This window comes from Burkholderia sp. CpTa8-5, from assembly GCF_017815045.1.
Lineage (GTDB): Bacteria > Pseudomonadota > Gammaproteobacteria > Burkholderiales > Burkholderiaceae > Burkholderia > Burkholderia sola.
In genome coordinates, this window is sequence record NZ_JAGIQD010000009.1 from 113,693 (window position 1) to 229,035 (window position 115,343).

The 115,343-nt window shown below is 66.9% G+C and carries 95 protein-coding genes, 1 pseudogene and 2 riboswitches (2 of these 98 running past the window's edge); of the genes and pseudogenes, 33 read left to right on the forward strand and 63 right to left on the reverse strand.

The annotated features are described in order from the left end of the window. On the reverse strand, positions 1-1,083 hold the 5' portion of the coding sequence (locus tag J8I35_RS16180; protein WP_050015912.1) for a UvrD-helicase domain-containing protein. It extends 1,005 nt beyond the left edge of the window; the window shows 1,083 of its 2,088 coding nt (coding positions 1-1,083); it begins with the start codon at positions 1,081-1,083; its stop codon lies off the left edge, out of view. Between the two features lie 309 nt (positions 1,084-1,392). On the opposite strand from J8I35_RS16180, the gene J8I35_RS16185 reads away from it, so the two are divergent. The 8 genes from J8I35_RS16185 (at position 1,393) to J8I35_RS16220 (ending at position 11,816) form a co-directional block, all read left to right on the forward strand. After that, positions 1,393-2,100: an SGNH/GDSL hydrolase family protein gene (locus tag J8I35_RS16185; protein ID WP_209926168.1), complete on the forward strand. Its 708-nt coding sequence runs from the start codon at positions 1,393-1,395 to the stop codon at positions 2,098-2,100. 294 nt (positions 2,101-2,394) lie between these two features. After that, entirely contained in the window at positions 2,395-3,447 is a 1,053-nt protein-coding gene (locus tag J8I35_RS16190; protein ID WP_209926170.1) for an oxidoreductase, read from the forward strand. 209 nt (positions 3,448-3,656) lie between these two features. Next, a complete protein-coding gene (locus J8I35_RS16195) occupies positions 3,657-4,022 on the forward strand; it encodes a hypothetical protein (protein WP_124653680.1) in 366 nt (121 codons plus the stop codon). Between the two features lie 114 nt (positions 4,023-4,136). Continuing rightward, a riboswitch (glycine riboswitch) is annotated at positions 4,137-4,240 on the forward strand. 31 nt (positions 4,241-4,271) lie between these two features. Then, a riboswitch (glycine riboswitch) is annotated at positions 4,272-4,405 on the forward strand. A gap of 83 nt (positions 4,406-4,488) precedes the next feature. Continuing rightward, on the forward strand, positions 4,489-5,607 hold the full coding sequence (gcvT, locus tag J8I35_RS16200) for a glycine cleavage system aminomethyltransferase GcvT (RefSeq protein WP_209926172.1): 1,119 nt from the start codon (positions 4,489-4,491) through the stop codon (positions 5,605-5,607). 124 nt (positions 5,608-5,731) lie between these two features. After that, positions 5,732-6,112, forward strand: a complete 381-nt coding sequence (gene gcvH / locus J8I35_RS16205; RefSeq protein ID WP_089488033.1) for a glycine cleavage system protein GcvH — start codon at positions 5,732-5,734, stop codon at positions 6,110-6,112. A gap of 61 nt (positions 6,113-6,173) precedes the next feature. Then, entirely contained in the window at positions 6,174-9,101 is a 2,928-nt protein-coding gene (gcvP, locus tag J8I35_RS16210; RefSeq protein WP_209926174.1) for an aminomethyl-transferring glycine dehydrogenase, read from the forward strand. 153 nt (positions 9,102-9,254) lie between these two features. Next, complete coding sequence (locus J8I35_RS16215; protein WP_124555777.1) at positions 9,255-10,397, forward strand: alginate lyase family protein; 1,143 nt, start codon at positions 9,255-9,257, stop codon at positions 10,395-10,397. A 30-nt stretch (positions 10,398-10,427) separates the two neighbouring features. Beyond that, a complete protein-coding gene (locus tag J8I35_RS16220) occupies positions 10,428-11,816 on the forward strand; it encodes an L-serine ammonia-lyase (protein WP_050015896.1) in 1,389 nt (462 codons plus the stop codon). A gap of 59 nt (positions 11,817-11,875) precedes the next feature. Here J8I35_RS16220 and J8I35_RS16225 read toward each other — a convergent pair. Continuing rightward, positions 11,876-11,977 (reverse strand): annotated as a pseudogene (locus tag J8I35_RS16225) (AbrB family transcriptional regulator); the annotation flags it as partial. A gap of 130 nt (positions 11,978-12,107) precedes the next feature. Here J8I35_RS16225 and J8I35_RS16230 point away from each other — a divergent pair. Both J8I35_RS16230 and J8I35_RS16235 read left to right on the forward strand, forming a co-directional pair. Further along, on the forward strand, positions 12,108-13,811 hold the full coding sequence (locus J8I35_RS16230; protein WP_209926176.1) for a thiamine pyrophosphate-binding protein: 1,704 nt from the start codon (positions 12,108-12,110) through the stop codon (positions 13,809-13,811). Beyond that, the gene (locus J8I35_RS16235; RefSeq protein WP_124555774.1) at positions 13,808-14,905 is read left to right on the forward strand and encodes an ADP-heptose--LPS heptosyltransferase; all 1,098 of its coding nucleotides are present in this window, start codon (positions 13,808-13,810) and stop codon (positions 14,903-14,905) included. The genes J8I35_RS16230 and J8I35_RS16235 overlap by 4 nt, the downstream gene beginning before the upstream one ends. A gap of 111 nt (positions 14,906-15,016) precedes the next feature. Here the strand turns inward: J8I35_RS16235 and J8I35_RS16240 are convergent, their stop codons facing one another. The 3 genes from J8I35_RS16240 to J8I35_RS16250 form a co-directional block, all read right to left on the reverse strand. Then, positions 15,017-16,033 (reverse strand): helix-turn-helix domain-containing protein, encoded by a 1,017-nt coding sequence (locus J8I35_RS16240; protein WP_089488032.1) that lies wholly within the window; start codon positions 16,031-16,033, stop codon positions 15,017-15,019. A 205-nt stretch (positions 16,034-16,238) separates the two neighbouring features. Then, on the reverse strand, positions 16,239-16,787 hold the full coding sequence (locus J8I35_RS16245; RefSeq protein WP_050015887.1) for a hypothetical protein: 549 nt from the start codon (positions 16,785-16,787) through the stop codon (positions 16,239-16,241). A 178-nt stretch (positions 16,788-16,965) separates the two neighbouring features. After that, complete coding sequence (locus tag J8I35_RS16250; RefSeq protein WP_050015884.1) at positions 16,966-18,492, reverse strand: aldehyde dehydrogenase family protein; 1,527 nt, start codon at positions 18,490-18,492, stop codon at positions 16,966-16,968. A 331-nt stretch (positions 18,493-18,823) separates the two neighbouring features. Here J8I35_RS16250 and J8I35_RS16255 point away from each other — a divergent pair, with 331 nt between their 5' ends. Beyond that, positions 18,824-19,252 (forward strand): pyridoxamine 5'-phosphate oxidase family protein, encoded by a 429-nt coding sequence (locus J8I35_RS16255; protein WP_050016022.1) that lies wholly within the window; start codon positions 18,824-18,826, stop codon positions 19,250-19,252. Between the two features lie 18 nt (positions 19,253-19,270). On the opposite strand, the gene J8I35_RS16260 is transcribed toward J8I35_RS16255, so the two are convergent. Beyond that, complete coding sequence (locus J8I35_RS16260) at positions 19,271-20,860, reverse strand: MFS transporter (protein WP_209926182.1); 1,590 nt, start codon at positions 20,858-20,860, stop codon at positions 19,271-19,273. A gap of 157 nt (positions 20,861-21,017) precedes the next feature. Here J8I35_RS16260 and J8I35_RS16265 point away from each other — a divergent pair, with 157 nt between their 5' ends. Next, positions 21,018-21,902 carry a LysR family transcriptional regulator gene (locus J8I35_RS16265; RefSeq protein WP_124555771.1) on the forward strand — a complete coding sequence of 295 codons (885 nt, stop codon included), beginning with the start codon at positions 21,018-21,020 and terminating at the stop codon, positions 21,900-21,902. Positions 21,903-21,944: 42 nt separating this feature from the next. On the opposite strand, the gene J8I35_RS16270 is transcribed toward J8I35_RS16265, so the two are convergent. From J8I35_RS16270 to J8I35_RS16310, 9 genes are all read right to left on the reverse strand, one after another. Next, entirely contained in the window at positions 21,945-22,256 is a 312-nt protein-coding gene (locus J8I35_RS16270; RefSeq protein ID WP_209926184.1) for a hypothetical protein, read from the reverse strand. Between the two features lie 135 nt (positions 22,257-22,391). After that, entirely contained in the window at positions 22,392-23,831 is a 1,440-nt protein-coding gene (locus J8I35_RS16275; protein WP_209926186.1) for a hypothetical protein, read from the reverse strand. Positions 23,832-23,852: 21 nt separating this feature from the next. Then, on the reverse strand, positions 23,853-24,140 hold the full coding sequence (locus J8I35_RS16280) for a PAAR domain-containing protein (RefSeq protein ID WP_046547487.1): 288 nt from the start codon (positions 24,138-24,140) through the stop codon (positions 23,853-23,855). 1 nt (position 24,141) lies between these two features. Continuing rightward, positions 24,142-25,578, reverse strand: a complete 1,437-nt coding sequence (locus tag J8I35_RS16285; RefSeq protein ID WP_245170296.1) for a hypothetical protein — start codon at positions 25,576-25,578, stop codon at positions 24,142-24,144. Beyond that, positions 25,568-29,113, reverse strand: a complete 3,546-nt coding sequence (locus tag J8I35_RS16290; protein WP_209926190.1) for a type VI secretion system Vgr family protein — start codon at positions 29,111-29,113, stop codon at positions 25,568-25,570. The genes J8I35_RS16285 and J8I35_RS16290 overlap by 11 nt, the downstream gene beginning before the upstream one ends. Positions 29,114-29,749: 636 nt before the next feature. Beyond that, on the reverse strand, positions 29,750-30,544 hold the full coding sequence (eutC, locus tag J8I35_RS16295; RefSeq protein WP_050015872.1) for an ethanolamine ammonia-lyase subunit EutC: 795 nt from the start codon (positions 30,542-30,544) through the stop codon (positions 29,750-29,752). Next, entirely contained in the window at positions 30,541-31,938 is a 1,398-nt protein-coding gene (locus J8I35_RS16300) for an ethanolamine ammonia-lyase subunit EutB (RefSeq protein WP_059638468.1), read from the reverse strand. Before J8I35_RS16300 ends, eutC begins: the two co-directional genes overlap by 4 nt. A gap of 100 nt (positions 31,939-32,038) precedes the next feature. Beyond that, positions 32,039-33,451 (reverse strand): ethanolamine permease, encoded by a 1,413-nt coding sequence (gene eat / locus J8I35_RS16305; protein ID WP_050015869.1) that lies wholly within the window; start codon positions 33,449-33,451, stop codon positions 32,039-32,041. 218 nt (positions 33,452-33,669) lie between these two features. Then, positions 33,670-35,133 (reverse strand): mechanosensitive ion channel, encoded by a 1,464-nt coding sequence (locus tag J8I35_RS16310; RefSeq protein WP_209926192.1) that lies wholly within the window; start codon positions 35,131-35,133, stop codon positions 33,670-33,672. Positions 35,134-35,411: 278 nt separating this feature from the next. Here J8I35_RS16310 and J8I35_RS16315 point away from each other — a divergent pair, with 278 nt between their 5' ends. Further along, positions 35,412-36,293: an AraC family transcriptional regulator gene (locus tag J8I35_RS16315; protein ID WP_209926193.1), complete on the forward strand. Its 882-nt coding sequence runs from the start codon at positions 35,412-35,414 to the stop codon at positions 36,291-36,293. A gap of 159 nt (positions 36,294-36,452) precedes the next feature. Here J8I35_RS16315 and J8I35_RS16320 read toward each other — a convergent pair whose 3' ends face one another. After that, the gene (locus tag J8I35_RS16320) at positions 36,453-36,830 is read right to left on the reverse strand and encodes a zinc ribbon domain-containing protein (protein WP_124594443.1); all 378 of its coding nucleotides are present in this window, start codon (positions 36,828-36,830) and stop codon (positions 36,453-36,455) included. A gap of 10 nt (positions 36,831-36,840) precedes the next feature. Then, on the reverse strand, positions 36,841-39,399 hold the full coding sequence (locus J8I35_RS16325) for a heavy metal translocating P-type ATPase (protein ID WP_209926195.1): 2,559 nt from the start codon (positions 39,397-39,399) through the stop codon (positions 36,841-36,843). A gap of 82 nt (positions 39,400-39,481) precedes the next feature. Here J8I35_RS16325 and cadR point away from each other — a divergent pair, with 82 nt between their 5' ends. Together cadR and J8I35_RS16335 are read left to right on the forward strand one after the other, a co-directional pair. After that, on the forward strand, positions 39,482-39,913 hold the full coding sequence (gene cadR, locus J8I35_RS16330) for a Cd(II)/Pb(II)-responsive transcriptional regulator (protein WP_006477300.1): 432 nt from the start codon (positions 39,482-39,484) through the stop codon (positions 39,911-39,913). 68 nt (positions 39,914-39,981) lie between these two features. Then, the gene (locus tag J8I35_RS16335; protein WP_124653699.1) at positions 39,982-40,554 is read left to right on the forward strand and encodes a PadR family transcriptional regulator; all 573 of its coding nucleotides are present in this window, start codon (positions 39,982-39,984) and stop codon (positions 40,552-40,554) included. Between the two features lie 45 nt (positions 40,555-40,599). Here the strand turns inward: J8I35_RS16335 and J8I35_RS16340 are convergent, their stop codons facing one another. The 4 genes from J8I35_RS16340 to J8I35_RS16355 form a co-directional block, all read right to left on the reverse strand. Further along, a complete protein-coding gene (locus J8I35_RS16340; protein WP_209926196.1) occupies positions 40,600-42,036 on the reverse strand; it encodes an FAD-binding oxidoreductase in 1,437 nt (478 codons plus the stop codon). A gap of 15 nt (positions 42,037-42,051) precedes the next feature. Continuing rightward, on the reverse strand, positions 42,052-42,840 hold the full coding sequence (locus tag J8I35_RS16345) for an ABC transporter substrate-binding protein (RefSeq protein ID WP_006477297.1): 789 nt from the start codon (positions 42,838-42,840) through the stop codon (positions 42,052-42,054). Positions 42,841-42,889: 49 nt separating this feature from the next. Next, the gene (locus J8I35_RS16350; protein WP_011694020.1) at positions 42,890-44,044 is read right to left on the reverse strand and encodes a pyridoxal phosphate-dependent aminotransferase; all 1,155 of its coding nucleotides are present in this window, start codon (positions 44,042-44,044) and stop codon (positions 42,890-42,892) included. Between the two features lie 206 nt (positions 44,045-44,250). After that, a complete protein-coding gene (locus tag J8I35_RS16355; protein WP_209926198.1) occupies positions 44,251-44,919 on the reverse strand; it encodes a TetR/AcrR family transcriptional regulator in 669 nt (222 codons plus the stop codon). A gap of 121 nt (positions 44,920-45,040) precedes the next feature. Here J8I35_RS16355 and J8I35_RS16360 point away from each other — a divergent pair, with 121 nt between their 5' ends. After that, positions 45,041-46,693 carry an acyl-CoA dehydrogenase family protein gene (locus tag J8I35_RS16360; protein ID WP_209926200.1) on the forward strand — a complete coding sequence of 551 codons (1,653 nt, stop codon included), beginning with the start codon at positions 45,041-45,043 and terminating at the stop codon, positions 46,691-46,693. A 50-nt stretch (positions 46,694-46,743) separates the two neighbouring features. After that, a complete protein-coding gene (locus J8I35_RS16365) occupies positions 46,744-48,252 on the forward strand; it encodes an AMP-binding protein (protein ID WP_209926202.1) in 1,509 nt (502 codons plus the stop codon). A gap of 302 nt (positions 48,253-48,554) precedes the next feature. Here the strand turns inward: J8I35_RS16365 and J8I35_RS16370 are convergent, their stop codons facing one another. The 4 genes from J8I35_RS16370 to hemE form a co-directional block, all read right to left on the reverse strand. Continuing rightward, complete coding sequence (locus tag J8I35_RS16370) at positions 48,555-49,694, reverse strand: branched-chain amino acid ABC transporter substrate-binding protein (RefSeq protein ID WP_050015844.1); 1,140 nt, start codon at positions 49,692-49,694, stop codon at positions 48,555-48,557. 84 nt (positions 49,695-49,778) lie between these two features. Then, positions 49,779-53,711, reverse strand: a complete 3,933-nt coding sequence (putA, locus tag J8I35_RS16375; RefSeq protein ID WP_209926203.1) for a trifunctional transcriptional regulator/proline dehydrogenase/L-glutamate gamma-semialdehyde dehydrogenase — start codon at positions 53,709-53,711, stop codon at positions 49,779-49,781. Positions 53,712-54,111: 400 nt separating this feature from the next. Continuing rightward, positions 54,112-56,373, reverse strand: a complete 2,262-nt coding sequence (locus J8I35_RS16380) for a primosomal protein N' (RefSeq protein ID WP_209926204.1) — start codon at positions 56,371-56,373, stop codon at positions 54,112-54,114. A 451-nt stretch (positions 56,374-56,824) separates the two neighbouring features. Next, positions 56,825-57,919: a uroporphyrinogen decarboxylase gene (gene hemE / locus J8I35_RS16385; RefSeq protein ID WP_290369655.1), complete on the reverse strand. Its 1,095-nt coding sequence runs from the start codon at positions 57,917-57,919 to the stop codon at positions 56,825-56,827. 148 nt (positions 57,920-58,067) lie between these two features. Between hemE and J8I35_RS16390 the strand changes: the two genes are divergently transcribed. After that, on the forward strand, positions 58,068-58,880 hold the full coding sequence (locus J8I35_RS16390; RefSeq protein WP_209926205.1) for a transporter substrate-binding domain-containing protein: 813 nt from the start codon (positions 58,068-58,070) through the stop codon (positions 58,878-58,880). A gap of 737 nt (positions 58,881-59,617) precedes the next feature. On the opposite strand, the gene J8I35_RS16395 is transcribed toward J8I35_RS16390, so the two are convergent. The 26 genes from J8I35_RS16395 to J8I35_RS16520 form a co-directional block, all read right to left on the reverse strand. Continuing rightward, the gene (locus J8I35_RS16395; protein WP_209926206.1) at positions 59,618-61,345 is read right to left on the reverse strand and encodes an AMP-binding protein; all 1,728 of its coding nucleotides are present in this window, start codon (positions 61,343-61,345) and stop codon (positions 59,618-59,620) included. Between the two features lie 270 nt (positions 61,346-61,615). Then, positions 61,616-62,041: a F0F1 ATP synthase subunit epsilon gene (locus J8I35_RS16400; RefSeq protein WP_006477288.1), complete on the reverse strand. Its 426-nt coding sequence runs from the start codon at positions 62,039-62,041 to the stop codon at positions 61,616-61,618. Positions 62,042-62,162: 121 nt separating this feature from the next. Further along, a complete protein-coding gene (gene atpD / locus J8I35_RS16405) occupies positions 62,163-63,557 on the reverse strand; it encodes a F0F1 ATP synthase subunit beta (RefSeq protein ID WP_031397079.1) in 1,395 nt (464 codons plus the stop codon). A 66-nt stretch (positions 63,558-63,623) separates the two neighbouring features. Continuing rightward, entirely contained in the window at positions 63,624-64,499 is an 876-nt protein-coding gene (atpG, locus tag J8I35_RS16410; RefSeq protein WP_034209645.1) for a F0F1 ATP synthase subunit gamma, read from the reverse strand. Positions 64,500-64,621: 122 nt separating this feature from the next. Beyond that, the gene (atpA, locus tag J8I35_RS16415) at positions 64,622-66,163 is read right to left on the reverse strand and encodes a F0F1 ATP synthase subunit alpha (RefSeq protein ID WP_006756467.1); all 1,542 of its coding nucleotides are present in this window, start codon (positions 66,161-66,163) and stop codon (positions 64,622-64,624) included. A 44-nt stretch (positions 66,164-66,207) separates the two neighbouring features. Then, a complete protein-coding gene (locus J8I35_RS16420) occupies positions 66,208-66,747 on the reverse strand; it encodes a F0F1 ATP synthase subunit delta (RefSeq protein WP_006477284.1) in 540 nt (179 codons plus the stop codon). A 2-nt stretch (positions 66,748-66,749) separates the two neighbouring features. Further along, a complete protein-coding gene (locus J8I35_RS16425; protein WP_006477283.1) occupies positions 66,750-67,220 on the reverse strand; it encodes a F0F1 ATP synthase subunit B in 471 nt (156 codons plus the stop codon). Positions 67,221-67,349: 129 nt separating this feature from the next. Continuing rightward, positions 67,350-67,619 (reverse strand): F0F1 ATP synthase subunit C, encoded by a 270-nt coding sequence (gene atpE, locus J8I35_RS16430; RefSeq protein ID WP_006482730.1) that lies wholly within the window; start codon positions 67,617-67,619, stop codon positions 67,350-67,352. 75 nt (positions 67,620-67,694) lie between these two features. Continuing rightward, positions 67,695-68,546 carry a F0F1 ATP synthase subunit A gene (gene atpB, locus J8I35_RS16435; protein ID WP_050015830.1) on the reverse strand — a complete coding sequence of 284 codons (852 nt, stop codon included), beginning with the start codon at positions 68,544-68,546 and terminating at the stop codon, positions 67,695-67,697. A gap of 110 nt (positions 68,547-68,656) precedes the next feature. Then, positions 68,657-69,181: an ATP synthase subunit I gene (locus J8I35_RS16440; RefSeq protein ID WP_050015828.1), complete on the reverse strand. Its 525-nt coding sequence runs from the start codon at positions 69,179-69,181 to the stop codon at positions 68,657-68,659. A 569-nt stretch (positions 69,182-69,750) separates the two neighbouring features. Further along, complete coding sequence (locus tag J8I35_RS16445) at positions 69,751-70,881, reverse strand: SLC13 family permease (RefSeq protein WP_209926207.1); 1,131 nt, start codon at positions 70,879-70,881, stop codon at positions 69,751-69,753. 10 nt (positions 70,882-70,891) lie between these two features. Beyond that, the gene (locus tag J8I35_RS16450) at positions 70,892-71,785 is read right to left on the reverse strand and encodes a ParB/RepB/Spo0J family partition protein (protein WP_011546803.1); all 894 of its coding nucleotides are present in this window, start codon (positions 71,783-71,785) and stop codon (positions 70,892-70,894) included. A 31-nt stretch (positions 71,786-71,816) separates the two neighbouring features. Beyond that, positions 71,817-72,596, reverse strand: coding sequence for a ParA family protein (locus J8I35_RS16455; protein ID WP_050015824.1), 780 nt, complete (start codon positions 72,594-72,596; stop codon positions 71,817-71,819). 51 nt (positions 72,597-72,647) lie between these two features. Next, entirely contained in the window at positions 72,648-73,334 is a 687-nt protein-coding gene (gene rsmG, locus J8I35_RS16460) for a 16S rRNA (guanine(527)-N(7))-methyltransferase RsmG (RefSeq protein ID WP_050015822.1), read from the reverse strand. Beyond that, the gene (gene mnmG, locus J8I35_RS16465) at positions 73,331-75,310 is read right to left on the reverse strand and encodes a tRNA uridine-5-carboxymethylaminomethyl(34) synthesis enzyme MnmG (protein ID WP_209926208.1); all 1,980 of its coding nucleotides are present in this window, start codon (positions 75,308-75,310) and stop codon (positions 73,331-73,333) included. The genes rsmG and mnmG overlap by 4 nt, the downstream gene beginning before the upstream one ends. A gap of 536 nt (positions 75,311-75,846) precedes the next feature. Then, positions 75,847-76,602, reverse strand: a complete 756-nt coding sequence (locus J8I35_RS16470) for an ABC transporter ATP-binding protein (protein WP_050015818.1) — start codon at positions 76,600-76,602, stop codon at positions 75,847-75,849. Continuing rightward, positions 76,602-78,386, reverse strand: a complete 1,785-nt coding sequence (locus J8I35_RS16475; protein WP_124680394.1) for a branched-chain amino acid ABC transporter ATP-binding protein/permease — start codon at positions 78,384-78,386, stop codon at positions 76,602-76,604. The genes J8I35_RS16470 and J8I35_RS16475 overlap by 1 nt, the downstream gene beginning before the upstream one ends. 4 nt (positions 78,387-78,390) lie before the next feature. After that, positions 78,391-79,446 (reverse strand): branched-chain amino acid ABC transporter permease, encoded by a 1,056-nt coding sequence (locus tag J8I35_RS16480; RefSeq protein ID WP_209926209.1) that lies wholly within the window; start codon positions 79,444-79,446, stop codon positions 78,391-78,393. Between the two features lie 170 nt (positions 79,447-79,616). Further along, positions 79,617-80,774 (reverse strand): ABC transporter substrate-binding protein, encoded by a 1,158-nt coding sequence (locus tag J8I35_RS16485; protein WP_124594456.1) that lies wholly within the window; start codon positions 80,772-80,774, stop codon positions 79,617-79,619. Positions 80,775-80,850: 76 nt separating this feature from the next. Beyond that, positions 80,851-81,624 (reverse strand): hypothetical protein, encoded by a 774-nt coding sequence (locus J8I35_RS16490; RefSeq protein ID WP_209926210.1) that lies wholly within the window; start codon positions 81,622-81,624, stop codon positions 80,851-80,853. Between the two features lie 211 nt (positions 81,625-81,835). Continuing rightward, positions 81,836-82,813, reverse strand: a complete 978-nt coding sequence (locus tag J8I35_RS16495) for a branched-chain amino acid ABC transporter permease (protein WP_050015810.1) — start codon at positions 82,811-82,813, stop codon at positions 81,836-81,838. After that, positions 82,813-83,697 (reverse strand): branched-chain amino acid ABC transporter permease, encoded by an 885-nt coding sequence (locus tag J8I35_RS16500; protein WP_050015808.1) that lies wholly within the window; start codon positions 83,695-83,697, stop codon positions 82,813-82,815. The genes J8I35_RS16495 and J8I35_RS16500 overlap by 1 nt, the downstream gene beginning before the upstream one ends. Before the next feature lie 128 nt (positions 83,698-83,825). Then, on the reverse strand, positions 83,826-85,025 hold the full coding sequence (locus J8I35_RS16505; protein ID WP_209926211.1) for an ABC transporter substrate-binding protein: 1,200 nt from the start codon (positions 85,023-85,025) through the stop codon (positions 83,826-83,828). Between the two features lie 77 nt (positions 85,026-85,102). After that, positions 85,103-85,858, reverse strand: a complete 756-nt coding sequence (locus J8I35_RS16510; protein ID WP_050015804.1) for an ABC transporter ATP-binding protein — start codon at positions 85,856-85,858, stop codon at positions 85,103-85,105. Further along, on the reverse strand, positions 85,855-86,634 hold the full coding sequence (locus J8I35_RS16515) for an ABC transporter ATP-binding protein (protein ID WP_006477266.1): 780 nt from the start codon (positions 86,632-86,634) through the stop codon (positions 85,855-85,857). Before J8I35_RS16515 ends, J8I35_RS16510 begins: the two co-directional genes overlap by 4 nt. Before the next feature lie 436 nt (positions 86,635-87,070). After that, the gene (locus J8I35_RS16520) at positions 87,071-88,756 is read right to left on the reverse strand and encodes a choline dehydrogenase (protein WP_209926212.1); all 1,686 of its coding nucleotides are present in this window, start codon (positions 88,754-88,756) and stop codon (positions 87,071-87,073) included. 182 nt (positions 88,757-88,938) lie between these two features. Here J8I35_RS16520 and J8I35_RS16525 point away from each other — a divergent pair, with 182 nt between their 5' ends. Together J8I35_RS16525 and J8I35_RS16530 are read left to right on the forward strand one after the other, a co-directional pair. Next, positions 88,939-89,838 (forward strand): LysR family transcriptional regulator, encoded by a 900-nt coding sequence (locus J8I35_RS16525; protein ID WP_176016539.1) that lies wholly within the window; start codon positions 88,939-88,941, stop codon positions 89,836-89,838. A 182-nt stretch (positions 89,839-90,020) separates the two neighbouring features. After that, the gene (locus J8I35_RS16530; protein ID WP_209926214.1) at positions 90,021-90,554 is read left to right on the forward strand and encodes a class IV adenylate cyclase; all 534 of its coding nucleotides are present in this window, start codon (positions 90,021-90,023) and stop codon (positions 90,552-90,554) included. Positions 90,555-90,620: 66 nt separating this feature from the next. Here the strand turns inward: J8I35_RS16530 and J8I35_RS16535 are convergent, their stop codons facing one another. Beyond that, the gene (locus J8I35_RS16535; RefSeq protein ID WP_050016018.1) at positions 90,621-91,106 is read right to left on the reverse strand and encodes an Lrp/AsnC family transcriptional regulator; all 486 of its coding nucleotides are present in this window, start codon (positions 91,104-91,106) and stop codon (positions 90,621-90,623) included. 138 nt (positions 91,107-91,244) lie between these two features. Between J8I35_RS16535 and phhA the strand changes: the two genes are divergently transcribed. Together phhA and J8I35_RS16545 are read left to right on the forward strand one after the other, a co-directional pair. Next, positions 91,245-92,144, forward strand: coding sequence for a phenylalanine 4-monooxygenase (gene phhA, locus J8I35_RS16540; protein ID WP_218828481.1), 900 nt, complete (start codon positions 91,245-91,247; stop codon positions 92,142-92,144). A 61-nt stretch (positions 92,145-92,205) separates the two neighbouring features. Next, on the forward strand, positions 92,206-92,583 hold the full coding sequence (locus J8I35_RS16545) for a 4a-hydroxytetrahydrobiopterin dehydratase (protein ID WP_280884427.1): 378 nt from the start codon (positions 92,206-92,208) through the stop codon (positions 92,581-92,583). Positions 92,584-92,674: 91 nt separating this feature from the next. On the opposite strand, the gene J8I35_RS16550 is transcribed toward J8I35_RS16545, so the two are convergent. Continuing rightward, positions 92,675-92,905, reverse strand: a complete 231-nt coding sequence (locus J8I35_RS16550) for a DUF3717 domain-containing protein (protein ID WP_006401493.1) — start codon at positions 92,903-92,905, stop codon at positions 92,675-92,677. Positions 92,906-93,027: 122 nt separating this feature from the next. Here J8I35_RS16550 and J8I35_RS16555 point away from each other — a divergent pair, with 122 nt between their 5' ends. Together J8I35_RS16555 and J8I35_RS16560 are read left to right on the forward strand one after the other, a co-directional pair. Further along, positions 93,028-93,720 (forward strand): response regulator transcription factor, encoded by a 693-nt coding sequence (locus J8I35_RS16555; protein ID WP_006401494.1) that lies wholly within the window; start codon positions 93,028-93,030, stop codon positions 93,718-93,720. Between the two features lie 121 nt (positions 93,721-93,841). Next, positions 93,842-95,326: a sensor histidine kinase gene (locus J8I35_RS16560; protein ID WP_209926218.1), complete on the forward strand. Its 1,485-nt coding sequence runs from the start codon at positions 93,842-93,844 to the stop codon at positions 95,324-95,326. A gap of 145 nt (positions 95,327-95,471) precedes the next feature. Here the strand turns inward: J8I35_RS16560 and J8I35_RS16565 are convergent, their stop codons facing one another. The 7 genes from J8I35_RS16565 to mnmC all read right to left on the reverse strand — a co-directional run bounded on the left by J8I35_RS16565 (position 95,472) and on the right by mnmC (position 104,343). Next, positions 95,472-96,002, reverse strand: a complete 531-nt coding sequence (locus J8I35_RS16565) for an SET domain-containing protein-lysine N-methyltransferase (protein WP_050015789.1) — start codon at positions 96,000-96,002, stop codon at positions 95,472-95,474. 177 nt (positions 96,003-96,179) lie between these two features. Then, positions 96,180-97,292 carry an NADH:flavin oxidoreductase/NADH oxidase gene (locus J8I35_RS16570; RefSeq protein ID WP_089488016.1) on the reverse strand — a complete coding sequence of 371 codons (1,113 nt, stop codon included), beginning with the start codon at positions 97,290-97,292 and terminating at the stop codon, positions 96,180-96,182. 219 nt (positions 97,293-97,511) lie between these two features. After that, positions 97,512-98,222 carry a glutamine amidotransferase gene (locus tag J8I35_RS16575; protein WP_050016013.1) on the reverse strand — a complete coding sequence of 237 codons (711 nt, stop codon included), beginning with the start codon at positions 98,220-98,222 and terminating at the stop codon, positions 97,512-97,514. A gap of 28 nt (positions 98,223-98,250) precedes the next feature. Then, complete coding sequence (locus J8I35_RS16580; RefSeq protein WP_050015785.1) at positions 98,251-98,889, reverse strand: MarR family winged helix-turn-helix transcriptional regulator; 639 nt, start codon at positions 98,887-98,889, stop codon at positions 98,251-98,253. A gap of 505 nt (positions 98,890-99,394) precedes the next feature. Then, positions 99,395-100,510, reverse strand: a complete 1,116-nt coding sequence (locus J8I35_RS16585; protein WP_006490006.1) for a YbdK family carboxylate-amine ligase — start codon at positions 100,508-100,510, stop codon at positions 99,395-99,397. A gap of 14 nt (positions 100,511-100,524) precedes the next feature. Continuing rightward, entirely contained in the window at positions 100,525-101,739 is a 1,215-nt protein-coding gene (locus tag J8I35_RS16590; RefSeq protein WP_050015784.1) for a cation:proton antiporter, read from the reverse strand. 672 nt (positions 101,740-102,411) lie between these two features. Continuing rightward, complete coding sequence (gene mnmC / locus J8I35_RS16595) at positions 102,412-104,343, reverse strand: bifunctional tRNA (5-methylaminomethyl-2-thiouridine)(34)-methyltransferase MnmD/FAD-dependent 5-carboxymethylaminomethyl-2-thiouridine(34) oxidoreductase MnmC (protein WP_209926220.1); 1,932 nt, start codon at positions 104,341-104,343, stop codon at positions 102,412-102,414. Between the two features lie 388 nt (positions 104,344-104,731). On the opposite strand from mnmC, the gene J8I35_RS16600 reads away from it, so the two are divergent. After that, entirely contained in the window at positions 104,732-105,010 is a 279-nt protein-coding gene (locus tag J8I35_RS16600; RefSeq protein ID WP_006401505.1) for an HU family DNA-binding protein, read from the forward strand. Between the two features lie 129 nt (positions 105,011-105,139). Here the strand turns inward: J8I35_RS16600 and J8I35_RS16605 are convergent, their stop codons facing one another. Together J8I35_RS16605 and J8I35_RS16610 are read right to left on the reverse strand one after the other, a co-directional pair. Beyond that, positions 105,140-106,453, reverse strand: a complete 1,314-nt coding sequence (locus tag J8I35_RS16605) for a GTP-binding protein (RefSeq protein WP_050016011.1) — start codon at positions 106,451-106,453, stop codon at positions 105,140-105,142. 153 nt (positions 106,454-106,606) lie between these two features. Continuing rightward, on the reverse strand, positions 106,607-107,083 hold the full coding sequence (locus J8I35_RS16610) for a lytic transglycosylase domain-containing protein (RefSeq protein ID WP_209926222.1): 477 nt from the start codon (positions 107,081-107,083) through the stop codon (positions 106,607-106,609). A gap of 367 nt (positions 107,084-107,450) precedes the next feature. Between J8I35_RS16610 and gspD the strand changes: the two genes are divergently transcribed. The 3 genes from gspD to gspF are packed head-to-tail and all read left to right on the forward strand — an operon-like array spanning position 107,451 to position 112,514. Further along, positions 107,451-109,796, forward strand: coding sequence for a type II secretion system secretin GspD (gene gspD, locus J8I35_RS16615; RefSeq protein WP_050015777.1), 2,346 nt, complete (start codon positions 107,451-107,453; stop codon positions 109,794-109,796). Further along, a complete protein-coding gene (gene gspE, locus J8I35_RS16620) occupies positions 109,793-111,292 on the forward strand; it encodes a type II secretion system ATPase GspE (RefSeq protein ID WP_050015776.1) in 1,500 nt (499 codons plus the stop codon). The genes gspD and gspE overlap by 4 nt, the downstream gene beginning before the upstream one ends. A 4-nt stretch (positions 111,293-111,296) precedes the next feature. After that, positions 111,297-112,514, forward strand: a complete 1,218-nt coding sequence (gene gspF, locus J8I35_RS16625) for a type II secretion system inner membrane protein GspF (protein ID WP_050015775.1) — start codon at positions 111,297-111,299, stop codon at positions 112,512-112,514. A gap of 37 nt (positions 112,515-112,551) precedes the next feature. On the opposite strand, the gene J8I35_RS16630 is transcribed toward gspF, so the two are convergent. Continuing rightward, positions 112,552-112,962: a type II secretion system protein N gene (locus J8I35_RS16630; RefSeq protein ID WP_006477247.1), complete on the reverse strand. Its 411-nt coding sequence runs from the start codon at positions 112,960-112,962 to the stop codon at positions 112,552-112,554. A 175-nt stretch (positions 112,963-113,137) separates the two neighbouring features. Between J8I35_RS16630 and gspG the strand changes: the two genes are divergently transcribed. The 5 genes in view from gspG to gspK are tightly spaced (at most 38 nt apart) and all read left to right on the forward strand, a layout consistent with a single transcriptional unit that may run on beyond the window. Continuing rightward, positions 113,138-113,590, forward strand: coding sequence for a type II secretion system major pseudopilin GspG (gene gspG / locus J8I35_RS16635; protein ID WP_012492990.1), 453 nt, complete (start codon positions 113,138-113,140; stop codon positions 113,588-113,590). A 38-nt stretch (positions 113,591-113,628) separates the two neighbouring features. Beyond that, positions 113,629-114,198 carry a GspH/FimT family pseudopilin gene (locus J8I35_RS16640; protein WP_124594462.1) on the forward strand — a complete coding sequence of 190 codons (570 nt, stop codon included), beginning with the start codon at positions 113,629-113,631 and terminating at the stop codon, positions 114,196-114,198. Between the two features lie 2 nt (positions 114,199-114,200). Continuing rightward, positions 114,201-114,602, forward strand: coding sequence for a type II secretion system minor pseudopilin GspI (gspI, locus tag J8I35_RS16645; protein WP_060733874.1), 402 nt, complete (start codon positions 114,201-114,203; stop codon positions 114,600-114,602). Further along, a complete protein-coding gene (locus tag J8I35_RS16650; protein WP_209926224.1) occupies positions 114,580-115,278 on the forward strand; it encodes a prepilin-type N-terminal cleavage/methylation domain-containing protein in 699 nt (232 codons plus the stop codon). Before gspI ends, J8I35_RS16650 begins: the two co-directional genes overlap by 23 nt. A gap of 2 nt (positions 115,279-115,280) precedes the next feature. Beyond that, positions 115,281-115,343 carry the 5' end (the start) of a type II secretion system minor pseudopilin GspK gene (gene gspK, locus J8I35_RS16655; RefSeq protein ID WP_050016009.1) on the forward strand. 1,047 nt of this gene lie beyond the right edge of the window, so the window shows 63 of its 1,110 coding nt (coding positions 1-63); the start codon lies at positions 115,281-115,283; its stop codon lies beyond the right edge, outside the window.

Below are 115,343 nucleotides of genomic sequence, written 5' to 3' on the forward strand. Positions count from 1 at the left end.
GCGATACAGGATCGCGTAGTCGCGGAACTGCGCGCGCCGCTCGAACTTGTGCGCGGACAGCCGGAACACGACCGATTCGGCCTCGTGCTCCTCGTCGTTGCACGCCGTGACGGTGATCGAGTCGCCCATCCCGTGCTCGGACCACAGCTTCTTCTCGAACAGCTTCGGGTTGTTCGCGATCACGTTGTTCGCGGCGGTCAGGATCCGCACCGTCGACCGGTAGTTCTGCTCGAGCTTGATCACGTGCAGCTTCGGGAAATCCTTGCCGAGCTGCGCGAGGTTCTCGAGCGTCGCGCCGCGCCAGCCGTAGATCGCCTGGTCGTCGTCGCCGACCGCCGTGAACGCGGCGCGCGGGCCCGCGAGCTGCTTGAGCAGCTCGTACTGGCACGCATTGGTGTCCTGGTACTCGTCGATCAGCAGATAGCGTAGCTTGTTCTGCCAGCGGTCGCGCACCGGCTCGTTCTTCGCGAACAGCTCGGCCGGCAGGCGGATCAGGTCGTCGAAGTCGACCGCCTGGTACGCGTGCAGCGTCGCCACGTAGTTGCGGTAGACCAGCGCGGCCTGGTGCTCGTCCTCGTTGGCCGCGATCGCCATCGCCTCGTCGGGCATGATCAGGCCGTTCTTCCACAGCGAGATGATGCTCTGGATCTTGCGGATCAGCCCCTTGTCGGTCGTGCCGAGCTGCTCCTGGATCATCCCGAAGCAGTCGTCCGAATCCATGATCGAGAACTGCGGCTTCAGCCCGACGTGCTCGGCCTCCTGGCGCAGGATCTGCACGCCCAGCGAGTGGAACGTGCAGACGGTGAGCTGGTTGACGGGCACCTTGCGGCCTTCCTTGCCGGGCGTGGTGAGCGTCTTGCCTTCCAGCAGCTTCGACACGCGCTCGCGCATTTCGGCGGCCGCCTTGTTCGTGAACGTGACGGCGGCGATATGGCGCGGCTCGAAGCCTTTCGCTTCGATCAGGTGCGCGATCTTCTGCGTGATCACGCGAGTCTTGCCGCTGCCCGCGCCGGCGAGCACGAGACAGGGACCGTCGAGATAGCGCACCGCTTCATTCTGAGCGGGATTCAGGCCTGCGGACATGATGGCGGATGGTGTTGCTGGTTGACGGCGGAGGGCCGGGAGGATGCCGTGCGCGACAGGCTGGGGAAGCAGGCGGACACGCAGGCAGGACGCGCATGTTAACACGTCGGCGGCACGTATTTCGGGCGCGCGGCCGGACGGGCGCGGGCAGGCTCGCCGGGCGGGCGCCCCCTGTCCGTCCGGCGGGGTCGTGCCTGTCCGCTCGGCCAATCTGGCCCCGTCCGCGCCGGGATCGGACACAATATGTACTCCCCGGCGCCGTCCGCGCCGGCCCGCTTCAATTTGCCTGAACCGTCACCGGATCGACTCATGGGATACCCGTTCGCCACCGCCGCCCTCGGCCCGCTGCTGTTCGCGCAGGGGCGCTACGTGCGCCGCGTCACGCCGCGGCTGTCCGAGGCGGCCGGCCCGCGCGACGGCGTGGCCGGCGACGGCCCGCCGCTGCGCGTGCTGGTGGTCGGCGATTCGGCGGCCGCGGGCGTCGGCGTCGCGACGCAGCACGATGCACTCGCCGGGCAACTGGCGAACGCGCTGGCGGCCACGCACCGCGTGCGCTGGAAACTGCTCGCGCGCACCGGCCTGACCACGCGGGAGCTGGTCGACTGGCTCGCCGCCGAGCCGGCCGAGCCGTTCGACGTGGCCGTCACGTCGCTCGGCGTCAACGACGTGACGGGCGGCGTGCCGCCCGCACGCTGGCTCGCGCAGCAGGCCGAGCTGGTCCGGCTGCTCGCCACGCGCTTTCAGGTCGGGCACGCGATCCTGTCGGCGGTGCCGCCGATGGAGCGCTTCCCGGCGCTGCCGCAACCGCTCGCGTGGTATCTCGGCCTGCGCGCGAGGCGGCTCAACGCGGTGCTCGCAGGCTGGGCCGGCACGCAGCCGGACTGCACGTTCCTCCGGGTCGATTTGCCGCTCGAACGTCACCTGATGGCCGCCGACGGCTTCCATCCCGGCGCATCGGCGTGCGCGGTATGGGCCGCGCAGGTCGCGGCCGCCGTGCGGCAGCGGGTGGGCGCATGACGCGGCACGCTACGGGCAGGTTGGCCGCCACGGCTCGCCGCGCGGCGCGCGCCATGTCACGCCACGCCGAGAGCCGCGAACCGAGCAGAGCCAAGCCGAAAGCCGGGCAGTCGCGCTGCCCGGCACCCGATCTCGCGCAAAATGCCGGCATTCCTTGCGCAGTTGCCGCATCACATCGCGCGTTTCGCCCGACGCGTCTATGCAGGCGGCGGCGCCATGCCAAAATAGCCGGTCGTCTCCGCGCCGCCGCTCCGGCGCGCCATCCTTTAGTTTCCTTCGCAGCCAGGAATTGCCATGTCGTCATTGCTCAGGATTGGTTTGATGGGTTTCGGTTTCGCCGGCGCGACGTTCCACGCGCCCGTGATCGCCACGAGCGGCCGCACTGAAGTCGCCGCGATCGCGACCGGTCAGTCCGATCGCGCGCACGCCGCGTATCCGGGCGCGCGCATCGTCCCCGACCTCGACACGCTGCTCGGCCTCGACGATATCGAATGCGTGGTGATCGCCACGCCGAACGACACGCACTTCACGCTCGCACGCCAGGTGCTCGAAGCGGGCCGCCACGTCGTCGTCGACAAGCCGGTCACGCTCACCGCCGACGAGGCGCTCGCGCTCGCACGGCTCGCGAACGCGCGCAGCCGGCTGTTCGCGCCGTTCCACAACCGCCGCTGGGACGGCGATTTCCTCACCGTGCGTCGCGTCGTCGAATCGGGCGAGTTGGGCCGCCTCACCTACTTCGCGTCGCACTTCGACCGCTTCCGGCCGACGCCGCGCCCGCGCTGGCGCGAGGAGCCGGCCCGCGGCGGCGGCCTGCTGCTCGACCTCGGCCCGCACCTGATCGACCAGGCGCTCGCGCTGTTCGGCACGCCGGAAACCGTGAGCGCCACCGTCAAGACGCGCCGCGACAACGGCACGGCGCCCGATTTCGTGCACCTGCTGCTCGGCTATCCGGACAAGGACGTCGCGCTGCATGCAAGCGCGCTGTCGGCGATCGAACCCGCGCGCTTCACGCTGCACGGCACGCGCGGCAGCTATCAGAAATTCGGGCTCGACACGCAGGAAGACCAGCTCAAGGCCGGCCTCACCGCCGACGACGTCGAATTCGGCGGCGGCAACCCGCCCGGCCTGCTGCGCGTGCTCGACGGCGACCTCGAAGTCGAACGTCCGGTGCCGACGCTCGACGGCCAGTACGCGGAGTTCTACCGCGCGCTCGCCGCGTCGATCCGCGACGGCGCGCCGTTCCCGGTCACAGCGCAGGACGCGGTCGACGTGATGACGATCATCGAGCTCGCCGCGCAGAGCGAGCACGACGGTCGCCGGGTACCGTTCGTGCGCCGTACGGTGTGATGGCCGCCGGCCGGGTCAGTGCCGGCCCGGCCGCCCACCGCGCCACGCCGCCACGCGCCGGCGGCGGCGCTGCGTCTGCCGCCACCCCGCCCCGCCGGCACGGCCTCCAACATTCCGTTACAAATGGTGCGGGAACGAAAGTCAGCGGTCGTCCGGTCTGACGCGTTTCTCAAAATGTCGATTCGACACTTATCCGTCAGGAGAATGTGATGCAACGGTTGATTCGCGCAGCGGCATGCTGCGTCCTGGTTTCCTCGCTCGCGGCGTGTATCGTGCAACCGCAGCGGCCGGTCCGGCAGGCGCCTCCGCCGCCGCGACCGAATCCGCAGGTCGTCGCGAACGACCGCATGCAGGAGGTCCAGGGCCGGATCGACAATCTGCATCGCCGGATCGACGCGCGCGTGAACGGCGGCTACTACCCGCCGCCGTACGGCGCGCAGTTGCACCATCGCCTCGACGTGATCCGCCAGGAAGCGAACGACATGTCGGCCCAGCACAACGGCGGCCTGTCCGGCGACGAGCAGCGGGTGCTGAACCAGGAACTCGACACGGCCGCACGCGCGATCGGCGAGTGACGCGCCGGCGCCCGCCGGAGCGGAGAAAAGCGGCGGCGCCGGCCGCCGCCGCTTGTCGCGAAGCGACATTCTTTTGCTCAAATTGACAATGCCGACCCGCTCGCGTACAGTCGCCCGCACGCGTCGGGAGAGCGTGTGACCGGGTCGTTCCGACACCGGTTGCGCCGCCGAAGGGGCACACCCGCAAACTCTCAGGCAAAAGGACCGACCGCGTCGGGGAACCGCGTCCGCGCACTGCGCGCACGACACTCCCCGCACTCTGGAGAGCGGCAGTAGCCCGCAGCGCATTGGCTGCGCGGGCAAGCTGCCCACCGAAGGGGCGCGCGTTCGCCGGGCTTGGCCCGCAGCGCAATCTCTCAGGTATCGAGGACAGAGGGGCATGTACCGGATCGCTCGAGGCCATCGGCCGCGGCGGTCGGCACATGGCCGTTCTGATCCGCGCGCAAGCGCCTTGCCTGAGGCCTCGATGACTGCACTGAATCACACCCCGCTCAACGCCGCGCACCGCGCGCTCAATGCCCGCATGGTCGACTTCGGCGGCTGGGACATGCCCGTCAACTACGGCTCGCAGATCGAAGAACACGCGGCCGTGCGCACCGACGCCGGCATGTTCGACGTGTCGCACATGTGTGTCGTCGATTTCACCGGCAGCCGCGTGCGCGCATTCTTCGAGCATGCGATCGCGAACCACGTCGGCAAGCTCAAGACGCCCGGCAAGGCGCTCTACTCGTGCCTGCTCAACCCGCAGGGCGGCGTCATCGACGACCTGATCGTCTACTACTTCACCGAAGAATTCTTCCGCGTGGTCGTCAACGCCGGCACCGCCGAGAAAGACATCGCGTGGTTCAACCAGCTGAACGAGCGAGGCGGCTACGGCCTGACGATCGCGCCGCGCCGCGATCTCGCGATCGTCGCCGTGCAGGGTCCGAACGCCCGCGAAAAGGTCTGGGCGACAGTGCCCGCCGCGCGCGCCGCCACCAGCGAGCTCAAGCCGTTCAACGCCGCGCAGGTCGCCGGCACGCCGTTCGGCGATCTCACCGTCGCGCGCACCGGCTACACCGGCGAAGACGGCTTCGAAGTGATCGTCCCGGCTGTGCACGTCGTCGCGCTGTGGGATGCGCTGCAGCAAAACGGCGTGCGTCCGTGCGGGCTCGGCGCGCGCGACACGCTGCGCCTCGAGGCCGGCATGAACCTGTACGGCCAGGACATGGACGACACCGTCTCCCCGCTCGACGCGGGCCTCGCGTGGACGGTCGACCTCACCGCGCCGCGCGACTTCGTCGGCCGCGCCGCCCTGGAAGCCAACGGCACGCGCGCCGCGTTCGTCGGCCTGATCCTGCAGAAGGAAAACGGCAAGGCGGGCGGCGTGCTGCGCGCGCACCAGAAGGTCGTCACGCCGCACGGCGAAGGCGAGATCACGAGCGGCACGTTCTCGCCGTCGATGCAGGAATCGATCGCGTTCGCGCGCGTGCCGGCGGCCGTCCAGATCGGCGACATCGTCCAGGTGCAAATTCGAGACAAGAATCTTCCCGCTCGCGTGGTAAAACTGCCGTTCGTGCGCAACGGCAAGGTCCTCGCTGCGTAACGACCGGGAGGCGGCCGGCGCTGCCTCCCGGCCAGCCGGGAGATGGCGCCCGGCGCAACCCCATCCGGCGCACCATGGCGGCGCGCCAGCAAAACGAACACACCCTTTTATCCAGGAGCATCCGATGAGCAACGTCCCGGCCGATCTGAAGTACACCGATGAACACGAGTGGATCCGCACCGAGGCAGACGGCACGCTGACGGTCGGCATCACCGATCACGCGCAGAGCACGCTCGGCGACATCGTCTTCCTCGAGCTGCCCGAAGTCGGCAAGTCGGTGAGCGCGGGCGACGCCGTCGGCGTCGTCGAATCGGTGAAGGCGGCATCCGACATCTACTCGCCGGTGTCCGGCGAGGTCGTCGCCATCAACGAAGCCGCCACCGATGCGCCGGAAGAAGTGAACGGCGACGCATACGGCGTGTGGCTGTTCAAGATCAAGCTCGCGGACGGCGCATCGACCGACAAGCTGATCGACGCCGACGCGTACAGCAAGCTGATCGACTAATTTTCCTTACCCGAACCGCGTGCGGCCGGGCAGCCGGCCCGCGCGGGACCAGAGTCACGCCATGAAGCTCGAACACCCGGACCGCCTGATGAACCGCACGCCCCTCTCGCTCGCCGCGCTCGAAACGCACGACGCGTTCGCCGAACGCCACATCGGCCCCGACGCCGCCAGCCAGCAGGCCATGCTCGACACGCTCGGCTTCGCGTCGCGCGCCGCGCTGATCGACGCCGTGATCCCGGCCTCGATCCGCCGCGCCGAAACGCTGCCGCTCGGCCCGTTCGCGCAGCCGAAGAGCGAGGCCGAAGCGCTCGCCGCGCTGCGTGCGCTCGCGGACAAGAACCAGGTGTTCCGCTCGTATATCGGCCAGGGCTACCACGACACGCACACGCCGGCCGTGATCCTGCGCAACGTGCTCGAAAACCCGGCGTGGTACACGGCCTACACGCCGTACCAGCCCGAAATTTCCCAGGGCCGCCTCGAGGCGCTCCTGAACTTCCAGCAGATGGTCGCCGACCTGACGGGTCTCGCGATCTCGAACGCATCGCTGCTCGACGAAGCCACCGCCGCGGCCGAAGCGATGACGCTGCTGCAGCGCACCGGCAAGCCGAAGTCGAACGTGTTCTACGTCGCCGACGACGTGCTGCCGCAAACCCTCGAAGTGATCCGCACGCGCGCGCTGCCGATCGGCATCGACGTGAAGACGGGCCCGGCCGCCGAAGCAGCTCAAGCGAACGCATTCGGCGTGCTGCTGCAGTACCCGGGCGTGAACGGCGACGTGCGCGACTACCGCGCGCTCACCGAAGCGATCCACGCGGCCGGCGGCCACGTGGTCGTCGCGGCCGACCTGCTCGCGCTGACCGTGCTGACGCCGCCCGGCGAATGGGGCGCCGACGTCGCGATCGGCAACACGCAGCGCTTCGGCGTGCCGATGGGCTTCGGCGGTCCGCACGCCGCCTACATGGCCGTGCGCGACGAATTCAAGCGCCAGATGCCGGGCCGCCTCGTCGGCGTGACGGTCGACGCGCAGGGCAAGCCCGCGCTGCGCCTCGCGCTGCAGACGCGCGAACAGCACATCCGCCGCGAGAAGGCGACGTCGAACGTGTGTACCGCGCAGGCGCTGCTCGCGATCATGGCCAGCATGTACGCGGTCTACCACGGCCCGCACGGCCTGAAGACGATCGCGCTGCGCGTGAACCGCATCGCGGCGCTGTTCGCCGCCGGCGTGAAGCAGCTCGGCTTCGCGACCGTCAACGACACGTTCTTCGACACAGTGACGATCGACACCGGCGCGCGCACCGCGCAGATTCACGCATTCGCGAACGCGAAGCGCATCAACCTGCGCCGCGTGAGCGACACGCAAGTCGGCGTATCGGTCGACGAAACGACGACGCGCGACGACCTCGCCGATCTCCTCGACGTGTTCGCGCAGGCCGCGGGCGGCACCGCGCCGGCCGTCGATGCGCTGGACGCGGGCCTCGCCGGCGTCGCCGCGCTGCCGGCCGGCCTCGAGCGCACGAGCGCGTACCTGACGCACCCCGTGTTCAACCGCCACCATTCCGAAACCGAAATGCTGCGCTACCTGCGCAGCCTGTCGGACAAGGATCTCGCGCTCGACCGCTCGATGATCCCGCTCGGCTCGTGCACGATGAAGCTGAACGCGACGTCGGAAATGCTGCCGGTCACGTGGCCCGAGTTCGGCGGCATCCATCCGTTCGCACCGGCCGAGCAGACCGTCGGCTACCGCGAGATGATCGACCAGCTCGAACAGATGCTCGTCGCGGCCACCGGCTACGCGGCCGTGTCGCTGCAGCCGAACGCGGGCTCGCAGGGCGAGTACGCGGGCCTGTTGATCATCCACGCGTACCACGCATCGCGCGGCGAAGGCCATCGCGACGTGTGCCTGATCCCGGCATCCGCGCACGGCACGAACCCGGCGTCCGCGCACATGGCCGGCATGAAGGTCGTGGTCGTCGCGTGCGACGCGCAGGGCAACGTCGACATCGCCGACCTGAAGGCGAAGGCCGAGCAGCATTCGGCGAACCTCGCGGCGATCATGATCACGTATCCGTCGACGCACGGCGTGTTCGAGCAGAACGTCCGCGAGATCTGCGAGATCGTCCACGCGCACGGCGGCCAGGTGTACGTCGACGGCGCGAACATGAACGCGATGGTCGGCCTGACCGCGCCCGGCCAGTTCGGCGGCGACGTGTCGCACCTGAACCTGCACAAGACCTTCTGCATCCCGCACGGCGGCGGCGGCCCGGGCGTCGGCCCGGTCGCGGTCGGCGCGCACCTCGCGCAGTTCCTGCCGAACCAGCGCTCGACCGGCTACGCCCGCGCGGAAGACGGCATCGGCGCGGTGTCGGCCGCGCCGTACGGCTCGGCGTCGATCCTGCCGATCTCGTGGATGTACATCGCGATGATGGGCGCGAAGAACCTGACCGCCGCGACCGAAACCGCGATCCTCAACGCGAACTACATCGCGAAGCGCCTCGCGCCGCACTATCCGGTGCTGTATTCGGGCCCGGGCGGGCTGGTCGCGCACGAGTGCATTCTCGACCTGCGTCCGATCAAGGAAACGAGCGGCATCAGCGTCGACGACGTCGCGAAGCGCCTGATGGACTACGGCTTCCACGCGCCGACGATGAGTTTCCCGGTGCCGGGCACGCTGATGGTCGAGCCGACCGAATCGGAATCGCAGGAAGAACTCGACCGCTTCATCGCCGCGATGATCGCGATCCGCGAGGAAATCCGCGCGGTCGAGGAAGGCCGCGCCGATCGCGAGGACAACCCGCTGCGCCACGCGCCGCACACGGCGGCCGTCGTCACCGCGAACGAATGGCCGCACGCGTACTCGCGCGAGCAGGCCGCGTACCCGGTCGCGTCGCTCGGCACGAACAAGTACTGGCCGCCGGTCGGCCGCGCGGACAACGCGTACGGCGACCGCAACCTGTTCTGCTCGTGCGTGCCGATGTCGGATTACGCATAACGCCCGTCTCGCGCCGGAGCGTCCGACCGTGCCCCCACCGCACGCAGCCACCGGTTGCGTGCGGTTTTACGTTCGCCGCCCGGCCAACCGTTTCACGCTCACCCGCCAATCCGGCTAACATCACACGCGATCCAGCCAATGAAGGAGTTCCGCATGGTGCGTCCGATGTTTCCGGGCCAGGGTGCAACGGCGCGGCGGCCGCGCCCGCGCGCAGGCCGCTACGTGCCGATGCTCGTCGCATCGCTGTCGCTCGCCGCCGCCGGCCTCGGCGTGTCCGGCAATGCGCTCGCCGCGATGAATTTCTGCGCGGCGCCGGCGCTGCAGTCGAGCGAGACGACGCACGCCGAGCCGGGCGTGCAGGCGCTGATTCGCAGCGTCGACGCGCGCATCGGCGAGCAGCCGAAGGCCATGGCGCGCGTGCACACCGAGGGCACGCTGCCGCATGAAGGCATCTACGACCAGAGCGAAGCCGCGCTCAAGGACATGGACCTGATGCGCGATGCGGCGCTCGCGTGGCGCGTGACGAACGCGCCGCGCTACCTGCAGCTCGTCGACCGCTTCCTGTCCGCGTGGGTTTCGACCTACCAGCCGAGCTTCAACCCGATCGACGAGACGCGCTTCGACAGCCTGATCGTCGCGTACGACATGACCGCGAGCGCGCTGCCGGTGAAGACGCGCAACGCGACCGCCGCGTTCATCGCGAAGCTCGGCGCCGGCTACGTCGCGCAGGTCGACGCGCAGAAGCGCCCGCTCACCGGCACCTGGCGCAACAACTGGCAGAGCCACCGGATCAAGCTGATCGCGCTGTCCGCGTTCACGCTCGGCGACCGCAAGATGATGAACGCCGCGCAGCGGCTGTTCGTCGAGCATCTCGCCGACAACATCGGCCCGGACGGCAAGACCTGGGATTTCGAGGAACGCGATGCGCTGCATTACGCGGTCTACGATCTGCAGCCGCTGGTGACGGCCGCGCTCGCCGCGCGCCGCTTCAACCGCAACTGGCTGCGCGAGCGCGGCGCGAACGGCGCGACGCTCGCGGCCGCGCTCGACTGGCTCGTGCCGTACGCGCTCGGCGAGAAAACCCACGAGGAATTCGTGAATTCGCCGGTGCCGTTCGACGCGAAGCGCCGCGAGGCCGGCTTGCCGGGTTACACGGGGCAGTGGGACCCGAAAAACGCCACCGAACTCTTTCATCTGGCCGCGCGGCTCGACGGGCGCTATGCCCGCGTCGCGCAGCAGCTTTCCCCAACGCCGCCCGCATGGCTCGCCGCGTGCCTGCCATTGCAGGCGCGCTAGCACCATTCTTACAGCAAGGCAGGTATCGAAATGGCAGTCAGCGTGTTTGACCTCTTCAAGATCGGCATCGGCCCGTCCAGTTCGCACACGGTCGGACCGATGCGCGCGGCGCTGATGTTCGTCCAGGGCCTCGAGCGTGACGGGCTGCTCGCCGCGACGGCCCATGTGAAGGTCGAGCTGTACGGCTCGCTGGGCGCCACCGGCAAGGGCCACGGCACCGACCGCGGCGTGATGCTCGGCCTGCTCGGCGACGCGCCCGACACCGTCGATCCCGACACGATCGACGCGCGGCTCGAAGACGTCCGCAAGACGAAGCAACTCGCGCTGCTCGGCACGCACCCGGTGCCGTTCGTGCTGAAGGAGAACATCGCGTTCTACCGCCAGGCGCTGCCCGAACATCCGAACGGGATGAAGCTGCGCGCGAGCGACGCGAACGGCGCGGTGCTGGTCGAGCGTACCTATCTGTCGGTCGGCGGCGGCTTCGTCGTGACGGCCGGCGCACCGAACACCAAGGTGCTGAGCGCGGCCGAGCAGATGACGCACCCGTTCCGCACCGGCGCGGAGCTGCTCGCGCTGACCGCGTCGACCGGCAAGTCGATCGCGCAACTGATGTGGGAAAACGAGCGCGCGTGGCACACCGACGAAGAAACGCGCGACGGGCTGCTGAAGATCTGGGCCGTGATGCAGTCGTGCGTGTCGCGCGGCTGCGGGATCGGCAATCCCGACGCCGACGGCAACCTGCCCGGCCCGTTCCAGGTCAAGCGCCGCGCGCCGCAGCTGTACCGCACGCTGACGGGCAGCCCGGAGCGCGCGCTCCAGGACCCGCTGTCGATGATCGACTGGATCAACCTGTACGCGATCGCGGTCAACGAGGAAAACGCGGCCGGCGGCCGCGTCGTCACCGCGCCGACCAACGGCGCGGCCGGCATCATCCCCGCCGTGCTGCACTACTACACGCGCTTCACGCCCGGCGCGAACGAACAGGGCGTAATCGACTTCCTGCTGACGGCCGCCGCGATCGGCATCCTCTACAAGCTCAACGCATCGATTTCGGGCGCGGAAGTGGGCTGCCAGGGTGAAGTCGGGGTGGCCTGCTCGATGGCGGCCGGCGCGCTCGCGGCCGTGCTCGGCGGCACGCCGCAGCAGGTCGAGAACGCGGCCGAGATCGGGATGGAACACAACCTCGGCCTGACCTGCGACCCGGTCGGCGGGATGGTGCAGATCCCGTGCATCGAGCGCAACGCGATGGCGTCGGTAAAGGCCGTCAACGCGGCGCGCATGGCGCTGCGCGGCGACGGCTCGCACTACGTGTCGCTCGACTCCGTGATCAAGACGATGCGCGAGACGGGCGCCGACATGAAGACCAAGTACAAGGAAACGTCGCGCGGCGGGCTGGCGGTGAATATCGTCGAGTGCTGATGTCCGACCCGGCGGTCATGGAGGACGCTCCGCGTCTCGCATGACCGTCGGGTGCACAATCACCCATCCTTGCGTTCGGCCTGCTCCTGGTTGCCATGCCCTTCGGCCATGAAATTCGGCCCGAATTTCGCGAACTTCTCGAGCACGTGGGTCAAGGGCCGGATGGCCAACCGAAGCCCGCACGCAACCCCCGACCAGCCCCGCGTTCCGACACTTTTCAGCGGCCGTCGTACCGGCCCGCAGCCAACCGGCGTAAGCTGTACGTCCCGCTACCCAGGGAGACGGCAGCCCATGTCGCATTCCAAGGACCTCGAGTCGCGCGCCACCACCGGTGCACGACTGCTCGTCGATGCGTTGCTCGCCAATCACGTCGAACGCGTGTTCTGCGTGCCGGGCGAGAGCTTCCTCGCCGTGCTCGATGCGCTCGCGGACGACACCGCCCGCATCCAGACGGTCGTCTGCCGCCACGAGGCGGCCGCCGCGAACATGGCCGAAGCGGTCGGCAAGCTGACCGGCCGGCCCGGCATCGCGTTCGTCACGCGCGGGCCCGGCGCGACCCATGCGTCGATCGGCGTGCACACCGCATTCCAGGATTCGACGCCGATGATCCTGTTCGTCGGCCAGTGCGCACGCGAACACCTCGACCGCGAAGCGTTCCAGGAAATCGACTACCGCCGGATGTTCGGCCAGATGGCCAAATGGGTCGCGCAGATCGACGATCCGCGCCGCATCCCCGAATACCTGAGCCATGCGTTCCACGTCGCGACGTCCGGCCGGCCCGGCCCGGTCGTGCTCGCGCTGCCGGAGGACGTGCTGTCCGACGCGTGCGCGCCGCAGCCCGTCGTGCCGGCCGCGAAACGCGTCGCGGCCGCGCCGTCGGTCGCGCAGCTCGACGAGTTGCGCGAGCGGCTCGCGCGCGCGGAACGGCCATTCGCGATCGTCGGCGGCAGCGGCTGGACGCCCGACGCGTGCGCGAACCTGCGCACCTTCGCCGAACGCTGGCAATTGCCGGTCGCGTGCGCGTTCCGCTTCCAGGACACGATCGACAACGCGCACCCGAACTACGCGGGCGACGTCGGGCTCGGGATCAACCCCGCGCTCGCGAAACGCATCCGCGACGCCGACCTGCTGCTCGTGATCGGGCCGCGCCTCGGCGAAGCGACGACCGGCGGCTACACGCTGCTCGACATCCCGAAAACGCGCCAGACGCTGATCCACGTGCATCAGGGCGCGGACGAGCTCGGCCGCGTATACGCCGCCGACCTGCCGATCGTGTCGGGCATGCCCGAGATCGCCGCGCCGCTGGCCGCGCTCGAACCGCCCGAGCGGCCTGCCTGGGCCGGCGCGGCCGCCGATGCGCACCGCGCGTACCGCGAATGGCATGCGCCGCTGCCGATGCCCGGCGACGTGCAGCTCGGCGACGTGATGGTGCAGTTGCGCGAACGCCTGCCGCACGACGCAATCCTGACCAACGGCGCAGGCAACTATGCGATCTGGCTGCATCGCCACTTCGCGTACCGGCACTTCCGTTCGCAGCTCGCGCCGACGAGCGGCGCGATGGGCTACGGGCTGCCGGCCGCGCTCGCCGCGAAGTCGCTGTATCCGCAGCGCGCCGTCGTCGCGCTCGCCGGCGACGGCTGCTTCATGATGGCCGGCAACGAGCTCGCGACCGCGATGCAGTACGGGCTGAACATCGTCGCGATCGTCGTCAACAACGGCCATTTCGGCACGATCCGCATGCATCAGGAGCGCAACTACCCGGGTCGCGTGCACGGCACGGGGCTCACGAATCCGGATTTCGCCGCCTATGCGCGTGCGTTCGGCGCGCACGGCGAGACGGTCGAGCGCACCGCCGATTTCGCGCCCGCGCTCGAACGCGCGCTGACCTGCGGGCTGCCCGCGGTGATCGAGATCCGCATCCCGCAGGACGCCAGCACGCCGGCCGCGACGCTCGAGCAGATCCGGGAGCAGGGCCGCCGCGCGCGCGGCGCATGACAACGGTGAACATGCACGCCGCGCCGCCCGTCGCCGCGCTGTCGCACGACGACGCGCTGGCCTGCCCCGGCACGCTGCTCGCGCCCGACCGCACGCTCGTCGCGCCGTACGACCTCGAATACGGCGACGTGCGCGCCGAAGGCTACGTGGCGGCCGCGCCGGCGCTCGGCCTGCTGCACGCCGCGCACCGGCCGTTCCGGCTCGATTACGGCGCTACGCGGCACGTGCACGTGATCAACGGGATGGGTGTCGCGCTCGGCGATTCGGTGATCGGGCTGACGGCCGTCGCCGCGCTGCGTGCGGCCCATGCGGGCCTGCGCTTCACGCTGTACCGGCCGGCGCGCGCGCCGCGCTACGTCGATGCGCTGTATGCGCTCGCGGCCGACGTCGTCGCGCCGTCGCGCGCATTGCCGTGCCCGGCCGAAGCGCTGCCCGCCGACGCGCACTGCATCGATGTCGGCAATCACCTGTATTGGCCCGCGTTCGCGCGGCTGCCGATGATCGATTTCTTCCTCGACGCGCTCGGCGTCGATCCGGCTGCCGTGCCGGCTGCCGCAAAGCGCAACCGCTGGCTCGCGCGGCTATCGCTGCCCGCGCTGCCGGCCGAATGGCTGCGGCCGTACGTGCTGTTCTGCCCGAATGCGAGCACCGCGGTGCGCAGCGTGCCGCCCGCGCTGCGCGTCGCGTTCGTGGAACGGCTCGCGCAGCGTTACGGGCTGCCGGTGGTGGGATTCGGCCCGATCGCGCATCCCGCTTACGTGGATGTGAGCCGCGACGCGACCGACACCGCGCGCTTCATCGCGTGGGTCAAGGGCGCAAGCCTGCTGTTCGCGCCGGACACGGCGGCCGTGCATCTCGCCGACGGTTTCGACGTGCCGACGATCGCGTGCTTCACGACGATCGGGCCGGTGCTGCGCGTGCGCGACTATCCGTATTGCGTACCGGTCATGCTCGACGTACCGGCCGAATTGCACGGGCTGCATCGCAGCGAGCGGCCGGACGATCTGGCGTCGGTCGAAGCCGCGTACCGCGCGATCGACTGGGACGCGCTGGCGTGGCCCGCCCCGCGCGACGGGGCAGCGTCGGCCATCTGAACGAAGCCGGCGCGGCGCCGAGCGGAAGGGTCGAACCGGCCGCAGCGCGCGCCCGGCGCCAGCACCGCCGTGAGCGCGCCGCCGGCCGCCCGGCTCACCATACCGGCACGTTCACGCGCGATCGCGCAGCGTCTCCGACGGCCGCTTGCCGAACAGACGCCGGTAATCGGTCGCGAACTGGCTCAGATGCCAGAAGCCCCACGCCTCCGCGACGTCCTGCACCGAGCCGGCCGCGCGCCCGCACAGGTCGCGCCGCGCGCCGTTCAGCCGCAGCGTGCGCAGGTAGGTCGCGGGCGCCATTCCCAGCACGTCCTGGAAGCAGTACTGCAGCGTGCGCCGACTCACGTGCAACTGCTCGCACAGCTCGGGCACGCCGACCGGACGCGTGCGGTGCGCGAGCACGTAGTCGCGCGCCTGGTCGACGATCCAGCGGCGCGTCGACGGCGCGGCGCCGCTGCCGTCGTCGGCCGGTTGCGCGCACGCATCGAACAGCGCGGCCAGCACTTCGGCCTGCAGGTCGTCGCGCTGCGCATCGGGCAGCGGGCCGGCCATCGCCACCGCGCCGTCGAGCCGGCGCCCGAGCAGCGCGCACAGCCGCGCGAGCCGCGCGTCGCCGACCTGCATCACGCGCTGCGTGAACAGCCGCTCGTCGAGCGCGCGGTGCTCGACTTCCTCCGCGTAGCGACGCAGCACGTCGCCGCGCACGACGACGCCGTAGATCGAGAACTGCGCGGGCGTCACGAGTTCGAATTCGACGTTGCCGGGCCGGAACGCGAGCGCGCCGGGGCCGATGCGGCATGCATCGACGCGCGCCGAGCCGTCGCACACGAGCGGGATGCCGAACCAGTACGCGTCGCCGCGCACTTCGCACGCCTGGCGCAGCAGGTGGCTGGTCGATTCGCGAAACAGCTTCATCGTGTCGAGCGGCAGCTCGGTCAGCGTGCCGACGAAGCGGCCGGCCGCGAGCTGGTCGTAGGTTTGCCGCCAGCCGATCAGGTTGCGCGCCTGCTCGTCCGCATCGTGCGCGACGCTGACGACGGCCTGCCCGGCGAACGCGTCGTCGCCCTGCGCGCTGCGCCGCGTGTCCTCGGCGGTCGGTTCTTCCGTATACGCCACGTGTTGGTCCATCGTGTCCTCCCTCACCTGCGCGGAACCCTGCGTATCACGCAAGTCCCGTGCCGAACCGCACGGCCCGGCGAGCAAGCCGCCATTCCACGCTGTCCGGCCGATGCTCGCCATGCGGGCGCACCCGAAGGCGGCATGCCGCGCACGCCGCCGGTGCGATCCGCGCGGCGACCGCGCATGCGCGCCGCCGCCCGCGCCCGGCCACCGGCTACCGGGCCGGCTTCAGCCGCACGACCCGTGTGCCGCAATTGCCGTATGCCTGCGCGATCGCCAGTTCGACGATCGCGCTGTCCGCCGCCCACGGCGCCGCGTCCGCTTCCGGCAAATCGGCGCGCAGCGTGGCGCGACCGTTGATCCGGTAGCGCAGGCCGCGCACGACATCGACGAACAGCAATCCGACGCCCCGGCCGTCGCAGGCGGCCGCGTCGATCCGGCCGCCATCGCCGTCAGGCGCGGCCGGCAACGCGAACCGCAGCGTCTTGGTATCGATCACGCGCACCACCGGCAGCAGGTCGCCGTTCGCGTCGCGCCGGCTCTGCACGATGTCGCAGGTCATCGATGCGCCGACGCCGGAGGCCATGCCGACGAACATGAACGGCTGCGATTCGACGAACTGCCGCACGCCGACGCTTAGCCGCGTGGTCACGACGTCGCTCATCCGCTCGGCTTCGTCGGCGACGCCGAAGCGGTGTTGCGCGTCGAGTTCGCCCGGATGGAATACCGGGTGACGTGGAAAGGATCGGGGCAGGTCTGCCATGCTGGTTGTCGTCGCACGCGTGGGCGCAGCGGGCCGCCGCGAGCCCGCGACGACCGGAATCGTTGCCGGCGCCGGCTGCGCAACAAAACGCAACCGGGGCCGACCGTCGAACAGGAAAATCGAACCGCGCGACGTGCCGGGCCCAACCGACCCCGGCACGTCGCGGCGGCTTCGGCGATCAGAAGAACCCGAGCGCCTCGGCCTGGTAGCTGACCAGCAGGCACTTCGTCTGCTGATAGTTCGACAGCGCCATCTTGTGCGTCTCGCGGCCGATGCCCGACTGCTTGTAGCCGCCGAACGCCGCGTGCGCGGGGTACAGGTGGTAGCAGTTGGTCCACACGCGGCCGGCCTCGATCTCGCGGCCCATCCGATACGCGCGCGTGCCGCTGCGCGTCCACACGCCCGCGCCGAGCCCGTAGAACGTGTCGTTCGCGAGTTCGATCGCTTCCTGCTCGTCCTTGAACGTCATCACCGACGCGACCGGCCCGAAGATCTCTTCCTGGAACACGCGCATCTTGTTGTTGCCGAGCAGCATCGTCGGCTTCACGTAGTAGCCCGTGCCGAGGTCGGCGGCCGGCGCCGTACGCTCGCCGCCCGTCAGGCATTGCGCGCCTTCGCCGCGGCCGATGTCGATGTACGACAGGATCTTGTCGAGCTGCTGCTGCGACGCCTGCGCGCCGATCATCGTCTGCAGGTCGAGCGGGTGGCCGGACTTGATGCGCTCGACGCGCGCGACGGCCTTCTCGATGAAGCGGTCGTAGATCGATTCCTGGATCAGGATCCGCGACGGGCACGTGCACACTTCGCCCTGGTTCAGCGCGAACATCGCGAGCCCTTCGAGCGCCTTGTCGAGGTACGCGTCGTCCTGGTCGAGCACGTCGGCGAAGAAGATGTTCGGGCTCTTGCCGCCCAGTTCGACCGTCGACGGGATCAGGCTTTCGGCCGCGGCGCGCAGCACGTGCTTGCCGACCGGCGTCGAGCCCGTGAACGCGATCTTCGCGATCCGCTTGCTGGTCGCGAGCGCTTCGCCCGCTTCCTTGCCGAAGCCGTTCACGATGTTGATCGTGCCGGCCGGGAACAGGTCGCCGATCAGCTCCATCAGCACGAGCACCGACGCGGGCGTCTGCTCGGCCGGCTTCATCACCACGCAGCAGCCGGCCGCGAGCGCCGGCGCGAGCTTCCACGCGGCCATCAGCAGCGGGAAGTTCCACGGGATGATCTGGCCGACCACGCCGAGCGGCTCGTGGAAGTGGTACGCGACGGTGTTGTCGTCGATCTCGGAGATGCCGCCTTCCTGTGCGCGGATGCAGCCCGCGAAGTAGCGGAAGTGGTCGACCGCGAGCGGCAGGTCGGCCGCCATCGTCTCGCGCAGCGGCTTGCCGTTGTCGATCGTCTCGGCCACGGCCAGCAGCTTCAGGTTCTTTTCCATCCGGTCGGCGGCGGCGAGCAGCAGGTTCGAGCGCTCGGCCACGGACGTCTTGCCCCACTTGCGGCGCGCGGCATGCGCGGCGTCGAGCGCCAGTTCGATATCGTCGGCGCCGGAGCGCGGGATGCGGCAGAACGGCTGGCCGTTGATCGGCGACACGTTCTCGAAATACTCGCCCTTCACCGGCGGAACCCACTTGCCGCCGATGTAGTTGTCGTATTGCTGACGGTACGGGTATTCGACGTCGAGGCCCAGTTGTTTCAGGTCAAACGGGTTCATACATGTCTCCTGTTCATCGTGCTTGTGTGAGTAGAGCGCCGGTTGGAATGCGCTGATCCCGTTCATGCAACATGCGTGCCAAACGGAACGGGCGGGAGCGGGCGCACGTCGATCGCGGCCGGCGCGGGTTCGCACCGTGCGGTGTTCACGTCCGCAACACGGCCGGTGTACCGATTCTGAACACCGCGATTGCGCAACGATGGGGCCGGTGTTCGGAATTTCCACAGTGCGCGGCGGCGCGCTGCCCGCCAGCGCGCGCCGCGCCGCGTGGCATGTCGCTTGCGTGCTTGTCGCGGATTCACACGCCACGGCGCACACGCCGACCGACACCATGAACGATCGCGGCCCGCTGACCGACGACGCCATCGCATTCATCCGCGAGCAGGCTTTCCTGATCGTCGCGACCGCCGATGCGGCCGGCAACGCCGACTGTTCGTACCGCGGCCGCCAGCCGCGCGCCGACGGCTCGTTCGCGCCGCTCGTCGATATCCCGGACCGCCGCACGCTGGTGCTGCCCGACTTCGCGGGCAACAACCTGCTCAACACGATCGGCAACCTGCTCGTGAATCCGGCCATCGCGCTGCTGTTCGTCGATTTCGTGCGTCAGACGACCTGGCTCGTGCAGGGCCGCGCGACGCTCGACGAGGATGCGCAAGCGCGCGCGCATCTGTGGCCGGATGCGTTGCGCTATCTCGTGATCGATGTGGAATGCGCGCAAGCTCGCGCAGAGGCAGGGCTGCCGCCGCTCGTGCTGGCGTGACGCGCGGCGGGTGAGGCTTTAACGAGCGGACGATGCGGGCACGGCGGCGTCGGCCTGCGCGGGGCCGTCTACTTCATCGCCCGCTTCGTCGACAGCCGGCCGTCCGCCGAGAAACCCGAACACCACCACCGCGCACAGCACCGTGACGACGGCCAGCGCGATCAACAGCCGGTCGAATGCGTGCGCGTAGCTCGCGATCAACGCCGCACGACCGACGCCCGGCAACGCGACAGCCGCGCCCGCGAGATCGCCGGTCGCGAGCCGCGCGGCGGCCCGCAGCGTCGCGTCCGGCGTGCCGGCGGCCCCTGCCGCCTGCGCAAGCCCCGCTTGCGCGAGCGCGGCCAGCACCGCGCCGACGATCGCCAGCGCGATCCCCTCGCCGGCCACGCGCGTCGTGCTGAAAATGCCCGTCGCCATCCCCGCGCGCTCCTTCGGCACGACGCTCACCGACAGCCCGTCCATCAGCCCCCACGGCATGCCGGCGCCGATGCCGATCGCGAGCATCGGCGCGATCGCCGCCGGCCCCGCGCCGCCGCGCAGCGCGATGCCGAGCCACACGAGCCCGCCCGCCGCGACCAGCAGCCCGAGCCCGGAAATCACGCCGGCCGACAGCCAGCGCGTGAGCGTCGCCGCGACGAGCGGCACGACCAGCATCGGCGCGGAGATCGCGAGCATCAGCCAGCCGGCGTCGATCTCGCTGAAGCCGTCGATGCCGATGAAGCGCAGCGGCAGCACGACGAGCAGCACGATGTAGCAGCAGCAGGTCGACACCGGCAGCACCTGCACGCCGACGAAGCGCGCGATGCGAAACAGCGACAGGTCGAGCATCGGCCGCGCGACGCGCGTCTCGATCGTCACGAACGCGCACGCGCCGAGCGCCGCGCCGGCCAGCAGCGCGATCACGAGCGGGCTCGACCCGCCGCGCGCGGGCGCCTCGATCACGCCGAACGTGAACAGCGTCAGCGCCGCCGTGAACGCGATCGTGCCGGGCCAGTCGAGCCCCGTCGCGTGCGGATCGCGCGACTCGTGCATGCGCGGCAGTCCGAACGCGAGCGACAGCACGCCGGCCACCGCGCCCGTCACGAAGATCGCGCGCCAGCCGTAGTGCCCGATCAGCCCGCCGGCGAGCACCGGCCCGAACGCGAGCCCGATCCCGAACGTCGTGCCGAGCAGGCTGAACGCACGCGTGCGCGCCGCGCCGTCGAATTCCTGCGCGAGCGCGGCCGTGCCGCCGGCCAGCGCCGCGGCCGCCGCGAGCCCTTGCGCGGCGCGCAGCAAATCGACCGCGAGGATCGACGGCGCGAACGCGAGCGCGAGCGACATCAACGTGAAGCCGCCGACGCCGATCGCGAACAGGCGCTTGCGGCCGAACTGGTCGGCCAGCGCGCCCGACGCCATCAGGAAACTGCCGAATGCGAGCATGAACGCGTTGGTGATCCAGTTCATCGCGACGGGGCTGCCGTGCAGGTCGCGGCCGATCGCCGGCGTCGCGACCGCGCCGCCCGAAAACGACAGCGGCAGCGCGACGGCGGCCATGCAGACGGCGGCCAGCACCCATGCGCGCCGGCGCGCCGCGTGGGCCGAAACGGCTGAAACAGGGTGATCCATCATCGCTCCTCGAAAAAGCCGGCGCGGATGCGTCATCAGAGCGACAAAAGATAAATCGGATTCAATCCGCGAAAAACCACGCAAAGCTCCGCATATAACGGACTAAAATTCCGCAATTGCCCCGCTAGCGTGCGTCGCCCGCACACCGTTCGATTCGATGGAAAACCTCACCGGCATCGTTGCGTTCGTCCGCACCGCCGAAGCGCTGAGCTTCGTCGCGGCCGGCCGCGCGCTCGGCATTTCGGCGTCGGCGGTCGGCAAGACGATCGCGAAACTCGAGCAGTCGCTCGGCGTGCGCCTGTTCAACCGCACGACGCGGCGCGTGACGCTCACCGACGAGGGGCGGCATTTCTACGAGCGCTGCCAGCGGATCCTCGAGGATTTCCGCGACGCGGAGGCGACGGTGACGGCGTCCGCGCAGCGCCCGCGCGGCAAGCTGCGCGTGAGCCTGCCGGTGATCGGCTACCGCTTCCTGCTGCCGGTGCTGCCCGAATTCCGGCAGCGCTATCCGGACGTCGAGCTCGATCTCGATTTCAACGACCGGATGGTCGACGTCGTCGAAGGCGGCTTCGACGCGGTGATCCGCAGCGGCCCGCTGTCCGATTCCAGCCTGATGTCGCGGCGGCTCGGCCCGTTCGCGTTCGTGCTGTGCGCGACGCCCGCGTATCTCGCGCAGGCCGGCACGCCGCGCACGCCGCGCGAGCTCGACGCGCACGACTGCGTACGCTACTGCTTCCCGACCACCGGCAAGCTGCAGGACTGGGCGCTCGCGGCCGACGACGGCACGCCGCTCACGCTGCGCACCGCGATGACCTGCAACAACATGGAAGCGCTGCGCGGCGCCGTGCTCGCGGGGCTCGGCATCGGCTACATGCCCGACTTCCTCGCGCGCGACGCGCTCGAACACGGCGCGCTCGTCACCGTGCTCGACGACTACCGGATCGCGCCCGGGCAGTTCTCGATCGTGTGGCCGTCGAGCCGGCAGTTGTCGCCGAAGCTGCGCGTGTTCGTCGATTTCCTGTGCGAGCGGCTGTTCAGGTAGCGTTCAGTCCGGCGCCAGTGAATCAGGAACGCCGATGCGACGTCATACGTCGCCGTTTCGGCCCGCGCGTATCTGCCGCATCATCGCACGGTCATACGCCTCGAAGCGCTGCCACGCATCCGCTGTGCGCACATGGGGCCGTTCCCGATGTGAACTGATCCACCACGGCTTGCCTCGATGCTCATACCAGCGCCACACCGCCGCCTGCGCAATCTCGTGTTCCCGGTCAGCACACACGCCGTCGACGACATCCTCTATATGAAAGATGCATGCGAGATGCCATCGCCATCGATCGCACAGTTCGTCTGCGATCAGCCCCACCGTGAAGCCCAGAAAGATCAACGCGTATTGCAAAGGGGTTGCCGTACCCAGTACTGCCGACGCATGCCCCTAACTCGCAGTCATCCAGACGGCACACGCCAGCAGCGAGAGCCACCACAACGCCACGAACCGGGGAATGCCGAATTGCCGAAATGCCTTCATCGCTGCTTACCCGTATTGGCGCCACACGTCGTCGGCATAGAGCCGCTGTGCGAGGATGCGCCAGCCACCACACAAGATCACGACGACAACCATGACACTGGTGAACACCGTTTCGAACGTGCCCCACGCCTTGTCGGGGGACAGCAGCATCCCGAATACCCACATCGCCACACACGCGACGAGTTCGACGGCTGGGAACAGGTTGTACTCGTAGTCCGTCTTCCACGGCGCGTCCACGCTCGGCAGCTCCTTGACGACAAGATTGAGCGCGACGCCGTCCTCGTGAGGCAGTGCGACAAGCTGCGCCCCCTGACCATATAACGCCATCTTGCCGGCCAGCGCCTGAAGGACCCAGCGCGCGACCGGAGCCTGCGGACCAATCGCCGGATCTAGCGCATGCGCTTCAATCTTCAGATCGGCATCCCTGACCGCGCCCAGCGTCGCATGTTGCGCGAGCCCCTTGAGCCGGCTATGCCAGAAGTGACGGATACGCTCGCGTGGCGCCTGCGCCGCGTTGAGCAGCAACGCCAGCGACCTATCGACCTGATCGGCTTCCCCGACGACCTGACGAAGTAGCCAAGCCTGCCGCTTTAGCTCAGGTTTTTCCTGTACGAGCGCGCGCGAACCGAGCAGAAGCGCAACCGCGGCTTCCGATGTCGCCGGCGCAATGCCGGGGGCGTCATCATTCAAATGCCATGCGACAACGAGGCGATACTTCGGAGTTCCGTCCACTGCATAGTGGCTAGAGGCAAACGGCGAGTCGCTTTTGTCCGAGAACCAGTTCTCCGCAAAGTTCACGTTGCGGTCGTTGTCGATCCATCGAACACAGGGCCGCCCTGGCAACTTCAGGCGCTCCCACACAGCCTTGACGTCCGTCGACCATTCCTGCCGGTCGCACTGCATCACGATTTCGAATGAGTTGCTGCGCGACGCCTCAGCCAACCGCGCCGCCAGTGGCGTCAGAAGGGTTTCCAGCAGGCTGCTGACGCGTGACGCGACGTGGGTTGCGTCGAGGCCTCCAAGCAACATGACCTTCCCCGGATTCTCCGGTGGACTGCCTTCCAGTTTCAGCATGCGTTCGGCCAGGTCGGCTTCGGGCGTGAGAATGACACTGTCGAGCACGGCCATGCCTGCGCGGCTGAGTCGCTGCCATCGGACCAGCAAATGCCAGCGCGCCGCATTCCTGACCGCTGCCTCAAACGCCAAGCCGTCGTAAAACGACGAATAAAGCGCGGCGCAGATCGTGAGCCAAAAAGTAAACGGGACCGCCAGCGCGGAGCGCGTGAATTCCGGCGAGCCAACTGGTTTGCCCGCCGGCCACGTTATCACCGTATAGGCCAGGCACACGCCCGCGATCACGAGGAACAAGACGAGGTAGACCCATACGGGTGGCGGTTTGGGGTGCTGCCACTCGGGCGGCACGCGTTGATCCCAGCGAAATTTCATCGCGTCTCCGTGAATATCGCGTCACGCTTCGATCATCGAGTGGCGCTGCGATGCAATCAGCCGCGGCGACGGATGACACGCGCACCGGCAAAGGTCGTCTTCGAGCGCGGGCTGTTTGTCGCTCAGTTCATGGTCCGAGCGCTCACCGACCGGCTCGATCCGGCCAATGGTGTTGCACGCAGGACATTGGACCCTCGCGCCCACATGGCTCAACTTGCGATCGTCGAGTTCAACGTCATCGAGGCCGTCAAGCACGACGCCGTTCGCCGTCGTCCGGTCATGCTGATAGATCAGCGCACGTTCTCGCATTTCAGCCCCCCACCCATTCCCATTCAGCGTTGCCGGCGTCGTTCGAAATCGACGGCATCGGCTGGCCGCGCCGCATCGTGACGATGCGGGACAGGTCATAGCGGTATTCCGGCGTCGAGTAGCCCGCATTCGCGCGAACGCGCGCCACCCAACGGCCGCCACGCGGACACGCCGCGCCGGGCAAGCTGAACTGCTCCGTGCCTTCGACGTAGGCGGACGAGAATGGCTTCGTGGGAGTCGGGGCACTGCCTTCCCATACCCATTGCACCGGTCCGTTGAGATGGACGCCGTCTCCGGACTCCATCGGCATCTTCACGCTGTCGGTCGTGGCGATGTCGCCGGCCTTGAATGGCATCACTTGCAAGCTGCGGTAGCTGCCGCCGGCATTCAGACGCACTGCGCGATACAGGCCGTCCTCAGCGAACGTCTCACCGGGGTTGATCGGAAAATGTGACAGGCGAGTCCGCTGGTACGCTTCCCACTGCTCGCGCTCCTGCGGCGTCGAGGGATAATCGCGGTCAAAGGTGACGCGGGTCGGATTCTTGTAGTCCGAATGGAAATCGACCCGCACCAGACTGGACTGGATTCCCGAAACCTCGATGTTCATAAACACGCTAACATTGAGATCGTAGCTACCCGCGACGAATTTACTGACGGATGTTGTTTTTATCTTGAAAATTACCGAACTGTGCGGCGCAAGACTGACCTCGCCATCAGTAAATTCGCCCGAATTTTCAAGCAACTTACCCGCCAACCCGAGTCCGAATTTAGAATCACGCGATCCAATTCGGTAGCCGTTTACGCCCAAGATATCCATATTCCTGCCAGTTTCGACATTCCATTTATCAGGCGTCTTGAACTTGATAGGATAATCACCAGTGTTGTCGAATCTGACAGAAACCATGAATCCATCCTTCGTGCGAGCAATAGCAGTGAGCGAAGCATCCAGTTTCACAACTTTTCGCCCACCCTGAACTCCCGCATCCCTTAGCAAGTCCACCAAGTCAGCGATCCTGATTGCAATAGGTCGACTAAAATCTCTCACGTAGCTACTCTTGATCGCTCCACCACATTTTGCGACGTAAAGATCGGAAATTGGCACGTCGCTCTCCGGGTCTTTTGGCGAACATAGCAAATCGGCCAATTTTCTGGCGGATTCAAGGTTTTTACCTTGCAGATTCAATTTATAGACCCCGATTCCAATGCCATCCTTGCTTCCCACGGAATCTCCAATCTGAACCGTCAATACATCACCGGAAACTGCGACTTCGTTATTCCCATATGAATTAATGCTGCCATCCGCCCCGCCATTTGTGATATAGCTGAATTGCATCGCATCATTTTCCATGCCCACACCTCCTCCATTTGCATACCCCACCCAAACAACCGGGGAGACTGCAAGAACGCTTAATGCAATACGCCGGAAATTACGAATCATAGCCGACCCTCCACAACTTGTTTGTCGCCAGCGAGAATTGACGCCGCACATATTCCAGGTAATACGGCTTTATGGTTGCCGTTACCTTACCAATCTGCCACGACGAATTTGCACCGTAACCCATCAGGTTCGTCGGCGAGCGCGCCTGCCACATCATGGTTCCCGCTTTTGCATCGACCAGCGAAAAATCAATCTGCTCACACTTAATGTAAGACTCGTGAAGCCAGCCGCCTCGATCGTAATATTCGTCGGGGAAATTGAAATAATGCCCACACTCGTGCGCCTCGACATTCGCGCGCCCAGAATCATGTACCTCTCCCCGATCGTCCTGCCATTTTTGCCCCTCCCCCCACGACGACGTATCTGCCCGAAGAACAGTCGGATACAGGTGATTCGTAACATGCGGTTTAAACCCAGCAATGGGCGCTCCCCTGACCGATACGCGAAGATCGACCCTGAAATTAACTTTCACCCGGCATCCACACGCAGCCCCTTTAGAGCAACCGTCCAGAATCAACTTGTAGGTTCTCTGGTTCAACACGGCCTCAATCCGATTTCTCAGAGCGTCAACGTCATATTTGTCCCCGACCGTATCGCGGTAGTCCATCTTCACACCCTTGACCGTGGAACCAGGCATCATTCGCCAGTGAGTTGTCGCCTCATATGGGACGGTTTGCGGCGAAACTGTGAGATCACGATTTCCGGTGACATCAACCGGAAACAAATCCATCGGAACCAGCATCACCCTGACAGTGCAAGTAATCGTCTTGTCCTGCTCGCTGTACGCGAATTCGAAATTCGAGTCCCTCGAACCACCGCCTCTGATCTGGTTTCCACTGCTGTCTTTCCACGGCGTCCGGTTGTCTAACATCCCCCAATACGGCTTGGCTTCGATATGCTGCCGCACATCAACCTTCAGGTCCGTGATCTTCCAGTCACAGGGAACCGCATTTGCGAGCTTGATTGGATCGGGTGCGACGTAACTTTGCGTCTGATCGTCGGGGCCGTTCAATTCGACCTTGGCTTTCGGCACGTTCGAATCAACGTTCGACGGCTTTCCATCGAAGGGGGAGAAGTCGCTTAGCTTTCCCCCATCAGCCGCAGGTGCGAGGGCACGTGCAACAGCCTCTCTATTACCCTGTGACTCCCATTGCGGCGGGCTCGGCTCAGGCGCCAAGGCCGGCGCTTGTACAAAATTCGGATTGGTACGCCAGACCTCACACTCCGTCTTGAACGGCACGAAAGCCGGCGCGAACGCCGCGCCGCTCAGGTCCAGTTGAGCCGGCCCGGTCTTCTTCAAGCCACTTGTCCTGAAGTGCACACGGCCGCGCGAGCCCATCTCGATCCCTTCCGGATTCACGCGGATATACGAGCCGCCGACGCTGAGCAGGATTTCCTTCGGCGACTTCACGTGCAAAACGCCATTGACCGTTTCGACCGTCATGTCTTCCTGCGCCGCAAGCTGCATGCGGCCTCGCTGGGCCTGCACAATGACCTCGCCGGCCGACGCGATCAAGCTCATGCCCTTCCGCGCGAACAGTGACAACTGACCGCCCGCAGCGGCGGTGATCCTCTTGAGCGCGCTGAAGTGGACTCCTTTCTTCGCGGTCCCGATGATCGAACCATCGGCGGCGAGTTGTACGCCATCGCCCGAGACCACGCCAACCGGTCCCGGTGCAGTCACGACCGCGCCCGGCCTTTTCAATTCGTCCAGCCCGTCGCCGATCGCCTTTTGCGCCTGGGTATCCGCAGGCGATGCCTTCGACGCCTCGGCCGACTTCGCCAGCGATTCGGCTAGCGCCAACATGTCCTTGAGTTGCGCAATCGTCTCGGCCATATCGAGCTGCTTGCCCGCGCCGCCCGGCCGGTCGTAGGCCGTCACCATCACACCTGCGCCGCCTCGCGCAACCGCATGCCCTGAAGTCCGCAGTTCGGCACCCGCGCCTCGCTGGTTCAGTGCGCGGTCCACCATATGGCCGAGATGGAGTTGCGAGCGGCCGGAGTGCTGCGTACCGAGTTCGATGCCTTCCTGATTGTCCCAATCGTCCATCCAGAACGTGTTGCCGGATTGCGTTCGGATCTCGTTACGCGACATGCGCCGTCGTGACGAATTAATCAGGTCGGGGCGCTCGCTATTGTGGATAAAGGACGCAATAAAGGGCTTGTTCGGATTGCCTTCGCGAAAGCCGATCAGGGCTTCGTCGCCGTCCAACGCGGGCATGTGCATGCCCGTATGGTTCCTGCCTGCGAACGGCTTGGCGAGCCGTAACGGAACGCTTTCCCCGCCCTTGGGCCAGTTGCCGAAGTCGCAGTGAAACCGCGCGACATACTCGCCTTTGTCGGTGAGGTAGGCGAATTTGTACCTGTCAGGCGACGTAATAGTCGCGCCTAGCGTGCCGGGAATTTTCGGCCACCGACGCTCGTCAATTTCCAGCCGGTACGGGCGATCGGCCGGAATCGCCGTGAAGCTGTTCACGTAGCTCGCATTCCGCGCGCCGCGATGCACGACCGTCGTCACGAACATGGCCGCGCCGGCATCCTCGAGCGTCCGATCAGACTGCACGATGCTGCCAGGCCGGATCGCGAGCACGGTCGACTCCACCGAGTAACGAATCTGGCTGGCGCGTGCCGCTTCATGGCGCAACTGCGCCTCGCGTTTGGCCCCCTTGGCGTCGTCGTGATGCGTGCCCCAGACATAGGGCTTGCCGATCATGGTCTCGTCGTCCGATACGGCGCGGTCCTCGGCACGGAAGCGCTCCCACGCCTGCTCGGGGTTGTAGTCGGCAACCACATAGGATTCCGGCACGACGCGCGAGCGGACCTTGAAGGAAAAAATCGATTCCTCGAAGGTCGCCAGCCCGGCAGTGGGACGATCCAGTACAGGTATTGCGGGGCGCATATAGCCGTCAACGTCGTCCGCAATCACCAGCACGTCGCCGTGCTCACCGGTCCTTGTGTAGCAATACAGGCCCGCTTGCTCCATCTCGAGCTTGACGTAGTCCCAGTCGCCCATGTTGTACTGGAAGCGGAACGGGTGCCTGGGATGCTCGCGGCGTAGATTGAATTCGACCTGTATCCAGAAGCGGAGGTCGTAACGCGCCAAAATCTCCTTGATGATTTCCCACGAGGCCATTCCCTGGTACGTGGCGCAATTGCTCGGGCCGTCCATGACGGCCAGATGCTGGCGCATCACAATACGGTAGGTGTAACCATCACGAGATTCCGATACGGAGTCGAACTGCGTCACGAAGCCGGCAAATTCGCGCTTGGCGCGTCCGTCCTCGGGTCGAACCGAAAATTTCGCGAGTTGCCCGAGCACCGTCTTTCTCGGAATCGCAACCGGTGCGGCAACGACCGCCTTGACGCTGTACGGCTCGCAGATCGCCTCGCGCACGACCCACGATACGACCGACACCGTGGGCATGGGAGGCAGTTCGCCCGTCTCCGGATCGCGCTTCGACTTGCGCCGCATCAGCGTCAGATGCGCGGATTGCCGCCCCGTCAAATAACTTGTCACGCGATCGAATTCCGCCATTCTTATCCTCGTTATATCGGGCGCCAGCCATATCACATCGAAACGCGGCCGCTATCCATGGACAAACCATTGCGGAAAATCCGCAACAAATGAAATGAGGCCAACCGAATCAACCAATCCGATTCAATCGTGCGTCAATCCAACAGTCGCTTTCGCCTTGGCATCAGCCGGATGGTGCTGCTGGCCTTGGTCACGCGTGCAGCAAGTGAGCTGCTGGTGAAGGAAAGATGGGGCGGTACGTTCGACTCGTCACTCATCGGGTCTCCTTTCTCGACAAATCGGTGATGGTTGCGCCACACGAAATTTGCGCGAATGAGAAAGATGAATCAATCAGACGAATTCGAAATTCGCAATGCGAATTTTCAAGAGCGCTGACCGGCGTCAAATGCGCCAGTAGTCGCGCGCGTTCAGGGCCGATGAGCCCGGAAGCCGTGCAAAGGATCGAGGTAGTGGTTTGCCAGGTGCGCGAAACCCAATCGACGGACCGATCGAGACGGAGCGCGGCAATGCCAAGATGCGCGGCACTTGCAACGCTCGCGCCGTCCCCGCGTGCGGCAAGCAATCAACGTGTTGCGCCGAGCCGGCAGTTGTCGCCGAAGCTGCGGGTGTTGATGGACTTTCGATGCGAGTGGCTATTCAAGCAGCCCCGATCCGCTCCGCATGAGCCGGCGGCGCCAACGCGTCGCTGTCGTCCTTCAGCCCGACGCCCGTCAACCCGAGCCTGCGCGCATGCGTCATCAGGTAATGCAGCTTGTGCGCGGCGGCCGCGTGCGGCAGCCCTTCGGGCCGCACGTTCGAGATGCAGTTGCGCAGCGCGTCGTGACAGCCGACCTTCGGCGCCCACGTCAGGTACACGCCGAGGCTGTCCGGCGAGCTGAGCCCCGGCCGTTCGCCGATCAGCATCGCGACCACCTTCGCGCGCAGCAGCTCGCCGATCTCGTCGCCGAGCGCGACGCGCGCCTGCGTCGCGACCACCACCGGGCCGATCCGCCAGCCGTCCGCGTCGAGCCGCGGCCGCACGGCCTGCAACAGCGGCAGCGCCTGCTTCGCGGCCGCGAATGCCGACAGCCCGTCGCCGACCACGAACACGACATCCGGCGCGTCGTCGAGCGCCGCCCCGTAGCCGGCCAGCAGCCCGCGGCTGTCGTCCGACAGCTTGCGGCCGAGATCGGGCCGGCGCAGGTAGTGGTCGCGGTCGGGCGCGGCGCTCTGGACGCGCAGCGTCGGCAGCATGCCGGCCGCCTCGATCTCGCGCCGCAGCGCATCCGCGTCGAGCGGCTGGTGCACAGCGTCGCGCGCCTGTGCATGCGACAGGTTGAAGGCCAACAGCGGCGCGGTCGGCAGGCTGTTGCCCGCGCGGCCGAGCGCGATCCGCGCGTTCGTGAACGACTTCAGCTGCGCCCACGGATTCTTCTCGACGGCGTCGCTCATGCGGAAATCCCCATCCAGTCGTTCGCACCCGCGAGCAGCGGCACGCGGGCGCTTGCCGCGCGCAGCGCGCCGTGCGCGTCGGCGATCTCCATCGTCTCCAGCCATTCCTCGAATTCCGGCGCGCGGCGCAGGCCGAGCACCTCGCGTACGTAGAGCTGGTCATGGAACGACGTGCTCTGATAGTTGAGCATCACGTCGTCCGCGCCCGGAATCCCCATGATGAAGTTGATGCCGGCCGCCCCCAGCAGCGTCAGCAGCGTGTCCATGTCATCCTGGTCGGCTTCCGCGTGGTTCGTGTAGCAGATGTCGCAGCCCATCGGCACGCCGAGCAGCTTGCCGCAGAAGTGATCCTCGAGCCCCGCGCGGATGATCTGCTTGCCGTCGTACAGATATTCGGGCCCGATGAAGCCCACCACCGTGTTCACGAGGAACGGCTCGAACTTGCGCGCGACCGCATACGCGCGTACTTCGCAGGTCTGCTGATCGACGCCGAAGTGCGCGTTCGCCGACAGCGCGCTGCCCTGGCCCGTCTCGAAATACATCAGGTTGTTGCCGACCGTGCCGCGCTTGAGCGCCAACGCGGCCTCGCGCGCCTCGCCGAGCAGCGCGAGCGAGATCCCGAAGCTCGCGTTCGCCTTCTCGGTGCCCGCGATCGACTGGAACACGAGATCGACCGGCGCGCCCTTCTCGATCGCCGCGATCGTGTTGGTCACGTGGGTAAGCACGCACGACTGCGTCGGCACGCCGTAGCGCTCGCGGAAGCCGTCGATCATCGCGAGCAGCTTCACGATCGCCGCGAGGCTGTCGGTGGCCGGGTTGATGCCGATCATCGCGTCGCCGCAGCCGTACATCAGCCCGTCGAGCATCGACGCGGCGATGCCCTTCACGTCGTCGGTCGGGTGGTTCGGCTGCAGCCGCACCGACATCCGGCCGGCCAGCCCGACCGTGTTGCGAAAGCGCGTGACGACGCGGCGCTTTCTCGCGGCCGCGATCAGGTCCTGGTTGCGCATCAGCTTCGACACGGCCGCGACCATCTCGGGCGTGAGGCCGGGCGCGATCCGTTCGAGCGCCGCGCCGTCGGCCGCGGGCGACAGCAGCCAGTTACGGAAATCGCCGACGGTGAGGTGCGAGATCTCGGCGAACGCGTGCGCGTCGTGATCGTCGATGATCAGGCGCGTGACCTCGTCGTCTTCATACGGGATCACCGCTTCGTTCAGGAACGCCTTCAGCGGTACGCCCGCGAGCGCGATCTTCGCGGCGACGCGCTCCTCCTCGCTCGCCGCCGCGACGCCGGCGAGCTGGTCGCCGGAACGCAGCGGGCTCGCCTTCGCGAGCAGCGTCTTCAGGTCCGCGAAGCGGTACGTGCGCGGACCGATCGTCTCCGTATAGGACATCGTTCGAATCTCCTTGCCAAAAGCCGACGGCGCGCCCGTTCGACGGGGCGCGCCGGATGCCGTCAGGAACGGCCTTTCACGTTCACCGTCGTCACCGTGCTCACTCCTCCAGCAGCGCGTCGCCGGGTGCGCTCGCGCGCTGCGAACGGGTCGCGAGGAAGTACGCGTAACCGACCGCGAGGAAGCCGACGAACACCAGCGCGACCAGCCCGTTGAAAACCACCATCGTCGCGAGGCAGACGAGCGCCGCCAGGATCGCGAAGGCCGGGAAGATCGGGTACAGCGGCGCGCGGAACGGCCGCGCCAGGTTCGGCTGCGAGCGGCGCAGCTTGAACAGCGACGCCATGCTGACGATATACATCACGATCGCACCGAACACCGACATCGTCACGATATTCGCGGTGAGCGTCTGCCCGCCGAACTGGATCAGCTCGTCGCTGTAGATCGCGGCAATCCCGACCACGCCGCCCGCGAGAATCGCGCGATGCGGGGTCTTGAAGCGCGGATGCACCTTGCCGAGCCATTCGGGCAGGTAGCCTTCGCGGGCCAGCGCGAAGATCTGGCGCGAATAGCCGAGGATGATCCCGTGGAACGACGCGACGAGCCCGAACAGCCCGAGCCACACGAGCATGTGCATCCAGCCGCTGTTCGCGCCGACGATGTACTTCATCGCCTGCGGCAGCGGATCGTTGATGTTCGCGAGCTTGGTCCAGTCGCCCGCGCCGCCGGCGAACACCATCACGCCGATCGCGAGCGCCACGAGGGTCAGGATCCCGGCCACGTACGCGATCGGAATCGAGCGCTTCGGGTTCTTCGCTTCCTCGGCGGCCATCGCGACGCCTTCGATCGCGAGGAAGAACCAGATCGCGAACGGAATCGCCGCGAACATCCCGTGGAACGCGCCCACGCTGAAGTGATCGGCGCCCGACCAGCCGCCCTTCGTGAAATTGCTCCACGTGAAGCCCGGCGACACGACGCCCATGAACACCAGCAGCTCGAAGATCGCGAGCAGCGTGACGACGAGCTCGAAGGTCGCCGCGATCTGCACGCCGACGATGTTCAGCGCCATGAACACGAGATACGCGCCCATCGCCGCGTGTTTCGGTTCGAGCCCCGGAAACTGCACGTGCAGGTACGCGCCGATCGCGAGCGCGATCGCGGGCGGCGCGAACACGAATTCGACCAGCGTCGCCGCGCCGGCCAGATAGCCGCCGGTCGGGCCGAACGCGCGCCGCGCATACGCGAACGGGCCGCCCGCGTGCGGGATCGACGTCGTCAGCTCGGTGAAACTGAAGATGAAGGTGGTGTACATCGCCGCGACGAACAGCGCGGTGATCACGAAACCCAGCGTGCCCGCGCTCGCCCAGCCGTAGCTCCAGCCGAAGTATTCGCCGGAAATCACGAGGCCGACCGCGATGCCCCACAGTTGCCAGGTCCCGAGCGTCTGCTGCAGCGCGGGCTGGCCGGAGGACTTGGCGCCGGCGGCGGGCCGGCCATTCGACTCTGCTTTCATCGGACTCTCCTCAAAGGCGCCGGCCTGCGGGCCCGCGCGACTGAGAATCGATGCTAGAGAGTCATTAAACGACGTGTTATCGAAATTCGGCAAAGATCGCGGCTGACATTTCGCTTGCGGAAACGCTTTCGAAAACGCTCGCGGCAACGCCGGCCGCCCGCGTTGCCACGCCGATCCGGCCCGCGCGATGCGGGCCGGATCGGCCGTGCCGACTGGCCTTACTGGCCGCCGCCGCGCTGGTTGAACCAGCGGTCGAGCAGCTTGCCGGCCGCTTCCCGGCCGCCGAGGCCGAACGACAGCGCGACGGCCACCGCGATCGCGCCGAGCACGAGGCCGAACGCGAGCTGGACGATTTCGTTCGCGATGCCCATCGCGCGCAGCCCCATCGCGAACACGAGGCCGAGGATCGCGAATTGCGCGATCCGCGCGAACAGCACGCTGTGCTCGCGGTCGGCCTGCTCGATCACGCGGCGCGCGAGACCCGCGAGCCACACGCCGATCACAAGGATCACGCCGCCCGTCAGCACGTGGCCGCCGAATTCGATGAACAGCGTGACGACGTCGCGCACCTGCGTGAAGCCGAGCCGGTTCGCGGCCTCGACCGACGCGAACAGCATCGCGAAGAACACGATCAGCCGCGCGACCAGCACCGACGGCTGCAGGATGCCCGAGAACACGCGCTCGACGCCGAGCACGGCCGGCAGCCCGTCGACGCCGGCGGCTTCCAGCAGCTTCTGCGCGAGCGACGCGACGAAGCGCGCGAAGTAGAACGTGACGAGCACGATCACGATCGCCGCGACGATGTCCGGCACCGCGCCGAGGAACTGGTTCAGCATGTTGGTCGCGGGGATCGAGATCGCGTCGATCTTCAGTGCGTCGAGCGCGGAGATCAGCGTCGGCACGAACACGAACACGTAGACGATCGTGCCGACCAGACTCGACACGCGCACCGGCGTCGGGCTGTCGATCCCTTGCGTGAGGCGATCGGCGCCGGCGGCGACCAGCAGGTTCGTCACGAGGCCGCGCAGCACGCGCGCGACGATCCAGCCGACGAAGCCGATCACCGCGGCCGCGAAGATGTTCGGCACGATCGCGAGCAGCTTGTCGACCATCCCCTGCACCGGCGACAGCAGGCCCGACAGCGCGAACGACGCGAGGATCGCCGGCAGGAACATCAGGATCACGAGCCAGAACAGCACGTCGCCGAGATAGCCGCTCATCGGCTGCATGCCGGCGCTTTCGGACAGCGTGGCGTCGACCTTGCTCGCCTTCAGCGCACGGTTCGCGAGACTGCGCAGCAGCGACGCGATCAGCCACGCGATCAGCGTCAGCGCCGCGCCGCCGATCAGGTTCGGCAGGTAGTTGACGATGTGCGTGACGAGCAGCGAGAACGGATTGGAGACCGCGTACAGGTTGAGCACGTTGAAGATGCCCACCGCGGTGACGAGCAGCACGAGCCAGAACAGGCCGCCGGCGATGATGCGTTCGACGCACGCGCCCTGGCCGGTGCTGTCGGTGATCCGCTGATCGACCTTCAGCGCGTTGAGCAGCCGGAGCGCGCCGGCCCGCACCGCGACGGCGATCAGCCAGCCGATCACCAGGATGCCGATCGCGCCCGCGATCTTGGGCAGGTATCCGCCTAGTGTGGCCTGCAGCGACGTGATGAAGCTGGAAGCATCCATTTCTTCTTCTCCCGAAAACGTGGTGTGGCGATTGAACATCGACGAACGACCTGCGTAATTCGAAAAGCGTGCTGCTGCCCCGTCCGAGCAACTTACCCGAGAAAAATGACGTGATCACCCGATTTCACCGTCTTTAACTTTAGTCATAGATGCCGGAGGGGCAAGACCCCATTTCGTTGAAATTAAAAGGGGACGGACTTCGGACAGCTACGCATTTCCGCAAGATTTGTCCATTCGGCCCGTGCTACCGTGGCGTCGGTTCCAGCCCGGACACGCCGATGACTCCAGCCGAAACGAAACCCGACCCGCCCGCGTGGGTGCGCTACGCGGCGAGCGTGGCGCGCGTCCACGCGTACATCGGCGCGCATCTCGACGGCCCGCTCGACCTGAACCGGCTCGCCGAAGTCGCGTGCCTGTCGCCGTATCACTGGCAGCGCGTCTACCGCGCGCTGTACGGCGAGTCGATCGTGCTGACGGTGCGGCGGATGCGGATCGTGCGGGCGTCCGAGGATCTGGTCTGCACCGCGCGGCCGCTCGACGAGATCGCGCGGCGCGCGGGCTACGGTTCGACGCACGCGTTCGCGCGGGCATTTCGCGACGCGTACGGCGTGTTGCCCGCGCAGCACCGGCGCACCGGCATCCACCGGCCGATTTATCCACTACAGCGAGGAGAGGAAGACATGTTCAAGCACGAGGTCGAGATCCGGCGGCTGCCGGAACTGCGCGGCTACGCGGTGACGCATACCGGCGCGTACATGAAGGTCGGCGACGCGTTCGGGCGGATCGGCGCGTGGGTCGGGCAGCACGGATTGATCGGCCCGGGCGCGAAGATGATCGGGATTTTCTACGATGATCCGGACACGACGCCCGAAGCACAGTTGCGCGCGAAAGCGTGCATCATGCCGGCCGACGGCGCGCCGGACGTCGCGCCCGTGCCGCCGGTCGAGCGTGCGACGATCGCAGGCGGCGAATACGCGGTACTGCTGCATACCGGGCCGTATGCGGACCTGAAGACGGCCTACCAGTGGCTCTACGGCGACTGGCTGCGTCACTCGGGCCGCGAAGCCGCCGACGCGCCGCCGTTCGAGCTATACCTCAATACGCCGATGGATACGGCGCCGGCCGACCTGCGCACCGAAATTCACCTGCCGCTGCGCTGAGTAAAGGGTGCGTCCCGGAGCCGTGTATCCGGACGGACCGCGACGATATTGCCGGTGCGAGCATGCCGGGGATGACATCGGGCATGCCGGTGCGCCGGCCGTCGAACGAAGCGTGCCGGCCTGTGCTTATGCGTGGCCGGCGCGAAGGTGCGGATAGCGTCAAGCCGCCTGCGTTCCGCAGCCGGGACAGAACCGCGCGTCGGCCGCCAGCGCCGCGTGGCAGCGGCTGCAGGCCTTGCCGCGTTGCGCCGCGCCGCACTGCGTGCAGAAGCGTGCATCGGCTGCGTTGAGTGCGCCGCAGCCCGCGCACGCGAGCTGGCTCAGCGGCAGATTGCCGCCCTGGCCACCGCTGCCCGCGTCGGCCGGCGCCTGCCAGCCCCAGCCGTGGCGATCGCGGCCGCGCGCATCGTGGCCGCCGTGCCCGCCCTGGCGCAGGCCACCGTGACGCCCGCCGCCGTGGCCCCCGTTTCCGCTATTGCTGTGCCCGCTGCCATGACCACCGCCGTGGCCGCCGAGAATCCGTTTCAGGAAGCTCATCGCCCGCTCCTCAACGCTTGGCCGGGACGTCGCCGAACGCCCCGGACGACGACAGCAGCCGCAAACCGTTGGCCACGACGATCAGGCTCGCGCCCGCGTCGGCGAAGACCGCCATCCACATCGTGCCGAGCCCCGCGACCGTGAGGCCGAGGAACACGACCTTCACGCCGAGCGCGAAGCCGATGTTCTGCACCAGCACGCGGTGCGTCGCGCGCGACAGCCGCACGAACGCGGGAATCTTGCGCAGGTCGTCGTCCATCAGCGCGACGTCGGCCGTCTCGATCGCCGTGTCGGTACCCATCGCGCCCATCGCGAAGCCGATGTCGGCGCGCGCGAGCGCCGGCGCATCGTTGATCCCGTCGCCGACCATCCCGACCGCGCCCGCGCCGCCCGCCGACAGTTCCTCGACCGCCGCGAGCTTGTCTTCCGGCAACTGGTTGCCGCGCGCATCGTCGATGCCGGCCTGCCCCGCGATCGCCTGCGCGGTATGCGGGTTGTCGCCCGTCAGCATCGCGGTGCGGATGCCGAGCGCATGCAGATCGGCGATCGCATCGCGGCTCGTGTCCTTGATCGTGTCGGCCACCGCGAAGATGCCGAGCACGCGCGTGGCGTCGACCAGCACGACGACGCTCTTGCCCTGCCGCTCCAGCGCGTCGAGCTTCGCCTCGAGCGCCGCCGAGCAGCGCTCCAGTTCCTCGACGAGCCGGTGATTGCCGAGCCAGTAGCGCGTGCCGTCGATCGTGCCGCACACGCCGCGCCCGACGATCGCTTCGAAGTCCTGCACGTCGGCGAATGCGGTCGTGCCGGCGTCGCGGGCCGCGGCCGCAATCGCCTGCGACACCGGGTGATCGGAGCGCGCCGCGAGGCTCGCGCCGAGATGCCGCACGCGCGCCGCATCGGCACCGTCCGCATGCACGTCGAAGTCGGTCTGCACCGGCTTGCCGTGCGTGATCGTGCCGGTCTTGTCGAGTGCGAGCCACGCGAGCTTGCGCCCTTCTTCCAGATAGACGCCGCCCTTCACGAGAATCCCGCGCCGCGCCGCGGCCGCGAGCCCCGACACGATCGTCACCGGCGTCGAGATCACCAGCGCGCACGGGCACGCGATCACGAGCAGCACGAGCGCACGGTAGATCCAGTCGTGCCACGCGCCGCCCATCACGAGCGGCGGCGCCACCGCGACCAGCAGCGCGACCGCGAACACGATCGGCGTGTAGACGCGCGCGAACTGGTCGACGAAGCGCTGGGTCGGCGCCTTCGCGCCCTGCGCTTCCTCGACCGCGTGGATGATCCGCGCGAGCGTCGAGTTGGCCGCGACGGCCGTCACGCGGTAGTCGAACGAACCCGATTCGTTGATCGTGCCCGCGTACACGGCGTCGCCGCTCGCCTTTTCGACAGGCAGGCTCTCGCCGGTGATCGGCGCCTGGTTGACCGTCGAGCGGCCGGCGACGACCTCGCCGTCCAGCCCGATCCGCTCGCCCGGCTTCACGCGCACGACCGCGCCCAGCGCGACCTGTGCGGCTTCGATCGTGCGCCACGCGCCGTCGGCCTGCTGCACGGTCGCGGTGTCCGGCGCGAGCTGCATCAGCCCCTGGATCGCATTGCGCGCGCGGTCGAGCGACTTCGCCTCGATCAGCTCGGCGATCGTGAACAGCACCATCACCATCGCGGCTTCCGGCCACTGGCCGATCGCCATCGCGCCCGTCACCGCGATGCTCATCAGCGCGTTGATGTTCAGGTTGCCGTTGCGGATCGCGATCCAGCCTTTCTTGTACGTGGTGAGCCCGCACGCGAGCACCGCGGCGAGCGCGAGCGCCGCCGACAGCCACACCGGCAGCCCGGCCCAGGTCGCGCCTTCGGATGCGATCGCGGCGACGCCGGCGAGCGCGAGCGGCCACCACGGTTTGGCGGGCGGCGGCGCGGTGGGCGCTGCCGGTGCATCGGCCGACGCGGCTTCCGGCGTCATCCCGAGCGAGCGGATCGCGCTTTCGAGCGCCGGTTGCGCGCCGGGCACGTGCTCGACGGTCAGCATCCGCTGCATCAGGTTGAATTCGAGCGCCGATACCTGCTGCATGCCGCCGAGCTTTTTGCGGATCAGCGTTTCCTCGGTCGGGCAGTCCATCTGCATGATCCGGAACGCGGAGCGCACGTGACCCGACGCGGTCGCCTGCGCGACCGGCAGCGGCGCGAGCGTCAGCGCGGCAGGCGCGCAGCAGTCGCCGGCCGCGTGGTCGTGGTCGTGGTCGTGGTCGTGGTCGTGGTCGTGGTCGTGGTCGTGGTCGTGACCGGCATGGTCATGCGCGGCGTGGTCGTGCGAGCACGACGCGCCATGCCGATGCGTATCCGTGTGAGCCTCGTCGTGATCGCGGTCATGACCCGCATCGCCATGCGCGGCGTGATCGTGGCCGTGGCCGTGATCGTGATCGTGGTCATGGCCGTGCGCGCGCTCGCCGGCCGCCGGCGCCGCATCGGCAACGGCCGCCGTCTGCGTGTCGCGCGCATCGGCGCAACACGTATCGGCGCCGCCGGCATGACGGTGTCGTGGGTCGTGGGGACGCTGGGCGTCGGTCATGACAACCTCCTTTCGTGGCTTGACGGTGTAGAGTTAACACCCTGAAGCCACTACAAGGTCAACCCTTACACGGGAGAAAGGCATGAAGATTGGCGAACTGGCCAAAGCGGCCCGCTGCACGCCCGAGACGATCCGCTTCTACGAGAAAGAGGGGCTGATGCCAGATGCGGAGCGCACCGATTCGAACTACCGCAACTACACCGACGTGCACGTCGAACGGCTGCGCTTCATCCGCAACTGCCGCGCGCTCGACATGGCGCACGACGAAATCCGCGCGCTGCTGCGGCTCACCGACACGCCGGCCGACCGCTGCGATTCGATCAATTCGCTGCTCGACGATCACATCGGACACGTCGACGCGCGCCTCGCGGAACTCACGCATCTGCGCGACCAGCTCACCGAACTGCGCCGCCAGTGCGTCGGCGAGCACTCGGTCGAGGATTGCGGCATCGTGCACGGTCTCGCGACGATGGAAACCGTCGCGCCGGCCGCGAAGCGCTCGCATCTCGGCTGAAACCCTTGTCAAACATGATAGCTTGGTAGAGAATAGTTATATTATTACTAGATATATGTTTACTATTCATGCCTACGAGCCGTCCGTCCCCGCTCGCGCTGGCCGTCCTCGCGACGCTCACCGAAACGCCGATGCATCCGTACGGGATGCTGCAGCAACTGAAGGCCCGCGGCTACGACGAAGTCGTCAACGTGCGGCAGCGCACGAGCCTGTACCAGACGATCGACCGGCTGCTGCGCGACGGGCTGATCGTCGTGCACGACACCGAGCGTGACGGCGCGTTTCCGGAGCGCACGCTGTATGCGCTGACCGAAGCCGGGCACACGGCCGGGCAGGCGTGGCTGCATGCGCTGCTCGCGGAGCCCGCGCGTGAATTTCCGGCGTTCGGCGCCGGCCTCGCGTTCCTGCCGCTGCTCGATGCGGAAGATGCGCGCCACCAGCTCGAGCTGCGCATCGCGCGTCTCGACGCCGAACGCGAGCGGCTGGAGGCGCTGCGCGCCACCGCGCAGGCCGACCAGGTGCCGCGCCTGTTCCTGTTGCAGAACGAATATGCGCTCGTGCTGCTCAATGCGGAGCTCGAGTGGGCGCGCAGCGTCGTCGAACACCTGAAGATCGGCGCGCTGCGCTGGGTGGACGGCTGATGCGTCGCGCCGGCCGTTTTCCGTGAGGAACGGGCGTCGGCAGCGTCAAAGCACCTTGCCGGGATTCAGGATCCCAAGCGGGTCCAGCGCGGCCTTCAGGTGTCGCATCAATCCGATTTCCGCGTCGCTGCGTGTGTGCGCCAGATAAGGACGTTTGAGCACGCCAATCCCGTGCTCGGCCGACACCGAGCCGCCCATGTCGCGCACCACCGCATACACGCAGCGATCGAGCGCATCGGCATCCGTGTCGGTCATCTCGGCCAGCGACACGCCGATATGCACGTTGCCGTCGCCGACATGGCCGAAGAACAGGCACGTGAGCGCCGGCCAGCGCGCCCGCAACGCCGCCTCGCAGCGTTCGGCGAACGCGCCGAGTTCGCCCGTCGGCAGACTCACGTCGAAGTTGACGAGATGGGGCAGCGCATCGATCGCAAGCCCTTCGCGCAGCGTCCACAAATCGCGCGCCTGCCGCTCGGAAGTCGCGAGCACCGCATCGTCGATGAGCCCTGCATCGAGCCCCGCAGCCAGCCCCGTTTCGAGCGCATGGTGCGCATCGCCGCCCGGCGCGCTCGTCGCGCATTCGATCAACACCACGAAACCGCCGTCGCCGACGAATGGCGCCGACACACCGGGCGTATGGCGCGCGACGTAGTCGTAGAACGCCGGCCACATCGCCTCGAAACTGACGACTTCCGGCAGCGTGCGCACGCGGTTCCACAGCGCGACCACCGCCTCGTAGTCGCGCACGCGGCAGAGCGCCGTGGCCGGCGCCGCCAGCAACGGATGCAGCCGCAGCACCGCGCGCGTGACGACGCCGAGCGTCCCTTCGCTGCCGATGAAGAGCTGCTTCAGGTCGTAGCCCGCGTTGTTCTTCAGCATCCGGTTCATCGACGACACGACCGTGCCATCCGCGAGCACCGCCTCGAGCCCGAGCACCTGCTCGCGCATCATCCCGTAGCGGATCGCGCGCGTGCCGCCCGCATTGGTCGCGAGCATGCCGCCGATCTGGCACGAGCCGCGCGCGCCGAGATCGACGCCGAACGTGAAGCCCGCCGCGTGCGCGGCGTCCTGCACCGTCTGCAGCGGCGTGCCCGCGCGCACGGTGATCGTGCCGGCCGCCGCGTCGAGCGCGTCGATGCCCGCGAAGCGCTCCATCGACAGCACGACCTCGCCGCCCAGCGCGACCGCGCCGCGCGCGAGCCCCGTCAGCCCGCCTTGCGGCACGACCGGCTGGCCGAGCCGCGTGCATAACGCGAGCGTCCTCGACACGTCGTCGACGCTACGCGGGCGCACCAGCGCGCGCGGCCGCACGCCGGCCGGCTCGTTGTACGCGGTGAAGTAACGCGGCTCGATGTCGGCCGCACGCGTGACGAGCGCATCGCCCAGTTCGTCGGCGAGCACGGCAGCGACGGCATCGTCCGGCAGCGGCAGCGGCGTGCCGCCCGGTTCGCTGCCCGCGGCGCTCGGGTTCGGAGTCGGCATCGCGCGCGCCCCCGCTTACTTCGTCGAGATGTCGATATCGCCGAAATACTTCAGGCCGAGCGACTTCACCGTGCCGTCCGCCTTCAGCTTGTCGATCGCCGCGTCGAGCTTCGCCTTCAGCGCGTCGTCGCCCTTGCGCAGGCCGAACGCGATGCCGCTGCCGAGAATCTTGTCGTCGTGCACCGGCTGCCCGACGAACGAGAAGCCCTTGCCGTCCGGGCGCGACAGGAAACCGCGCTGGCCGGACGGCGCGAGCACGAGCGTCGCGTCGAGGCGGCCCGCGACCAGATCCGCATACGCCTGGTTCTGGTCCTGGTACGCGACGACCGCGACGCCGGCCGGCTCCCAGTGCGCCTTCGCGAAGGTTTCCTGGATCGACGCCTGCAGCACGCCCACGCGCTTGCCCTTCAGCGATTCGGGCGTCGGCAGCAGCCCGCTGCCGGTGCGCGCGATCAGCTGGGTCGGCACGCGATAGATGATCGTCGTGAAGTCGATCGCCTGGCGCCGCTGCTCGGTCGCGTTCATCGCCGAGTTGATCGCGTCGAACTTGCGGCCCTTCAGCGCCGGAATCAGCCCGTCGAACGAGGTCTCGACCCATTTGCACGACAGCTTCGCCGTCTGGCAGACGGCATTGCCGACGTCGATGTCGAAGCCCTGCAGGTCGCCGTTCGGCGCCTTCGATTCGAACGGCGGGTATTGCGCTTCGAGGCCGAAGCGCAGCGTCGGCGCATCGGCGAGCGCCGCGCCGGAGCCGATGGCGCACGCGAGTGCGAATGCGAGTTTCAGGGTTGCCGTGTGCTTCATCGTGATCTCCAAGTGTCCGGTCGATGCGACGTCTCCGCCGCCGGTTGTCCTACAGCGAACGCAGCCGCCGCGCGCCTTCGACCAGCGTCGCGTCGTCCTTCGAAAAACTGAGCCGGATCACGCCGGCGTCGGTGCCGTCGGTATAGAACGCCGACAGCGGAATCGTCGCGACGCGCGCGTCGCGGATCAGGCGCAGCACGAAATCGCTGTCGCTTTCATCCGAGAAGTGGCGAAAGCGCGCGAGCATGAAGAACGAGCCTTCGCTCGGCAGCAGCTCGAAACGCGAATCGGCCAGCTCGCGCGCGAGCAGGTCGCGCTTGGCCTGGTAGAACGCCGAGAGGCCGAGATAGCTGTCCGGCCGCGCGAGGATCTCCGCGAACGCGACCTGCATCGGCGTATCGGCCGAGAACACCATGAACTGGTGCACCTTGCGGATCTCGTCCATCAGTTCGGCCGGCGCGAGGCAATGGCCGACCCGCCAGCCGGTCACGTGGAACGACTTGCCGAACGACGACACGATCACGCTGCGCTCGGCCAGCTCGCGGTGGCGCGCGACGCTCTGGTGCTGCGCGCCGTCGAACACGACGTGCTCGTAGACTTCGTCGGACAGCACCACGATCCCCGTGTCGCGCGTGAGCTGCGCGAGCCGCTCGAGATCGTCGGCGGAGAACACCGTCGCGGTCGGGTTGTGCGGCGTGTTGACGATGATCATCCGCGTGCGCGGCGTGATGGCCGCGGCCACCTCGTCCCAGTTCACGCGGAAATGCTCGGGCGACAGCTTGATCGCGACCGGCGTCGCGCCTTGCAGCCGCACGATCGGCGCATAGCTGTCGAACGACGGCTCGAAATAGATCACCTCGTCGCCCGGATGCACGAGCGCGCTGATCGCCGCGTACAGCCCCTCGCTCGCGCTCGCGATCACCGTGATCTCGGTCGCCGGATCGTAGCGCGCGCCGTACAGCGCCTCGGTCTTCTCGGCGAGCCGCTCGCGCAGCGCGATCACGCCGGCCATCGGCGCGTACTGGTTGTGACCGTCGCGCATCGCGCGCGCGACGCCTTCGACGAGCGCCGGATCGGGCGCGAAATTCGGCGCGCCCTGCGACAGGTTCAATGCGTCGTGTTGAGCAGCCAGTTGGCCGATCACCGTGAAGATCGTCGTCCCGACGTCGGGCAGTTTCGAACGGGGCGCGGTGGCGCTTCGCATGACTCCTCCTCCTGATGTCCTTCGGGCGGGCCGCGCCGTGCGCGACCTGCATCTGCCGCATGATTTAGCCCGAACCAATATCGGCGGACAATCGAAAGTTCGTCATGGAGACCATGCATTTTTCTCATGGTTCGCCGGGAGAAGAGCTTGGCGGCAAGGCGGGTCTGCGCGCCTGATATGCGAATCAGGCATTTCCCCCGGGAAGGCTACGCGTCCGCGGCCGCGAGATACGCGAGCAGCACGGCTCGCAGTTCGCGGCGCTGCGCGGCGAAATCGAGCGCGGGCCCGAGCGTCAGCAGCGCCTGCGACAGGCCGCCGTAGCAGATCGTATGGGCCATCCGCGCGAGCCCGTCGAGCCGCGCGGCGGGCGGCGGATCGGCCGCGTGGGCCAGCGCGTCGCGCCACAGCGCGACATAGGCGTCGTAATGCCGGCGATAGGCGGTCAGCGGCGACACCTGCCGCTCCAGCGCGAACAGCGCGCCCCACAGCGCCGCGTCGGCGGCGATCGTATCGACCTGGAGATCGACCAGCGCGACGGCGAGCTCGGACCGGGGCGCACCGCGCAGCCGCTGCACCGCGTCGCGCAGCCGGTCGGCCAGCGCCAGCACGCGGCGATGAATACAGAGCGCCGCGAGGCTCTGCTTGTCGCCGAAATACTCGTAGAAGGTGCCGATGCTGACACCCGCGACGGCCGCGATCTCGCGGATCGTCGCCTTCGCGTAGCCGCGTTCGAGCAAAAGCTGAACGAACGCCTGTTGCAGCGCGTCGGAGCTCGCCTGCGCGCGCGACTGGCGCGGCCGGCGACGCAACGCGGGCGCGGGTTGCGCCGCCGGCGAGCCGGGCGGCGCCGGAACCTGAACATGTCGCGGCGGCATATTTGCTACTCTGAATTCAGCAGGGAATACGTTTTACCGGAAGCCGGAACCCGCGCCGAAGGGCCGTTGCGCGCGGCATGACGCCGGCTGACCGCGCAGCATCAGACCGGAGACACCCGCGATGACCGACTCGACTCACGCCGTCACGAACCAGTTCGACGAACTCGTCGACTATAACCTCTTCGCGACGGATCTCGCGCTGCGCGACGCGCTCGTCCGGGCCGGCGCCGACTGGGCCGTACCTCAGCTCGACGCATACGGCGCGCGGCTCGGCAGCGCCGACACCGCGCAACTCGCCGACGAAGCGAACCGCCACACGCCCGAACTGAACGCGTTCGACCGGCGCGGCCGGCGCATCGACCGCGTCGACTTCCATCCCGCCTGGCACGCGCTGCTCGGCCAGTATCGTCACGAAGGCTTCGTGTCGCTCGCGTTCCGCGAGTCGCGCCGCGGCCGCTGGGCCGCGACGGCCGCCGGCTTCTACCTGCACGGCCAGATCGAGGCCGGCACGCTGTGCCCGGCGACGATGACGCAAGCCGCGATTCCCGTGCTGCAGAAAGAGCCGGCGCTGTGGGACCTGCTGCGCGACAAGCTCTACAGCGACGACTACGATGCGCGCGACGTGCCGGTCGCCGACAAGCGCGCGATCTGGTTCGGCATGGGCATGACCGAGAAACAGGGCGGCTCCGACGTGCGCGCGAACACGACGCTCGCCACGCCGGTCGGCGCGGGCGGCCGCGGCGGCGAATACCGGCTGCGCGGCCACAAGTGGTTCTTTTCCGCGCCGATGTGCGACGCGCACCTCGTCGTCGCACGCACCGAAGCCGGCGGCCCGTCGTGCTTCTACGTGCCGCGCTGGCGGCCGGACGGCACGAAAAACGCGGTCGAGATCCAGCGGCTGAAGAACAAGGTCGGCAACCGCAGCAACGCGAGCAGCGAGATCGAGCTGAACGATGCGTGGGGGATCATGCTCGGCGATGAAGGCCGCGGCATTCCGACCATCATCGAGATGGCCACCTACACGCGGCTGAACTGCGTGCTCGGCAGCGCGGCGATGCTGCGCCAGGGCGTCGTGCAGGCGATCGCGTACACGCGCCAGCGTCACGCGTTCGGCCGCGCGCTCGCCGAGCAGCCGCTGATGCGCACCGTGCTCGCCGATCTCGCGCTCGAAAGCGAGGCGGCGCTGTCGCTCGCGATGCGGCTCGCCGACGCATTCGAACGCGACGACTCGCCCCGCGAACGCGCGTGGAAGCGGATCGTCACGCCCGCCGCGAAATTCTGGGTCTGCAAGCGCGCGGTCGAGCTGACCGGCGAGGTGATGGAAGTGTTCGGCGGCAACGGCTACGTCGACGACGGCCCGATCGCGCGCCTGTTCCGCGAGGCGCCCGTCAACTCGATCTGGGAAGGCTCGGGCAACGTGATGTGCCTCGACGTGCTGCGCGCGGTGTCGCGCGAGCCCGATGCGGCCGCCGCGCTGTTCGACGAACTCGCCGACCTCGGCGCGGGCGAACCGCGCATCCGCGCGGCGCTCGACGCGTTGCGCGCGATGCTCGCCGCCCCGGCCGACACGCTCGAAGCGTCGGGCCGCGTGTTCGCGCAGCGGCTCGTGCTCGTCGCGCAGGCGTGCCTGCTGCGCCGCGATGCACCGGCGGCCGTCGCCGACGTGTTCGTCGCGACGCGGCTCGCCGCGCCCGACTGGGGCCGTATCGCGGGCGGCTTCGATCCGCACGCGATCGACGTCGCCGTGCTGCTGCAGCGCGCGTACCCGGCCTGACGCCGGCCCGCTCAACCGAATTCGCGTTCGTTCGCCCGCCCGGAGCCCCGATGAACCTCGTCGCCGCCCTCGACCGCGCCGCCCGTGCGACGCCCGACAAGCCGTTCCTCGTCAGCGAATCCGCGACGATCACGTATGCGGCCGCACGCGAGCGTTCGCACCGCGCGGCGGCCGTGCTGAGCGCGCTCGGCGTCGCGGCCGGCGACCGCGTCGCCGCGATGTGCTTCAACACGCCGGCCTTCGTCGACCTGATGTTCGGCGCATGGCGGCTCGGCGCGGCGTTCGTGCCGATCAACCACAAGCTGCAGGCGCCGGAAGTCGATTACGTGCTCGAACACAGCGGCAGCACCGTGCTGCTGTTCGACGTCGCGCTCGCGCCGGTGGTCGAGCGCATCGTGCATCCGGCGCGGCGGCTCGTGACCGAAGGCGAACTCGACGGCGTGCCGAACTTCGACACGATGTGCGCGACGATGGACGGCCTCGCGGGCATCGAGCCGGCCGACGACGACGTCGCGCAGATCCTCTACACGTCCGGCACGACCGGCCGCCCGAAGGGTTGCATGCACAGTCATCGCACGGTCACGCTCGCCGCGATGCAGGCGGCGCTCGCCATCGGCATCGGCCGCAACGAACGCACGCTGATGGCGATGCCGATCTGGCATTCGTCGCCGCTGAACAACTGGTTCGGCGGCACGCTGGTCGCGGGCGGCACCGTCGTGCTGCTGCGCGAATACCATCCGCTGCGCTTCCTGCAGACCGTCGAGCGCGAGCGCGTGACGCTGTATTTCGGCGCGCCGGTGTCGTACACGCTGCCGCTCGACACGGTCGACGGCTTCGCGGCGTTCGATCTGTCGAGCGTGCGCGCGTGGCTGTACGGCGGCGGCCCGATCGGCGCCGCGCAGGCCGAACGGCTCGCCCGTGCGTATCGCAGTCACGCGTTCTTTCAGGTGTACGGAATGACGGAAGCGGGGCCGGCCGGCACGACGCTGTATCCGGACGAGCAGATCGCGAAGGCCGGCTCGATCGGCCGCCACGGCGGCCCGGGCGTCGACCTGAGGGTCGTGCGGATGGACGGTGTCGATGCGCGGCCGGGCGAGACCGGCGAGATCTGGTTGAAGGCCGACAGCATGATGCTCGGCTATCTCGACGACGCGGCCGCGACGCGTGCCGCGTTCGCGCCGGGCGGCTGGTATCGCACCGGCGACCTCGCACGGATCGATCAGGAGGGCTATCTGTTCATCGTCGACCGGCTGAAGGACATGATCGTCACCGGCGGCGAGAACGTCTATTCGAAGGAGGTGGAGGACGTGCTCGGTGCGCACCCGGACGTCGCCGAGGCGGCCGTCGTCGGCGTCGCGCATCCGGACTGGGGCGAGACGGTCGTCGCGCACGTCGTGACGCGGGCGAACGCGGCGCCCGATGCGGACGCGCTGCGCGCGTTCTGCGGCGAGCGGCTCGCCGCGTACAAGATCCCGCGCGAGTTCACGTTCGTGCAGGCGCTGCCGCGCACGCCGACCGGCAAGCTGCAGAAGTTTCTGCTGCGCGTGCGCGGGGGCTGAGTATCCGCGATTGAACCAGCGCATTCGCGCACGCGCGGTCAATGCAACAGGCAGAACTGAATAAGTAATAGAAGTTACCAGCGCTGAATCATATTCGTCCGATTGATCGACGTTTCTTATCTGGAATAGCGTCTCTAGGCAGCCATTCCATTTACTGAGACAGGGAAGCCGGATGAAAAACGAACCCAAAGGCCGTGCACCGCCAAAGAAAAAGCCACCCGGCCCGACGGCCCGGTGGCTTTTTCACACGACCGGCCGGACAGCGACATGCGCCGCCGGCCGCGCGTCACATCAAAGGCTGCTTACTTCCCGCCGATGCTCTTCAGCGGCTTCCAGTCGCCCTTCTCGACCTTGTACATCGTGATGCCGCCGTTCTTGAGGTCGCCCTTCGCGTCGTACGCGACGTGCGTCGACGTGACGCCGGCCATGTCGGTCTTCGCGAGCACCGGCAGGTACTTCGCCGGATCGGTCGAATCGGCCTTCTTCATCGCGTTCAGCATCGCCATCGCGCCGTCGTACGCGTACGGCGAGTACGTCTGCACGTCTTCGCCGAAGCGCTTCTTGTACTTGTCGGCGTAAGCCTTGCCGCCCGGCATTTCTTCCAGCGGGAGGCCGGCCAGCGATGCGATCGTGCCTTCGGCCGCGTTGCCCGCGATCTTCAGGAACGTCGGCGTCTTCACCATTTCGCCGCTCATCAGCGGAGCGGTGATGCCGAGCGCCTTCATCTGCTTGACCATCGGCGCAGCCTGCGAATCCGCGCCGCCGTAGTAGACGAGGTCCGGCTTCGCCGCCTTCAGCTTCGTCAGAATCGCCTTGAAGTCGACAGCCTTGTCGTTCGTGAATTCACGGTCGACGATCGTCGCGCCGCCGGCCTTCGCGGCCTTCTCGAACTGGTCGGCGAGACCCTGGCCGTAGGCCGTGCGGTCGTCGACGATCGCGATCTTCTTCATGCCGAGATCCTTCGACGCGAACGTGCCGGCCACCGAGCCCTGCTGCGTGTCGGACGTCATCATGCGGAAGGTCGTCTTGTAACCCTGCTGCGTGTATTCCGGCGCCGTCGCCATCGCGATTTCCGGAATGCCCGCGTTCGCGTAGATGCGCGAAGCCGGAATCGTCGTGCCCGAGTTGAAGTGGCCGAGCATGCCCTTGATGCCGTCGTCGACCAGCTTCTGGGCGACCGTCGTACCCGTGCGCGGGTCGGCCTGGTCGTCCTGCGTGTCGAGCACGAATTTCACGGCCTTGCCGCCGATCTTCGGGTTCGTCGCGTTGAAGTCTTCCAGCGCGAGCACGATCCCGTTCTGCATATCCTTGCCGTAGTGCGCCTGCGCGCCCGTCATCGGCCCTGCGTAACCAATCTTCACGTCGTCCGCATGGGCCGTCCCCGCCAGCGACATGACCGCGACGAACGTCGCGCCTGCCACTTTTTTCATCGTGTGTTGCATAGCATCTCCTTGGTACCAGGGTAAATGGAGCGGCTTCGGGATCGCCTGGCCGCTTCCTTTGTTTGATCCGAACGGCAAGGATGATCAGCCGATCGTCATCAAATTCGCATTGCCGCCCGCCGCGGCCGTATTCACGCTCACCGAGCGCTCCGTCAGCAACCGCTCGAGCGCGTAGTCTTCCGCGTCGCCGTTCTCGAACGCGCCCGCCGACACGCCCTGCACCGATACGATCGGCCCCGGGCGCTGCGCGACGTCCTTCACGAGCGTCTGCAGCTCGTCGCTGTCGCCTTCGAACAGCACCGCGTCGAACGGCGCGTCGGCCTGCTTGCGCACGGCCGCGTGCGCCTTCAGCGACGCCGGCAGCGCGGCGACCAGCGCCTCGCCCGCCGCGCCGGCGAACAACGCGCGGTTGCCGGTCGCCAGCACCGCCGCGAACTGCGCGCGCGCGCCGCCCGGCGTGGCCGCGACACACAGCACCGTGCCGCGCGGGCCGAGTGTATACGTGTTTCGCTCGCCCGTCGGGCCGGTCAGCACCGCGGTTGCGCCGGCCGGCACCTGTGCGAGGTAACCGTCGCAGCGTGCGGCGAGCGCCGGCTCGCGCTGCTCGATCAGCCAGTCGCGCAGCGCGGTGAGCGCTGCCGCCGGATTGCCGCGCGCGTCGCCATCGGCCGCGCCGTCCGCGATCAGCGACTCCGCGAGCGAACGCGGCAGCCCCGACGGACGCGTCGCGAGCAGGCGCTGCAGGTACAGCGCGCCGCCGGCCTTCGGCCCCGTACCCGACAGCCCTTCGCCGCCGAACGGCTGCACGCCGACCACCGCGCCGATCACGTTGCGGTTCACGTAGATGTTGCCCACGTGCGCATTCGAGATCACGTGCGCGATCGTCTCGTCGATCCGCGTGTGGATGCCGAGCGTCAGCCCGTAGCCGGTCGCGCGGATCTGCTCGAGCAGCTTGTCGAGCTGGCTGCGGCGGTAGCGCACCACGTGCAGCACGGGGCCGAACACTTCACGCTTCAGCTCGTCGATGCTGCCGATCTCGATCAGCGTCGGCGGCACGAACGTGCCGTGCGCGCATGCGTCGGGCATCGGCAGCTGCGTGACCGCATGGCCCTTGTCCTTCATCGCCGCGACGTGCGCGTCGATCGTCTGCTTCGCTTCCGCGTCGATCACCGGGCCGACGTCGGTCGACAGCCGGTCCGGGTTGCCGAGCGCGAGCTCGTGCATCGCGCCCTTGAGCATCGTCAGCGTGCGGTCCGCGACGTCGTCCTGCAGACACAGAACGCGCAGCGCCGAACACCGTTGACCGGCCGAGTCGAACGACGACTGCATCACGTCCGCGACCACTTGCTCCGCGAGCGCCGACGAGTCGACGATCATCGCGTTCTGGCCGCCCGTTTCGGCGATCAGCGGAATCGGCTTGCCGTCCGGGTCGAGGCGCGCGGCGAGCGTCTTGTTGATCAGGCGCGCGACTTCGGTCGAGCCCGTGAACATCACCGCACGCGTGCGCGGATCGGCGACCAGCGCCGCGCCGACGGTCTCGCCCGTGCCCGGCAGCAGCTGCACCGCGCCGGCCGGCACGCCGGCCTCGCGCAGCAGGCGCACGGCCTGGGCGGCGATCAGCGGCGTCTGTTCGGCCGGCTTCGCGAGCACCGTGTTGCCGGCGGCGAGCGCCGCGGCCACCTGGCCCATGAAGATCGCGAGCGGGAAGTTCCACGGGCTGATACAGACGACGGGGCCGAGCGGACGGTGCGTGTCGTTCGAGAATTCGCCGCGGATCTGCGCCGCGTAGTAGCGCAGGAAGTCGACCGCTTCGCGGATCTCGGCGATCGCGTTCGGCAGCGACTTGCCGGCTTCGCGCACGATCAGGCCCATCAGCGTGTGCATCTGCGCTTCGAGCAGATCGGCCGCGCGCACCAGGCAATCGGCGCGCGCATCGACCGGCGTGGCCTGCCAGATCGGCGCGGCGGCCACCGCGTGCGCGAGCGCCGCGCTCACGTGTTCGGACGTCGCTTCGCTGACCGTGCCGACCAGGTCGCGCTGGTCGGCCGGGTTGCGCACGTCGCGCGCCGGCGCGTCGGCGAGCGCGTCGTCGGCGAGCATCGGCGCCGCGCGCCACGGGTGGTGCGCGCTCGCGAGCAGCGCGGACGACAGCGACGCGAGACGGTGTTCGTTCGACAGGTCGAGGCCCATCGAGTTGGGACGCTCGTCGCCGTACAGGTGGCGCGGCAGCGGGATCTTTGCGTGCGGCGCGCCGAGCGGCACGATCTTCGACGCTTCGTCGACCGGATCGGCGACCAGCTCCTTCACCGACACGGTTTTATCGGCGATGCGGTTCACGAACGACGTGTTCGCGCCGTTTTCCAGCAGACGGCGCACGAGGTAGGCGAGCAGCGTCTCGTGCGTGCCGACCGGTGCATACACGCGGCACGGGCGATTCAGCTTGTCGCGGCCCGTGACTTCCTCGTACAGCGGCTCGCCCATCCCGTGCAGACACTGGAATTCGTACTGGCCCGGGTAGTAGTTCTGGCCCGCGAGCTGGTAGATCGCGGCCAGCGTGTACGCGTTGTGCGTCGCGAACTGCGGATACACGGCGTCCGGCGCCGCGAGCAGCTTCTTCGCGCATGCGAGATACGACACGTCGGTGTAGATCTTGCGCGTGTAGACCGGATAGCCTTCGAGGCCGTCGACCTGAGCACGCTTGATTTCGCTGTCCCAGTACGCGCCCTTCACGAGGCGGATCATCAGGCGGTGACGGCTGCGGCGCGCGAGATCGATCAGGTAGTCGATCACGAACGGGCAGCGCTTCTGGTAGCCCTGCACGACGAAGCCGATGCCGTTCCAGCCCGCGAGATCCGGATCGAAGCACAGCGCCTCGAGCAGGTCGAGCGACAGCTCGAGGCGGTCGGCTTCTTCCGCGTCGATGTTCAGGCCGATGTCGTAGCGGCGCGCGAGCAGCGCGAGGGCGCGCACGCGCGGCAGCAGCTCGCTCATCGTGCGGTCCTGTTGCGAGCGCGAGTAGCGCGCATGCAGCGCCGACAGCTTGATCGAGATGCCCGGGCCTTCGTAGATGCCGCGGCCGCCGGCCGCCTTGCCGATCGCGTGGATCGCCTGTTCGTACGACGCGTAGTAGCGCTGCGCGTCCTCTTCGGTCGTCGCCGCTTCGCCGAGCATGTCGTACGAATAGCGGAAGCCGCGCGCTTCGTACTTGCGGCTGTTCGCGAGCGCTTCGGAAATCGTTTCGCCGGTGACGAACTGCTCGCCCATCAGGCGCATCGCCATGTCGACGCCCTTGCGGATCAGCGGCTCGCCGCCGCGGCCAATCAGGCGCGTGAGTGCCGACGACAGGCCCGCTTCGCTATTGGTCGTCACGAGCTTGCCGGTGATCATCAGCCCCCAGGTCGCCGCGTTCACGAACAGCGACGGCGCGTGGCCGACGTGCGAGCGCCAGTCGCCCTTGCTGATCTTGTCGCGGATCAGCGCGTCGCGCGTCGCGCGATCGGGAATGCGCAGCAGCGCTTCGGCGAGGCACATCAGCGCGACGCCTTCCTGGCTCGACAGCGAGAACTCGTGGATCAGCCCTTCGACGCCGCCGCCCGAGCTCTTCTCGCGCAGCGCCTCGACCAGCTTCGTCGCGAGCGCCTGCACGTCCGCCTGCAGGTTCGCAGGCAGGCGCGCCTGGCCGAGCAGGAACGGCACGCACTCCGGTTCCGGCCGGCGGTACGCAGCCGTGATCGCCGCGCGCAGCACCGATTGCGGCTGCACGTTCTGCGCGAACTCGAGGAACGGATGCGGCGAGTTGTCGTCGTCGCCGTCCGCGGACTGACCGTCGGCGAGCTCCGTCACGCCGCTGTGGCCCGACAGCTCGGGCGGCAACTGGCCGTGCTCGATCCGCTCGAGATACGCGAAGATCGCCTGCTTGATCAGCCAGTGGGGAGTGCGCTCGAGACGCGCTGCCGCGTCTTTCAGGCGCGAGCGGAGAAGGTCGTCGACTTTGACGCCGAGAGTCGTGCTTGCCATGGTGGGTTCGTGCGCCGGTGCGAGCCCGGCAGTATGGTGTAAGAGGATGCGCGAAATCCTACGGCACGCAATAAAAAGGTGCAACCAAATTGAGAGAGGGGTTGCACCCATAAGTTAGTCAATATAATCAGCCACTTATGAGGTTGCAACCTAGGGGTTGCCCGTGGTCGGGGGCTCGGTGTTTTCCCTGATCGGGGCGATTCGGTACGCGTGTGCAACCTTCGGCATGCGCGGAAGCAGTCGAAAAACGGGTTGCACTGGGCGGTGTGACGCGGTGGGGTGCGGGCGCCGGGCGCCGGGCGCGAGACGGGAGACGGGAGACGGGAGACGATTCGGGCGCGCGGCGGCCCGGGCTTCCCGTATCAGGCAACGCCCCGCGCGACAGCCGCGCGGGCGCCGCTCAGATATCCAGCGGATCGACCTCGACGCTCCACCGCAGCACGCCCTTCAGCGCGCGCAACTCCGGCAACCATGCGCGCAGCGCATGCTGCAGCGCCGCCCGCGATGCGCTTTCGAGGAGCAACTGCGCGCGGTGAACGTTGGCGACCTTCACGATCGTCATCGGCACCGCGTCGTACACGGTCACGCGTTCGGCGCCCGGCAGCCCCGGCAACGCGGCCGCGGCCTGCAGCAGGAACGCGAGCGCCGCGTCGAGCGTACGCCCTTCGGCGCGCAGCAGCGCCTGGTAGACGAACGGCGGCAGGTGCGCGTCGCGACGCTCGCCGAGCTGCGAATTCGCGAAACCGACGTAATCCTGCCGGCCGAGCGCGTGGTACAGCGCGTGACGCGGGTAGCGCGTCTGCACCATCACCTCGCCCGGCAGCCCGGCCCGCCCCGCGCGGCCGCTCACCTGCATCAGCTGCGCGAACAGCCGCTCGCTCGCGCGGAAGTCGTGCGAAAACAGCGCGGTATCGGCATTGAGCACGCCGACGAGCGACACGCGCTGGAAGTCGTGCCCCTTCGCGATCATCTGCGTGCCGACCAGGATGTCGACCTCGCCCGCGTGCACGTCGGAAAAAAGCGCCTGCGCGCTGCCCTTGCGGCGCGTGCTGTCCGCGTCGATCCGCAGGATCCGCGCGCCCGGCACGGTCTCGGCGAGCGCCTCCTCGATGCGCTGCGTGCCGCGCCCGAGCGGCGCGATGTCGACGTTCCCGCACTCGGGACACGACCGCGGAATCCGCGCTTCCCAGCCGCAGTGATGGCAGCGCAACGCATGCTCGGGCTTGTGCAGCACGACGTACGCGCTGCAGCGCGGGCAACCGGCCACCCAGCCGCATGCGTCGCACGCGAGCTGCGGCGCATAACCGCGCCGGTTCAGGAACACGAGGCTCTGTTCGCCGCGTTCGAGCCGCGCCTTCAGCGCCGCGACGAGCGGCCCCGACAGCCCGCCCATCGATGCGCGCCCGCGCCGCCGTTCCTCTTCGAGATCGATCAGCCGCACGGTCGGCAGCGTCGCGTCGGCCACCGCGCGGCGCGACAGCGTGAGCCGCGTGTAGCGCCCCTGCTCGGCCTGCCACCAGCTTTCGAGCGACGGCGTGGCCGAGCCGAGCACGATAGTGATGCCGAGCTGCTTCGCGCGCCACACCGCCAGGTCACGCGCCGAATAGCGCAATCCTTCCTGCTGCTTGTACGCGGGCTCGTGCTCCTCGTCGACGACGATCAGCGCAAGCGTCGGCATCGACGCGAGCACCGCGAGCCGCGTGCCGAGCACGATCCGCGCGCGGCCCGTGTGCGCGGCGAGCCAGTTGCGCGCCCGCTCGCCTTCGGCAAGCCCGCTGTGCAGCGTGACGATCGCATCGTCGGCGAGCGCGCCCGCGAAGCGCGCGCGAAACGCGGCCTCGAACTGCGGCGTCAGGTTGATTTCCGGCACGAGCACGAGCGCCTGCGCGTCCGGCCGCGCGTCGAGCAGCGACGCGAGCGCATGCAGATAGACCTCGGTCTTGCCGCTGCCCGTCACGCCGTGCAGCAGGAACGGCGCGAAGCCCTGCGCCGCGCGGATCGCGTCGAGCGCTTCGGCCTGCTGGTCGGTCAACGCCGGCGGCACAGCGCGTCCACTGCTTGTCGACAGGTTATCCACAGGGTTGGCCACAGGCGCATCGGCCCAGCCGATCTCTTCGACGTCGACCCAGCCGCGTGCCGCCCAGTCGTCGAGCGTCGCGACAGCCTTCGGATGCAGCGCACGCGCGTCGGGCAGCGTCAACGAACCGGTATCGGCCAGCGCCTGCGCGAGCCGGCGCAGCGCGGCGCCGCGCGCGGGCAATGCGTCGGGCAGCGCCGCGCGGCCGGCTTCGGTCGGCCGGTAGCGCACTTCGGGCGCGAGCAACCGCCCCCAGCGCCCGGCGTCGCGCAGCGCCTGCGGCAGCGCCGGTAACGCGACTTCGCCGCGCCCGCGCTGATAGTAGTCGGCGGCGAACGATACGAGCGCGAGCCAGTCCGCCGACAGCGGCCGCAGCTCCGTGCAGATCGCATCGACCGCGCGCAGCCGCGTCGGCGGTACCTCGGTGTGAGTGGTGACTTCGCAGACGAGCCCGACGGCCTGCCGCTTGCCGAACGGCACCTGCACGAGCGTGCCGGGCACGGGCACCGGCTGCGCGTCGCAGCGGTAGTCGAACAGGGTCGCGAGCGGATGGTCGAGCGCCACGCGCAGGTAGGTGCCGCTCATCCGCGCGCTCCGGGAGCGGCGGTACGCAGCATACGGACGGCCGGCATCCGCGTCCGCATCGCGGCGGCGAACTTAAAGTAAAACGTCAGATTCGGCGCTAAGTTTTGGATTCGCATTAGGAATCGCCGTATACCCTGCCCAGCCTGTGGATAACTTTGTTGAGAACTCGCCGCTCAATGGCCGCAACGCGCGCCGGGCCGTGCTTTCCGCTGTTTTTCGCCGCTTCCGGCGGTGCCCCGCGAAGCCTTATTCCATAAGGCTGCTATTCAAATTACCCAACCATAGCGAGACAAATTGACCGATACGGGGCTCTACCGCGCTGCAACGTGGAAAATGTGTATAAGTCAAGTCTTGACAAGCACCGAATCGGCAACGGGAGCGGGGTTGCGTCCTGTTTAGTTTCAAAAACGAAACATCGTCATCCCGCAGCGCAGCATGACGGCGCTTGCGTTCAGCCCGCCGCTCCGCTACGGATCGCGCGGCTGTGGGTATGGACTTCGTCGACGAGTTCGGCGACGTGATCGGGCGACGTGAATTGCGAAATGCCGTGCCCGAGGTTGAACACGTGGCCCGGATGGTTGCCGTAGCTGTCGAGCACCGCGCGCGCCTGTTCGCGCACCGCGGCCGGCGGCGCAAACAGGATCGTCGGGTCGAGGTTGCCCTGCAGGGCGACGCGCCCCGCGACGCGCTCGCGCGCGGCGCCGAGGTTGACCGTCCAGTCGAGCCCGACCGCGTCGACGCCGGTCGCCGCGATCTCCTCGAGCCACAGCCCGCCGCCCTTCGTGAACGTGATCACCGGCACGCGCTCGCCGTCATGCTCGCGCTTGAGCTGCGACACCACGCGGCGGATATAGTCGAGCGAGAAGCGCTGGTACGCGCCGTCGGCCAGCGCGCCGCCCCACGTATCGAAGATCATCACGGCCTGCGCGCCCGCTTCGATCTGTGCGTTCAGGTACGCGGCCACCGCCTGCGCGTTCACGTCGAGGATCCGGTGCATCAGGTCCGGGCGCGAATACGCCATCGACTTCACCGTACGGAAATCGTCCGAGCCGCCGCCTTCGACCATGTAGCACGCGAGCGTCCACGGGCTGCCCGAGAAGCCGATCAGCGGCACGCGCTGCCGGCCCTGGCCGTCGGTGAGCGCGCGGCGGATCTCGCGCACGGCGCCCGTCACGTAGCCGAGCGTCTCCTCGATGTCCGGCACCGCGAGCCTCGCGACGTCGGCCTCGGTGCGCACCGGATGCGCGAACTTCGGCCCTTCGCCGACCTGAAAGTCGAGGCCGAGCCCCATCGCGTCGGGAATCGTCAGGATGTCGGAGAACAGGATCGCGGCGTCGAGCGGAAAGCGCTCGAGCGGCTGCAACGTCACTTCTGTCGCGTAGTCGGGATGCTTCGCGAGACCGAGGAAGCTGCCGGCGCGCGCGCGCGTCGCGTTGTATTCGGGCAGGTAGCGGCCGGCCTGGCGCATCAGCCAGATCGGCGTGTAGTCGGTCGGCTCGCGCAGAAGCGCACGCAGGAAGGTGTCGTTGAGCAGGTTATGGGCCACGGTAGGAGCGACGAAGCGAAGGCAAAGCGGCATTTTACCGGACAGCCGCGATCGGGCTGCGCATGCCGATGCGATGGCGGCCATATGACGCGCGCGATGGCTCCGTTATGATCGGACGCTCATATCGAACGAAACGAAGGAGGAGACGATGAAGACACTCGCCACGCTTGCCGCGCTCGCCACTGCCACCGCGTTTTGCTGCGCTGCCGCGCACGCGCAGGGAGCGGCCACGGCCGCGCCCGCGGGCGCCGCGGCCGCCGGCTCGCGGCTCGACGACGTGCTCGCGCGCGGCACGCTGCGCGTGTGCACGACGGGCGATTACAAGCCGTATTCGTACTACCGCGCGGACGGCCGCTTCGAGGGCATCGACATCGATATGGCGGAGTCGCTCGCGAAATCGCTCGGCGTGAAGGCGGACTACGTGAAGACGAGCTGGCCGAACCTCACCCACGACTTCGTCGCGAAGTGCGACATCGCGGTGGGCGGCGTGTCGACGACGCTCGAGCGCCAGAAGCGCGTGTTCTTCACGCAGCCGTACGTGGTCGACGGCAAGACGCCGATCGTGCGCTGCGCGGATGCCGACAAGTACCAGACCGTCGCGCAGATCGACCGGCCCGATACGCGCGTGATCGTGAATCCGGGCGGGACCAACGAGCGCTTCGCGAAGCAGTTCTTCACGCATGCGAACCTGAGCGTCTATCCGGACAACGTGACGATCTTCAAGCAGATCCTCGCGGGCAAGGCTGACGTGATGGTGACGGATGCGTCCGAGACGCTGCTGCAGCAAAAGCTGAATCCGGGCCTCTGCTCGGTGCATCCGGACAAACCGTTCCAGTTCGGCGAGAAGGCGTATATGGTGCCGCGCGGCGACGTCGTGTTCCAGCAATACGTCGACCAGTGGCTGCATCTCGCGCTGTCCACCGGTGAATACCAGGCAATTGCGGACAAGTGGCTGAAGTAGTCGGCTGAAGTAGTCGCGAGCGCGTGCGGCCTCGGCGGCCAATAATGGAAATCGTCCCCGTTGTTGCCGCCGACGAAGACTGAAAGCGGTGTGTTCTGCAGCCGGGCCGGCGCCCCGCCGTTACAGATTGCGGTGACGCCGACCGGCGTGAAACCGCGAAAATTGGCCGAATGGCCGACTACCGCGTGCGCCGATCACGTTTCAAAATCTTTCTGACGAATGAATCCTCATGCGCGGTATCTATCGCGCGATGCACATTCACGCGTGCAAATGGGCAATTCACTGACGCGAAAACGCAGGAAAAACGCGTGATGCGCATACGATGAAAACTCTGTGGAAAAGACGGGTAAATATGACCTTTTTCAGGACCCCGAAAACAGCAAAAAATCCCGGAAAGCCTTATCTGGCGGGCGTTACAACCTGAAACACTTTGTTACCGCCACGGGTCATTAATTCGCCCACAATGGGCCTCAACGGTTTCAACACGGATGCGGTCTCGTGTGCCAAGTGTGAGCGGACGCGAAGCGCTGCGAGCCAGTCGGTCACGTACCGAAGCCCTTCCGAGGGGCATCCCTGTTGGAGTCGTTTCCGGCCCCCGCCGGATCCGGTTTCATCTTTGGTCTCCTCGCGCTAACCCCGTAGCGTGTGGTTTTTAGCGGGCTAATAAGCCCGCTTTTTTTCGTCCATCGAAAACGTAGCGACCTACAGGCCGCCACGTTTTTTCGCACCGTCTCCCTTCAAGCAGTCTTCTGCACGTCGAGCTTCAGTTCGTCGATCATCCGCTCGCGCATCACGAACTTCTGCACCTTGCCCGTCACCGTCATCGGCAGTTCGTCGACGAAGCGGATATAGCGCGGAATCTTGTAGTGCGCGATCTGCCCGTTGCAGAACGCGCGCACGTCGTCCTCGGTCATCTGCTCGTCCGCGCGCAGCACGATCCACGCGCACAGCTCCTCGCCGTACTTCGCATCGGGCACGCCGAATACCTGCGCGCTCTGGATCTTCGGATGGCGGAACAGGAATTCCTCGATCTCACGCGGATAGACGTTCTCGCCGCCGCGAATCACCATGTCCTTCAGGCGGCCGACGATGTTGCAATAGCCGTCCTCGTCGAGCGTCGCGAGGTCGCCCGTATGCATCCAGCCGTCGACCAGCACCTCGCGCGTCTTCGCGTCGTCATCCCAGTAGCCGAGCATCACCGAATAGCCCTTCGTGCACAGCTCGCCCGTCGCGCCGACCGGCACGATGTTGCCGCTCGGATCGACGATCTTCACTTCGAGATGCGGCTGGATGCGGCCGACCGTCGTCGTGCGCTTTTCCAGCGGATCGTCGGTCGAGCTTTGGAACGACACGGGGCTCGTCTCCGTCATCCCGTACGCGATCGTGATTTCGGACAGATGCATCTGCGCGACGACGCGCTTCATCGTCTCGATCGGGCACGGCGAGCCGGCCATGATCCCGGTGCGCAGCGTCGACAGGTCGAATTTCGCGAATTCCGGATGGTCGAGTTCGGCGATGAACATCGTCGGCACGCCATGCAGCGCGGTGCAGCGTTCTTCGGCCACTGCCGCGAGCGTCGCGACCGGATCGAACGCTTCGCCGGGAAACACCATCGCGGCGCCCGTCGACACGCAGGCGAGCACGGCCAGCACCATCCCGAAGCAGTGATAGAGCGGCACCGGGATGCAGAGCGAATCCTGTTCGGTGAAACGCATCGCCATCGCGATCGAGCGCGCGTTGTTGACGACGTTGCGGTGCGTGAGCGTCGCGCCCTTCGGGCTGCCGGTCGTGCCGCTCGTGAACTGGATGTTGATCGGATCGTTGGCCGCGAGCGTCGCGCCGATCGCATCGAGCAGCGCCGGATCGACGGCCTGGCGGCCGCGCGCCATCACGTCCGCGAAGCGGAACATGCCGGCGGGCGCCACCTCGCCCATCGACACGATCGTGCGCAGGCTCGGCACGCGCGCCGCATGCAGGTCGCCCGGCGTCGCGGTCGCGAGCTCCGGCGCGATGGTCTGCAGCATCTCGACGTACGCGGAACTCTTGAAGCGCTCGGCCGCGATCACGGCCTTGCAGCCGACCTTGTTCAGCGCGTATTCGAGCTCCGACAGCCGGTAGGCCGGATTGATGTTGACCAGCACCGCGCCGATCCGCGCGGTCGCGAACTGCGTGAGCAGCCATTCGCTGCGGTTCGGCGACCAGATGCCGACGCAGTCGCCCTTCACGATCCCGAGCGCGGCGAGCCCCGCGGCCAGCACGTCGACCTCGTGTGCGAATTCGCGCCAGGTCCAGCGCACCTGCTGCTCGCGAAACACGACGGCCGGACGGTCGGGAAAGCGGCCGGCCGTGTCGAGCAGGAACCGGCCGATCGTCGCGTCGGATAGCGGCACGTCGGTCGCGCCGCGCACGTAGGACAGTCCGTTTTCGGGCGCGATCAGCGCCCCCTTGCCAAGGTCTGCTGCCATCGATGTCTCCGTCCGTTTTTGTCTGATCGGCCCGCGCGCGTGCTGCGCCTGCCTGCTGCGCGCGCGCCTCCGCCGCGACGATCGCGACGGACGGCCTCAGCGCGGATGATGCCGCGCTCCGCTGACGACACTCTGACATCGAATCGCGGCGGGCGGGTGAAATAGCACGACCGGACGATACGATCCGGCCCGCAAAAAGACAGACGAAAAAGCCGGGCGAAAAAAAAGCAGCCCGAAGGCTGCTTTCTTTCGCGGGATACGCGGCGCGGCTCAGTGCCGGCTGCGGATCTTCGCCAGACGCTGGATCGCCTCGAGCTGCGCCATCGCGGTCGCGAGCTCGGATTGCGCTTTCGCGAGGTCGAGATCCGACTTCGCGTTCTGCAGCGTTTCCTCGGCGCGCTTGCGCGCTTCCTCGGCTTTCGCCGCGTCGAGGTCCTTGCCGCGGATCGCGGTATCGGCGAGCACCGTCACGGCGCCCGGCTGCACTTCGAGAATGCCGCCCGCGACGAACACGAATTCGTCGTTGCCGCCCTCGACTTCGATGCGCACCGCACCCGGACGAATCCGCGTGATCAGCGGCGTGTGACCCGGCAGAATGCCCAGCTCACCCGTTTCGCCCGGCAGCGCGACGAATTTCGCCTCGCCCGAGAAGATCTGCTCTTCCGCGCTGACGACGTCTACTTTGATGGTTGCCATATCGACTCCAATCTCATCCACAGGTTGAGCGTATTGCGGCCGACGCGGGCGGCCGGCATACAAGTCATCGCTGACTCATTGCTCCGGCCGGCACACGCCGGCTTGCGCCCCACTCAAGCCCTTACTGGATCTTCTTGGCCTTTTCGAAGGCTTCGTCGATCGTGCCGACCATGTAGAACGCCTGTTCCGGCAGGTGGTCGCACTCGCCGTCGACGATCATCTTGAAGCCGCGGATCGTTTCCTTCAGCGGCACGTACTTGCCCGGCGAGCCCGTGAACACTTCAGCGACGTGGAACGGCTGCGACAGGAAACGCTGGATCTTACGCGCACGTGCGACCGACAGCTTGTCTTCTGGCGACAGTTCGTCCATGCCCAGAATCGCGATGATGTCGCGCAGTTCCTTGTAGCGCTGCAGCGTCTGCTGAACGCGACGGGTGATCGAGTAGTGCTCTTCACCGATCACGTTCGGGTCGATCTGGCGCGACGTCGAGTCGAGCGGGTCGACCGCCGGGTAGATGCCCAGCGAAGCGATGTCACGCGACAGAACGACGGTTGCGTCCAGGTGGCCGAAGGTGGTCGCCGGCGACGGGTCGGTCAAGTCGTCCGCAGGGACGTACACGGCCTGAACCGACGTAATCGAGCCCTTCTTGGTCGACGTGATGCGCTCTTGCAGCTTGCCCATTTCTTCAGCCAGCGTCGGCTGATAGCCCACTGCCGACGGCATACGGCCGAGCAGTGCCGACACTTCGGTACCGGCCAGCGTGAAACGGTAGATGTTGTCGACGAAGAACAGCACGTCGAGGCCTTCGTCACGGAAGTGCTCGGCCATCGTCAGGCCGGTCAGCGCGACGCGCAGACGGTTGCCCGGCGGCTCGTTCATCTGGCCGTACACCAGCGCGACCTTGTCGAGAACGTTCGAGTCCTTCATTTCGTGGTAGAAGTCGTTCCCTTCACGGGTACGCTCGCCCACGCCCGCGAACACGGAGTAACCGCCGTGTTCCTTCGCGATGTTGTTGATGAGCTCCATCATGTTGACGGTCTTGCCCACGCCAGCACCGCCGAACAGGCCAACCTTGCCGCCCTTCGCGAACGGGCAGATCAGGTCGATGACCTTGATACCCGTTTCGAGCAGTTCGGTCGACGGCGACAGTTCGTCGAACGCCGGCGCCTTCTGGTGGATCGAACGCGTCGTTTCGCTTTCGATCGGGCCAGCTTCGTCGATCGGACGGCCAAGCACGTCCATGATTCGGCCGAGGGTCGGCTTGCCGACCGGCACCGAGATCGGCTTTGCCGTGTTCTTCACGGTCAGGCCGCGGCGCAGGCCGTCGGATGCACCCAGACAAATGGTACGGACCACGCCGTCGCCCAGCTGCTGCTGGACTTCGAGCGTCAGTTCCGAGCCATCGAGAATAAGCGCGTCGTAGATCTTCGGCATGCTGTCGCGCGGGAATTCCACGTCGATAACGGCGCCGATGCACTGTACGATCTTGCCTTCTACCAAAGCAGCAGTACTCATCGCTTTTCCTTTAAATACCTGATTCTTTACTCGCGCAAAGGCGCAGTTGTCGTCCCGGGCGCGCGCTTAAACAGCGGCTGCGCCGCCGACGATCTCCGACAGTTCTTTCGTGATCGCGGCCTGACGGCTCTTGTTGTATACGAGCTGCAGTTCGCTGATCACCGTCTTCGCGTTGTCGGACGCGGCCTTCATCGCGACCATGCGCGCCGATTGCTCGGACGCCATGTTTTCCGCGACGGCCTGGTACACCAGCGCCTCGACGTAACGCACGAGCAGTTCGTCGACGACTGCCTGCGCGTCCGGCTCGTAGATGTAGTCCCACGACGTCGCCGGCGTACCGTCATCGGCTTCGAAGTGTTCCGACGACAGCGGCAGCAGCTGCTCGATCACGGCTTCCTGCTTCATCGTGTTGACGAAGCGCGTGTAAGCGATATAAACCGCCGACAGCTTGCCTTCCGAGTACAGATCGAGCTGCGTCTTCACGGCGCCGATCAGCTTGTCCAGGTGCGGGGTGTCGCCGAGGTGCACGACCTGCGACATCACCTTCGCGCCGAAGCGGTTCAGGAACCCGAGGCCCTTGCCGCCGATCGCGGTGGCTTCGACCTTCTGGCCCTTCTCTTCCAGCTCCTTGAACTTCTGCACCGTCGCACGCAGCACGTTGGTGTTCAGACCACCGCACAGACCCTTGTCCGTCGTGACGAGGATGATGCCGGCCGTCTGCGCGCCGTCGTTCGCCACCATGAACGGGTGGCGGTACTCGGGGTTCGCACGGCTCATGTGCGCGGCGATGGCACGGACCTTGTCTGCATACGGACGAGCAGCGCGCATGCGTTCCTGCGCGCGACGCATCTTCGATGCAGCCACCATCTCCATCGCCTTCGTGATCTTGCGCGTGTTCTGCACGCTCTTGATCTTGCCGCGAATTTCCTTCATTCCAGCCATAGCTTGCTCCTTTGCGCCCCGAGTTAGCGCTTTAGCGCTTTACTCGGGGCTCATGCCTCGCTCACCGAAGCGGCGCGGGCGCATCATGCGCGCCCGCGCGGCCTCGGTGTGTCACTCGCGGATCAATAGGCACCGGACTTCTTGAAGGATTCGATCGCCGCGCGCAGCGCGCCTTCGTCGTCCTTCGAGAGATCCTTGGTGTCTTCGATGCGCTTGATGAGGTCAGCGTGGCTGGTCTTCAGGTTGTCGCGCAGGCCCTTCTCGAACGACAGCACTTGCTTGACGTCGAGGTCGTCGAGGTAGCCGTTGTTTGCGGCGTACAGCGACACGGCCAGTTCCCACACCTGCAGCGGCTGGTACTGCGGCTGCTTCAGCAGTTCCGTCACGCGGCGACCGCGCTCGAGCTGCTTGCGGGTCGCTTCGTCGAGGTCCGATGCGAACTGCGCGAATGCGGCCAGTTCACGATACTGCGCGAGGTCGGTACGGATACCGCCCGACAGCTTCTTCACGACCTTCGTCTGAGCGGCGCCACCGACTCGCGACACCGACACGCCGGCGTTGATTGCCGGGCGGATGCCTGCGTTGAACAGGTCGGTTTCCAGGAAGATCTGGCCGTCGGTAATCGAGATCACGTTCGTCGGAACGAACGCGGTCACGTCGCCAGCCTGCGTTTCGATGACCGGCAGTGCCGTCAGCGAACCGCTCTTGCCCTTCACTTCGCCGTTCGTGAACTTCTCGACGTACTCTTCCGACACGCGAGCCGCACGCTCGAGCAGACGCGAGTGCAGATAGAACACGTCGCCCGGGTACGCTTCACGGCCCGGCGGGCGGCGCAGCAGCAGCGAGATCTGACGGTATGCCCAAGCCTGCTTGGTCAAGTCGTCATAGATGATCAGCGCGTCTTGGCCGCGGTCGCGGAAGTATTCGCCCATCGTGCAGCCGGCGTACGGCGCCAGGTACTGCATCGCAGCCGAATCCGATGCCGAAGCGGCGACGACGATCGTGTATTCCATCGCGCCCGTTTCTTCGAGCTTGCGAACCACGTTCATGATCGACGAAGCCTTCTGGCCGATCGCGACGTAGATACAGATCAGGTCCTTGCCCTTCTGGTTGATGATCGCGTCGAGCGCCACCGCGGTCTTGCCGCACTGACGGTCGCCGATGATCAGCTCGCGCTGGCCACGGCCGATCGGCACCATCGCGTCGATCGACTTGATGCCCGTCTGCACCGGCTGCGACACCGACTTACGCCAGATCACGCCCGGGGCGATCTTTTCGATCGCGTCGGTCAGCTTCGCGTTGACCGGGCCCTTGCCGTCGATCGGGTTGCCGAGCGCGTCGACCACGCGGCCGACGAGTTCCGGACCAACCGGGACTTCGAGAATGCGGCCCGTCGTCTTGACGATGTCGCCTTCCGAGATGTGTTCGTATTCGCCGAGAATCACCGCGCCGACCGAGTCGCGCTCGAGGTTCAGCGCGAGACCGAACGTGTTGCCCGGAAACTCGAGCATTTCGCCCTGCATCACGTCCGACAGGCCGTGGATACGCACGATACCGTCGGTCACGGAGATCACGGTGCCCTGGTTGCGAACGTCTGCGCTCGCTTCAAGGCCCTGGATCCGGCTCTTGATCAGCTCGCTGATCTCAGAGGGATTGAGTTGCATTATTCGCTCCTGATAGTCAATTCTGTTGCGTGCCGGCGTGGCGCTCAGGCGGTCAAGGCAGCCTGCATCGATGCGAGACGCGCGCGAACCGAGGTGTCGAGCACTTCGTCGCCGACCGTCACGCGCACGCCGCCGATCAGCGACGAATCGACTTCGACCGTCGGTTTCAGCTTGCGCTTGAACTTGCGTTCGAGGCCCGAGACGAGACTGTCGAGATCCGCGCCGTTCAGCGGGAACGCGCTCACGATCTCGGCGTCGGCTGCACCTTCACGTTCGTTCTTGAGCGCCTCGAACTGCTCGGCAATTTCCGGCAGCAGCGCGATGCGATGATTGTCGACCAGCATCTGCACGAAGTTCTTCGCTTCGGCGCCGGCCGCGACGGGCGACTTCACCGCAGCAAGCAGCAGCTCGGCTACTTGCGTGCGCGTCACCTTCGGGCTCGACGCGACCGACAGTACTTCCGGCAGACGCGCAACCTGGGCCAGCTCTTGCACGAGCGTGGACCAGGCGGCGATGTCACCGCCCTCGGCCACGCGGAACAGCGCTTCTGCGTAAGGGCGGGCGATGGTTGCAAGTTCGGCCATGATCAGAGCTCGGCTTTCAGTTGATTCAGCAGTTGGGCGTGGGCCGTTTGATCGACTTCGCGCTTCAGGATCTGCTCGGCGCCCTTCACGGCCAGCGCGGCGACTTCGCCACGCAGCGCTTCGCGCGCCTTCACGATTTGCTGTTCTGCTTCCGCCTTCGCCTGGGCGACGATGCGGGCGGCTTCAGCCTGGGCGTTGGCCTTGATTTCCTCGGCGACCGCCTGCGCACGCTTTTCAGCGTCGGCGATGCGCTGCTGGCCGTCGTTGCGGGCCTGCGCGAGTTCCTGGTCCACGCGCTTGTGCGCTGCGTCGAGTTCCGCCTTGCCCTTCTCCGCGGCGGCGAGGCCGTCGGCGATCTTCTTCGAACGTTCGTCGAGGGCGTTGATCAACGGCGGCCACACGAATTTCATCGTGAACCACGCGAGGACCAGGAACACGACCATTTGCGCAAACAGAGTTGCGTTGAGATTCACGGTGTTTCCTTATCTGCTATTCCGGAAAAATGAAACGGTAAGGCGCTCATCGAGTTGCATTCGATCAGCGCCCCAAGTCTCCGTTCCGCCCTGCGCCGGCTCGCGCCGGACGCATATTTCCGAGGAACCTTAGCCTGCGAGCTTCGACAGGAGCGGGTTCGCGAACGCGAACAGCATTGCGACACCCACGCCGATCAGGAATGCAGCGTCGATCAGACCAGCCAGCAGGAACATCTTCGTTTGCAGCGGGTTGATGAGTTCCGGCTGACGTGCGCAGGCTTCGATGTACTTGCCACCCATCAGCGCGATACCGATACAGGCGCCGATTGCACCCAGGCCGATGATGATGCCGATACCGATGGCGGTCAGACCCTGGATGTTGGCGATGTAAGCTTGCATGATCACTCCTTTGTGAAAAGACTTGGAACTGAGATTTAAAAAACTAAAACGAAGACTCTTTGTTGCACGCCGCGCTTAGTGCGTGTCGTGCGCCTGGCCGAGATACACCAGCGTCAGCATCATGAAAATGAATGCCTGCAACAGAACAATCAGGATGTGGAAGATTGCCCAGACGCTACCCGCGATCACATGACCAACGAAGCCGAGGAACGTTGCGTCGCCACCGAAGCTCCACATACTGCCGAGCAGGGCGATCAACAGGAACAACAGCTCACCCGCGTACATGTTGCCGAACAGCCGCATGCCGAGGGAGACGGTCTTTGCGAGGTATTCGACGATGTTCAACGCGAGGTTCGGAATCCACAGCAGCGGGTGGGCGCCGAACGGCGCCGACAGCAGCTCATGCACAAAGCCGCCCGCGCCCTTGATCTTGATGCTGTAGTAGATCATCAGGACGAACACGCCGAGCGCGATGCCGAGCGTGCCGTTCAGGTCGGCCGTCGGGACGATGCGATGGTGGGAAATCACGTCCGACAGACCGAGCAGGCCGATCACGCGGCCCGGCAGGTCGACCGGGAGGAAGTCGAGGGAGTTCATCAGCGCGACCCACACGAACACCGTGAGGGCGAGCGGCGCGATGAAGGTGCGATTGCCGTGGACGATGGCCTTCGACTGGTCTTCGACCATTTCGACGAGCATCTCGATCGCGCACTGGAAACGGCCCGGCACGCCCGACGTCGCCTTGCGGGCGGCCAGACGCAGCAGGAGGATCGTCACGATGCCGCATACGATCGACCAGAACAGCGTGTCGATATTCCAGACGTGAATATCGAAAATCGACGTCTGATGCGAGGTGGAGAAATTCTGCAAGTGGTGCGCAATGTACTCGGACGGATCCGGACCGCGCGTGCCTTCGCTAGCTGCCATATCGTTAATGCCACCCAAATTGTCGAAAATCGTTTTGCCCCGTTCCGCAACACGCTATTGCGGGAACGGGCCGGTGCGGTTCGTTGTCGAAACCGCACGCTGCTTGTTCCTTACCGCCAGGCCAGCGCGATCCAGTACGTCTTCAGCACGACGAGGTACGTGACGAGGAACGGCACCCAGTGCACGCCGGCCCAGCCGAACGCCACCGCGGTGAACATCCCGATCGTCAGAGCGAGTTTCAGGGCTTCGCCCATCACCCAGCTCATCACGGTGGCCGAGCCACCTGCCTTCAGTCGTGCCACGAATACCGCACTGGGCACCCAGCCGATCGCTCCGCCCAGAAACGCGGATTGCGCAGCGGCGCCCGGCGACTTCGAAAACAGCCACCACGCCAGCGTTGCAACCAGGGACAGGACCACTTGCGCGAACACCACCTTGTAGGGGGTCACGCGCGAGGGCTTGCTCACGTTCGGGCCAAACAGCCTTTCGGCCTCGGCCCGCGTCAGCGGAACGATGTTGTTATCTTGCTGCTCGACATCCCAGTCGTCGTCGGATTCACGCCGCTCGCCGGCCGCCGAAGCGGTGCGTTGCGTGCGCTGATCATCGTGCCTGTCGTCCGGCGCCTGACCCGCCATCGCAATCTTCCGCTGAAATCCTTGAACCCGACCCCAAGCTTTCTGAAAGCTTTCAGGGGTGCCTAGCTAACAAATCCGGGCGATTGTAAGCGATAGTTGCAAGTGATTCAAGGCTTTAGACGCGACAAAAACCTGCATAAAACGACGCCTCATGATGTGAAAAAACGCCCGATTCGACGACGTACGATGACAGTTGTAAGGTCGGTTTCGTGCACCGGTATTTCGTGCGCAAAAAACTCCGGTGACGGGGGTAAATGGCGGGGAAACGATGCGCGAGGCGGGTCAGGCGGAAGCGGTGCGATCGCCGCACGGAATTCGCTGCAATGCAGCCATTGGAAACGACTCGGCGCGACGCGCCCGAATCAGCCACGCGCGAGAACCGAACAGCGCGCGCGACGCGAGAAATTCGACCGGATGTTCGCGCATCGATTCATCCAGTCAGTTGTCGCGCCGCCACAGATGTTCGACTGTGGATTGCAACACTTATCCACAATGCTCGATCACGATGGACGCTGTGCGCCCTGCCCGCGACCCGAACGGCACACCTGCGCCGCACACACCGGCCTCGCTCAACCGTGCATGAGCAGCCACGCGCCGAGCGCCGCGCTCACCAGCGCGAACGGAATCGACACGACGTGGAACGGCAGCCACATGCGCGGCTCTTTCGCGAGACGCACCGCGATCAGGTTCGCGAGCGAACCGATCGCGAAACCGAAGCCACCGACCGATACGCCGAAGGCAAGCGCGCGCCAGTCGCGCGTGAACTCCGAGAGCAGGATCGCGGCCGGCACGTTGCTGATCACCTGCGACAGCACGGCGCCGGCGGCATAGACGCGCAGCGGCGAATCGAGTTGCGCGTGCGCGATCGCGTCGTGCACGACGGGCAGCGCGGCCGCGCTGCGCAGCACGACGAACATCAGCACGAAGATCAGCAGCAGCAGCCAGTCGATCTTCAGGACTGCGTCGCGTTTGACGGCGAGCAGCACGATCGCGACCCCGACGAGGCCCGGCAGCGGATGGTGCGCATCGGCGAGCAGCACGAATGCGGCGAACAGCACCGCCGCGATCAGCGCGTGCATGCGTTGTACGGGAAAGGCCGCGGCGTCGCCGGACAGGTCGAGCGGCTTCGCGCGGAACATCAACGCGGTCAGCACGAACAGCAGCGCCATTAGCGCGACGGCGAGCGGCCCGAGCGTGACCACGAAGCGGCCGAACGACACGCCGCTCAATTGCCACAGGAAAAGATTCTGCGGATTGCCGAGCGGCGTCGCGACGGACCCCGCATTGACCGCCAGCGCGACGACGATCACGAGCCGCCGGAACGGCAGCGGCGTCAGCGCGCGCAGCGACACCATCAACGGCACGACGACGAACAGCGCGACGTCGTTGGTGAGCCACATCGACAATACCGCGGCGAAGCCGACGAGCAGCATCGCGAGCCCGCGCTCGGAATGCACGTGATGCACGATGCGATGCGCGAGCCACATCAGGCAGCCGGACAGCTCGAGCGCCTTCGTCAACATCAGCAGGCCCGCGAGCGTCGCGACCGTCTGCCAGTCGACGCGATCGGCGAGTACCGAAAATGGTTGCGGACGCACCCATTGCAGCACGATCAGCCCCAGCGCGAGCACCGATAGTACCGGTTCCTGCGCAAGCCAGCCGAGCCACCGGCGCGGCGGCGGTGCGCCCGTTTCCTGCATACCTGCCCCGTTATTCTTCTGTTGCGACGTTGCCGCGCAGTCGCGCGAGAATGCCCTCGAGTGCATCGAGGTTGCCGAAGTCGATCAGCACCTGCCCTCGCCCGCGGCGGCCGAGCTTGATCTTCACCGTCGACGCGAGCAGGTCCGACAACTCCTCTTCGAGGCGACGCGTATCGCGACCGCCATCGTCCTTCGCACGCGCCTTCACGGCCGGGGCTTCCTTCGTCGTGTGCGAGACGAGCTTCTCGGTCTCGCGCACCGACATGCGCTTGTTGACCACCTGATGCGCGAGCGTGATCTGCGTGGCCGCATCGACCGCGAGCAGCGCCCGTGCGTGCCCCATGTCGAGATCGCCGGCCAGCAGCATCGTCTGCACCGGCGACGCGAGGTTCAGCAGGCGCAACAGGTTCGACACCGCGCTGCGCGAACGGCCGACCGATTCGGCCGCCTGTTCGTGCGTGAAACCGAACTCGTCGAGCAGACGCTGGATGCCGTGCGCCTCTTCGAGCGGATTCAGGTCCTCGCGCTGGATGTTCTCGATCAGCGCCATCGCGGCGGCGGCCTGATCGGATACGTCCTTCACGAGCACCGGCACTTCATCGAGGCCGGCCAGGCGCGCCGCGCGGAACCGCCGCTCGCCCGCGATGATCTCGTATTTGTCTGACGAAATGGGCCGTACCAGGATCGGCTGCATCACGCCCTGCGCGCGAATGCTTGCCGCGAGTTCCTGCAGGCTGCCCTCGTCCATCCGCGTGCGCGGCTGGTACTTGCCGGCTTGCAGCTTGCCGAGCGCGAGCGTGTTCGGTGCGCCTTCGATCTTCACCGCTTCGGTGATATCGGCGCTGCCGCCGAGCAGCGCTTCGAGGCCACGTCCCAAGCCCTTCTTCTTTGGTACCGCGTTCATGTCTTTCTTCCTCGCTTCGCTCATGTCCGGATCACGACACCTCGAACGCGCGCACGCGCTCGATCATCTCGGCACCGAACTGGATATACGCCTGCGCACCACGCGAGCTGCGATCGAACACGACGCCCGGCAACCCGTAACTCGGCGCTTCGGCGAGGCGCACGTTGCGCGGAATCACCGCGTCGAACACCTTGTCGCCGAAGTGCGCTTTCAGTTGATCGGAGACTTGCTGCTGCAGCGTGATGCGCGGATCGAACATCACGCGCAGCAAGCCGATGATCTTCAGGTCGCGGTTCATGTTCGCGTGAACCTGCTTGATCGTGTTGACGAGGTCCGACAACCCTTCCAGCGCAAAGTACTCGCACTGCATCGGAATCACCACGCCATGCGCCGCGCACAGGCCGTTCAGCGTCAGCAGCGACAGCGTCGGCGGGCAATCGATCAGCACGAAATCGTAGTCGTCGGCCACGTGCTCGAGCGCGGCCTTCAGGCGACGCTCGCGGTTGTCGATGCTGATCAGTTCGATCTCGGCGCCGGACAGCTCGCGGTTCGCGGGAAGCACGTCATAGGTGACGCCTTCCGGACGCACGCGCGCGTCGGTGACCGACACGCCGTCGACCAGCACTTCGTACACGGTCGCTTCGCAGGCGGCCTTGTCGATCCCGCTGCCCATCGTCGCGTTGCCCTGCGGGTCGAGATCGATCAACAGGACTCGTTGCTCCTGCGCTGCAAGGCTTGCGGCGAGATTGACCGATGTCGTCGTCTTGCCGACGCCCCCCTTCTGGTTCGCAACGCAGAAGATCTTTGCCATCGTTGGTGTGTTCCCTTTACCTTCAAACAAACGGCGCGCTACCGCGCGCCTTCAATTCGCGTCGTCGACGGCCACTTCGAACAGATGCCGCTCCGCATCGAGCATCGGCACCGCCAGCCGGATCGTCTGCTTCACGCGGCTGCCTTCCGGCAACCGCGCAATCTCGTCGTCCGGATGAACGCCCTTCATCGCCCAGATCGATCCGCCCGGCGCAACCAGATGTCGAGCAAGTTTAACGAAGTCGGACAGGTCCGCGAAAGCGCGGGATACGATCATGTCGAATTTTTCCGGGACTTCGACACCCGGCTGCAGCGATTCGACCCGGCCGGTCACGACCGACAGGTTCGCGAGCTTCAGTTCCGCGCGCATCTGCGTCTGGAACGCCGATTTCTTCTGCACGATGTCGTTCAGCGTGACCTGCCAGCCCGGCTCGACGATCGCCAGCACGATACCGGGCAGCCCGCCGCCCGAGCCGACGTCGAGCACGCGCGCCGACGTACGGCCGCGCAGATGCGGGACGATCGAAAGCGAATCGAGGATGTGCTGGATCAGCATCTGCTTCGGGTCGCGGATCGCGGTCAGGTTGTAGACCGCATTCCACTTGCCGAGTAGCGCGACGTAGTCCAGCAGCTGGTTGCGCTGCGTATCCGTCAGCGTGAGGTCGAGCGCCGCCGTGCCTTCGACGAGCATCCCCTCCAGTACGTCCCGATTAACCGCCGGCGCGCGACGCGCCGTCATTGTTGCGTCGGGACAGTGCCGTCCCCCTGCTCCGCGGCCGCGGCGGCATCTGCGGCCGTACCATTACGGCGGCCCAGGCCGCGACGCTTCAGATGCACCATCAGCAGCGAGATTGCCGCCGGCGTGACGCCCGAGATGCGGGACGCCTGCCCGATCGTTTCCGGCCGGAACTCGTTGAGCTTCTGGCTCACCTCGAACGACAGGCCGCGAACCTCGCGGTAATCGATACCGTCCGGCAGGCGCGTGTTTTCGTTCGCGTCGTTGCGCTCGATCTCCGACGCCTGGCGCTCGATATAGCCCTGATACTTGATACCGATCTCGACCTGCTCCTTGATCTGCTCGAGCAGCACCGAATCGTCGGTCAACGGCTCCGCGGGGCCGCACTCGCCGCCCTTCAGCCCGCACACGCCGTCGTAGCTCACGCCGGGGCGGCGCAGCAGCTCGGCGAGGCTGTATTCGTGGTCGATCGCCTTGCCGAGCAGCGCGGTCGCCTCTTCGGCAGGCAGCGTCTTCGGCGTAACCCACGTCGACTTCAGGCGTTCGGTTTCACGTGAAACAGCGTCGCGCTTCCGGCTGAAGGCATCCCAACGTGCATCGTCCACCAGCCCAAGCTCGCGGCCGATCTCGGTCAGGCGCATGTCGGCGTTGTCTTCGCGCAGGCTCAGGCGATACTCGGCCCGGCTCGTGAACATCCGGTACGGCTCCGCCACGCCGCGCGTGACGAGATCGTCGACCAGCACGCCCAGATATGCCTGGTCGCGACGCGGGCACCACGCATCCTTTTCCTGCACGTAGCGGCCCGCATTGAGACCAGCCAGCAGACCCTGCGCAGCCGCTTCTTCGTAGCCGGTCGTCCCGTTGATCTGACCCGCAAAGAACAGTCCGTTGATCGCCTTCGTCTCGAGCGACGCTTTCAACGCACGCGGGTCGAAATAGTCGTACTCGATCGCGTAACCGGGGCGCAGGATGTGCGCATTCTCGAGGCCGCGCATCGAATGCACCAGCTCGAGCTGCACGTCGAACGGCAGGCTCGTCGAGATCCCGTTCGGGTAGAACTCGTTGGTCGTCAGCCCTTCCGGCTCGAGGAAGATCTGGTGCGATTCCTTCGATGCGAACCGGTGGATCTTGTCCTCGATCGACGGGCAATAGCGCGGCCCGACGCCTTCGATCACGCCTGTATACATAGGCGAACGGTCGAGACCGCCGCGAATGATGTCGTGCGTGCGTTCGTTCGTGTGCGTGACCCAGCACGGCAGCTGCTGCGGATGCTGCTCCGCGCGACCCAGGAACGAGAACACGGGAATCGGATCGAGGTCGCCCGGCTGCTCGTCGAGCTTCGAGAAGTCGATCGTGCGGCCGTCGATACGCGGCGGCGTACCGGTCTTCAGCCGGCCCTGCGGCAGCTTCAGCTCCTTCAGGCGCGACGACAGCGACACGGCCGCCGGATCGCCCGCGCGACCGCCCGTGTAGTTGTTCAGGCCGACGTGGATCTTGCCGTCGAGGAACGTACCGGCCGTCAGCACGACCGCGCGAGCGCGGAAGCGGATGCCGATCTGCGTGACGGCGCCAACCACGCGGTCGCCTTCGACCATCAGATCGTCGACGGCCTGCTGGAACAGCCACAGGTTCGGCTGATTTTCGAGCCGGTGGCGGATCGCGGCCTTGTACAGGATGCGATCGGCCTGCGCACGCGTCGCGCGCACAGCCGGCCCCTTCGACGAATTGAGGATCCGGAACTGAATACCGCTTTCGTCCGTCGCGGCGGCCATTGCGCCGCCCAGCGCGTCGACTTCCTTGACCAGATGGCCCTTGCCAATGCCGCCGATCGACGGATTGCAGCTCATCTGCCCAAGCGTTTCGATGTTGTGGGTCAGCAGCAGTGTCTTTGCGCCCATACGGGCGGACGCCAGCGCGGCTTCCGTGCCGGCATGGCCGCCACCGACGACGATGACGTCAAATTCTGTGGGAAAAAGCATGGTGGATTCCGTACGCGGAACTGCGTACGAACCTATCTGAGAAATGTATGGGCCGAATTATAGCGGGTTCGCTTTTCGCCCGAAGGCCGTCCGAATGGTAGGGTCTGTGCATTTCGGCGATTTTTTGGCTGTGGACGAGGGAATTTATCGTTCCGAGCCGTGCTGGCAACGCTTTTCGCGCGCTTCAATGCGCATTTCCACGCCTGTGCAAAAACCTGGGGTACCAGCCATGCAGCATGTGCGGAACGTCTGACGTGACCGGCGACTGTGCCCGGCACAACAGGCGGAAGCGATGCCCTGTGCCCTCATCCACACAGCATTTCTGTCGATTTCCGGGGCACTTATCCACCGAGGTGCGGTGCATCGTCAGCGTCCGTGGACGAAGCCGCCAGCGCCGCACAGCGCTTCCCACTGTTCCCGCACGACTTATCCCGGCCTTGAACCGTCTGCGCATCGACGCTCCAGCCTGCTCACAAACAAAAACGGCGTGTTTCACGTGAAACACGCCGCCCGTTTCCCGTCCACCGCACCGGCAATCAAGCCGTCTTCTTCGCCAACCCAAGATACGTCTCGATCACACGCGGATTCTGCGCAAGCTCGGCCGCCGGCCCTTCCAGCGCAAACTCGCCCGTCTCCAGCACATAGCCATAGTCGGAGATCTGCAGCGCCGCCCGTGCATTCTGCTCGATCAGCAGCGTCGCCACGCCGGTGCCGCGCAACGCGCTGATGATATGAAAGATCTCCTTCACGATCAGCGGCGCCAGCCCGAGGCTCGGTTCGTCGAGCATCAGCAGGTCGGGCTTGCCCATCAGCGCGCGGCCGACTGCCAGCATCTGCCGCTCGCCGCCGGACAGCGTGCCGGCCGCCTGCCGGCGCCGCTCCTTCAGCCGCGGAAATAGCGCGAACACGTGATCGAGCTGATCGAGGAAGTTCGATTCCCCCGCCTGCTTGCGCCGATACGCGCCGAGCACGAGGTTGTCCTCGACCGTCATCGTGCTGAACAGCTCGCGCTTTTCCGGTACGAGGCACATTCCGCGCGCGACGCGCTGCTCGACCGGCAACACGCTGACGTCGGTGCCGCGATACACGACCGCGCCCGACGCGTGCCCCGTTACCGGGAGCGCCCCCATGATCGCGTTCAGCAGCGTCGATTTACCGGCGCCGTTCGGGCCAATCACGCTGACGATCTGCCCCGCCCCCACCTTGATTGCCGCACCGTGCAGCGCCTCCACCTTCCCGTACCGCACCGCCAGCCCGCGTACGTCGAGAATCGGCATCGTCGTGTCCGTCATCACTCCACCCCGCCCAGATACGCTTCGAGCACGGCCGGGTCCTGCTGCACGTCCTGCGGCAGCCCTTCCGCGATCCGCGTGCCGAATTCCATCACCACCAGCCGGTCGGTAAGGTTCATCACGAAATCCATGTCATGTTCCACGAGCAACACGCTCATTCCTTCCGCCTTCAGCCGCCGCAGCAGGTCGGCGAGTTGCTGCTTCTCCTGGTAACGCAGCCCCGCGGCCGGCTCGTCGAGCAACAGCAGCGTCGGATCGCAGCACAGCGCCCGCGCGATTTCGAGAATCCGTTGCTGACCAAGCGCGAGGCTCCCCGCTTCGTCGTACATGTGCGCTTCGAGCCCGACACGCCGGATCTGGCGCGCGGCTTCGGCCAGCAACTGCGCTTCCTCGTGCGCATTGAGCCGCGCAATGCTGCGCCACACGCCGGTATGACCGCGCAGATGCGCGCCGATCGCGACGTTCTCGAGCACCGTCATCGTCGGCAACAGCTTCACGTGCTGGAACGTGCGACCGATGCCGCGGCGGACGATCTGGCGCGACGTCAGTCCGTCGATGCGCTCGCCGCGGAACGTGATCGCGCCGCCGGTCGGCTTCAGCACGCCGGTCACGAGGTTGAACGTGGTCGACTTGCCCGCGCCGTTCGGGCCGATCAACCCGATGATCTGCCCCGCTTTCACGTCGAAGCTGACGTCGTTCACGGCCACGAGCCCGCCGAACTGCTTGCGTGCGGTGTCGACGACGAGCAGCGGCTCGCCGGCCACGGGCTTCGCGCGCTGCGGCAGCGGATCGGCCTGCTCGGGCACGTGCGCACGGGGCCCGCGCGGGAACAGTCTCGCGACGAACGGCCATACGCCCTGGCGCGCGTACTGCAGCAGCAGCACCATCAGCACGCCGAACACGATGATCTCGAAGTTGCCTTCCGAGCCGAGCAGCTTCGGCAGCAGCGTCTGCAGATAGTCCTGCAGCACGGTCAGGATCGCCGCGCCGAGCACCGCGCCCCATACGTGCGACACGCCGCCCACCACAGCCATGAACAGGAATTCGATCCCGTGGTTCAGACCAAACGGCGTCGGGTTCACCGCGCGCTGCAGGTGTGCGTACAGGAAGCCCGATACCGCCGCGAGCACGGCCGCGTAGACGAAGATCACGACGCGCATCCACGCGGTGTTCACGCCCATCGCCTCGGCCATCACGCCGCCGCCGCGCAGCGCGCGGATCGCGCGGCCGGGCCGGCTGTTGAGCAGGTTCTGCACCGACACGATCGCGGCCAGCACCACGGCCCAGATCAGGAAGTACAGGCTGCGGCCGCTGTCGAGCACGATGCCGAACAGGTTCAGCGCCGGAATCCCGTTGATCCCGTCGTACTTGCCGAGCAGTTCGAGGTTGCCGAACAGGTAGAACAGCGCGAGGCCCCACGCGATCGTGCCGAGCGGCAGGAAGTGCCCAGACAGCCGCATCGTCACCGCGCCGAGCACGAGCGCGACGAGCGCCGTCAGCACAACGCCGACGATCAGCGCGAGCCACGGCGATACGCCGTAGCGCGTCGTCAGGAACGCGGTCGCATACGCGCCGATGCCGACGAACGCGGCCTGTCCGAAGCTCGTCATCCCGCCGACGCCCGTCAGCAGCACGAGCCCGATCGCGACGATCGCATACAGGCCGATGTAGTTCAGGAGCGTGATCCAGTATTCGGGCACCTGCAGCGCGCCGGGCAGCACCGGCAGCGCGAACAGCACCACGAGAAACAGCCAGAAGGTCTTGTTGCGTACCATCGTCTTCATCGCGTCACTCCTCTTCCTCTTCCGCATGCGGCGTCGCGAAGCTCCGCCACAGCAGCACCGGAATGATCAGCGTGAACACGATCACCTCCTTGTAGGCGCTCGCCCAGAACGACGAATACGATTCGAGCACGCCGACGAGCAGCGAGCCGGCGGCCGCGAGCGGATAGCTGACGAGCCCGCCGATGATCGCGCCGACGAAGCCCTTCAGCCCGATCAGGAAGCCCGAGTCGTAGTAGATCGTCGTCAGCGGGCCGACGAGGATCCCGGACAACACGCCGAGCCCCGCCGCGAACGTGAACGCGAGCCGCCCGGCTTCGGTCGTGCCGATGCCGACGAGCCGCGCACCGAGCCGGTTCACCGACGTCGCGCGCAGCGCCTTGCCGGCGATCGTGCGGCCGAAGTACACATACAGCGCGCCGATCAGCACGAGCGCCGTGACGACGACCAGGATGCTCTGCACCGACACCGTCATGCTGCCGATCGCGAGCGACGCGTCCGAGAACCCGTTGGTACGCGAGCCTTCCGCGCCGAACATCACGAGGCCGAGGCCGACCATCGCGAAATGGACGGCGACCGACACGATCAGCAGCAGCAGCGTCGTGCCTTCGGCGATCGGCTGGTACACGAGCCGGTAGATGAACGGCCCCATCGGCACGACGATCGCGAGCGTCAGCGCGATCTGCGCGAGCATCGGCATCGGCTGCGCGGCGAAGCTGCGCGTGATTGCGAACACCGCGAGCGGCAGCAGGATGTAGCGGCTGCCGAGCGTCGCGAGCGTGCGGCCGAGCTGATGGCGGCGTTCGCGATGCCGGATCAGGCCGCCGGCTTCGAGCAGGAAGCATGCGACGCCCATCACGAACAGCAGCCAGCAGGTGGCGGGAAATTTCTGCGCCTGCAACGCGGCCAGCGTCAGCGCACCGTAGGCGACGAATTCGCCCTGGGGAATGAAGATCACCCGCGTGACGGAAAACACCAGCACGAGCGCCAGCGACAACAATGCATAAATGGCGCCGGTCGTGATGCCGTCTTGCGCGAGGATCGCCGCAATCGAGAGATCCATACGTTTCGTGTATCGAGAGAATGCTGCGGAGAAACGAAAGGCGGAAACGGCCGGGGCGCACGGCGGGCCCCGGCCGTTCCAGGCGGCACGGATGCGGCCGTGACGCGCGCCGCCCTGCCGACGGCGTGCACGGCGCCGTTCGCGCCGCGCACGCCGGTTTCACGTGACGCTTACTCGGCCTGCAACTTCCACTTGCCGTCGACGATCTGCACCATCACGCGCGCACGTGTGTCGAAGCCGTTGTGATCCGTCGCCGTCATGTTGATCACGCCGTGCGAGACGGGCAGGTCCTTCACGCTTTCGAGCGACGCGCGCAGCGCTTCGCGGAACGCCTCGGTGCCCGGCTGGCCCTTCTTCAGCGCGTCCGGGATCGCGCGCTGCAGCAGCAGGCCCGCATCCCACGCATGGCCGCCGAAAGTCGACAGCGAACCCGCGCCGTAAGCCTTCTCGTACGCGGCCTTGTAGCCGAGCGCCGGCTTCTTCACCGGATTCGAATCGGGCAGCTGGTCGGTCACGAGCACCGGGCCGGCCGGCAGGATCTCGCCTTCGCAATCCTTGCCGCACACGCGCAGGAAATCGTTATTCGCGACGCCGTGCGTCTGGTAGACCTTGCCCTTGTAGCCGCGCTCCTTCAGCGTCTTGGCCGGCAGCGCGGCCGGCGTGCCGGAGCCGGCGATCAGCACCGCATCCGGGTTCGAGCCCAGCAGCTTCAGCACCTGCCCCATCACCGACGCGTCGGTCCGGTTATAGCGTTCGTTCGACACGAGCTTCAGCCCGTTCTTCGCGGCCGCCGCGTCGAACGTCTTGTACCAGCTGTCGCCGTATGCGTCGGCGAAGCCGATGAAGCCGACCGTCTTCACGCCATGCTTCGCCATGTAGCCGGCGATCGCATCGGCCATCAACTGGTCGTTCTGCGGCACCTTGAACATCCACGCGCGCTTCGCGTCCATCGGCGCGATGATCTGCGCGCTCGCCGCGAGCGAGATCGTCGGCGTCTTGCCCTGCGACACCGGATCGAGCATCGCGAGCGAGTTCGGCGTGACGGACGAGCCGATGATCGCGTCGACGTGGTCCTCGTCGATCAGCTTGCGCACGTTCTGCACCGCACGGCTCGTGTCGGACGCGTCGTCCAGCACGATGTACTGCACGCTCTTGCCCGCGATCTCCTTCGGCAGCAGCGCGATCGTGTTCTTTTCCGGAATCCCGAGCGACGCGGCGGGCCCGGTGGCCGACAGCGTCACGCCGATCTTCACCTGCGCCGACGCCGTGGCCGCCGCACACACGAGGCCCGCGGCAAGCAGGGCCTCCATCCATCGATTCATCTTCATTTACGTTGTCTCCAAACGCTGCTCGAAAAAACCACGGTTGCTCGGGCGGCTCCCGGTCCCCAAACAAGTTAATATCTTAATTATCCCACCCGTCCGCGCCCATGCTCGTTTTCCCGCGACACGCCGCCACGCGCCGCGCGCCGATTGAAACGGCCGTCCGACCGTCACGATGCGCAGCAGCGGTGTCGTCAGGATGAAGAAAGCGAAGAAATGCGGGAGCGTGCGCAAGCTCGTTGCGCGCGCATCGATGGTCGGCACGCACGGCAAGCGATGAAACCTCGGAAAGCCCGCCGCTCATGCGATTGCGCATACGGATGCAGAGACGGATGCGAGCGCAACGACCCGCGCCGGCGCCGGGACGCGCATACAGGCCGCGGAACGGCTCGGAAATGCCCCGATGACCCATCGGGCACCCCATGACGAACGAACGGCGTCCGCCGCGTCTCCTGCCCCGAACCACCGTGCTGCGCTGCTCATCCAACCGTACTCCCTGTTCTGCATTGTGCTTGTAGGAGAACTGCCGACCGATTTTCCCGACCGCACGGTCGGCGAAAGCCGAGTGTAACGGACGCCTTTCGCGCCCGCCAACCGGGTAAGCCCGAAGCGCCTGTGCGGGATTGCGCATCGTCGGCGAACGGATCGCGGGAAACGGAAAAACGGGCAACACGGCAAAGCGCGGAAAAGACGCGGTGCGAACGCAAACGCGGAAAGCGGCGCCATCGGCTGGCGTGCGGGCCGATGCACCATCGAGGGAATTCGTGCACGCAAATGAAAAAGCGCTGTTGGATTCCGTCCAACAGCGCTTTGGGGTCCGGGCACTTTGTGCCTCGATTGTCTCCTCGTTCTCCACCTGCAAATTCGTTTCGCGGTGCATCAGAACTGAAGTGAATCTTAAAGAGGCTTAAGCACCACGACAACTTAGCATTTACCCCTATGGTGCATTGCCGCACGAAAATGGGGCACCAGCCGGCCGCGCGGCGACGGCCCGAGCCCGCGGTGACGCCCTTCCCGGCCGAGCCGGATGGTGCTTCGCATCAACGCGGGCGACGCGCACCGCATGCTCACGACGACGCCCTGAGCGGCTTGATACGCGCGACCATCTCACCGACGATGCCGCGCCGGAACGCCAGCACGCATGCGATGAAGATCAGCCCAGTGACGATCGTCGTCGATTCGCCGAGCGAATGGAACCACGCGACGCCCGTCGTCGACGCGAGCCATTCGCCGATGTCGCCGAGCCGGTCTTCCAGCGCGACGATCAGCGCGGCGCCGAGCAGCGGCCCGAACAGCGTGCCCATCCCGCCGACGAGCGTCATCAGCACGACGAGGCCCGACATCGTCCAGTACGCATCCGACAGCGTCTCGAAGCCGAGCACGAGCACCTTCAGCGAGCCGGCCAGCCCCGCGAGCGCGGCCGACAGGATGAACGCGAGCAGCTTGAAGCGATCGGTGTCGTAGCCGAGCGAGATCGCGCGCGCTTCGTTCTCCTTGATCGCGACGAGCACCTGGCCGAACGGCGAATGGACGACCCGCACGATGAACGCGCACGCGGCCACGACCGCCGCCAGCACGACGTAGTACAGCGTGACGTCGTTCGACAGGTCGAGCAGCCCGAACAGATGGCCGCGCGGCACGCCCTGCAGGCCGTCCTCGCCGTGCGTGAACGGCGCCTGCAGATAAATGAAGTAGACCATCTGCGCGAACGCGAGCGTGATCATCGCGAAGTAGATGCCTTGCCGGCGGATCGCGAACAGCCCGACGACGAGCCCGAGCAGCGTCGCGGCGACGGTGCCGGTCAGCACGCCGAGCTCCGGCGTGAAACCGAGCGTCTGCATCGAATAGCCGGTCGCATAGCCGGCCGTCGCGAGGAACATCGCATGGCCGAACGACAGCAGTCCCGTATAGCCGATCAGCAGGTTGAACGCGGCCGCGAACAGCGCGAACGCGAGCACCTTCATCACGAACACCGGATACGCGCCGATGAACGGCGCGGCGAGCAGTGCGGCGAGCAGCACGCCGTAGAGCACTTTTCTCTGCATCATTTTTCCTTGCCGAAGAGGCCCGCCGGGCGGAACAGCAGCACGATCGCCATGATCACGAACACGACGGTGGCCGACGCTTCGGGATAGAACACGCGCGTGAAGCCCTCGATCACGCCGAGCAGCAGGCCCGTGACGATCGAGCCGAGGATCGAGCCCATCCCGCCGATCACGACCACCGCGAACACGGTGATGATCATCGGCTGGCCCATCAGCGGCGACACCTGGATCACCGGCGCGGCCAGCACGCCCGCGAACGCGGCGAGCGCGACGCCGAAGCCGTAGGTGAGCGTGATCATCATCGGCACGTTCACGCCGAACGCCTCGACGAGCTTCGGGTTCTCGGTGCCCGCGCGCAGGTACGCGCCGAGGCGCGTCTTCTCGATCACGAACCACGTCGCGAGGCACACCGCGAGCGACGCGACGACGACCCACGCGCGATAGTTCGGCAGGAACATGAAGCCGAGGTTGGTCGCGCCGGACAGCTGCGACGGCACGTCGTACGGTTGGCCGGATGCGCCGTAGATCGAGCGGAACACGCCTTCGACGACGAGCGTGAGGCCGAACGTGAGCAGCAGCCCGTACAGGTGATCGAGCTTGTACAGCCAGCGCAGCATCGAGCGCTCGATCGCGATCCCGAACGCGCCGACGATCAACGGCGCGAGCACGAGCATCGCCCAGTACGGCAGCGCGAAATACGACAGCCCCATCCACGCGAGCATCGCGCCCAGCATGAACAGCGCGCCGTGCGCGAAGTTGATCACGTTGAGCAGCCCGAAGATCACCGCGAGCCCGAGGCTCAGGATCGCATAGAACGAGCCGTTGACGAGCCCGAGCAGCAACTGGCTCAGCATCGCCGGCAACGGAATGCCAAAGATTTCCATCGACTTAGCCGTCAGAATGAGTTTCGTTGCGTACGCAACTTTGCAGCCGCGCGCACGCGGGCGGCGCAGCGGGCACGTCGCTGCCACCGCCACCGTGCGGCGCGCCCGTGCGCGCCGCTATCCGATGCTTACTTCCACAGCGCGCAGCGCGTTTCCTGCTTGGTGCCGAACGCCTGTTCGCCCGGAATCGTCGCGAGCACCTTGTAGTAGTCCCACGGCTCCTTCGATTCCGACGGCTTCTTCACTTCCATCAGGTACATGTCGTGGATCATGCTGCCGTCCTGACGGATGTAGCCCTTCGCGTAGAAGTCGCTGATCTTGATCTTCTTCAGCTCGGCCATCACCTTGTCGGAATCGGTCGTCCCGGCGGCCTGCACGGCCTTCAGGTAGGTCGTCACCGACGAGTAGTCGGCCGCCTGCAGGCTCGACGGCATCTTCTTCATCTTGCCGAAGTAGCGCTGCGCCCACTGGCGCGACGCCGCGTCGCGGTTCCAGTACCAGCTGTCGGTCAGCACGAGGCCCTGCGTCGTCTCGAGGCCGAGGCTGTGCACGTCGTTGATGAACATCAGCAGCCCGGCGAGCTTCATCGTCTTCGTGATGCCGAATTCCTTCGCGGCCTTGATCGAGTTGATCGTGTCGCCGCCCGCGTTCGCGAGACCGAGGATCTGCGCCTTCGACGATTGCGCCTGCAGCAGGAACGACGAGAAATCCGACGCGGACAGCGGATGCCGCACCGCCCCCAGCACCTGTCCGCCGCTCGCCTTCACGACGTCCGACGTGTTCTTCTCGAGCGCCTTGCCGAACGCGTAGTCGGCGGTCAGGAAGAACCACGTCTTGCCGCCCTGCTTCACCACCGCCGAGCCGGTGCCTTTCGCGAGCGCCATCGTGTCGTACGCATAGTGCACCGTGTACGGCGTGCACTCCTCGTTCGTCAGCGTGTCCGCGCCCGCGCCGATGTTGATGTAGACCTTCTTCTTCTCCGCGGCCAGCTTGGCCATCGCCAGCGCCGTCCCCGAATTCGTGCCGCCGACGAGCAGGTCGAGCCCGCCGCGGTCGATCCATTCGCGCGCCTTCGACGCGGCGATGTCCGCCTTGTTCTGGTGATCCGCGTACACGACCTCGATCGGCTTGCCGAGCACCTTGCCGCCGAAGTCGGCGACCGCCATGCGGATCGCCTCGAGACCGCCCTGGCCGTCGATGTCCGCATACAGCCCCGACATGTCGGTGACGAAACCGATCTTCACGCTATCCGCGGCATGCGCGGCGCCGGCGGTGAGTGCGGCGCTCGCGAGCGCGAGACAGGCCTGTGCGAGGGTCTTCATTTTCATTGACGTCTCCTGTTGTTCTGATGCGTTGTGGTTATTCGAGGGCCGCCACGGCTAGCGGCAACGGAAACGAGGCGGCGTCATACTCCGAGCAGGTCGTGCAGGGTCGGCATCTTGCCTTCCAGTTCGGACGCGCGGAAATGCTCGACGATGCTGCCGTGCTCCATCACGTAGAAGCGGTCGGCGAGCGGCGCGGCGAAGCGGAAATTCTGTTCGACCATCACGATCGTGTAGCCGCGCGCCTTCAGCGCGACGATCATCCGCGCGAGCGCCTGGACGATCACCGGCGCGAGGCCTTCGGAGATCTCGTCGAGCAGCAGCAGGTTCGCGCCGGTGCGCAAAATTCGCGCGACCGCGAGCATCTGCTGCTCGCCGCCGGACAGCCGCGTGCCCTGGCTCTGCCGACGCGACGCGAGGTTCGGGAACATCGCGTAGATCTCGTCGAGCGACATCGAATGCTCGCGCGGCCCGATCAGCGGCGGCAGCATCAGGTTCTCCTCGCACGACAGGCTCGAGAAGATCCCGCGCTCCTCCGGGCAATAGCCGATGCCGTAATGCGCGATGCGATGCGTCGCGAGGCCGATCGTCTCGTGGCCGGCGACCTTGATCGACCCGCTGCGGCGGCCCGTGAGGCCCATGATCGCGCGCAGCGTCGTCGTGCGGCCCGCGCCGTTGCGGCCGAGCAGCGTGACGACCTCGCCGCGATGCACGGTCAGGTCGACGCCGTGCAATATGTGGGATTCCCCGTACCAGGCCTCCAGGCCCGTGATTTCCAGCGCAGGCGTACCGCTCTCGACGCCGCTCAATTCGCGTTCCTCCCGTTCGCTGTGCTTCATGCGTGCGCCCCCGCGAGCGCCGCGTCGGCGCTGCCCATGTAGGCTTCGATGACGAGCGGATTCTTCGACACTTCCGCGTACGAGCCTTCGGCCAGCACCTCGCCGCGTTGCAGGACGGTGATCGTGTCGGAGATCCCCGCGATCACGTTCATGTTGTGCTCGACCATCAGGATCGTGCGGCCGCTCGCGACCTTCTTGATCAGCGCGGTCACGCGGTCGACGTCCTCGTGGCCCATCCCCTGCGTGGGCTCGTCGAGCAGCATCAGTTCGGGCTCCATCGCGAGCGTCGTCGCGATCTCGAGCGCGCGCTTGCGGCCGTAGGCCAGCTCAACGGTCGGCACGTGCGCGAAATCGGTGAGGCCGACCTGCGTGAGCAGGTCCATCGCGCGATCGTCGAGCCGCTTCAGCGTGCGTTCGCTGCGCCAGAAATGGAATTCGGTGCCGAGCGCGCGTTGCAGGCCGATGCGCACGTTCTGCAGCGCGGTCAGGTGCGGGAACACGGCCGATATCTGGAACGAGCGGATGATGCCGCGCCGCGCGACCTGCGCGGGACGCTCGTCGGTGATGTCGATGCCGTTGAAGACGATCTGCCCGGCCGTGGGCGTCAGGAATTTGGTGAGGAGGTTGAAACAGGTGGTCTTGCCCGCGCCGTTCGGCCCGATCAATGCGTGGATCGCGCCGCGGCGCACACGCAGGTTGACGCCGTTCACGGCGGTGAAGCCCCTGAATTCCTTCGTCAGTCCGCGTGTTTCCAGAATCGTGTCGCCGAGAATCATGTTCCCTTCCGTACGAAGTCAGGCGAAGCACCGGGAAGCCTGGCGCAAGCGGCCGCGAACAGGTCAGCGGATCAGCGGGCTGCCCCCGGGCGCCGTGGTACGCCTCGAGGGTTGGTCTCCCGCGCCGACGCGTATGCACATTACAGAACATTGTCGCGCCGTTGGTGCAGTGCAATCATCGGGATTTGCACTTATAGGGGTGGCCGCCATATCGGCTGCGATTGCGTGCGGTTTCGCACCGCGCTTTTTTGACACGTGCATCATCACGCGTTGACCTGCCGCGGGACCCGGCACGCGCACGCCCGATAAAAAAGCCGCGCGACGGTGCGGCTTGCACGGATCTTGCCGTTAGAGCGGACGCGCCGGCAGCTTGTTTCGCATAGCGAATCAGCGGGCGTTCGCATGACGGCCCGCTGGCGCGCGGGTCAGCGAGCCTTCATGCCGCCGTCACCGCGGCCTCGGTGCGCACCGACGTCGTTTCGCGCGCCGCACGGCGGTCGGCGCGAATCATGTCGCTCGCGCGCTCGGCGATCATCAGCGTCGGCGAATTGGTGTTGCCCGACGTGATGAACGGCATCACCGACGCGTCGACGATCCGCAACCCCGCGATGCCGCGCACGCGCAGCCGGCTGTCGACCACCGCGCGCGCGTCGTCCGCACGCCCCATCCGGCACGTGCCGACCGGATGGAAGATCGTCGTGCCGACGACGCCGGCCGCGTCGATCAGTTCGGCCTCGGTCTGGTACCGCGGGCCCGGCAGGATTTCCTCGGGGCGATAGCGCGCGAGCGCCGGCGCGGACGCGATCCGGCGCGTGAGGCGCAGCGCGTTCGCGGCGACGTGACGATCGTGATCGGTCGACAGATAGTTCGGCGCGATCGCCGGTGCGCTGCGCGGATCGGCGCTCGTCACGTGCACGCTGCCGCGCGAGCTCGGCCGCAAGTGGCACACCGACGCCGTGAAAGCGTTGAACCCGTGCAGCGGCTCGCCGAAGCGTTCGAGCGACAGCGGCTGCACGTGGTACTGGAGATCGGGGCGCGTGAGCGCGGGATCGTCCGGATCCGATTTCGCGAACGCGCCCAGTTGCGACGGCGCCATCGACATCGGCCCGCGCTGCAGCAGCGCATATTCGGCGCCGATCATCAGCTTGCCCCACCAGCGCGCGGAGAGTGTATTGAGCGTACGCACGCCGTCGACGCGAAACGCCATCCGCAATTGCAGGTGATCCTGCAGGTTTTCGCCGACGCCCGGCAGATCCTGCACGACGTCGATGCCGAGCGCCTGCAGCCGCCGGCCGTCGCCGACACCCGACAGTTCGAGCAGTTGCGGCGAATTCACCGCGCCCGACGTCAGCAGCACTTCCACGCGCGCCCGCGCGACGTAGTCGGTGCCGCCGCCGTGATATTCGACGCCGACCGCGCGCCGACCGTCGAAGATCACGCGCTGCGCATGCGCGCCGGTGATCACGGTCAAGTTCGGGCGCGCCATCGCGGGCCGCAGGAACGCCTTCGACGTATTCCAGCGCACGCCGCGCTTCTGGTTCACTTCGAAGTAGCCGACCCCGGCGTTGTCGCCGCGGTTGAAATCGTCGGTGGCGGGAATGCCCGTCTGCTGCGCGGCCTGCGCGAACGATTCGAGGATCTCCCAGCGCAGCCGCTGTTTCTCGACGCGCCAGTAGCCATCCGCGCCGTGCGCATCGCTCGTGCCCGCATGGTGATCCTCGCTGCGCTTGAAGATCGGCAGCACGCTGTCCCACGACCAGCCGGCGTCGCCGGTTTCCTGCGCCCAGTTGTCGTAATCCTCGCGCTGGCCGCGCATGTAGATCATCCCGTTGATCGACGAGCAGCCGCCGAGCACGCGGCCGCGCGGATACGACAGCGCACGGCCGTTCAGCGCCGCTTCGGGCTGCGTCTTGTACAGCCAGTCGGTGCGCGGGTTGCCGATGCAGTACAGATAGCCGACCGGGATATGGATCCAGTGATAGTCGTCCTTGCCGCCCGCCTCGAGCAGCAGCACGCTGATGTCGGGATCCTCGGTCAGGCGGTTCGCGAGCACGCAACCCGCGGTGCCCGCGCCGACGATCACGTAGTCGAATTCGCCCTCGAGCGTGCGTTGAGTACTCACGGCGTGTCTCCTTCCTGCTTGTCGTGTACCGCGCGGCGCGATGCCGCGCGCATGTTCAGCATAGTGCGTCGCGCCGCGCCTGCGGCCCCGCGCCACGATCCGATGAAGCGTACTCCCGCGCCCGGCCGCCGATCCAATGAGTTATGCTGAACTGCGTTATAAGCCACGCTCATATCACGACGATGGATCTCACCCTGCTTCGCGCGTTCGCGACGGTCGCCCGCGAAGGCAACCTGACGCGCGCCGCCGTGCAGCTACATCTGACGCAGCCGGCCGTCAGCCTGCAGATCAAGCATCTGCAGGAAACGCTCGGGGTCGTGCTGTTCACGCGCACGTCGCGCGGGCTCGCGCTCACGCGCGACGGGCAGACGCTGCTGCCGCACGCGGAGCGCGCGCTCGCCGCCGCCGCCGACGTGCAGCGCGCCGCTGCCGCGCTGCGGCACGAGGTGCGCGGCCGGCTGCGAATCGGCACGATCCTCGATCCGGGGTTCCTGCGGCTCGGTGGCTTCCTGCGCGCGCTGGTCGAGACCCATCCGCAGATCGAAACGGCGCTGCGGCACGGGATGTCGGGCTGGGTGCTCGAACAGGTGCGCGCGCAGGCGCTCGACGTCGGCTACACCATCGGCCGGCCCGACGACGATTCGCCGCGCGACGGCGCGCTGTTCCACACCGTCACGCTCACGCGCTTCGAATACCGCGTGCTCGCGCCGGCCGGCTGGAAGGAGCGCGTGCAGCGCGCGCACGACTGGCGTGCGCTGGCCGCGCTGCCGTGGATCTGGACGCCGCCCGCGTCCGCGCATCACCGGCTGCTGTCGCGACTGTTCGCGGCGGCCGGCGCGCAGCCGGTGAAGGTCGCCGAGGTCGACCAGGAGCAATCGATGCTCGATCTCGTCAAATCGGGGATCGGGTTGACGCTCGCGCGCGATTCGATCGCGCTGGCCGAAGCGCACGCGCATGCGCTGACGATCGTCGAACGCATGACGGTGCCGACCGAGCTGACGTTCGTGACGCTCGCCGAGCGGCGCGACGAGCCGGCGATCGCGGCCGCGCTGCGGTTGATCGACGCGCAGTGGGCGATATGAGCGCGGCTGATGTCGACGCGGCCGGTTACGCATCGAGTTTCGGCGCCTGACGCATGCCGCGGATCGAATCGCGTGCCCCGCGTCGTGTCGCCGCGGCCGGTCCGCGCGTCACGCCACCATCGCAGGCTTTTTGCTAGATTGTGCGTTCGCACACCGCGAGACCCCGATTGAAGGAGACCCGCATGGCCCGCAACATCGAGATCAAAGCCCGCGCCCGCGAATTCGACCGGCTGCGCGAACGGGCGGCCCAGCTCGCGACCGAAGCGCCGCTCTTCTACCGCCAGCAGGATTTCTTCTATGACGTGCCGCGCGGCCGGCTCAAGCTGCGCCGCTTCGAGGACGGCACGCCGGCCGAGCTGATCTTCTACCAGCGCGACGATCGCGACGGCCCGAAGGCGTCGTACTACACGCGCAGCCCGGTGACGAATCCCGACGCGATGCATTCGCTGCTCGCGACCGCGCTGACCACGCGCGGGATCGTGACGAAGGAGCGGCACGTGTACCTCGCCGGCCGCACGCGCATCCACCTCGACCGCGTCGACGGCCTCGGCGATTTCATCGAGCTCGAAGTCGTGCTGGGTGCCGACGACGACGAAGCGGGCGGCGAAGCCGAAGCGCACGAGGTGTTCGCGAAACTCGGCGTCGCGCAGGACGATCTCGTCGCGGTCGCGTACGTCGATCTGCTGAACGCCGACACCCAGCCCGAAACGGCCTGATCCGGCCCCATCGAAGGCGGTACGGCGCGTGCCGCCTTCAGCGCCGATGCCGCGGCCGCGTCCCCGTCACGCGGCGCCCGGCGCGAGATGCGCGAGCGGCAATGCACCGTTGCGCTTGAAGGTCGTCAGCACGATGTTCGAGCGCACGCTGTCAACGCCCGGCACCCGCATCAGCTTCTTCATCACGAACTGCGACAGCGCGTTGAGATCCGGCGCGACGATCCGCAGCAGGTAGTCGGCATCGCCCACCACCGCATGACATTCGAGCACTTCGGGCAGCACGTCGATCTGCTGCTGGAACTGCTCGATGATCGAATCGCCGTGATGCTTGAGCTTCAGGCTCGTGAACGCGGTCACGCCGAGCCCGAGCTTTTCGGGTCGCAGCATCACGCGGTAGCCTTCGATCACGCCGGCCGCCTCCAGCCGCTGCAGCCGCCGGCCGATCTGCGACGGCGACAGCGGCACCTGCTCGCCCAGCTGCTGATGCGTCGCGCGACCGAAGCGCTGCAGCACGTCCAGCAACGCGAGATCGAAGTGATCGAGTTCCAGCATGAGCATTCTCCGCATTGATTCGTTATTCGATGCGCAATTATCGCATCACTAAGCGAATTGACGCCAACTATGCGCCCAATCCGCGCGTCGCCCGCTCTACACTTGCATGATCCCAACCCCAGCGTGCAGAGCCTGATCATGTCCACCGTCGTCACCGCGAAACTGCAGGAGCAGTTCGATGCGGGCCTCGAAACCCGCGCCGATTTCACCATCGACCAGCCGCTGCAGCGCTACGGCCAGGTCGACCACGCGGTGTGGAAGCAGCTCTATGCGCGCCAGTCGGCGCTGCTGCGCGGCCGCGCGTGCGACCCGTTCGTCGCCGGGCTCGGCAAGATCGCGCTGCCGGCCGATCGCGTGCCGTCGTTCGCCGACGTGAACCGTCAGCTGAAGCCCGCGACCGGCTGGGAAATCGTCGCGGTGCCCGGCCTCGTGCCCGACCGCGTGTTCTTCGCGCATCTCGCGAACCGACGTTTCCCGGTCACCTGGTGGATGCGCCGTCCCGACCAGCTCGACTACCTGCAGGAACCCGACTGCTTCCACGACCTGTTCGGCCACGTGCCGCTGCTGATCGACCCGGTGTTCGCCGACTACATGCAGGCGTACGGCCGCACCGCGCTCGCGGTCGCCGACGACGAAGCGGCGCTGGCGCGGCTCGCGCGCCTCTATTGGTATACGGTGGAATTCGGGCTGATCCGCGATCCGCGCGGCACGAACGGGCTGTCGATCTACGGCGCCGGGATCGTGTCGAGCAAGGGCGAAAGCCTGTATAGCCTCGAGAGCGCGGCGCCGAACCGGCTCGGGTTCGACCTCGAGCGCGTGATGCGCACGAAGTACCGGATCGACACGTTCCAGAAGACCTACTTCGTGATCGACGATTTCGCGCAGCTGTTCGCGCTCGCCGACGTCGATGGCCGCGCGCTGGCCGACCGGCTCGCGGGGCTGCCCGAATTCGCGGCCGGCGCGGTGCTCGACACCGATCGCGTACTGCATCGCGGCACGGGCGAAGGCTGGCCCGACGACGCCGACGCCGACGCGTGACGCGCCGGCCGTCGGTTGCCGGTTGCCGGCCGCCCGTCGTCCTTTCCGCAACTATGGAACAATGAACGATGCCGGCTTCGCCGCGCGGCGCAGCCGCGCGTGGGCGCCGTTACCGAACGAGAGGTGCAAGATGATCCACAAGCTCACATCCGAAGAACGCAAGACCCGGCTCGAAGGCCTGGCGCAGTGGACGGCCGTGCCGGGCCGCGACGCGATCCAGCGCCGCCTGCGCTTCGCCGATTTCAACGAGGCATTCGGCTTCATGACGCGCGTCGCGATCAAGGCGCAGGAAATGAACCACCATCCGGAATGGTTCAACGTGTACAACCGCGTCGACGTCACGCTGTCGACCCACGACGCCGACGGCCTGACCGAACGCGACATCGAACTCGCGCGGTTCATCGACGGCGCCGCCGCGCACGCGCAACCGGGCGCCTGAATCCCGTCTCCGCCGCCGCGCGCTTTCCGTGCGCGGCGCGTCAACTTTTCATTTCGCTGAACGTTTTCTAGGATGTACTCAGCGAAAGCCTTCAGCTTTCCAAGCCATCCTTAAGGCGCACGTAAGTCTCGTACGCTTTCCGCGCCTTGGGGTCCAAACCTTCCAGTTGCAGCGCGCTTTCGCGCTGTACAATCAGCAGCGCATACGGCTTGGAGAGCGCGCTGGCCTCTTCGCAGAGTTTGAGTTCGTCGCCGCTCGACGGCGAGCGGGCGCGCCAGAAATTGATCGCGGCTTCGAGGTCGTGGATCGAAATATCGGACATGATTGGATTTAATCGTTCGCTGGCCGCCATGCTTGATGTCAGGCGATGCGGCGTTCCTGTGGAAACGGCTTCGTGCTGTCCGCGTGCCTGAACCGCCAACCCATTGTACTTGAGCGAACTTCATGCGACTCCTTCTGATCGAAGACGACCGCCCCATCGCACGCGGTATCCAGAGCAGCCTCGAGCAGGCTGGCTTCACCGTCGACATGGTGCATGACGGCATCTTTGCCGAACAGGCGCTGGCACAGAACCGCCACGAACTCGTGATCCTCGACCTCGGCCTGCCGGGCATCGACGGCATGACGCTGCTCACGCGCTTTCGCCAGACCAACCGCCACACGCCGGTGATCGTGCTGACCGCCCGCGACGAGCTGAACGACCGGATCCAGGGCCTGAACTCCGGCGCCGACGATTACATGCTCAAGCCGTTCGAGCCGGCCGAGCTCGAAGCGCGTATCCGCGCGGTGATGCGCCGCAGCGGCCCGCACAGCGACATGCCGCGTCCCGAAGTGTCGCTCGGCGGCGTCCGCCTGTCGGGCGTCGACCGCCGCATCTTCAACGACGACAAGCCGCTCGAACTGTCGCCGCGCGAATTCGCGGTGCTGGAAATGCTGCTGCTGCGTCACGGCCGCGTGGTCAGCAAGGCGCAGTTGCAGGACCACCTCACGCACTTCGGCGGCGATCTCGGCGACACCGCGATCGAGGTCTACGTGCACCGCGTCCGCAAGAAACTCGAGCAGTGCCGGGTCGAAATCGTCACGGTGCGCGGCTTCGGCTACCTGCTGCAGGAAATCCGCCAGACGGCGAGCGTCTGAGCGACGCCGCGCGCCGGCCGGCACGCGTGCCGTCGGCGCACGCGTGCTGCTCTGCGTCGCCGTTCCCGGCGCACGACCGCGCCGCTCCCCGTGAGCGGCGCTTATCCTTTTGCCCGTCGAAATGTCTTCTGATCCGGCTGTGACCACCAGCCTGCGCCGCTCGCTGCTCCGGCGCCTCGCCGCCCCGCTGTCGATGCTCGCGCTGATGAGCGGCCTGATCGCCTACTGGCTCGCGTGGCAATACACGCAGCACGTGATCGACCGCTCGCTCGCCGATCTCGCGACCGCGATCTCCAAGCAGATCCAGATCGCCGGCCCCGACGCGCCGTTCACGGTGCCGCCGCTCGCGCAGGCGATGTTCTCCGATCCAGCCGAAGCGCTGATCTACCGGATCAGCGACGGCGAGGAGGAACTCGCCGGCGATCCGAAGCTGCCGCTACAGGGCATCAACGTGCGCCGCATGCATCACGCGTACGTGTTCGAGGCCGAATACGACAATCGCGCGGTCCGGGTCGCGCAGGTGCGCGTCGACAACGTCGAGGGCGGCCGGCCGATGGTCGTCGAAGTCGCGCAGCCGGTGCGGCACCGCTATCGGATCGCGGCCGAATTCCTCGTCGCGATCATGATGCCGCTGCTGTTGCTGCTGCTCGCGGGCTGGGGCATCGTATGGCGCGTCGTGAACCAGCAGTTGGGCCCGCTCACGCATCTCGCCGATTCGCTGAACCGGCAAACCCATACGTCGCTGGAACCGGTCGACGAAACCGACGTGCCGCTGGAGATCCGGCCGCTGACCAGCGCGATGAACGCGCTGCTCGGCCGCCTGAAGACTGCGCTCGACGCGCAGCGCAAGTTCATCGCCGATGCTGCCCACCAGTTGCGCACGCCGCTCACCGCGGTGAAGCTGCATGCCGAGCAGGCGGCCGTCGCGCGCGACCCGCACCAGACCTTCGCCGCGGTGCGCGAGCTGCGCGCGGCCGCCGACCGCGCGGTACGGCTGTCCAATCAGTTGCTGTCGCTCGCGCGGGCCGAGCCGGGCGAACAGGCCGCGCGCTTCGTCGACGTCGATCTCGCGGCAATGGCGTTCGAGACGGGCGCCGAATGGGTGCCGCGCGCGCTCGCGTCGCACGTCGACCTCGGCTTCCAGCGCAGCGACGAGCCGGGCGACGACGAGAAGCTGATCGTGCGCGGCAACCCGGTGCTGCTGCGCGAGGTGATCGCGAACCTGCTCGACAATGCGCTGAAGTACGTGCCGCTCGCGCGGCCGGACGGCGCGCGGATCACGGTGAACGTCGCGCGCGCCGCGCTCGAGGACAGCCAGCCGGCCGCCGAGATCGTCGTCGAGGACAACGGCCCCGGCGTGCCCGCGAACCAGCAGGCCGACCTGTTCAAGCGCTTCTTCCGCGGCGACGCGCAAAGCGGCAACGGTGTCGAAACCGGCGCCGGGCTCGGGCTCGCGATCGTGCACGACATCATCGCGATGCACGGCGGCACCGTGTCGTACGAGGATGCATCGGAAGGCGGCTCGCGCTTCGTGGTGCGGGTGCCGCTCGCGACGCGGACGGAAAAACCGGCCGGCGAAACGCCGGCCGCGGCGCCGACGCACTGAGCGATCACCAGCGAGTCGCGGCGGGCAACCGCTGGCCCGTCGACCGGGCGGCCCGCCGGAAAAGGAAAGCGAACGCCGGGCCGCCACGACGCGGCAGCCGCGGGCTGAAACGACCGCGGCAGCGCGCGATGCGCTGCCGCCTGCATCACTTCCTGTTCTTCTTGTCCTTCGAACCGGACGCAGGCTTGCCGTCCTTCTTGTCCTTCTTCTTTTTCTTCTTCCCGCCTTCGTCGGACGTCGCGAGCAACGTGCCGCGGCACGATTCCGCACCGCAGTGGCACGCGTATTCGCGCTTGAGCTTCTTCGTCAGCTTCGCGTCGATCACGAGGCCGTAGTCGTAGAACAGCTCCTCTTCCGGGCCGATATCGCGCAGCGCGTGGATATACACGCGGCCTTTGACTTCCTCGGCTTCGCAGTTCGGCGCGCACGAATGATTGATCCAGCGCGCGCTGTTGCCGTCGACCTTGCCGTCGATCACGCCGCCTTCGTCGAGTGCGAAGTAGAACGTATGATTCGGCTCGCTCGGGTCGTGCGGATGACGGCGCAGCGCTTCCTTCCACGAGATTCGCTCGCCCTTGTATTCCACTACGCGTTCGCCGGCCTTGATCGGCGCCACGGCGAACACGCCCTTGCCGTGTACTCCCGAGCGGCGCACCGCGATCCTGCGTGAACTCATCGAACCAATCCTTGTGAAGACGACTTGAACGGAAGCGACCGCGATCGCGGCCGGGCGCCGCGCCAAACGAAAACGCGGCACCGGTCGGTGCCGCGTCGGGGCATGCGGCGAATCACCCGCATCCTACACGTTCGATATTGCTTCGTTCAACATCGCGCGCAATATTGCGCGGTGCGCTCAGCGCTGGCCGAACGCGACGTCGCCGAACAGCGCCTTGTGCTCGCGCGGCTGCGAGCGCCAGTACTGCGGCGGCGCCGTCACCTGCGCGCCGAGCTCGGCCGCCGCATGCCACGGCCAGCGCGGGTCGTACAGCATCGCGCGCGCCATCGCGACGAAATCGGCATCGCCGGCCTCGATCAGCCGGTTCGCATGCTCGGGTTCGTTGATCAGGCCGACCGCGATCGTCGGCATGCCGACCGCCCGCTTCACGGCCTGCGCGAACGGCACCTGATAGCCGGGCGACAGCGGAATCTTCTGCAGCGGCGACACGCCGCCGGACGACACGTCGATCCAGTCGCAGCCGCGGCGCTGCAGTTCGTGCGCGAACGCGATCGTATCGTCGAGTTCCCAGCCGCCTTCGACCCAGTCGGTCGCGGACACGCGCACGCCGACCGGCCGATCGTCCGGAAACGCGGCGCGCACGATCTCGAAGATCTCGAGCGGAAACCGCATCCGGTTTTCGCGCGAGCCGCCGTATTCGTCGGTGCGCCGGTTCGCGAGCGGCGACAGGAACTGATGCAGCAGGTAGCCGTGCGCCGCGTGCACTTCGATCGCATCGATGCCGAGCCGCGCGGCCCGCCGGGCCGACGCCGCGAACGCTTCGCGGATGCGGTTCAGGCCCGCCGCATCGAGCGCGAGCGGTGGCGTCTCGCCGTCCTTGTGCGGCACGGCCGACGGGCCATGCGGCAGCCAGCCGCCGTCGGCGACCGGCACGAGCTGCCCCCCCTCCCACGGCGCCGCACTCGACGCCTTGCGCCCCGCATGCGACAACTGCATCGCGATGCGGATCGGCGAATGCTTGCGGATCGCGGCCAGCACCGGCTTCAGCGCGGCTTCGGTCACGTCGTCCCACAGGCCGAGGTCGCCATGGGTGATGCGTCCGTCGGGTTCCACCGCGGTCGCTTCGATGCACAGCAGCCCGGCGCCCGACAGCGCGAGATGGCCGAGGTGAATCATGTGCCAGTCGGTCGCTTCGCCGCGTTCGGCCGAGTACTGGCACATCGGGGAGATCACGATCCGGTTCGGAAGGGTCACGCCGCGCAGCGTGAACGGGGAAAACAGCGCAGTCATGGAAGCCGCTCGCCAGGAAAGGGAAAGAGCGGACGAGCGTAGCACGCACGCCTGAAGCGTGCAGACAGCGCGCTCCGCAGTAAGCGGATGGTCAGGTATGGCCGGCCGGACGCCGGCGGGGCGTGGAACAAACGGAATAGGCGATGGAAGGCGATGCGCCGGCCCTCAACGGATGCAGGCCGGGCCAATCCTTTCCGGCGGACGGGACCGCCCGCGACGTCAGAGCCCGACGCTACCGAGCCACTCCGCGAACATATGCCGTGCGGCCGTCTCGAGCGCGGGGCCGTGCTGCGCGGTATCGGCACGCAACTGACGCGCGTCGATGCCGGGCGTCGCGGCGATTTCGCCGGCGTTCGCGATCAGCCACGGTTCGAAGCGATCGGTACGGATCTCGGGATGACATTGCAGCGCCAGCACGTGCTGCCCCCATGCGAATGCCTGGTGGTGGCAGGCCGGCGTCGACGCGAGATGGATCGCACCGCCCGGCAGGTCGAACGTATCGCCATGCCAGTGCAGCATCGATGTCGTCGCGCCGTCGAGATGGCGCAGCGGCGACGCGCGGCCGGCATCGGTGAGCGTCAGCGGCGCCCAGCCGAGCTCGTGCTGCGCGGCCGGATAGACGCGCGCCCCGAGCGCCCGCGCGATGAACTGCGCGCCGAGGCAGATGCCGAGGATCGGCAGCCCCGCGTCGATGCGCTGGCGCACGAGCGCCAGCAGCGGCGCGATCGTCGGATACTGCGCGTCGTCGTACACGCTGAGCGGCCCGCCGAGCACGACGAGCAGCGACGGCTCGAGCACGTCGAGCACCTCGACCCGCGACGATCCGACATCGACATAGCGCACCCGTCGACCGCGTTCGCCGAGCACCTGCTCGAAGCTCCCGAGATCCTCGAAATGCACGTGGCGGATCGCCACGACTTCAGCGTTCATCATCGGCCTCCCGGTCGATCGACGGACGTCAGCCTGCGAAAATCTTCCAGGTCTTCTTCTGCGTCGCCGCGTCGGCTTCTTCCTGCACCGAGCAGTCAAGACGCAGATCGCTGTCGGACATGTCGAGGTCGAGCGTCGCGCAGTGATGCACCGTCTTCTTCGACGGTTTGCCCGGCTGAAAGTACGTGCACGTGAGGCACATGCGCTGCGGCGGCGTCGCACCGGCCACCTGCAGCTCGCGCAGCGTCTTCAGCAGCGCGCGGTACAACGTGCCCTGCTCGTCCGCGCCGAGCTTGCCGACTGCTTTCGTCAGGAATTCAGGCCATTGCAGCGCCTTCTTCGCGGCCGTGCGGCCACGCGCCGACAGGCGTACGGCCAATGCCCGGCCGTCGTCCAGCGCACGACGCTTCTCGACGAGCCCCTTCGTCTCGAGCGTGCTGACCGCATCGCTCGTGGTGGCCGCGGTCAGCTGCGTCTCGCGCGCGATCTCGCCGAGCCGCATCGGGCCCTTGCGCTGCAGCAGCAGCACGAGAATCTCGCCTTGCGTCGGCGTCAGGCCAGCGCCTTCCGCCCAATCCCATGCCTCGCTCCGCATGGCCGTGCTCAACCGCAGCAGGCTGTGGGTCACACGTCCCGCAGCCTGGTTCCCGTAAACGCCTTCGCTCATAGTCTTTTCGCTTTGCCGCCGCCCGGATGGCCGAGCGGCCGTAGTGTGGAGATCGAATCCATCTCAAAACAGACGCCCTCTCTCGAGTGCGTCAGCACGGCCGTCGCGAGGCACACGCGGCGGTCGCGTTCGCGGCGACCGGAGAGACACGCATCGTTCCGGTGTCCGCAAAGCCGACATTCTAAGCGAGAGCGGAAAATCGCACAGCTAAGTTATCCCCTGCATGCTGTGGAAAATCGCTGGATAACCGGATTTTTTCGTTGTGCGCGTGATGTCGCGCGCCCGCGAAACGGGGCGCGCCGGCATTTTCCTGTTCGGATCGGCCATCGGCCGCGCGGTCATGATCCACCGGGTTATCCCACCCACAGAGCATTGACTTTGCAGCGGAATATCGGGTTATCCACAGATTGCGACGGTGCCCGGCAACGATTTCGGCGCGACAGGGCGCCGATAACCGTTCAGCGAATCGCGGCGCGGTCGATTCTGCAATCTGCAAAACATATTTTCACTCGCGCCAACGTAAGCACTGCTGCCGGACCGTCTCGTTCAGCGATTTTTCCTGTTTGAAAACGGTTCTCAACCACGATGCATCGTTCACGCGCGCCTTTGCGAGCGCGCCGATCTCGTCGAGCGCCGCGCGCGAACCGAGCGCGGCCGCATGCGGCGCGATCCGGTCGAGCGTGTCGAGGATGTCTTCCGCGATCGTGCGGCGCTCGCCCGTCTGAGGATTCACGCAGGTGCCCTCGAGCCCGAAGCGGCACGCTTCGAAACGGTTGAACGTATAGACGAGGTAATCGTCCTCCGACAGCTTCAGCGGCCGGTCGGTCAGCAGGTAGCGTGCGAGCGTCTGGATGTAGCAGGCGATCGCCGCCGCGCGGTCGACCGACAGCGGCGTGTCCATCACGCGCACTTCGATCGTGCCGTAGCCGGGCTTCGGCCGGATGTCCCAGTAGAAGTCCTTCATCGAGTTGACGACGCCCGTGTTCACCATCTTCGTGAAGTACTCCTCGAACGAGTCCCAGGTCAGCACGAACGGCGCGCGGCCCGACAGCGGGAACGCGAATACCGAATTCAGGCGTGCCGAATGGAAGCCCGTGTCGACGTTCTGCACGAACGGCGACGACGCGGACAGCGCGATGAAGTGCGGAATGAAGCGCGACATCGAGTGCAGCAGGAACAGCGCGCTGTCGGGATCGGGGCAGCCGATGTGCACGTGCTGGCCGAACACGGTGAACTGCTTCGCGAGATAGCCGTACAGCTCGGAGATGTACTGGAAGCGCGGCGCATCGTAGATCTGCCGGTCGCTCCATTGCTGGAACGCATGCGTGCCGCCGCCGGCCAGCCCGACGTTGAGCTGGTCGGCCGCCTTCACGAGCACGTCGCGGATCGCATGCAGCTCGCTGACGGCCTGCTCGTGCGAATGGCAGATGCCGGTCGACAGCTCGATCATGCTTTCGGTGATTTCCGGCGTGATGTTGCCGGGAAAGGTCTCGCCCTGGATCAGGCGCATCAGGTCGGACGCCGCTTTGGTCAGGTCGTAGTTGTGCGTGTTGACGACCTGGATCTCCAGTTCGACGCCGAACGTGAACGGTTCGGAATTGACGAAGGTTTCGAGTGCCATGGCAGGTTCCGGAATCAGTTGCCGTCGCTGCGTTCGCCGACCGCCGACAGGCAGCGATAGACGACGAACGGGCTGACGAGCTGCAGGATCACGATCGAGCACATCACGATCGCGCGCAGGTGCGGGTCGAAATTGGGATAAAGCTGGTAGGTATCGTCGACGAGCAGGTACGACAGCGCGGACATCGGCGTGAGCGCGATGCCGAGCGCGATGCCCTGCTTCATCCCGAGGCCGCTCGGCTTCGCGAACGCGACGACGCCGGCCAGCTTCGCGGCGAGCCGCGTGACGATCAGCACGATCGCGAGCAGCCCGCCGAGCGCGATGTCGCCCCACGTGAACGACGTGAGCGTCAGCACGAACAGCACCACCGTCAGCAGCCAGCCGGCCGTGCCGAAGTGCTCGGGCCACAGCTGCGGCCGCGCTTCGAGGTTCTTCACGATGATGCCGGCGAGCAGCAGCGTGAGCAGCGTCGACAGCTTCAACGCCTGCGCGACGGCGATCGCGAGCATCACGAGCCCGAACAGCGCGACGAACGAATGCTCGTCGCGCATCGTCGCGGTCATGTGACGGAACAGGTAGTTGCACGAACGCGCGACGAGATACGCGACGATGAACGAACCGGCTAGCAGGTAGAGCGGCTGCAGGATCGTCGCGAAAACGTTGCCGTACGCTTCCTGGTGCAGCCAGCTCGTCACGAGCTTGGTCAGCACGATCGCGTACACGCTGTTGAGCGCGGTGAGCGTGATCAGGCGTTGCGACACCTGCCCTTCCGCACGCAGTTCGGTCTTGAGCTGGATCACCATCGACGGCGACGTCGCGATCGCGATCGCCGACAGCACCAGCGCGACCATCCCCGATACGCCGAGCGCGAGCATCACGAACAGCACGAGCACGAACGTGAGCGTGGCCTCCGCGAGACTCGACGCGACGAGCCACGGATTGCGCCGGATCCAGCGCAGGTCGAGGCGGCTGCCGAGTTCGAACAGCAGCAGGCCGAGCGCGACGTCCATCAGGAGCCGCGAGGTTTCGTCGGTGCTGGTGTCGATCACGCCGAATCCGAACGAACCGGCGATCAGGCCGATCACGGCATAGCCGGTGATGCGCGGCAGGCGCCACGCGCGATAGCACAGCTCGCCGCACAGGCCGGCTGCGAACAGCGCGAGCCCGGCCCAGAACACGGCATCCGGCGCGAGCGGCCAGTTGGGCAGGAATGAGAACGCCGACTTCATCGTGGTGACTTCTCCTTTGGAAGCAACCGCCAGCGACGCGGGGTCAAGCGACAGGAATGGATGCGCGCCGGCTGGGTATTGCCCCGAATGTGATTGTTGTGCTCGACGATGGCGGTACATGGGGTCCGCCTGTTCCGCCACAAGGCGGAACGTCGTTCAGGTTGCCGATCTGGATTGTCGGCCTGGTGTGTGAACGGACTGCGCAGTCTCGAAGATTCAGATTCGAAATCGTGCCGACCGTTCCATTGAAGCATGTCCGGCGCTTGGCCGAACGAACGCGAAGGAAACCGATTGTGCCACAGGTTTTTCGCTCCGGAACCGATTGAATCGACGCGCGGGGCTGTGCGCCGCAGCAGGTCTTTGGTTTCAAAGGTTTACTTGTATATATACGTAGTAGAAGTTAACAAAGGACGCACAGTTCTGTGGATAACTCCGGTTTACGCTGACAGATCAAGGTGTTGGCGAAACCATAACCGGTTGCACAGGCTGTTCGCGCACAGCGGTTTGAGTTGAGCAACTTTCGGGCCGCATCACAGCTGTGCCGAGTTGCCCAGTTTACGTCCACTGTGATTGCACACGGAGTGCACGCGGATTCCGCGCGGTTATCCACAGCGTCGCGTGGATAACCTTGCGCGGAAAAATCGGGAAACTGTGACGGCTGCGGGCGGCCAGTCAGCCGGCCGAACCGACGCGGCGGGCGCGCAGTGCGCGGATCAGGAAGCGGGCGGGATCGATCGCGTCGGCGAGTTCGCGCTCGAGCGGCCACGGCTCGCCTTCGAGTTGCGACGCGATCAGTTCGGCGCCGAGCGCAGCCCATACGAGGCCGCGCGAACCGAAGCCGAATGCGCCGTAGAGGCCCGGCGTGCGCGGCAGGTCGCGCGCCTGCGCACCGCCCAGCGCGCGTGCGTTCGCGGTGGCCTGCGCCTCGTCGGCGAGCGGGCCGACGAGCGGCAGACGGTCGCCGACGACCCAGCGGAACGCCACGCGGCCGTGCAGCGTGGCCGGATCCGGCAGTTCGCCGATCAGGCCCGGCAGCAGGCGCCGCACGCGGTCGAGGTTTTCGGCGTGGCCGGCCGCGCGCATCGCGGGATCGGTGTCGTCGGGTTCGAACGTGGCGCCGATCAGCAGCGTGCCGTCGTCGAGCGGCACCGCGTAACCGTCGCCGATCGCCGGGCACGGCAGCGGCGCCGTCGTGCCCGGCGGCAGCAGCGTGAGCTGGCCGCGTACCGGTTGCAGCGCGACATGCTTGAGCCCGGCAAGACGCGCGGCGTCGCCCGCGTTCGCGAGCACGACGACAGTTGCATCGGCGAGCGTGGCGCCCGTATCGTCGAGCGCATGCCACGCGTCGCCCCGCCGTTCGAGCCGTGCGACGCCGGTGGACGCGAGCAGGCGCACGCGCTCGCCGGCCGCCGCATATTGCGCGGCGCACAGCCCGGCCGGCCAGACGGCGCCGCCGTGCGGGAACAGCAGGCCGCCGTGCGCGACCGGCAGATTCAGATGTGCGCGTGCGGCATCGGCATCGAGCAGCGTCACGTAGTCGGACGGCGCGCCGAACGCATCGAAGGCGTCGCGCATCCGCGCGAAATCGTCGGCCGATTCGGCAAGATGGATCATCCCGTGCGTGCTGCGTGCGAATGCATGCCCTGCGTGTTCGAGCGCACGCCAGCGTGCGAGCGCGTGCAGGAAGCCGCCGCGCGTGAGGCGGCTCGCGACGTTGTCGTCGCGCGTCATCAACGGGTGGAACACCCCGGCCGGATTGCCCGACGCTTCGCTCGCGATCCGTTCGTGCCGCTCGATCAGCGTGACGTCCCAGCCGCGCGCGGCCAGACGTTCGACGACCGCGCAGCCGGCGAGGCCCGCGCCGATCACGATCGCACGGCGCGCTGCAACGGGCAGCGCACGCGGCGGCTCGTGCCGGCGCGCGCGCCAGCGCGGCGCATAGTCGCCGACGAGACGATCGTCGACTTCGCGGAACGTGAAACCTGTTTCGCCGAGCGCGTACTTCACGTCGTCGGACTTTGCATGGGTCGCAAACGTCGCGTGTTCGCCGGCGAGTTTCGCGAGTGCGCGGATCCCGTCGCTCGACGCCGCGGCGCCGTCGAGAAAAAACGCATCGGCGCGCGCGACGAGCTTCTTCAGCAGGTCGATCGGATCGCCGAACGCGAGCGTGAGCACCACGCGTCCTTCGTCGAATTCGAGCCGGTGCACGCCCGGCACGAGCATCGGCCATGCGTCGATCAATGCATCGGTGTCTGCCGATATGGTTGTGTCCGCAACCATATGCGAAACCGCGCGGCGCAGGTCGTCGCGCGAGAACGGATGCGACTCGACTGCAACGACATGCAACCGTTCGCAGCGCGCGGGATCGTCGCGCCACGCGGCCCACGCCGCGAGGAAGCCGGCACCCGCGCCGAATTCGGTCGCGACGATCGTAAACGTCCGGCGGCGCTGCCAGCGCGTGGGCAGCCCGTTGCCGGAGACGAACGCGCGATGTGCGTGCGCGAGCGTGCCGGATGCGCCGTGATGAAGCTCGCCGAACTCGGGCGAGACGAGCGTGCCGTCGTCGCGAAGCGCGAGCGAGGCGTAAACAAGTCGGTCGGGCATGCGAAACAAAAAACGTGGCAGCCAAGCCTGGCAAGGGATTGCGGCAGGCCGTCCGATCGGCCGTTGGAAAAGGGCAACGGGGCGACGGGCGGGCGGACCACGCTGCGTATCCTGTCCGGTTGGCGCAGGTCAAAAAACGGGCAATCGACGATTCATTCGGCGAAATACCGATGAAAATCTTTGAAACCCTTGTCGTTATTGGGTTTGCGCTGCGCTATCATAGCAACGCCGTACCGCGGGGTGGCCGCCGGCAAGCCGGAGGGCGCGTCGCGCGGGCCAGGATTCGGCGCTGTGTCGTCGGAGTCTGACTCTCGACGGCACGGTTCGCGCACGTATAATCGGCGCGTTCGCGCTGTTCGTGTCAACCTAACCTGATAAAGGAACCTTAATGAACAAACAGGAACTGATCGACGCCGTCGCCGCCCAAACGGGCGCCAGCAAGGCTCAAACCGGCGAAACGCTGGACACGCTGCTCGAAGTCATCAAGAAGGCCGTGTCGAAGGGTGATGCGGTTCAGCTGATCGGCTTCGGCAGCTTCGGTTCGGGCAAGCGCGCAGCACGTACGGGCCGCAACCCGAAGACGGGCGAAACCATCAAGATCCCGGCAGCCAAGACGGTCAAGTTCACGGCTGGCAAGGCGTTCAAGGATGCCGTCAACAAGCGTTAAACCCGCGCCTGTTCCAGAAAAAACCCGCCTCTCGGCGGGTTTTTTGTTGGGCGCGCGCGGCATTTTCGCCACAGTTCGCGCCGCCCTTGCAAAAGTTAACGGTTGTTTTTACAAGCCGTTACCACGCGATCACGCGTGCACGATCTGCGTGTCGCCGTGATCGTCGTCGTCGTGCGAATCGACGTCCCACGCCGGGAACGGATCGTCGAACGCGGCCCATCCCGCCGCGCCGAGTGCGAACTCCGCATCCGTCAGCAGACACGCGTCGAGTTTCGTGCGCCACGCATCGGCGTCGAGCGCGATGCCGATCAGCACGAGTTCCTGCCGGCGATCTCCGACCGTGCGATCGTCGAGATCGCCGAGCCATTCGGTGCGGATTTCAGCGAGCAGCTCGTCGTCGTCGGGCCATTCCGCGCGATCCTGCGCCGCCCACCACAAACCCGCCGGCCCGTGCCGGCATACGCCGCCCGCCTGCGACAGCGAGCCCGCGATGTCGTTGCGCGTCGCGAGCCAGAAGAAACCCTTGCTGCGCAGCACGCCCGGCCACTCCTGATGCAGCAGCGCCCACAGCCGTGCCGGGTGAAACGGCCGGCGCGCGCGGTAAACGAAATTGCCGATCCCGAATTCGTCGGCTTCGCCGTGCACGTGCGCATGATGGTCGTCATGGCAGTCGGGGTCGTCGCAATGCGTGTGATCGTGGTCGAGCGATGCGAGCCAGCCCGGTGCGTTCGCGGCTTCGTCGAAATCGAAGCGGCCGGTGTTCAGCACTTCGTCGAGCGGCACGTTGCCGAACGTCGATACGACCTGATGCGCGCGCGGATTGAGACGCGCGAGGATGTGCTGCAGGCGTGCGAGATCGTCCGCGCCGACCAGATCGGCCTTGTTGATCACCAGCACGTCGCAGAATTCGATCTGCTCGATCAGCAGCTCGACGAGCGTGCGGTCGTCGTCTTCCGACGCGGCGATGCCGCGCGTCGCGAGCGCATCGTCGGAGCCGTAGTCGCGCAGGAAGTTGTACGCGTCGACCACGGTGACGAGCGTGTCGAGCCGCGCGATCGACGACAGCGACGCGCCGTCGTCGTCGACGAACGTGAACGTTTCGGCGATCGGCATCGGCTCCGCGATACCGGTCGATTCGATCATGATCGCGTCGAAGCGGCCTTCGGACGCGAGGTTGCGGATTTCGACGAGCAGATCGTCGCGCAGCGTGCAGCAGATGCAGCCGTTCGACATCTCGACGAGGCGTTCCTCGACGTGCGACAGCGCCTGCGCGTCGCGCACGAGCGACGCGTCGATGTTGACCGCCGCGAGATCGTTGACGATCACCGCGACTTTCAGGCCCGCGCGGTTCGCGAGCACGTGGTTGAGCAGCGTGGTCTTGCCGGCGCCGAGGAAACCGGACAGCACGGTGACGGGCAACGGCTGTTTCATTGCCGGATTCATGATGATATGCACCAACGGAAAAGATGAAAAAGCGGCCGCGGCGCCCTGCCGGGGCGCGATCGGCCCGCACGCGGGCGAAACGGCGGCGTCAGCCCGCATTGTGCATCAAACGCGCGCGGCCGGCCCTGCGTCAACCGGCGACGCGGCGCCGAATCATTGAGCGGGCTGCGCGGCCTGGGCAGTCTGCGCGGACGGCAGCAGCTTCCATTGCGTCAGGATGCCGGCGATCTGCCGCGCGTACTTGTCGCGCAGCGACGGCGTTTCCGAATGATAGGCGCCGACCGCCTGCCACGTGTTGCCGTAGCGGTTCATCTTCTGTTTGAGATGCCACGCGGCGATGTACACGTTCTTGCACGGCTCCATCAGCGTGTCGCGGCCGATCCCGTAGCGCGACAGCGTGGGCAGGTGGATCGAATTGATCTGCATCAGGCCGTAGTCGACCGAGCCGTTCGTATTCTTGTTCAGCGCACCGGGCCGGTTGCGCGATTCCTGCCATGCGATCGCGCGCAGGATCAGCGGATTGACCTGCTGATATTTGGCCGCTTCGTCGAAACAATCCGCGCGTGCGTTGCCGCTGGCGAACCACGCGCTGGCGGCGATCAACGCGATCGAAGCGAACCGTCTGTTCATCGTGCGGAAACGGAAAGGAATTGCGCGAAGCTCGGGAAAACCCGTGCCTGTTATTAATGCGACGAGAAACGCGTCGCCCGTATCATACCGGCAGACCGTCCAATTGCGACAGGCAGGAATACGGCAGCCCGGTTATACCGCATTTCCGTGTCGATTCATCTCGAAATCGGGGCGACGGCCGGCATGCGGAGGGTGACGCCGATCCTTACATATCGCATACGATTCGCCGGACACATGTCGTATGTGAGACAGTCTTCGGATCAATGTGATATTTCGGACATGAAAAACTGCTAATGTCGCCTCTTTCGGACTTGGATCCCAGCACTACCGCCGGAAGTGGCCTGAGCCGGCATCGACCCATTCATCCATGACAAGAAATCGCTTCGTTATGCGGCGTATCGCCACGACCCTGCTCGTGGCCGGCATCATCGTCTCGCAGGCTGCCTACGCTCAGGTCACGCTCAACTTCGTGAATGCGGACATCGACCAGGTCGCGAAAGCGATCGGCGCCGCGACCGGCAAGACCATCATCGTCGACCCCCGCGTGAAGGGGCAGCTCAATCTCGTCGCCGAACGGCCGGTGCCGGAAGACCAGGCGTTGAAGACGCTGCAGTCCGCGCTGCGCATGCAGGGCTTCGCGCTCGTGCAGGATCACGGCGTGCTGAAGGTCGTGCCGGAAGCCGACGCGAAGCTGCAGGGCGTGCCGACCTACGTCGGCAATGCGCCGCAGGCGCGCGGCGACCAGGTGATCACGCAGGTGTTCGAGCTGCACAACGAATCGGCGAACAACCTGCTGCCCGTGCTGCGGCCGCTGATCTCGCCGAACAACACGGTGACGGCCTACCCGGCGAACAACACGATCGTCGTGACCGACTATGCGGACAACGTGCGCCGCATCGCGCAGATCATCTCCGGTATCGACAGCGCCGCGGGTGCGCAGGTGCAGGTCGTGACGCTGCGCAACGCGAACGCGATCGACCTCGCCGCGCAGATGCAGAAGATGCTCGACCCGGGTGCGATCGGCAACAGCGACGCGACGTTGAAGGTGTCGGTCACGGCCGACCCGCGCACCAACTCGCTGCTGCTGCGCGCATCGAACGGCTCGCGCCTCGCGGCCGCGAAACGCCTCGCGCTGCAGCTCGACGCGCCGAGCGCGGTGCCCGGCAACATGCACGTCGTGCCGCTGCGCAACGCCGATGCGGTGAAGCTCGCGAAGACGCTGCGCGGGATGCTCGGCAAGGGCGGCGGCAATGACAGCGGCGCGTCGGCGTCGTCCAACGATGCGAACAGCTTCAACCAGAACGGCGGTTCGTCGGCGAGCGGCAACTTCTCGACCGGCACGTCGGGCACCCCGCCGCTGCCGTCGGGCGGCCTCGGCGGTTCGTCGTCCTCGTCCGGGTATGGCGGCGGCTCGTCCGGCGGTGGCCTCGGTACGGGCGGCCTGCTCGGCGGCGACAAGGACAAGAGCGGTGACGACAACCAGCCGGGCGGGATGATCCAGGCCGACTCGGCGACCAACTCGCTGATCATCACCGCGTCCGATCCGGTTTACCGGAACCTGCGCTCGGTGATCGACCAGCTCGACGCGCGGCGCGCGCAGGTCTATATCGAAGCGCTGATCGTCGAGCTGAACTCGACGACGCAGGGCAACCTGGGCATCCAGTGGCAGGTCGCGAGCGGCCAGTTTCTCGGCGGCACGAACCTGAACCCCGGGCTGGGGCTCGGCAACAGCATCATCAACCTGACGGCGGGCGGCTTGACCAACGCGGCCGGCGGGGTCACCGGCGGCGGGCTGGCGTCCAATCTCGGGCAGTTGTCCCAGGGCCTCAACATCGGCTGGCTGCATAACATGTTCGGCGTGCAGGGGCTCGGCGCGTTGCTGCAGTATTTCTCGGGCGTGAGCGACGCGAACGTGCTGTCGACGCCGAACCTGATCACGCTCGACAACGAGGAAGCGAAGATCGTCGTCGGCCAGAACGTGCCGATCGCGACCGGTTCATACTCGAACCTGACGAGCGGCACGACGAGCAATGCGTTCAATACCTACGATCGCCGCGACGTCGGCCTGACGCTGCACGTGAAGCCGCAGATCACCGACGGCGGGATCCTGAAGCTGCAGCTCTACACGGAGGATTCGGCGGTCGTCAGCGGGACCACGAACGCGCAGACCGGCCCGACCTTCACGAAACGCTCGATCCAGTCGACGATCCTGGCCGACAACGGCGAGATCATCGTGCTCGGCGGCCTGATGCAGGACAACTACCAGGTGTCGAACAGCAAGGTGCCGCTGCTCGGCGACATCCCGTGGATCGGCCAGCTGTTCCGTTCGGAATCGAAGCAGCGCGCGAAAACCAACCTGATGGTGTTCCTGCGTCCGGTGATCATTTCCGATCGCAGCACCGCGCAGGAAGTCACCGCGAACCGCTACGACTACATCCAGGGCGTGACGGGCGCCTACAAGTCGGACAACAACGTGATCCGCGACAAGGACGACCCGGTCGTCCCGCCGATGCCGCTGGGTCCGAGCCAGGGCGGCACGCCGGCCGGCAACCTGTTCGATCTCGACAAGATGCGCCGCCAGCAGTTGCAGCGCCAGGTCGCGCCGGTACCGGCCCAGCCGCTGCCGGAAGCAACGCCCGCGCAGCCGCAGAGCGTGCCGCAGCAGGCGGTGCCGCAACAGCCGCTGACCACCGCGCCGGGAGCGTCGCAGTGAGCGACGTGCTCGCGTCATCCGCCCACGACGGCGCGCCGGGCGAGCGCCAGCCGCCGTCGCCGCTCGCCGCGCGCCTGCTGCCGTACGGTTTCGCGAAGAGCGGCCAGGTGCTGATCGCGCATCAGCTCGACGACACGCTCGAGGTGTGGATCAGCGAACGCACGAGCGACGCCGCGCTCGCGGAAATCGCGCGCAACTTCGGTTCGATTTCCGTGCATCGCGTGCCGGCCGACGAGCTCGCGCAGGCGATCAACCAGGCCTACGCACGCCAGGACGGCAGCGCCGCGCAGGTGGTCGGCGAGGTCGAAGGCGAAGTCGACCTGTCGCGGCTGATGCAGGACATCCCCGAAGTCGAGGATCTGCTCGAATCGGAAGACGACGCGCCGATCATCCGGATGATCAACGCGCTGCTCACGCAAGCGGCGCGCGAACAGGCGTCGGACATCCACATCGAGCCGTTCGAGAATGCGTCGGTCGTGCGCTTTCGCGTCGACGGCACGCTGCGCGACGTCGTGCGCCCGAAGAAGGCGCTGCACGGCGCGCTGATCTCGCGGATCAAGATCATGGCGCAGCTCGACATCGCCGAGAAACGGCTGCCGCAGGACGGCCGCATCACGCTGCGCGTCGGCGGCCGGCCGGTCGACGTGCGGGTGTCGACGCTGCCGACCGGGCATGGCGAGCGCGCGGTGCTGCGTCTCCTGGAAAAGGACGCGCAGCGGCTGAACCTCGAAGCGCTCGGGATGGGTCGCGACACGCTCGTCCAGTTCGACAAGCTGATCGCCCGTCCGCACGGCATCGTGCTCGTCACCGGCCCGACCGGTTCCGGCAAGACGACCACGCTGTACGCGTCGATGTCGCGGCTCGAAACCGCGACGACCAATATCATGACCGTCGAGGATCCGATCGAATACGACCTGTCCGGCATCGGCCAGACGCAGGTGAACGAGCGGATCGGGATGACCTTCGCCCGCGCGCTGCGCTCGATCCTGCGCCAGGACCCGGACGTGATCATGATCGGCGAAATCCGCGACCTCGAAACCGCGCAGATCGCGGTGCAGGCGTCGCTGACGGGCCACCTCGTGCTCGCGACGCTGCACACGAACGATGCGGCGTCCGCCGTCACCCGTCTGACCGACATGGGTGTCGAGCCGTACCTGCTCGCGTCGTCGCTGCTCGGCGTGCTCGCGCAGCGCCTCGTGCGCCAGCTCTGCCCCGTCTGCAAGGAAGAGCGGCACGAGGACGGCCGCACCGTGTGGCATCCGGTCGGCTGCGACAAGTGCGGGCATTCGGGCTATGCGGGCCGGCGCGGCGTGTACGAACTGCTGCTCGTCGACGAGTCGATCCGCACGCTGATCCACCGCAACGCGGCCGATGCCGAGATCCTGGCCGCCGGCCGCGCGGAAGGGATGCGCACATTGCGCGACGACGCGGAGCGCTGGCTCGCGTCCGGCGCAACGTCGCTCGAGGAAGTGCTGCGCGTGACGGGAGGCGCATAGCGCGATGCCGGCATTCCGTTTCGAAGCAATCGATTCGGCGGGGCGCGCGCAGAAAGGCGTGATCGATGCCGACAGCGCGCGAGCCGCGCGCGGCCAGCTGCGCACGCAGGGGCTGACGCCGCTCGTCGTCGAGCCGGCCGCCAGCGCGACGCGCGGCGCGCGTTCGCAGCGGCTCGCGTTCGGCCGCAAGCTGTCGCAGCGCGAACAGGCGATCCTCACGCGCCAGCTTGCGAGCCTGCTGATCGCGGGGCTGCCGCTCGACGAGGCGCTCGGCGTGCTGACCGAGCAGGCCGAACGCGACTACATCCGCGAACTGATGGCCGCGATCCGCGCGGAAGTGCTCGGCGGCCATTCGCTCGCGAATGCGCTGGGCCAGCATCCGCGCGATTTTCCGGAAATCTACCGCGCACTCGTTGCCGCGGGCGAGCACACCGGCAAGCTCGGCATCGTGCTGTCGCGCCTCGCCGACTACATCGAGCAAAGCAATGCGCTGAAGCAGAAGATCCTGCTGGCGTTCACGTATCCGGGCATCGTCACGCTGATCGCGTTCGGCATCGTCACGTTCCTGCTGAGCTACGTCGTGCCGCAGGTCGTCAACGTGTTCGCCAGCACGAAGCAGCAGTTGCCGATCCTCACGGTCGTGATGATGGCGCTGTCGGAATTCGTGCGGCACTGGTGGTGGGCGATCCTGATCGCGGTCGCGCTCGTCGTGTGGTTCGTGAAGGCGACGCTGTCGCGCGCCGGGCCCAGGCTCGCGTTCGATCGCTGGGTGCTGACCGCGCCGCTCGCCGGCAAGCTCGTGCGCGGCTACAACACGGTGCGCTTCGCGAGCACGCTCGGGATTCTCACCGCGGCCGGCGTGCCGATCCTGCGCGCGCTGCAGGCGGCCGGCGAGACGCTGTCGAACCGCGCGATGCGCGCGAACATCGACGATGCGATCGTGCGCGTGCGCGAAGGCTCCGCGCTGTCGCGCGCGCTGAACAACGTGAAGACGTTTCCGCCGGTGCTCGTGCACCTGATTCGTTCGGGCGAGGCGACGGGCGACGTGACGACGATGCTGGATCGCGCGGCCGAAGGCGAAGCGCGCGAACTCGAGCGCCGCACGATGTTCCTGACGAGCCTGCTGGAGCCGCTGCTGATCCTCGCGATGGGCGGCATCGTGCTCGTGATCGTGCTGGCCGTGATGCTGCCGATCATCGAGCTGAACAACATGGTGCAGTGACGGTGCGGCCCGATTCCGACGGATGGGCCGCTACCGTTCAGCGCATGTAGATCGCGGGGGACGGCGTGTTCGCCGGGAGCTGGATTTCGGCGCGGGCGCCGTTGCGGTCGACGATGATCGAGCGCGGCCGGACTTCGGCGAGCTTCGCGCCGGACGTGACCTCCGCGCCGAGCGACACGGCGCGCGGCGGTTCGCCGCCGACGCCGACGATCGCGGCGCCGCCATGATCGAGCGCGAGAATGCCGAACAGGTGGATGTCCTGGACGGGATTCTTGTCGAGCTGGCCGCCGAAGAGCGCCGCGGCGTCCTCGGTGCGGATCGGCAGCCGCGCGGCGGCGGCGGGCAGCGGCGCTTCGCGGGCCGACAGCGTGACGACCCAGTAGGTGGCCGTCGCGCACAAACCCGCGAAGAGGGCGAGGGAAAGGATCCGGATCGAGAGCGCGTTCATGCGCGCTATTGTACGGATGTATATGAAATTTGCGTTGGGTGAAAGCCCTCGGCGATGCGCGCCTTACAATGCGTGCTCCGCGCCCGCCGGTCCGGAAGGTTGCTGTCAGGCAATCGTCCGGTGCGCCGGGTGCGTCACTCAATCGACGACATTTTTTGGAAAGAGGTAGTCAGTCATGCAAACGTGGATCACTCGCCGCAACGCGGCCGTGCGTCGTCAGCGCGGTTTCACGCTGATCGAGATCATGGTGGTGGTCGCGATCCTCGGGATCCTGGCGGCGCTGATCGTGCCGAAGATCATGAGCCGCCCCGACGAGGCGCGCCGCATCGCCGCGAAGCAGGACATCGGCACGATCATGCAGGCGCTCAAGCTGTACCGCCTGGACAACGGCCGCTATCCGACCCAGGAGCAGGGCCTGAACGCGCTGATCCAGAAGCCGACCAACGATCCGATCCCGAACAACTGGAAGGACGGCGGCTATCTCGAGCGCCTGCCGAACGATCCGTGGGGCAACGGGTACAAGTACCTGAACCCGGGCGTGCACGGCGAGATCGACGTGTTCAGCTACGGCGCCGACGGCAAGGAAGGCGGCGAAAGCAACGACTCCGACATCGGCTCGTGGCAGTAAGCCGGCGCTGATCGGCCCGACGTTTCATTCCGTTCTTCATGCTCGCCATTCGCACGACCTCCCGCTGCGGCCGCGATTGCCGCGTGCGTCGCGGTGCGGTGCCGTCCGTACCGGCAGGTGCCGATGGCGGCTTGATGAAGCCCCGCGCGGCGCGCCGTCGCGGGCGCGGCTTCACGCTGCTCGAAATGCTGGTCGTGCTCGTGATCGCGGGGTTGCTCGTGTCGCTCGCGTCGCTGTCGTTGACGCGCAATCCGCGCACCGACCTGCGCGAGGAAGCGCAGCGGATCGCGCTGCTGTTCGAGACGGCCGGCGACGAAGCGCAGGTGCGCGCGCGGCCGATCGCGTGGCAGCCAACCGCGCACGGTTTCCAGTTCGACGTGAGCTCGCCCGACGGCTGGCGCACGTTGCGCGACGACGTGCTGCGCCCGCGCGACTGGGACGGCGGCGTCACCGGCGCGGACATCGATTACCCGGGGTCGGACACGCGCGCGAACCGCGTCGTGTTCGGCACCGAGAGCATCGACACGCCGGTGCGCGTGACGCTGCATTCGGCCGCCGGCAGCGCGACGATCGTCGGCACCGGCAACGGTCGCTACGAGGTGCAATGACGATGCGTCGTCGCCTGCCCTTCCCCGTTTCCTCCGCCCGCGGCTTCACGATGATCGAGGTGCTGGTCGCGCTCGCGATCATCGCGGTCGCGCTCGCCGCGTCGATCCGCGCGGTCGGCACGATGGCGAGCAACGCGTCCGACCTGCATCGCCGGCTGCTCGCCGGCTGGAGCGCCGACAACGCGCTTGCGCAGCTGCGGCTCACGCATGCGTGGCCGGAAGTCGGGGAGCAGAGCTTCGATTGCTCGCAAGGCAACGTGCAGCTCGTCTGCACGCAGCGCGTGAGCACCACGCCGAACCCGGTGTTCCGGCGCGTACGGATTTCGGTGAGCACGCCCGGCCGTGCCGGCGTGCTCGCGCAGATGGTGACGGTGGTCGCGAATGAAACCAGCCGTCCGCTCTGACGCGCCGATGCGACGCCCGTCCACACGTGCCGCCCGCCTCGCCCGCGGCTTCACGCTGATCGAACTGATGATCGCGATCGCGATTCTCGCGGTGGTCGCGATCCTCGCATGGCGCGGGCTCGACCAGATCATGCGCGGTCGCGACAAGGTCGCGGCCGCGATGGAAGACGAGCGCGTGTTCGCGCAGATGTTCGACCAGATGCGCATCGACGCGCGGCTCGCCGCGACCGACGACGAGGCCGGCCAGCCGGCGATCGGCGTCGCCGGCAATACGCTGCAGATCGTGCGCGAACTCGACGTGCCGGGCGTCGCGCCGCGGCTGCAGGTGGTCCGCTACCGGATCGCCGGCGGGCGCGTCGTGCGCTATGCATCGCCGCCGATCGACGACACGAACCGGCTGCGCACCGTGCTGAAGGACAGCAGCGTCGAAGGCTGGAGCTGGGTCGCGCTGATGGGCGGCGTCGGCGCGATCGACGCGAAGCTGTACGTGCCGCGCGTGGGCTGGACCACCAACCTGCAGACGGCCGACGAAGCGCTCGCACAGAACAACGACGCGCTGAAGGTGCCGCAGATCGGCAACGCGCCGCCGGCGCGCGCGGTGACCGGGCTGCAGGTCAGCATCGGCGCGACGTCGCTGCGCGTGCCGGTCACGCGCATCTTCCTCGTCGGGGAATGACGATGCGTGCGCGCCCTTCCCGTCGAATCCGGGCCCGCCGCCAGCGCGGCGCCGCGATCATCACC

Bases quoted from the DNA above. Each gene is read 5' to 3' on its own strand.
- J8I35_RS16185 (WP_209926168.1), top strand. From the start codon at position 1,393: ATGGGATACCCGTTCGCCACCGCCGCCCTCGGCCCGCTGCTGTTCGCG.
- J8I35_RS16190 (WP_209926170.1), top strand. From the start codon at position 2,395: ATGTCGTCATTGCTCAGGATTGGTTTGATGGGTTTCGGTTTCGCCGGC.
- J8I35_RS16195 (WP_124653680.1), top strand. From the start codon at position 3,657: ATGCAACGGTTGATTCGCGCAGCGGCATGCTGCGTCCTGGTTTCCTCG.
- gcvT (WP_209926172.1), top strand. From the start codon at position 4,489: ATGACTGCACTGAATCACACCCCGCTCAACGCCGCGCACCGCGCGCTC.
- gcvH (WP_089488033.1), top strand. From the start codon at position 5,732: ATGAGCAACGTCCCGGCCGATCTGAAGTACACCGATGAACACGAGTGG.
- gcvP (WP_209926174.1), top strand. From the start codon at position 6,174: ATGAAGCTCGAACACCCGGACCGCCTGATGAACCGCACGCCCCTCTCG.
- J8I35_RS16215 (WP_124555777.1), top strand. From the start codon at position 9,255: ATGGTGCGTCCGATGTTTCCGGGCCAGGGTGCAACGGCGCGGCGGCCG.
- J8I35_RS16220 (WP_050015896.1), top strand. From the start codon at position 10,428: ATGGCAGTCAGCGTGTTTGACCTCTTCAAGATCGGCATCGGCCCGTCC.
- J8I35_RS16230 (WP_209926176.1), top strand. From the start codon at position 12,108: ATGTCGCATTCCAAGGACCTCGAGTCGCGCGCCACCACCGGTGCACGA.
- J8I35_RS16235 (WP_124555774.1), top strand. From the start codon at position 13,808: ATGACAACGGTGAACATGCACGCCGCGCCGCCCGTCGCCGCGCTGTCG.
- J8I35_RS16240 (WP_089488032.1), bottom strand. From the start codon at position 16,033: ATGGACCAACACGTGGCGTATACGGAAGAACCGACCGCCGAGGACACG.
- J8I35_RS16245 (WP_050015887.1), bottom strand. From the start codon at position 16,787: ATGGCAGACCTGCCCCGATCCTTTCCACGTCACCCGGTATTCCATCCG.
- J8I35_RS16250 (WP_050015884.1), bottom strand. From the start codon at position 18,492: ATGAACCCGTTTGACCTGAAACAACTGGGCCTCGACGTCGAATACCCG.
- J8I35_RS16255 (WP_050016022.1), top strand. From the start codon at position 18,824: ATGAACGATCGCGGCCCGCTGACCGACGACGCCATCGCATTCATCCGC.
- J8I35_RS16260 (WP_209926182.1), bottom strand. From the start codon at position 20,860: ATGGATCACCCTGTTTCAGCCGTTTCGGCCCACGCGGCGCGCCGGCGC.
- J8I35_RS16265 (WP_124555771.1), top strand. From the start codon at position 21,018: ATGGAAAACCTCACCGGCATCGTTGCGTTCGTCCGCACCGCCGAAGCG.
- J8I35_RS16275 (WP_209926186.1), bottom strand. From the start codon at position 23,831: ATGAAATTTCGCTGGGATCAACGCGTGCCGCCCGAGTGGCAGCACCCC.
- J8I35_RS16280 (WP_046547487.1), bottom strand. From the start codon at position 24,140: ATGCGAGAACGTGCGCTGATCTATCAGCATGACCGGACGACGGCGAAC.
- J8I35_RS16285 (WP_245170296.1), bottom strand. From the start codon at position 25,578: ATGATTCGTAATTTCCGGCGTATTGCATTAAGCGTTCTTGCAGTCTCC.
- J8I35_RS16290 (WP_209926190.1), bottom strand. From the start codon at position 29,113: ATGGCGGAATTCGATCGCGTGACAAGTTATTTGACGGGGCGGCAATCC.
- eutC (WP_050015872.1), bottom strand. From the start codon at position 30,544: ATGAGCGACGCCGTCGAGAAGAATCCGTGGGCGCAGCTGAAGTCGTTC.
- J8I35_RS16300 (WP_059638468.1), bottom strand. From the start codon at position 31,938: ATGTCCTATACGGAGACGATCGGTCCGCGCACGTACCGCTTCGCGGAC.
- eat (WP_050015869.1), bottom strand. From the start codon at position 33,451: ATGAAAGCAGAGTCGAATGGCCGGCCCGCCGCCGGCGCCAAGTCCTCC.
- J8I35_RS16310 (WP_209926192.1), bottom strand. From the start codon at position 35,133: ATGGATGCTTCCAGCTTCATCACGTCGCTGCAGGCCACACTAGGCGGA.
- J8I35_RS16315 (WP_209926193.1), top strand. From the start codon at position 35,412: ATGACTCCAGCCGAAACGAAACCCGACCCGCCCGCGTGGGTGCGCTAC.
- J8I35_RS16320 (WP_124594443.1), bottom strand. From the start codon at position 36,830: ATGAGCTTCCTGAAACGGATTCTCGGCGGCCACGGCGGTGGTCATGGC.
- J8I35_RS16325 (WP_209926195.1), bottom strand. From the start codon at position 39,399: ATGACCGACGCCCAGCGTCCCCACGACCCACGACACCGTCATGCCGGC.
- cadR (WP_006477300.1), top strand. From the start codon at position 39,482: ATGAAGATTGGCGAACTGGCCAAAGCGGCCCGCTGCACGCCCGAGACG.
- J8I35_RS16335 (WP_124653699.1), top strand. From the start codon at position 39,982: ATGCCTACGAGCCGTCCGTCCCCGCTCGCGCTGGCCGTCCTCGCGACG.
- J8I35_RS16340 (WP_209926196.1), bottom strand. From the start codon at position 42,036: ATGCCGACTCCGAACCCGAGCGCCGCGGGCAGCGAACCGGGCGGCACG.
- J8I35_RS16345 (WP_006477297.1), bottom strand. From the start codon at position 42,840: ATGAAGCACACGGCAACCCTGAAACTCGCATTCGCACTCGCGTGCGCC.
- J8I35_RS16350 (WP_011694020.1), bottom strand. From the start codon at position 44,044: ATGCGAAGCGCCACCGCGCCCCGTTCGAAACTGCCCGACGTCGGGACG.
- J8I35_RS16355 (WP_209926198.1), bottom strand. From the start codon at position 44,919: ATGCCGCCGCGACATGTTCAGGTTCCGGCGCCGCCCGGCTCGCCGGCG.
- J8I35_RS16360 (WP_209926200.1), top strand. From the start codon at position 45,041: ATGACCGACTCGACTCACGCCGTCACGAACCAGTTCGACGAACTCGTC.
- J8I35_RS16365 (WP_209926202.1), top strand. From the start codon at position 46,744: ATGAACCTCGTCGCCGCCCTCGACCGCGCCGCCCGTGCGACGCCCGAC.
- J8I35_RS16370 (WP_050015844.1), bottom strand. From the start codon at position 49,694: ATGCAACACACGATGAAAAAAGTGGCAGGCGCGACGTTCGTCGCGGTC.
- putA (WP_209926203.1), bottom strand. From the start codon at position 53,711: ATGGCAAGCACGACTCTCGGCGTCAAAGTCGACGACCTTCTCCGCTCG.
- J8I35_RS16380 (WP_209926204.1), bottom strand. From the start codon at position 56,373: ATGAGCGGCACCTACCTGCGCGTGGCGCTCGACCATCCGCTCGCGACC.
- J8I35_RS16390 (WP_209926205.1), top strand. From the start codon at position 58,068: ATGAAGACACTCGCCACGCTTGCCGCGCTCGCCACTGCCACCGCGTTT.
- J8I35_RS16395 (WP_209926206.1), bottom strand. From the start codon at position 61,345: ATGGCAGCAGACCTTGGCAAGGGGGCGCTGATCGCGCCCGAAAACGGA.
- J8I35_RS16400 (WP_006477288.1), bottom strand. From the start codon at position 62,041: ATGGCAACCATCAAAGTAGACGTCGTCAGCGCGGAAGAGCAGATCTTC.
- atpD (WP_031397079.1), bottom strand. From the start codon at position 63,557: ATGAGTACTGCTGCTTTGGTAGAAGGCAAGATCGTACAGTGCATCGGC.
- atpG (WP_034209645.1), bottom strand. From the start codon at position 64,499: ATGGCTGGAATGAAGGAAATTCGCGGCAAGATCAAGAGCGTGCAGAAC.
- atpA (WP_006756467.1), bottom strand. From the start codon at position 66,163: ATGCAACTCAATCCCTCTGAGATCAGCGAGCTGATCAAGAGCCGGATC.
- J8I35_RS16420 (WP_006477284.1), bottom strand. From the start codon at position 66,747: ATGGCCGAACTTGCAACCATCGCCCGCCCTTACGCAGAAGCGCTGTTC.
- atpE (WP_006482730.1), bottom strand. From the start codon at position 67,619: ATGCAAGCTTACATCGCCAACATCCAGGGTCTGACCGCCATCGGTATC.
- atpB (WP_050015830.1), bottom strand. From the start codon at position 68,546: ATGGCAGCTAGCGAAGGCACGCGCGGTCCGGATCCGTCCGAGTACATT.
- J8I35_RS16440 (WP_050015828.1), bottom strand. From the start codon at position 69,181: ATGGCGGGTCAGGCGCCGGACGACAGGCACGATGATCAGCGCACGCAA.
- J8I35_RS16445 (WP_209926207.1), bottom strand. From the start codon at position 70,881: ATGCAGGAAACGGGCGCACCGCCGCCGCGCCGGTGGCTCGGCTGGCTT.
- J8I35_RS16450 (WP_011546803.1), bottom strand. From the start codon at position 71,785: ATGAACGCGGTACCAAAGAAGAAGGGCTTGGGACGTGGCCTCGAAGCG.
- J8I35_RS16455 (WP_050015824.1), bottom strand. From the start codon at position 72,596: ATGGCAAAGATCTTCTGCGTTGCGAACCAGAAGGGGGGCGTCGGCAAG.
- rsmG (WP_050015822.1), bottom strand. From the start codon at position 73,334: ATGACGGCGCGTCGCGCGCCGGCGGTTAATCGGGACGTACTGGAGGGG.
- mnmG (WP_209926208.1), bottom strand. From the start codon at position 75,310: ATGCTTTTTCCCACAGAATTTGACGTCATCGTCGTCGGTGGCGGCCAT.
- J8I35_RS16470 (WP_050015818.1), bottom strand. From the start codon at position 76,602: ATGACGGACACGACGATGCCGATTCTCGACGTACGCGGGCTGGCGGTG.
- J8I35_RS16475 (WP_124680394.1), bottom strand. From the start codon at position 78,386: ATGAAGACGATGGTACGCAACAAGACCTTCTGGCTGTTTCTCGTGGTG.
- J8I35_RS16480 (WP_209926209.1), bottom strand. From the start codon at position 79,446: ATGGATCTCTCGATTGCGGCGATCCTCGCGCAAGACGGCATCACGACC.
- J8I35_RS16485 (WP_124594456.1), bottom strand. From the start codon at position 80,774: ATGAAGATGAATCGATGGATGGAGGCCCTGCTTGCCGCGGGCCTCGTG.
- J8I35_RS16495 (WP_050015810.1), bottom strand. From the start codon at position 82,813: ATGCAGAGAAAAGTGCTCTACGGCGTGCTGCTCGCCGCACTGCTCGCC.
- J8I35_RS16500 (WP_050015808.1), bottom strand. From the start codon at position 83,697: ATGGAAATCTTTGGCATTCCGTTGCCGGCGATGCTGAGCCAGTTGCTG.
- J8I35_RS16505 (WP_209926211.1), bottom strand. From the start codon at position 85,025: ATGAAAATGAAGACCCTCGCACAGGCCTGTCTCGCGCTCGCGAGCGCC.
- J8I35_RS16510 (WP_050015804.1), bottom strand. From the start codon at position 85,858: ATGAAGCACAGCGAACGGGAGGAACGCGAATTGAGCGGCGTCGAGAGC.
- J8I35_RS16515 (WP_006477266.1), bottom strand. From the start codon at position 86,634: ATGATTCTCGGCGACACGATTCTGGAAACACGCGGACTGACGAAGGAA.
- J8I35_RS16525 (WP_176016539.1), top strand. From the start codon at position 88,939: ATGGATCTCACCCTGCTTCGCGCGTTCGCGACGGTCGCCCGCGAAGGC.
- J8I35_RS16530 (WP_209926214.1), top strand. From the start codon at position 90,021: ATGGCCCGCAACATCGAGATCAAAGCCCGCGCCCGCGAATTCGACCGG.
- J8I35_RS16535 (WP_050016018.1), bottom strand. From the start codon at position 91,106: ATGCTGGAACTCGATCACTTCGATCTCGCGTTGCTGGACGTGCTGCAG.
- phhA (WP_218828481.1), top strand. From the start codon at position 91,245: ATGTCCACCGTCGTCACCGCGAAACTGCAGGAGCAGTTCGATGCGGGC.
- J8I35_RS16545 (WP_280884427.1), top strand. From the start codon at position 92,206: ATGAACGATGCCGGCTTCGCCGCGCGGCGCAGCCGCGCGTGGGCGCCG.
- J8I35_RS16550 (WP_006401493.1), bottom strand. From the start codon at position 92,905: ATGTCCGATATTTCGATCCACGACCTCGAAGCCGCGATCAATTTCTGG.
- J8I35_RS16555 (WP_006401494.1), top strand. From the start codon at position 93,028: ATGCGACTCCTTCTGATCGAAGACGACCGCCCCATCGCACGCGGTATC.
- J8I35_RS16560 (WP_209926218.1), top strand. From the start codon at position 93,842: ATGTCTTCTGATCCGGCTGTGACCACCAGCCTGCGCCGCTCGCTGCTC.
- J8I35_RS16565 (WP_050015789.1), bottom strand. From the start codon at position 96,002: ATGAGTTCACGCAGGATCGCGGTGCGCCGCTCGGGAGTACACGGCAAG.
- J8I35_RS16570 (WP_089488016.1), bottom strand. From the start codon at position 97,292: ATGACTGCGCTGTTTTCCCCGTTCACGCTGCGCGGCGTGACCCTTCCG.
- J8I35_RS16575 (WP_050016013.1), bottom strand. From the start codon at position 98,222: ATGAACGCTGAAGTCGTGGCGATCCGCCACGTGCATTTCGAGGATCTC.
- J8I35_RS16580 (WP_050015785.1), bottom strand. From the start codon at position 98,889: ATGAGCGAAGGCGTTTACGGGAACCAGGCTGCGGGACGTGTGACCCAC.
- J8I35_RS16585 (WP_006490006.1), bottom strand. From the start codon at position 100,510: ATGGCACTCGAAACCTTCGTCAATTCCGAACCGTTCACGTTCGGCGTC.
- J8I35_RS16590 (WP_050015784.1), bottom strand. From the start codon at position 101,739: ATGAAGTCGGCGTTCTCATTCCTGCCCAACTGGCCGCTCGCGCCGGAT.
- mnmC (WP_209926220.1), bottom strand. From the start codon at position 104,343: ATGCCCGACCGACTTGTTTACGCCTCGCTCGCGCTTCGCGACGACGGC.
- J8I35_RS16600 (WP_006401505.1), top strand. From the start codon at position 104,732: ATGAACAAACAGGAACTGATCGACGCCGTCGCCGCCCAAACGGGCGCC.
- J8I35_RS16605 (WP_050016011.1), bottom strand. From the start codon at position 106,453: ATGAATCCGGCAATGAAACAGCCGTTGCCCGTCACCGTGCTGTCCGGT.
- J8I35_RS16610 (WP_209926222.1), bottom strand. From the start codon at position 107,083: ATGAACAGACGGTTCGCTTCGATCGCGTTGATCGCCGCCAGCGCGTGG.
- gspD (WP_050015777.1), top strand. From the start codon at position 107,451: ATGACAAGAAATCGCTTCGTTATGCGGCGTATCGCCACGACCCTGCTC.
- gspF (WP_050015775.1), top strand. From the start codon at position 111,297: ATGCCGGCATTCCGTTTCGAAGCAATCGATTCGGCGGGGCGCGCGCAG.
- J8I35_RS16630 (WP_006477247.1), bottom strand. From the start codon at position 112,962: ATGAACGCGCTCTCGATCCGGATCCTTTCCCTCGCCCTCTTCGCGGGT.
- gspG (WP_012492990.1), top strand. From the start codon at position 113,138: ATGCAAACGTGGATCACTCGCCGCAACGCGGCCGTGCGTCGTCAGCGC.
- J8I35_RS16640 (WP_124594462.1), top strand. From the start codon at position 113,629: ATGCTCGCCATTCGCACGACCTCCCGCTGCGGCCGCGATTGCCGCGTG.
- gspI (WP_060733874.1), top strand. From the start codon at position 114,201: ATGCGTCGTCGCCTGCCCTTCCCCGTTTCCTCCGCCCGCGGCTTCACG.
- J8I35_RS16650 (WP_209926224.1), top strand. From the start codon at position 114,580: ATGAAACCAGCCGTCCGCTCTGACGCGCCGATGCGACGCCCGTCCACA.